The organism is Pseudomonas sp. 28 E 9 (genome assembly GCF_900004785.1).
Classification (GTDB): Bacteria; Pseudomonadota; Gammaproteobacteria; order Pseudomonadales; family Pseudomonadaceae; genus Aquipseudomonas; species Aquipseudomonas orientalis_A.
Genome location: NZ_CVTK01000026.1, coordinates 111443 through 226048, shown reverse-complemented (window position 1 = coordinate 226048; position 114606 = coordinate 111443). Strand labels below are relative to the sequence as shown.

Annotated in this window: 103 protein-coding genes (2 of these 103 only partly in view); 54 read left to right on the top strand and 49 right to left on the bottom strand. The window is 60.8% G+C overall.

Annotated features, from left to right (window positions below):
* Window positions 1-2529 carry the 5' portion of a glycosyltransferase gene (locus BFQ00_RS05705; RefSeq protein ID WP_065932865.1) on the bottom strand. The gene continues 63 nt to the left of window position 1, outside the view, so the window shows 2529 of its 2592 coding nt (coding positions 1-2529); the start codon lies at window positions 2527-2529; the stop codon falls past the left edge of the window.
* Window positions 2530-2746: 217 nt separating this feature from the next.
* Here BFQ00_RS05705 and tcdA point away from each other — a divergent pair, with 217 nt between their 5' ends.
* Window positions 2747-3556, top strand: coding sequence for a tRNA cyclic N6-threonylcarbamoyladenosine(37) synthase TcdA (tcdA, locus tag BFQ00_RS05700; RefSeq protein ID WP_065886454.1), 810 nt, complete (start codon window positions 2747-2749; stop codon window positions 3554-3556).
* A gap of 117 nt (window positions 3557-3673) precedes the next feature.
* Here tcdA and BFQ00_RS05695 read toward each other — a convergent pair whose 3' ends face one another.
* The 4 genes from BFQ00_RS05695 to BFQ00_RS05680 all read right to left on the bottom strand — a co-directional run bounded on the left by BFQ00_RS05695 (window position 3674) and on the right by BFQ00_RS05680 (window position 6733).
* Complete coding sequence (locus BFQ00_RS05695; protein WP_065932864.1) at window positions 3674-4087, bottom strand: SufE family protein; 414 nt, start codon at window positions 4085-4087, stop codon at window positions 3674-3676.
* Entirely contained in the window at window positions 4084-5289 is a 1206-nt protein-coding gene (locus tag BFQ00_RS05690) for an aminotransferase class V-fold PLP-dependent enzyme (protein ID WP_065932863.1), read from the bottom strand. The genes BFQ00_RS05695 and BFQ00_RS05690 overlap by 4 nt, the downstream gene beginning before the upstream one ends.
* A gap of 69 nt (window positions 5290-5358) precedes the next feature.
* Window positions 5359-6393 carry a 2,3,4,5-tetrahydropyridine-2,6-dicarboxylate N-succinyltransferase gene (dapD, locus tag BFQ00_RS05685; RefSeq protein ID WP_065896954.1) on the bottom strand — a complete coding sequence of 345 codons (1035 nt, stop codon included), beginning with the start codon at window positions 6391-6393 and terminating at the stop codon, window positions 5359-5361.
* A 31-nt stretch (window positions 6394-6424) separates the two neighbouring features.
* Window positions 6425-6733, bottom strand: a complete 309-nt coding sequence (locus BFQ00_RS05680; protein ID WP_240998947.1) for an arsenate reductase — start codon at window positions 6731-6733, stop codon at window positions 6425-6427.
* Window positions 6734-7001: 268 nt separating this feature from the next.
* Between BFQ00_RS05680 and BFQ00_RS05675 the strand changes: the two genes are divergently transcribed.
* Window positions 7002-8645, top strand: a complete 1644-nt coding sequence (locus BFQ00_RS05675) for a Na+/H+ antiporter (protein WP_065932861.1) — start codon at window positions 7002-7004, stop codon at window positions 8643-8645.
* On the opposite strand, the gene BFQ00_RS05670 is transcribed toward BFQ00_RS05675, so the two are convergent.
* From BFQ00_RS05670 to map, 4 genes are all read right to left on the bottom strand, one after another.
* Window positions 8638-9381, bottom strand: a complete 744-nt coding sequence (locus BFQ00_RS05670) for a M12 family metallopeptidase (RefSeq protein ID WP_165386128.1) — start codon at window positions 9379-9381, stop codon at window positions 8638-8640. The two genes, BFQ00_RS05675 and BFQ00_RS05670, sit on opposite strands and share 8 nt — an antisense overlap.
* A gap of 125 nt (window positions 9382-9506) precedes the next feature.
* Complete coding sequence (gene dapC / locus BFQ00_RS05665) at window positions 9507-10706, bottom strand: succinyldiaminopimelate transaminase (protein ID WP_065932859.1); 1200 nt, start codon at window positions 10704-10706, stop codon at window positions 9507-9509.
* Window positions 10707-10845: 139 nt separating this feature from the next.
* Window positions 10846-13548 (bottom strand): [protein-PII] uridylyltransferase, encoded by a 2703-nt coding sequence (locus BFQ00_RS05660; RefSeq protein ID WP_065932858.1) that lies wholly within the window; start codon window positions 13546-13548, stop codon window positions 10846-10848.
* A 63-nt stretch (window positions 13549-13611) separates the two neighbouring features.
* On the bottom strand, window positions 13612-14394 hold the full coding sequence (map, locus tag BFQ00_RS05655; protein WP_057723204.1) for a type I methionyl aminopeptidase: 783 nt from the start codon (window positions 14392-14394) through the stop codon (window positions 13612-13614).
* Between the two features lie 387 nt (window positions 14395-14781).
* Here map and rpsB point away from each other — a divergent pair, with 387 nt between their 5' ends.
* From rpsB to ispD, 23 genes are all read left to right on the top strand, one after another.
* The gene (rpsB, locus tag BFQ00_RS05650) at window positions 14782-15519 is read left to right on the top strand and encodes a 30S ribosomal protein S2 (RefSeq protein ID WP_003219330.1); all 738 of its coding nucleotides are present in this window, start codon (window positions 14782-14784) and stop codon (window positions 15517-15519) included.
* Between the two features lie 204 nt (window positions 15520-15723).
* The gene (gene tsf / locus BFQ00_RS05645; RefSeq protein WP_065886087.1) at window positions 15724-16587 is read left to right on the top strand and encodes a translation elongation factor Ts; all 864 of its coding nucleotides are present in this window, start codon (window positions 15724-15726) and stop codon (window positions 16585-16587) included.
* A gap of 212 nt (window positions 16588-16799) precedes the next feature.
* Window positions 16800-17543, top strand: a complete 744-nt coding sequence (gene pyrH / locus BFQ00_RS05640) for a UMP kinase (protein ID WP_003172271.1) — start codon at window positions 16800-16802, stop codon at window positions 17541-17543.
* The gene (gene frr / locus BFQ00_RS05635; RefSeq protein ID WP_065886088.1) at window positions 17540-18097 is read left to right on the top strand and encodes a ribosome recycling factor; all 558 of its coding nucleotides are present in this window, start codon (window positions 17540-17542) and stop codon (window positions 18095-18097) included. Before pyrH ends, frr begins: the two co-directional genes overlap by 4 nt.
* A gap of 17 nt (window positions 18098-18114) precedes the next feature.
* Window positions 18115-18870, top strand: coding sequence for a polyprenyl diphosphate synthase (gene uppS, locus BFQ00_RS05630; RefSeq protein WP_017137143.1), 756 nt, complete (start codon window positions 18115-18117; stop codon window positions 18868-18870).
* Window positions 18871-19677, top strand: a complete 807-nt coding sequence (locus tag BFQ00_RS05625) for a phosphatidate cytidylyltransferase (RefSeq protein WP_065932857.1) — start codon at window positions 18871-18873, stop codon at window positions 19675-19677.
* Window positions 19674-20879 (top strand): 1-deoxy-D-xylulose-5-phosphate reductoisomerase, encoded by a 1206-nt coding sequence (gene ispC, locus BFQ00_RS05620; protein WP_065932856.1) that lies wholly within the window; start codon window positions 19674-19676, stop codon window positions 20877-20879. Before BFQ00_RS05625 ends, ispC begins: the two co-directional genes overlap by 4 nt.
* Before the next feature lie 38 nt (window positions 20880-20917).
* Entirely contained in the window at window positions 20918-22270 is a 1353-nt protein-coding gene (gene rseP, locus BFQ00_RS05615; RefSeq protein WP_065886091.1) for a sigma E protease regulator RseP, read from the top strand.
* Window positions 22271-22344: 74 nt separating this feature from the next.
* Window positions 22345-24732, top strand: a complete 2388-nt coding sequence (bamA, locus tag BFQ00_RS05610) for an outer membrane protein assembly factor BamA (RefSeq protein WP_065886092.1) — start codon at window positions 22345-22347, stop codon at window positions 24730-24732.
* A 45-nt stretch (window positions 24733-24777) separates the two neighbouring features.
* The gene (locus BFQ00_RS05605) at window positions 24778-25281 is read left to right on the top strand and encodes an OmpH family outer membrane protein (protein WP_003189173.1); all 504 of its coding nucleotides are present in this window, start codon (window positions 24778-24780) and stop codon (window positions 25279-25281) included.
* A 3-nt stretch (window positions 25282-25284) separates the two neighbouring features.
* On the top strand, window positions 25285-26340 hold the full coding sequence (lpxD, locus tag BFQ00_RS05600) for a UDP-3-O-(3-hydroxymyristoyl)glucosamine N-acyltransferase (RefSeq protein ID WP_065932855.1): 1056 nt from the start codon (window positions 25285-25287) through the stop codon (window positions 26338-26340).
* Between the two features lie 111 nt (window positions 26341-26451).
* Window positions 26452-26892: a 3-hydroxyacyl-ACP dehydratase FabZ gene (gene fabZ / locus BFQ00_RS05595; RefSeq protein WP_003172281.1), complete on the top strand. Its 441-nt coding sequence runs from the start codon at window positions 26452-26454 to the stop codon at window positions 26890-26892.
* Window positions 26889-27665: an acyl-ACP--UDP-N-acetylglucosamine O-acyltransferase gene (gene lpxA / locus BFQ00_RS05590; RefSeq protein ID WP_065886094.1), complete on the top strand. Its 777-nt coding sequence runs from the start codon at window positions 26889-26891 to the stop codon at window positions 27663-27665. The genes fabZ and lpxA overlap by 4 nt, the downstream gene beginning before the upstream one ends.
* A gap of 2 nt (window positions 27666-27667) precedes the next feature.
* Window positions 27668-28807, top strand: coding sequence for a lipid-A-disaccharide synthase (gene lpxB / locus BFQ00_RS05585; RefSeq protein ID WP_065932854.1), 1140 nt, complete (start codon window positions 27668-27670; stop codon window positions 28805-28807).
* 2 nt (window positions 28808-28809) lie between these two features.
* A complete protein-coding gene (rnhB, locus tag BFQ00_RS05580) occupies window positions 28810-29436 on the top strand; it encodes a ribonuclease HII (RefSeq protein WP_165386129.1) in 627 nt (208 codons plus the stop codon).
* Window positions 29437-29513: 77 nt separating this feature from the next.
* Window positions 29514-33035, top strand: coding sequence for a DNA polymerase III subunit alpha (dnaE, locus tag BFQ00_RS05575; protein ID WP_065886097.1), 3522 nt, complete (start codon window positions 29514-29516; stop codon window positions 33033-33035).
* 128 nt (window positions 33036-33163) lie between these two features.
* Window positions 33164-34111, top strand: coding sequence for an acetyl-CoA carboxylase carboxyltransferase subunit alpha (locus BFQ00_RS05570; protein ID WP_065886098.1), 948 nt, complete (start codon window positions 33164-33166; stop codon window positions 34109-34111).
* A 162-nt stretch (window positions 34112-34273) separates the two neighbouring features.
* On the top strand, window positions 34274-35593 hold the full coding sequence (gene tilS, locus BFQ00_RS05565) for a tRNA lysidine(34) synthetase TilS (protein WP_065932852.1): 1320 nt from the start codon (window positions 34274-34276) through the stop codon (window positions 35591-35593).
* A gap of 273 nt (window positions 35594-35866) precedes the next feature.
* On the top strand, window positions 35867-37498 hold the full coding sequence (locus BFQ00_RS05560) for a CTP synthase (protein WP_065886100.1): 1632 nt from the start codon (window positions 35867-35869) through the stop codon (window positions 37496-37498).
* Between the two features lie 5 nt (window positions 37499-37503).
* A complete protein-coding gene (gene kdsA / locus BFQ00_RS05555; protein ID WP_065886101.1) occupies window positions 37504-38349 on the top strand; it encodes a 3-deoxy-8-phosphooctulonate synthase in 846 nt (281 codons plus the stop codon).
* Window positions 38350-38505: 156 nt separating this feature from the next.
* A complete protein-coding gene (gene eno / locus BFQ00_RS05550) occupies window positions 38506-39795 on the top strand; it encodes a phosphopyruvate hydratase (protein ID WP_065880069.1) in 1290 nt (429 codons plus the stop codon).
* Between the two features lie 171 nt (window positions 39796-39966).
* On the top strand, window positions 39967-40245 hold the full coding sequence (gene ftsB / locus BFQ00_RS05545) for a cell division protein FtsB (RefSeq protein ID WP_057723188.1): 279 nt from the start codon (window positions 39967-39969) through the stop codon (window positions 40243-40245).
* On the top strand, window positions 40242-40952 hold the full coding sequence (gene ispD / locus BFQ00_RS05540) for a 2-C-methyl-D-erythritol 4-phosphate cytidylyltransferase (protein WP_065932851.1): 711 nt from the start codon (window positions 40242-40244) through the stop codon (window positions 40950-40952). Before ftsB ends, ispD begins: the two co-directional genes overlap by 4 nt.
* A 3-nt stretch (window positions 40953-40955) precedes the next feature.
* Here the strand turns inward: ispD and BFQ00_RS05535 are convergent, their stop codons facing one another.
* Both BFQ00_RS05535 and BFQ00_RS05530 read right to left on the bottom strand, forming a co-directional pair.
* On the bottom strand, window positions 40956-43982 hold the full coding sequence (locus BFQ00_RS05535) for a membrane-targeted effector domain-containing toxin (RefSeq protein ID WP_065932850.1): 3027 nt from the start codon (window positions 43980-43982) through the stop codon (window positions 40956-40958).
* Window positions 43983-44053: 71 nt separating this feature from the next.
* On the bottom strand, window positions 44054-44965 hold the full coding sequence (locus tag BFQ00_RS05530; protein ID WP_165386127.1) for a LysR substrate-binding domain-containing protein: 912 nt from the start codon (window positions 44963-44965) through the stop codon (window positions 44054-44056).
* Window positions 44966-45059: 94 nt separating this feature from the next.
* Between BFQ00_RS05530 and BFQ00_RS05525 the strand changes: the two genes are divergently transcribed.
* From BFQ00_RS05525 to rpoS, 8 genes are all read left to right on the top strand, one after another.
* Window positions 45060-46172: an S-(hydroxymethyl)glutathione dehydrogenase/class III alcohol dehydrogenase gene (locus tag BFQ00_RS05525; protein WP_065886105.1), complete on the top strand. Its 1113-nt coding sequence runs from the start codon at window positions 45060-45062 to the stop codon at window positions 46170-46172.
* Window positions 46173-46261: 89 nt separating this feature from the next.
* Complete coding sequence (gene fghA, locus BFQ00_RS05520) at window positions 46262-47107, top strand: S-formylglutathione hydrolase (RefSeq protein WP_065932849.1); 846 nt, start codon at window positions 46262-46264, stop codon at window positions 47105-47107.
* A 54-nt stretch (window positions 47108-47161) separates the two neighbouring features.
* On the top strand, window positions 47162-47635 hold the full coding sequence (gene ispF / locus BFQ00_RS05515; RefSeq protein WP_057723182.1) for a 2-C-methyl-D-erythritol 2,4-cyclodiphosphate synthase: 474 nt from the start codon (window positions 47162-47164) through the stop codon (window positions 47633-47635).
* Window positions 47632-48690 (top strand): tRNA pseudouridine(13) synthase TruD, encoded by a 1059-nt coding sequence (truD, locus tag BFQ00_RS05510; protein ID WP_065932848.1) that lies wholly within the window; start codon window positions 47632-47634, stop codon window positions 48688-48690. The genes ispF and truD overlap by 4 nt, the downstream gene beginning before the upstream one ends.
* Window positions 48678-49427, top strand: coding sequence for a 5'/3'-nucleotidase SurE (gene surE, locus BFQ00_RS05505; protein WP_065886108.1), 750 nt, complete (start codon window positions 48678-48680; stop codon window positions 49425-49427). The genes truD and surE overlap by 13 nt, the downstream gene beginning before the upstream one ends.
* Window positions 49428-49468: 41 nt before the next feature.
* Window positions 49469-50104, top strand: a complete 636-nt coding sequence (locus tag BFQ00_RS05500; RefSeq protein WP_170827533.1) for a protein-L-isoaspartate(D-aspartate) O-methyltransferase — start codon at window positions 49469-49471, stop codon at window positions 50102-50104.
* A 208-nt stretch (window positions 50105-50312) separates the two neighbouring features.
* On the top strand, window positions 50313-51149 hold the full coding sequence (locus tag BFQ00_RS05495; RefSeq protein WP_065932847.1) for a peptidoglycan DD-metalloendopeptidase family protein: 837 nt from the start codon (window positions 50313-50315) through the stop codon (window positions 51147-51149).
* A gap of 105 nt (window positions 51150-51254) precedes the next feature.
* Window positions 51255-52262: an RNA polymerase sigma factor RpoS gene (gene rpoS, locus BFQ00_RS05490; protein WP_065886111.1), complete on the top strand. Its 1008-nt coding sequence runs from the start codon at window positions 51255-51257 to the stop codon at window positions 52260-52262.
* A 176-nt stretch (window positions 52263-52438) separates the two neighbouring features.
* On the opposite strand, the gene BFQ00_RS05485 is transcribed toward rpoS, so the two are convergent.
* Entirely contained in the window at window positions 52439-52648 is a 210-nt protein-coding gene (locus BFQ00_RS05485) for a cold-shock protein (RefSeq protein ID WP_002554837.1), read from the bottom strand.
* A 388-nt stretch (window positions 52649-53036) separates the two neighbouring features.
* Between BFQ00_RS05485 and dcd the strand changes: the two genes are divergently transcribed.
* Window positions 53037-53603, top strand: a complete 567-nt coding sequence (gene dcd, locus BFQ00_RS05480) for a dCTP deaminase (protein ID WP_003189215.1) — start codon at window positions 53037-53039, stop codon at window positions 53601-53603.
* A gap of 108 nt (window positions 53604-53711) precedes the next feature.
* Entirely contained in the window at window positions 53712-53909 is a 198-nt protein-coding gene (locus tag BFQ00_RS05475) for a hypothetical protein (protein WP_065886112.1), read from the top strand.
* Between the two features lie 22 nt (window positions 53910-53931).
* On the opposite strand, the gene pdeM is transcribed toward BFQ00_RS05475, so the two are convergent.
* From pdeM to BFQ00_RS05405, 14 genes are all read right to left on the bottom strand, one after another.
* Entirely contained in the window at window positions 53932-54582 is a 651-nt protein-coding gene (pdeM, locus tag BFQ00_RS05470) for a ligase-associated DNA damage response endonuclease PdeM (RefSeq protein ID WP_065932846.1), read from the bottom strand.
* Window positions 54582-57062: a ligase-associated DNA damage response DEXH box helicase gene (locus BFQ00_RS05465; protein WP_065932845.1), complete on the bottom strand. Its 2481-nt coding sequence runs from the start codon at window positions 57060-57062 to the stop codon at window positions 54582-54584. Before BFQ00_RS05465 ends, pdeM begins: the two co-directional genes overlap by 1 nt.
* Window positions 57063-57119: 57 nt before the next feature.
* Window positions 57120-57884, bottom strand: a complete 765-nt coding sequence (locus tag BFQ00_RS05460) for an ABC transporter ATP-binding protein (RefSeq protein ID WP_065886115.1) — start codon at window positions 57882-57884, stop codon at window positions 57120-57122.
* 13 nt (window positions 57885-57897) lie between these two features.
* Window positions 57898-59016 carry a succinylglutamate desuccinylase/aspartoacylase family protein gene (locus BFQ00_RS05455; RefSeq protein WP_065932844.1) on the bottom strand — a complete coding sequence of 373 codons (1119 nt, stop codon included), beginning with the start codon at window positions 59014-59016 and terminating at the stop codon, window positions 57898-57900.
* Window positions 59017-59025: 9 nt separating this feature from the next.
* A complete protein-coding gene (locus BFQ00_RS05450; protein WP_065893387.1) occupies window positions 59026-59736 on the bottom strand; it encodes an ABC transporter permease in 711 nt (236 codons plus the stop codon).
* On the bottom strand, window positions 59733-60461 hold the full coding sequence (locus tag BFQ00_RS05445) for an ABC transporter permease (protein ID WP_065893388.1): 729 nt from the start codon (window positions 60459-60461) through the stop codon (window positions 59733-59735). The genes BFQ00_RS05450 and BFQ00_RS05445 overlap by 4 nt, the downstream gene beginning before the upstream one ends.
* A 56-nt stretch (window positions 60462-60517) precedes the next feature.
* On the bottom strand, window positions 60518-61297 hold the full coding sequence (locus tag BFQ00_RS05440; protein ID WP_057723170.1) for a transporter substrate-binding domain-containing protein: 780 nt from the start codon (window positions 61295-61297) through the stop codon (window positions 60518-60520).
* 310 nt (window positions 61298-61607) lie between these two features.
* Complete coding sequence (locus BFQ00_RS05435) at window positions 61608-63242, bottom strand: ATP-dependent DNA ligase (protein WP_065932843.1); 1635 nt, start codon at window positions 63240-63242, stop codon at window positions 61608-61610.
* Entirely contained in the window at window positions 63239-64243 is a 1005-nt protein-coding gene (locus tag BFQ00_RS05430) for a ligase-associated DNA damage response exonuclease (protein WP_065886120.1), read from the bottom strand. Before BFQ00_RS05430 ends, BFQ00_RS05435 begins: the two co-directional genes overlap by 4 nt.
* 201 nt (window positions 64244-64444) lie before the next feature.
* Entirely contained in the window at window positions 64445-66886 is a 2442-nt protein-coding gene (locus BFQ00_RS05425) for a penicillin acylase family protein (protein WP_065932842.1), read from the bottom strand.
* A gap of 202 nt (window positions 66887-67088) precedes the next feature.
* On the bottom strand, window positions 67089-67295 hold the full coding sequence (locus BFQ00_RS05420) for an SEC-C metal-binding domain-containing protein (protein ID WP_065932841.1): 207 nt from the start codon (window positions 67293-67295) through the stop codon (window positions 67089-67091).
* On the bottom strand, window positions 67292-67774 hold the full coding sequence (locus BFQ00_RS05415) for an LEA type 2 family protein (RefSeq protein ID WP_065886123.1): 483 nt from the start codon (window positions 67772-67774) through the stop codon (window positions 67292-67294). Before BFQ00_RS05415 ends, BFQ00_RS05420 begins: the two co-directional genes overlap by 4 nt.
* A 22-nt stretch (window positions 67775-67796) precedes the next feature.
* Window positions 67797-68267 (bottom strand): YchJ family protein, encoded by a 471-nt coding sequence (locus BFQ00_RS05410; RefSeq protein WP_065886124.1) that lies wholly within the window; start codon window positions 68265-68267, stop codon window positions 67797-67799.
* A gap of 4 nt (window positions 68268-68271) precedes the next feature.
* Complete coding sequence (locus BFQ00_RS05405) at window positions 68272-68769, bottom strand: DUF6231 family protein (protein ID WP_065886125.1); 498 nt, start codon at window positions 68767-68769, stop codon at window positions 68272-68274.
* A gap of 188 nt (window positions 68770-68957) precedes the next feature.
* On the opposite strand from BFQ00_RS05405, the gene BFQ00_RS05400 reads away from it, so the two are divergent.
* The gene (locus BFQ00_RS05400) at window positions 68958-69716 is read left to right on the top strand and encodes a collagen-like triple helix repeat-containing protein (protein ID WP_065932840.1); all 759 of its coding nucleotides are present in this window, start codon (window positions 68958-68960) and stop codon (window positions 69714-69716) included.
* Between the two features lie 115 nt (window positions 69717-69831).
* On the opposite strand, the gene BFQ00_RS05395 is transcribed toward BFQ00_RS05400, so the two are convergent.
* The gene (locus BFQ00_RS05395; RefSeq protein ID WP_065932839.1) at window positions 69832-70296 is read right to left on the bottom strand and encodes a CopD family protein; all 465 of its coding nucleotides are present in this window, start codon (window positions 70294-70296) and stop codon (window positions 69832-69834) included.
* A 99-nt stretch (window positions 70297-70395) separates the two neighbouring features.
* Here BFQ00_RS05395 and dinG point away from each other — a divergent pair, with 99 nt between their 5' ends.
* The 6 genes from dinG to BFQ00_RS05365 all read left to right on the top strand — a co-directional run bounded on the left by dinG (window position 70396) and on the right by BFQ00_RS05365 (window position 78848).
* The gene (gene dinG, locus BFQ00_RS05390) at window positions 70396-72540 is read left to right on the top strand and encodes an ATP-dependent DNA helicase DinG (RefSeq protein WP_065932838.1); all 2145 of its coding nucleotides are present in this window, start codon (window positions 70396-70398) and stop codon (window positions 72538-72540) included.
* A gap of 88 nt (window positions 72541-72628) precedes the next feature.
* Window positions 72629-74926 (top strand): beta-galactosidase, encoded by a 2298-nt coding sequence (locus BFQ00_RS05385; RefSeq protein ID WP_065932837.1) that lies wholly within the window; start codon window positions 72629-72631, stop codon window positions 74924-74926.
* An 83-nt stretch (window positions 74927-75009) separates the two neighbouring features.
* Window positions 75010-76155, top strand: coding sequence for a serine hydrolase domain-containing protein (locus tag BFQ00_RS05380; protein WP_065886128.1), 1146 nt, complete (start codon window positions 75010-75012; stop codon window positions 76153-76155).
* Window positions 76156-76297: 142 nt separating this feature from the next.
* A complete protein-coding gene (locus BFQ00_RS05375) occupies window positions 76298-77452 on the top strand; it encodes an OmpA family protein (RefSeq protein ID WP_083227296.1) in 1155 nt (384 codons plus the stop codon).
* 27 nt (window positions 77453-77479) lie between these two features.
* Window positions 77480-78127 (top strand): pyridoxamine 5'-phosphate oxidase, encoded by a 648-nt coding sequence (gene pdxH, locus BFQ00_RS05370; RefSeq protein WP_065897010.1) that lies wholly within the window; start codon window positions 77480-77482, stop codon window positions 78125-78127.
* A 256-nt stretch (window positions 78128-78383) separates the two neighbouring features.
* Entirely contained in the window at window positions 78384-78848 is a 465-nt protein-coding gene (locus BFQ00_RS05365; RefSeq protein WP_065886131.1) for a glycine zipper 2TM domain-containing protein, read from the top strand.
* A gap of 714 nt (window positions 78849-79562) precedes the next feature.
* Here BFQ00_RS05365 and nhaA read toward each other — a convergent pair.
* Window positions 79563-80747: a Na+/H+ antiporter NhaA gene (gene nhaA / locus BFQ00_RS05360; RefSeq protein WP_065932835.1), complete on the bottom strand. Its 1185-nt coding sequence runs from the start codon at window positions 80745-80747 to the stop codon at window positions 79563-79565.
* 215 nt (window positions 80748-80962) lie between these two features.
* Here nhaA and BFQ00_RS05355 point away from each other — a divergent pair, with 215 nt between their 5' ends.
* Complete coding sequence (locus BFQ00_RS05355; RefSeq protein WP_065932834.1) at window positions 80963-82057, top strand: PLP-dependent cysteine synthase family protein; 1095 nt, start codon at window positions 80963-80965, stop codon at window positions 82055-82057.
* Window positions 82058-82516: 459 nt separating this feature from the next.
* Here the strand turns inward: BFQ00_RS05355 and BFQ00_RS05350 are convergent, their stop codons facing one another.
* The 3 genes from BFQ00_RS05350 to BFQ00_RS05340 all read right to left on the bottom strand — a co-directional run bounded on the left by BFQ00_RS05350 (window position 82517) and on the right by BFQ00_RS05340 (window position 85603).
* Complete coding sequence (locus tag BFQ00_RS05350) at window positions 82517-84130, bottom strand: NAD(P)/FAD-dependent oxidoreductase (RefSeq protein WP_065932833.1); 1614 nt, start codon at window positions 84128-84130, stop codon at window positions 82517-82519.
* A gap of 106 nt (window positions 84131-84236) precedes the next feature.
* Window positions 84237-84908 carry a COG3650 family protein gene (locus tag BFQ00_RS05345; protein ID WP_065932832.1) on the bottom strand — a complete coding sequence of 224 codons (672 nt, stop codon included), beginning with the start codon at window positions 84906-84908 and terminating at the stop codon, window positions 84237-84239.
* 95 nt (window positions 84909-85003) lie between these two features.
* Entirely contained in the window at window positions 85004-85603 is a 600-nt protein-coding gene (locus BFQ00_RS05340) for a short chain dehydrogenase (protein ID WP_065932831.1), read from the bottom strand.
* Between the two features lie 104 nt (window positions 85604-85707).
* Between BFQ00_RS05340 and BFQ00_RS05335 the strand changes: the two genes are divergently transcribed.
* Entirely contained in the window at window positions 85708-86622 is a 915-nt protein-coding gene (locus BFQ00_RS05335) for a LysR family transcriptional regulator (protein WP_065893405.1), read from the top strand.
* Here the strand turns inward: BFQ00_RS05335 and BFQ00_RS05330 are convergent.
* The 9 genes from BFQ00_RS05330 to BFQ00_RS05290 form a co-directional block, all read right to left on the bottom strand.
* Window positions 86613-87098, bottom strand: coding sequence for a DoxX family protein (locus BFQ00_RS05330; RefSeq protein WP_065932830.1), 486 nt, complete (start codon window positions 87096-87098; stop codon window positions 86613-86615). The genes BFQ00_RS05335 and BFQ00_RS05330 overlap by 10 nt on opposite strands.
* 11 nt (window positions 87099-87109) lie before the next feature.
* Window positions 87110-87871 carry an HvfC/BufC N-terminal domain-containing protein gene (locus BFQ00_RS05325; RefSeq protein WP_065932829.1) on the bottom strand — a complete coding sequence of 254 codons (762 nt, stop codon included), beginning with the start codon at window positions 87869-87871 and terminating at the stop codon, window positions 87110-87112.
* Window positions 87868-88746: an MNIO family bufferin maturase gene (locus BFQ00_RS05320; RefSeq protein WP_065932828.1), complete on the bottom strand. Its 879-nt coding sequence runs from the start codon at window positions 88744-88746 to the stop codon at window positions 87868-87870. The genes BFQ00_RS05325 and BFQ00_RS05320 overlap by 4 nt, the downstream gene beginning before the upstream one ends.
* A 23-nt stretch (window positions 88747-88769) precedes the next feature.
* A complete protein-coding gene (locus BFQ00_RS05315; protein ID WP_065932827.1) occupies window positions 88770-89066 on the bottom strand; it encodes a BufA1 family periplasmic bufferin-type metallophore in 297 nt (98 codons plus the stop codon).
* Window positions 89067-89236: 170 nt separating this feature from the next.
* On the bottom strand, window positions 89237-89938 hold the full coding sequence (locus BFQ00_RS05310; RefSeq protein WP_065932826.1) for an ABC transporter ATP-binding protein: 702 nt from the start codon (window positions 89936-89938) through the stop codon (window positions 89237-89239).
* A 1-nt stretch (window position 89939) separates the two neighbouring features.
* Window positions 89940-90707 (bottom strand): high-affinity branched-chain amino acid ABC transporter ATP-binding protein LivG, encoded by a 768-nt coding sequence (gene livG / locus BFQ00_RS05305; protein ID WP_065932825.1) that lies wholly within the window; start codon window positions 90705-90707, stop codon window positions 89940-89942.
* Window positions 90704-91957, bottom strand: coding sequence for a high-affinity branched-chain amino acid ABC transporter permease LivM (locus tag BFQ00_RS05300; protein WP_065932824.1), 1254 nt, complete (start codon window positions 91955-91957; stop codon window positions 90704-90706). Before BFQ00_RS05300 ends, livG begins: the two co-directional genes overlap by 4 nt.
* Complete coding sequence (livH, locus tag BFQ00_RS05295) at window positions 91954-92877, bottom strand: high-affinity branched-chain amino acid ABC transporter permease LivH (protein WP_065886145.1); 924 nt, start codon at window positions 92875-92877, stop codon at window positions 91954-91956. Before livH ends, BFQ00_RS05300 begins: the two co-directional genes overlap by 4 nt.
* Before the next feature lie 229 nt (window positions 92878-93106).
* A complete protein-coding gene (locus BFQ00_RS05290) occupies window positions 93107-94234 on the bottom strand; it encodes a branched-chain amino acid ABC transporter substrate-binding protein (RefSeq protein ID WP_065886146.1) in 1128 nt (375 codons plus the stop codon).
* Window positions 94235-94575: 341 nt separating this feature from the next.
* Between BFQ00_RS05290 and BFQ00_RS05285 the strand changes: the two genes are divergently transcribed.
* Window positions 94576-94878 (top strand): DUF2288 domain-containing protein, encoded by a 303-nt coding sequence (locus BFQ00_RS05285; protein WP_065886147.1) that lies wholly within the window; start codon window positions 94576-94578, stop codon window positions 94876-94878.
* Window positions 94879-95068: 190 nt separating this feature from the next.
* Here the strand turns inward: BFQ00_RS05285 and BFQ00_RS05280 are convergent, their stop codons facing one another.
* Entirely contained in the window at window positions 95069-97333 is a 2265-nt protein-coding gene (locus tag BFQ00_RS05280) for a putative bifunctional diguanylate cyclase/phosphodiesterase (RefSeq protein WP_065932823.1), read from the bottom strand.
* A 137-nt stretch (window positions 97334-97470) separates the two neighbouring features.
* Window positions 97471-97839 (bottom strand): YkgJ family cysteine cluster protein, encoded by a 369-nt coding sequence (locus BFQ00_RS05275; protein ID WP_065886149.1) that lies wholly within the window; start codon window positions 97837-97839, stop codon window positions 97471-97473.
* A 247-nt stretch (window positions 97840-98086) separates the two neighbouring features.
* On the opposite strand from BFQ00_RS05275, the gene BFQ00_RS05270 reads away from it, so the two are divergent.
* On the top strand, window positions 98087-99433 hold the full coding sequence (locus BFQ00_RS05270) for a spinster family MFS transporter (protein ID WP_065886150.1): 1347 nt from the start codon (window positions 98087-98089) through the stop codon (window positions 99431-99433).
* 791 nt (window positions 99434-100224) lie between these two features.
* Here the strand turns inward: BFQ00_RS05270 and rapA are convergent.
* Complete coding sequence (gene rapA, locus BFQ00_RS05265) at window positions 100225-103071, bottom strand: RNA polymerase-associated protein RapA (RefSeq protein WP_065932822.1); 2847 nt, start codon at window positions 103069-103071, stop codon at window positions 100225-100227.
* Between the two features lie 219 nt (window positions 103072-103290).
* Here rapA and BFQ00_RS05260 point away from each other — a divergent pair, with 219 nt between their 5' ends.
* Window positions 103291-103632 carry an aspartate-semialdehyde dehydrogenase gene (locus tag BFQ00_RS05260; RefSeq protein ID WP_065932821.1) on the top strand — a complete coding sequence of 114 codons (342 nt, stop codon included), beginning with the start codon at window positions 103291-103293 and terminating at the stop codon, window positions 103630-103632.
* Here the strand turns inward: BFQ00_RS05260 and BFQ00_RS05255 are convergent.
* The 3 genes from BFQ00_RS05255 to BFQ00_RS05245 all read right to left on the bottom strand — a co-directional run bounded on the left by BFQ00_RS05255 (window position 103629) and on the right by BFQ00_RS05245 (window position 106239).
* Entirely contained in the window at window positions 103629-104810 is a 1182-nt protein-coding gene (locus BFQ00_RS05255) for an aminotransferase class V-fold PLP-dependent enzyme (protein ID WP_065932820.1), read from the bottom strand. The genes BFQ00_RS05260 and BFQ00_RS05255 overlap by 4 nt on opposite strands.
* The gene (locus BFQ00_RS05250) at window positions 104807-105277 is read right to left on the bottom strand and encodes a RidA family protein (RefSeq protein WP_065932819.1); all 471 of its coding nucleotides are present in this window, start codon (window positions 105275-105277) and stop codon (window positions 104807-104809) included. Before BFQ00_RS05250 ends, BFQ00_RS05255 begins: the two co-directional genes overlap by 4 nt.
* 89 nt (window positions 105278-105366) lie before the next feature.
* Window positions 105367-106239, bottom strand: coding sequence for a LysR substrate-binding domain-containing protein (locus BFQ00_RS05245; RefSeq protein WP_065886155.1), 873 nt, complete (start codon window positions 106237-106239; stop codon window positions 105367-105369).
* Window positions 106240-106371: 132 nt separating this feature from the next.
* Here BFQ00_RS05245 and BFQ00_RS29575 point away from each other — a divergent pair, with 132 nt between their 5' ends.
* Both BFQ00_RS29575 and ccoM read left to right on the top strand, forming a co-directional pair.
* Window positions 106372-106533 carry a hypothetical protein gene (locus BFQ00_RS29575; RefSeq protein WP_090408332.1) on the top strand — a complete coding sequence of 54 codons (162 nt, stop codon included), beginning with the start codon at window positions 106372-106374 and terminating at the stop codon, window positions 106531-106533.
* A 143-nt stretch (window positions 106534-106676) separates the two neighbouring features.
* Window positions 106677-106793: a cytochrome c oxidase subunit CcoM gene (gene ccoM, locus BFQ00_RS30240; protein ID WP_017530457.1), complete on the top strand. Its 117-nt coding sequence runs from the start codon at window positions 106677-106679 to the stop codon at window positions 106791-106793.
* A 155-nt stretch (window positions 106794-106948) separates the two neighbouring features.
* Here the strand turns inward: ccoM and BFQ00_RS05240 are convergent, their stop codons facing one another.
* The 3 genes from BFQ00_RS05240 to BFQ00_RS28930 all read right to left on the bottom strand — a co-directional run bounded on the left by BFQ00_RS05240 (window position 106949) and on the right by BFQ00_RS28930 (window position 109443).
* A complete protein-coding gene (locus BFQ00_RS05240) occupies window positions 106949-108424 on the bottom strand; it encodes an inorganic phosphate transporter (protein WP_057723136.1) in 1476 nt (491 codons plus the stop codon).
* A 326-nt stretch (window positions 108425-108750) separates the two neighbouring features.
* The gene (locus BFQ00_RS05235; RefSeq protein WP_003172389.1) at window positions 108751-108951 is read right to left on the bottom strand and encodes a hypothetical protein; all 201 of its coding nucleotides are present in this window, start codon (window positions 108949-108951) and stop codon (window positions 108751-108753) included.
* A gap of 255 nt (window positions 108952-109206) precedes the next feature.
* Window positions 109207-109443, bottom strand: coding sequence for a hypothetical protein (locus tag BFQ00_RS28930; RefSeq protein WP_130184174.1), 237 nt, complete (start codon window positions 109441-109443; stop codon window positions 109207-109209).
* 17 nt (window positions 109444-109460) lie between these two features.
* Here BFQ00_RS28930 and pcaR point away from each other — a divergent pair, with 17 nt between their 5' ends.
* From pcaR to pcaF, 5 genes are all read left to right on the top strand, one after another.
* Window positions 109461-110303: a pca regulon transcriptional regulator PcaR gene (pcaR, locus tag BFQ00_RS05230; RefSeq protein WP_065886157.1), complete on the top strand. Its 843-nt coding sequence runs from the start codon at window positions 109461-109463 to the stop codon at window positions 110301-110303.
* 144 nt (window positions 110304-110447) lie between these two features.
* On the top strand, window positions 110448-111788 hold the full coding sequence (locus BFQ00_RS05225) for an MFS transporter (protein WP_065886158.1): 1341 nt from the start codon (window positions 110448-110450) through the stop codon (window positions 111786-111788).
* Window positions 111789-112131: 343 nt separating this feature from the next.
* Entirely contained in the window at window positions 112132-112989 is an 858-nt protein-coding gene (locus BFQ00_RS05220; RefSeq protein ID WP_065886159.1) for a CoA transferase subunit A, read from the top strand.
* Window positions 112989-113768 (top strand): CoA-transferase subunit beta, encoded by a 780-nt coding sequence (locus tag BFQ00_RS05215; protein ID WP_065886160.1) that lies wholly within the window; start codon window positions 112989-112991, stop codon window positions 113766-113768. The genes BFQ00_RS05220 and BFQ00_RS05215 overlap by 1 nt, the downstream gene beginning before the upstream one ends.
* Window positions 113765-114606 carry the 5' portion of a 3-oxoadipyl-CoA thiolase gene (pcaF, locus tag BFQ00_RS05210; protein ID WP_170827532.1) on the top strand. Its footprint extends 361 nt past the window's final position, so only the first 842 of its 1203 coding nucleotides appear in the window; it begins with the start codon at window positions 113765-113767; its stop codon lies beyond the right edge, outside the window. The genes BFQ00_RS05215 and pcaF overlap by 4 nt, the downstream gene beginning before the upstream one ends.

Genomic DNA, 114606 nt, shown 5'->3' with positions numbered 1-114606 from the left:
GATCAACGCGGCCACATACGGCAGCGACTGCACCAGCAGCATCACCACCCAGAAGCGCATGTCATTGCTCGGCAGGCCTTGCACCAGGTAGATGCCCAAGGCTGCGCCCCACAACAGCAGCATGATGAACATTTCTTCGCGGGCCTCGGAAATCGCCACCCAGAAACCATGGTTGTCGGCGTTTTTCGGTGTACGAAAGAACGGAATGCTGGTGGTGAAGAAACCGTACAGCACCGCCTTGGCGATGGTGTGCGACAACGCCAGGCCGGCCAGGGCCGCGCAGAAGGCATCCTTGAGGTTTACCCCGACCGCACGGCGGTACAGGAAGATGATCTTGCCCACCTTGAACACGAACAGCGCCAGCGGCGGGATCGCGAAGATCAGCAACGGCGGATCGACGCGGGTCGGCACGATGATCATCGCCGCCGACCACAGCAGCGCGCCGACGGTGAAGAAGATGTTCATGCCATCGGCCACCCACGGCAGCCAGCCCGCGAGGAAGTGATAGCGCTGGCCACGGGTCAGCTCGGTGCCTTTGCCGCGCAGCAGGCTGGCGGTGTGGCGCTTGATGATCTGGATCGCACCGTAGGCCCAGCGGAAACGCTGTTTCTTGAAGTCGATAAAGGTATCCGGCATCAGGCCCTTGCCATAGCTGTCGTGGTAATACGCCGCCGACAGGCCTTTCTCGAACACGCGCAAGCCAAGTTCGGCGTCTTCACAGATGCACCAGTCGGCCCAGCCCAGTTCCTCGAGCACCGAGCGACGGGTCATGGTCATGGTGCCGTGCTGGATGATCGCGTCACGGTCGTTGCGGGTGACCATGCCGATATGGAAAAAGCCTTTGTATTCCGCGTAGCAGAGCTTCTTGAAGGTGCTTTCGTTCTGGTCGCGATAATCCTGCGGCGACTGCACCACGGCGATTTTCGGGTCGGCGAAGTGCGGCACCATGTGCTTGAGCCAATTGGGCGACACGCAGTAATCGGAGTCGATCACCGCAATCACTTCGGCGTCCTTGGCGGTGTGCGGGATCAGGTAGTTCAGCGCGCCACCCTTGAAACCGGCCAGGGGCGCGACGTGGAAGAACTTGAAGCGCGGACCGAGGGTCTGGCAATAGTCGCGCACCGGCTCCCACACCGCCGGGTCCTTGGTGTTGTTGTCGATGATCAGGACTTCGTAGTCCGGGTAATCGAGCGCCGCGAGGGCGTCGAGGGTCTGTTTGACCATCTCCGGCGGCTCGTTGTAGCACGGCACATGGATCGACACTTTGGGGCGGTAGTCCGATTCCCCCTCGACCGGCAGGAATTCACGCCGGCGCTTGTGGGTCCACACCGCTTCGGCCAGTTCGTGGGCTTCGGTCAGCAACACGATAAACACGCCCAGGGCGCCGAGGGCCAGGAGGATGCCGACGGTGACGCTGAACCAGGTGCTGTATTGCTGGCTGTAGTCGTAGCCGATCCACACCAGTACCGAACCGCACAGGAACGCGATAAACGTGAGGAAGGTGCGGCCACGCTGGCGCAGGGCCGAACCGTCGATCATCAACAACGTCAGGGACAGCAGGGCCAGCACCACCGAGCCGATGGCCAGTACGCGCCATTGCGGGATGGCGACCACCGGGCCTTCAAAGTTGAATTTCTGCTGGCGCGCGGCGTTGAACACGCCCCAATAAGCGCCGGCCGAGCCTTCGTCGCTGACCTTCCAGGGCTGGTCGAAGGCTTCGATGACGAAGTAGTTGAACCCTTGGCGGTTCAGTTTGTTAACCAGTGTGCGCAGGTAAACCGCCTGGTCCGCTGGCGACGTTTCATTGCCACCGCGCATGCGCCCGTTGCTCGGCCAGCCAACCTCCGACAGCAGCAGCGGCTTTTTCGGGAACAATTTCTTCAGATCCCTGGCGCGGTCGAGTACGTACTGGCCGGCCTTGTCCATCGGAATGAATTCCCAGAACGGCAGGATGTGCGCGGCAATCAAGTCGACGTGCTTGGCCAGTTGCGGGTTCTTTTCCCAGATGTGCCATTGCTCGGAGGTGGTCACCGGCACTTTCACGGCGGCACGCACGCGGTCGAGCAGCACGATCAGGGCTTCGGGAGTGATTTCCTCGCGGAATAACGCTTCGTTGCCGACCACCACGCGCACGACGCTGCGCGAAGTGTTGGCGATCTCGATGGCGCGCTGGATCTCGCGTTCATTGCGTTCCAGGTCCGGGCTGATCCAGATCCCCAGGGTCACGCGCAGGCCGAACTCTTCCGCCAGCTTGGGGATGTCCCCCAGGGTGCCATCGACCGAGTAGGTACGGATGTTGTCCGTCAGCTTGCTCATGATCGCAAGGTCCTGACGCATCTGCTCGTCAGTGGGGTACTGGTCTTTCTGAGGGTATTGGCCTTGTTGAAACGGCGAATAGGAAAACCCCGAGATCTGCTCGGGCCAGTTGGGAGCGGTGACCGGGCGGTTGATCAGCGCCCAGAAACCGGTGAACAGCGCGGCAATTGCCAGCACCACCACCAGGTTGAGTCCAAATTTACGCGATGCCATGGTTATGTCGGGTTCCAAAGGGTGTGGAACGAAAAGAGGTGTCGGCCTACGCCAACCGGCGCGCATCCTACACTGGCCTTTCCCTGAGCGTACAGCAAGCCGAGAAAAACCGGACATTGGGCAGCGAAAGTGCATCTAAGTTCTTAACTTGTAGCTGATGGCTTAAAACTTGTCGCTGCGTAGCCCATAATGCGCGCCGGTTTTTAGGGTAATGGTCATGAGCACAGAAGATCCGCGGTTTGCAGGCGTCGCCCGCTTGTATGGCATTGAAGGCCTGGAACGCTTGAAAGCGGCCCATGTGGCGATCGTCGGTGTCGGCGGCGTGGGCTCGTGGGCGGCGGAAGCCATGGCCCGTTGCGGGGTGGGCGAGATTTCGCTGTTTGACCTGGACGACGTCTGCGTCAGCAACAGCAACCGCCAGTTGCATGCACTGGACAGCACCGTAGGCAAACCCAAGGTTGAAGTAATGGCCGAACGCCTGCGCAGCATCAACCCGGCGTGCACGGTGCATGCGGTGGCGGACTTCGTGACACGTGACACCATGGCCGAATACATCACGCCAGACATCGATTGCGTGATCGACTGCATCGACGCGGTCAACGCCAAGGCGGCGCTGATCGCCTGGTGCAAGCGCCGCAAGATCCAGATCATCACCACCGGTGGCGCCGGCGGGCAGATCGATCCGACGCTGATCCAGGTGTGTGACCTCAACCGCACCTTCAACGACCCGCTGGCCTCGAAAGTGCGCTCCACCCTGCGCCGTGACTACGGTTTTTCACGCACGGTGACCCGCCATTACAGCGTGCCGTGCGTGTTTTCCACCGAGCAACTGCGCTATCCCAAGCCGGACGGCAGCATCTGTTTGCAGAAGAGTTTTGTCGGCGATGGGGTCAAGCTTGACTGCGCGGGAGGGTTTGGCGCGGTGATGATGGTCACCGCTACGTTCGGCATGGTGGCGGCGACCAAGGCGGTGGACAAGATTGTGGCCGGGGTGCGCAGGCCGTCGGAGCGGGTCAAGCCCACCTAGACCCCACTACCTTGCACACATCAAAATGTGGGAGGGGGCTTGCCCCCGATAGCAGTGGGTCAGTCAACTTATCCAGTGACTGGCACTCAGCTATCGGGGGCAAGCCCCCTCCCACATTTAGTATTGTGTACGGCTTAATTCGCGCATGCGCTGCAAGACGGCATTCAGGCCATTGCTGCGCGACGGTGATAACTGGCGCGACAAGCCCAGTTGATTGAACCAGTCAGGCAGGTCAACCGCTTGCAATTGATCAGTCGCCAAGCCATTGACCCGGGCCAGCAGCAACGCCACCAACCCACGAATCATCCGCGCATCGCTGCTGGCGGCAAACTGCCAATGGCCGTCCTGCAAGTGGCCCACCAGCCACACCAGGCTTTCGCAGCCGTGTACCAGGTTGGCGTCGACCTTGTCTGCGTCCGCCAGCACCGGCAGTTGCTCGCCCCATTGCATCAACAGGCGCGCACGCTGCTCCCAGCCGCCTACGGCCTGGAACGCCTCCAGTGCTGCCGTTGCGTCGGTTGGCAAGCTCATCGCAGCATGTCCAGTGCCTGGTCCAGCGCTTCAAAGAAGCGCTCCAGGTCATCGGAATCGTTGTACAGCGCGAGGGACACGCGAATCGCCCCGGATAAGTGCATGGCCTTGAGCAACGGCATTGCGCAATGGTGCCCGGCGCGCACGGCAATTCCTTGCTCGGTCAGGAGGTGGGCGAGGTCGGCGTTATGCACGCCTTCCACCACAAAGCTGGCCAATGCCACTTGCGGCGATCCGAGTATGCGTATGCCATTGCGTGCTTTGAGCCCACGTAGCAGGTAGTCGTGCAGCGCTGCTTCATGGGCGATGACGGCGGGCTGATCCAGCGAACGGAGGTAGTCCAGGCTCGCCCCCAGGCCGATCACGCCGGCAATCGGCGGCGTGCCGGCTTCAAACCCCAGCGGGGCAGGGCGGAAACTGGCGCTGTGGTAGTCCGCCTGTTGCACCATCTCGCCGCCGAACTGCCAGTGGCGCAGGTGATGCAGGGCTTCGTGGCGACCGTATAGCACGCCGACACCGTCCGGGCCGTAGAGTTTGTGACTGGAAAATACATAGAAGTCGCAGCCCAGGGCCTGCACGTCGTGGCGGCCATGGACGATGCCTTGCGCGCCATCTACCACAGTAAGGGCGCCGTGCACCTTAGCCATTTTTGACAAGGCTTCCAGCGGCTGCCACGCGCCGAGCACGTTGGACAACTGGCTCACTGCCAGCAACCGCGTGCGCGGGCCGATCAAAGTGGCGGCGGCTTCAAGGTCAATCACGCCGTCATCGTCCAGAGGTAATACCACCAGCGTGAGCGCGCGACGTTTTGCCAGCTGCTGCCAGGGCAGCAGGTTGGCGTGGTGCTCCAGGGCGCTGATGGCAATCTCATCGCCCGCATTGAATAAATGCTCCAGGCCATAGGCCAGGAGGTTCAGCGCAGAGGTTGCGCCGTGGGTAAACACCACCTGCCCGCTGTCGCCCGCATTCAACCACTGCGCCACCTTGCTGCGACTGTCTTCAAACGCCTGGGTCGCATGGGCTCCCGGCAAATGCTGGGCACGGTGCACATTGGCGGCGCCATTGGCGTAGTAATGGCTGATCGCGTCCAACAGGGCTTGAGGTTTCTGCGTGGTAGCGGCGCTGTCCAGGTAGGTCTGGTCTTGCCGTTGCAGGGTGGCGATGGCTGGAAAGTCAGCGCGCCAGGGGGAGGGCACAAGCATGATGTTCAAAACTCGTATAAGCGAGCCGCAACCAAAGGTGCGACCCGCCAGGGGGCATCGAGTGGCTGCTTAGTTGTGAGCGTGCAGCGCTTCGTTCAGTTCGATGGCCGATTTATGGGTTTTGCACTCCACGGCACCGGTCTCGGAGTTGCGGCGGAACAGCAGGTCCGGCTGGCCGGCCAGTTCACGCGCCTTGACCACTTTGACCAGTTGGTTCTTCTCGTCCAGCAACGCAACTTTGGTCCCGGCGGTCACATACAGGCCGGACTCCACGGTGTTGCGGTCGCCCAATGGGATACCGATACCGGCATTGGCGCCGATCAGGCAGCCTTCGCCGACCTTGATCACGATGTTGCCGCCACCCGACAGGGTGCCCATGGTGGAGCAGCCGCCGCCCAGGTCGGAACCCTTGCCGACGAACACGCCCGCCGATACACGGCCTTCGATCATGCCCGGGCCTTCGGTGCCGGCGTTGAAGTTGACGAAACCTTCGTGCATCACGGTGGTGCCTTCGCCGACGTAGGCGCCCAGGCGCAGGCGGGCTGCGTCAGCGATACGCACACCGCTCGGCACCACGTAGTCGGTCATTTTCGGGAACTTGTCCACCGAGAACACTTCCAGCAGCTCGCCCCGCAGGCGCGCTTCCAGCTGGCGTTCGGCCAGTTCAGCGATATCGATGGCGCCCTGGCTGGTCCACGCCACGTTCGGCAGCTGCGGGAACACACCCGCCAGGCTCAAGCCGTGAGGCTTGACCAGGCGATGGGACAGCAGGTGCAGCTTGAGGTAAGCCTCAGGCGTGGAGGTCAGTGCGGCGTCTTCGGCCAGCAGCGTCGCGACCAGCGGAGTGTGGCTCTCGGCGAGCCGATTGAGCAGCGCGGCTTGGGTCGCATCGACATTTTTGAGCGCATCAGCCAATTGCAGCGCCTGGCTGATGGTGAACGTGATCGCTTGATTACCTTCGGTGTAACCCAGGATCGGCGCGATGGCCGCGACGATTTCAGCCGACGGGTTGAGCAGGGGCTGTGCGTAAAACACTTCCAGCCAAGCGCCTTGGCGGTTCTGAGTGCCGACGCCGAAGCCCAGGCTGAACAGGGAATGGGACATGCTGTTACCTCTACAAAAATGGAAGGCTGGCCTACTTGAGGGCCGCCGAATAACTATCTGGCTTGAAGCCAATCAGGGTTCTGTCACCGAGATCGAGCACCGGGCGCTTGATCATCGAGGGTTGTGCGAGCATCAACTCAATGGCTTTCGACTGATCGAGATCGGCTTTGCGTTCGTCTTCGAGTTTGCGAAAGGTGGTGCCTGCACGGTTCAAAATCACCTGCCAACCGTGCTCGTTGCACCATTGGGTCAAGTGTTCGCGGTCGATACCGGCCGTTTTGTAGTCATGGAACTCATAGGTCACCGCATGCTCATCGAGCCAGGTGCGCGCCTTTTTCATGGTGTCGCAGGCTTTGATGCCGAAAAGGTGCAAGGTTTTGCTTGAAGCGGTCAAGGAATTGCCCTCCTCTGGACGAATGAAAAATGGAAGATCGCGGATTATGCCACGCCCGGCGCGTTTCGGCTCCGCTCGTCAGCAGGATGCGACGTTTGTGTAAGCGCCAGTGCGCGGTACAGGCGGGTAACATAGCGGAGTAATAAGGCACTTCAACGGCCAGTTGTTGCCTGATGTGTGTCATTGCAAGTCGATTGTCCGGGAACCCCGCGTTATGCAAACCGCCTACACCGTTCTTATCCTGCTGATGCTGGTCAGCGTTTCGCGCCTGGTCGGGCGCATTATCCCACTGCCGTTGCCGTTGCTGCAGATTGCCGCCGGAGCCCTGCTGGCCTGGCCTACGCTGGGCCTGCACGTGGCGCTGGACCCGGAGCTGTTTCTGTTCCTGTTCTTGCCGCCGTTGCTGTTTTCCGATGGCTGGCGCATGCCCAAGCGTGAATTGTGGCGCTTGCGCGGGCCGATCCTCACATTGGCGGTGGGGTTGGTGCTGTTCACCGTGGTCGGTGCCGGCTACTTCATCCATTGGTTGCTGCCCTCGATTCCCTTGCCCGTGGCCTTCGCCCTGGCAGCGGTACTGTCGCCTACGGACGCCGTGGCGGTGTCAGCCATTTCGCAGAATCGTTTGCCCAAGCCGCTGATGCACATGCTTCAGGGCGAAGCGTTGATGAATGACGCATCGGGCCTGGTGACCTTCAAATTTGCCCTGGCGGCGGCGTTGACCGGTGTGTTTTCGCTGGCCGATGCCAGCCTGACTTTTGTACTGGTGGCTGTCGGCGGGCTGGCGATCGGGGTGGCGTTGAGCTGGCTGGTCGGCCGCCTGCGCGCCTGGATGATTGCGCGGGGCTGGGATGACCCGGCAACCCATGTGGTGTTCATGTTGTTGCTGCCCTTTGCTGCCTACGTACTGGCCGAGCGCCTGGGCGCGTCGGGCATTCTCTCGGCGGTGGCGGCAGGCATGATGCAAAGCTGGCTCGACCTGTTGCCGCGCCAGACCAGCACGCGCCTGCTCAACCGCAGCGTGTGGTCGCTGCTGGAGTTTGCCTTCAACGGCTTGATCTTTTTGCTGCTCGGCCTGCAACTGCCGGACATCATCAAGGCGGTAGTCAGCCATGAAACCACGCTGTGGCCCACCTTGATGTATCGCTGCCTCGAGGTGATGGCGATCTTCCTGGTGCTGGTGGTATTGCGCTTTATCTGGGTGCAGAGCATCTGGCGGTTGTCGGGTCTGCTGCGCAGGCTGCGCGGCAAAAGTGCGCTGACCCTGGTGCCGACGGCCCGTTCCTGCTGGTTGTTGACCGTCGGCGGTGTCCGCGGTGCGGTGACGCTGGCGGGTGTAATGTCGGTGCCCTTGCTGCTGGCACCGGGCCAGAATTTCCCCGAGCGTGACCTGCTGATCTTTATCGCTGCCGGGGTCATCCTGTTATCCCTGGTCGCTGCCTGTATCGCCCTGCCATTGCTGCTGCGGGGTGTCGAGAAAGGCCCGGATGAGAAGCGCCATAACGAGGTGCGCGAGGCCTGGAAAAAGACTGCCGTGGCGGCGATCCATGCGCTGGAGGTCGAAGAACCCGCCGAAGCCGAAACGCCGGACGCCGCTCAAGCGGCATTGGCCGCCGAGCTCAAGGCCCGACTGATGGCGGAGTATCGTCATCAGTTGGACGTCTTCAATGACTCGGCCGAGGCTCAGGCACTGGCGCTGCAAATGGATCAGTTGGAGCGCAGGCTGAGGCTCAAGGCACTACGCGCGCAGCGCCTGGAACTCTACCGTTTGAGTCGCCAGCACCAGATTGGCGACGATGTACTGCGCGAAGTATTGGCGGACCTGGACATGAGCGAAGCGAACTTGGGAAGTGTCAAGTAGTGGTGGGGCTGATCATTGCCCGGATACCTGAATTGAGCAGTTTGCCCACGAGGGTTTTATCTTCTGGATAAAGCGACTGCATGAACTTTTTGTCGTCTTCAGACAGTTTGAAGTTACGCGGGATGGGGGTGCCACTGTTGAGCCTTGAAGCAGGAAAGCCATAGTGCATGATGGATTTTTCATCATGGTTTGCAGAGGCCTGTACCTGGTGACGTGAAAAAGTCCTGACGATATCGTTATCGGCCTCATAGCTGAATCGCCCCCGTTCTTCGTATTCGTCGTAGATGTTCTCCCTGTTCAAGTCCAATGTCCGGTCAGGGTGCTGATGCTCATGTTTGAGGCCCAGGGCATGGCCGAATTCATGCTGGATTGTGGCGGCAATACTAGCGTCAGACCGTGTGAAGCTGATGCCCATGGTGGGCCTGGACAATGGAACCTTCTTGGCGTCGGTACCCACTTTTGACCATCCAGGGCCATTGTCATTGTCTGCCGTGATGCGTATATCGCCGTCGGGACTGTCAATGAACTTGAAGTAGAGATTGGTGTGCGGGGCCCATTTGTTGATGTTGTGCTTTACCAGATCCTTTTGTTCCTGCGTCATGTTCAGTCGCGAGAGGGTCAGCACCGAATGTTGAGGCCATAGTTTGTCCGGCATGGCGACGCCGCGTTTACTTCTACTCAGAGGTGCGCTCATGACATGCGCAGGGGCGGGGTTGGCTGGAATCGTGAGGGGCATGTCTTTCACCTGAGCGTGTGTACCAGATGAACGTGGGTGGAGCATTCAAGGGGCTTTGTTCCCATTCATGGGTTGCAGGATGCATCAGCCATGACCGCTCCCACGGTGTGGGAGCGGCCTGAACCTCAACTGCGGCGCTGAATGAAAGCGCGAATCCGCTCAGCCGCTTCGACGCATTCGGCCAATGGCGCAACCAGGGCCAGGCGCACACGGCCGGCACCGGGGTTGAAACCGTCCACTTCGCGAGACAGATAAGAACCCGGCACCACCGTGACGTGTTCTTCCACGAACAAATCACGGCAGAACGCAGCATCGTCACCGTTCACATTCGGCCACAAATAAAAGCCACCGTCCGGGCTTTGCACATCCAGCACCGGCTTGAGGATCGCCAGCACGGCGTCGAATTTTTCGCGATACAGGTCACGGTTTGCCAGCACGTGGGCCTCGTCCTGCCAGGCGGCGATGCTGGCCAGTTGGGTTTGCACCGGCATCGCGCAGCCGTGGTAGGTGCGGTACAGCAGGAAGGCCTTGAGGATATCCGCGTCGCCAGCCACGAACCCGGAGCGCAGGCCCGGCAGGTTGGAACGCTTGGACAGGCTGTGGAACACCACGCAACGCTTGAAGTCCTGGCGACCCAGTTCGACGCAGGCGCTGAGCAGGCCCGGCGGCGGGGTGTGTTCGTCAAAGTACAGCTCGCTGTAGCATTCGTCGGCGGCAATCACGAAGTCGTACTCGTCGGCCAGGGCGATCAGCTTTTTCAGGGTGTCCACCGGAATCAGCGCACCGGTCGGGTTGCCTGGAGAGCACAGGAACAGGATCTGGCAACGTTGCCAGATGTCCGGTGACACAGCATCGAAGTCCGGGTTGAAACCATTGGTGTCCAGGCACGCCAGGTAATGCGGCTTGGCCCCGGCGAGGAACGCGGCGCCTTCGTAGATCTGGTAGAACGGGTTCGGGCTCACCACCAGCGCGTCGTCACCGCGATTGACCACGGTCTGGGTAAAGGCGAACAACGCCTCTCGCGTACCGTTGACCGGCAGGATGTTGCGCGCCGGGTCCAGCCAGCCTTGCGGGACGTTGAAGCGGCGCTCGCACCAGGCGCCAATGGCCTCACGCAGTGCGGGGATGCCCAGTGTGGTCGGGTACACGGCCATCTGATCGAGGTTGTTGCTCAGCGCCTCGGCGACAAACGTCGGAGATTTGTGCTTGGGCTCACCGATGGACAGCGCAATCGGGCGTTTGTCCGGGTTTGGTGTGACGCTGCCGAGCAGTGCGCGCAGTTTCTCGAACGGGTAGGGCTGCAGCTGGTTCAGGGCGTTGTTCATCGAAAGTCTCGTCAAATTCAGTTGCCGGCGAAAATTAAATGTGGGAGGGGGCTTGCTCCCGATTGCGGTGTGTCAGTCAGCTGATTGTTATCTGATCCACTGCTATCGGGAGCAAGCCTCCTCCCACAGAAGCCGATGTTCACAGGGTCAAGCGTGTCAGCTCGACGCCGGGTTCCTGGGTCACGCTCAATTGCTCCACGATCGCTTCCTGCAAGCGGCGGCACAGCTCAGGGTCGGACAGCGGCTGGTTATCGGCGTCGGTGATGAAGAACACGTCTTCCACGCGCTCGCCGAGGGTCGCGATCTTGGCGTTTTGCAGCGACAGGTCGAACTCCAGGAAAATCCCGCCAATCCGTGCCAGCAGGCCCGGGCGATCCGGCGCGCTGAGCTCCAGCAAGGTGACCGGGCGCTGGGCGTCGTTGGAAATAGTCACCTGGGGTGCAAAGGCAAAGTGCTTGAGCTGGCGCGGTACGCGGCGCTGGATGATGGTTGGATAATCATCCGGGTTGCGCAGGGCTTCGGTCAGGCCTTCGCGGATCTTCTTCACACGCAGCGGATTATCGCCAATCGAGTCGCCATCGGTGTCGAGCACAATATAGGTGTCGAGGGTGAACTGGCTGCTGGAGGTGATCACCCGGGCGTCATGAATATTCAGGTTGAGTTGGTCCATGGCCGCCACGGTTACGGCGAAGAAGTCGTGCTGGTCCGGCGCGTAGATGAAGATCTGCGTGCCGCCTTCGAATTCGCGCTGGGTGGTTTCCTTGATCAGTACCAGCGGGCCGCCATCGGCCGGCTGCTGAAGGATGGCGTCGGTGTGCCAGGCTACGTCGCCGGCGGTATGGCGCAGGAAGTAATCGTCACCCAGTTGCGACCATAGTTGTTCGACGTCATCCGGGTCGTTGCCGCCGCGCACCAGGATATCCAGCGCCGCGCTTTGGGTGCGGCGGATCTGCTCTTCGCGGTCCACCGGATTTTCCAGGCCGCGGCGCAGGGCGCGCTTGGTCTCGGTATAGAGCTGGCGCAACAGGCTGGCGCGCCAGGAATTCCAGAGCGTGGGGTTGGTGGCGTTGATGTCGGAAACGGTCAGCACGTAGAGGTAGTCGAGGTGGGTCTCATCGCCCACGATCTGCGCGAAGTCGTGGATGACTTGCGGGTCGGACAAGTCCTTGCGCTGGGCCGTGGTCGACATGACCAGGTGGTTCTGCACCAGCCAGACGATCAGGCGGCTGTCCCACACCGGCAACTGGTGGCGCTGGCAGAACGCTTCGGCATCGACCGCGCCGATTTCCGAGTGATCGCCATGCCGACCTTTGCCGATGTCGTGGTAGAGGCCGGCCAGGTAAATCAGTTCCGGCTTGGGCAGCTTGGCCATGAGCTTGCTGGCCAGCGGGAATTTCTCTGACACTTGGGTGTACTGCAACTTACGCAAATGCTTGATCAGGTTCAGGGTGTGCGCGTCCACGGTGTAGATGTGGAACAGGTCATGCTGCATCTGCCCGACGATAAAGCCGAACTCCGGCAGGTAGCGCCCGAGGATGCCGTAGCGGTTCATCCGCCGCAGATTGCGGTGGATGCCGATCTTGCACTTGAACAGTTCGATAAACAGGCTGGTGTTGCGGATGTCGTGACGAAACGCGTCGTCGATCAGATGACGGTTTTCCCGCAGCAGGCGGATGGTGTCGGCGCGCACGCCTTTGATTTCCGGCTGCTGGGCCATCAACACGAAGATTTCCAGCATGGCGAACGGCGTGCGGCGGAACACGTTGTCGTTGCGCGCCTCGATATAGCCATCATGCAGCTGGAAGCGTGCGTTGATCGGCTGCGGCGGCGCTTCGTCTTCGGGCGCCAAGATCACTTCTTCGAAGTGCTGGATGATCAGGTCGCTGAGCTGGGCGATGCTCATCACCACCCGGTAATACTGCTGCATGAAGCTTTCGATGCTGGTCTTCGCATCTTCGCCTTCAAAACCCAGCAGGGTGGCGATGGAGCGCTGATGGTCGAACAGCAGGCGGTCCTCGGAGCGCCCGGCAAGCATGTGCAGGGCGTAGCGCACCTTCCACAGGAACTCCTGGGACGAGGCCAGCAGGGTGTTTTCGCTCTCCACCAGAAAACCCTCGCCGGCCAGGGCGCGCAGGTTCAGGGTGCCGTACTGACGACGGGCCACCCACAAAATCGTCTGGATATCGCGCAGCCCGCCCGGCGAACCCTTGACGTTGGGTTCCAGATTGTATTCGGTGTCGTTGTATTTGTGGTGCCGTGCCTTTTGCTCGGCGCGCTTGGCCAGGAAAAACTCCTTGCTTGGCCACATGTGCGCGGTGCTGGTGACTTCGAGCATGCGCTGGCGCAGGCGCTCGGGGCCACAGATGGTGCGGCTTTCCATCAGGTTGGTGACGACCGTCAAGTCGGCGCGGGCCTCTTCGGCGCACTCTTCGACCGAGCGCACGCTCTGGCCGACTTCCAGGCCGATATCCCACAACAGGGTCAGAAAACGCTCGATGGAATCGCGAAACATCTCATGGTCGGCGCTGTCCAGCAGGATCAGCAGGTCGATGTCGGAGTAGGGGTGCAGCTCGCCGCGCCCGTAGCCGCCGACCGCCACCAGGGCGATATCCGCATCGGTGCTCCAGTCGAACTGTTCCCAGGCTTTTTGCAGGATATTATCGACGAACCAGGCACGGTCCTCGATCAGCCGGCGTATGTCGCGGCCACTGCGAAAGCGCGCATCGAGCACGTCGCGCGCCTGGCGGATCGCCTTCTTGAACGCAGCGATGGGGCTTGCCTTCAACGCCAGTTCGGCCTGGAACTGGCCACGGTCGAAGAGTTCTGGATCCACCTGGGGCATCGATCGGCTTTCCTTTCTATCTGTCAGTCAGTCATTACACCGTTGGGAAAACCTGCCCGGCCTTTACGCCGATACGCGTGGAATCGTGTCGTCGGCGCGCAGGGTAAAGATCTCGTAGCCGGTCTCGGTGACCAGCAGGGTGTGTTCCCACTGCGCCGAGAGCTTGCGGTCCTTGGTGATGGCGGTCCAGCCGTCGCCCAGCACCTTGGTATCGGCCTTGCCCTGGTTGATCATCGGCTCGATGGTAAAGGTCATGCCGGCCTTGAGTTCCATGCCGGTGCCGGCGCGGCCGTAGTGCAGGATCTGCGGTTCTTCGTGAAAAACGGTGCCGATGCCGTGGCCGCAGAATTCGCGTACCACCGAGAAACCGTTCTTTTCGGCGTGCTTCTGGATCACTTCGCCGATATCGCCCAGGCGGCAGCCAGGCTTGACGATCTCGATGGCCTTGTACATGCATTCCTGGGTCACCTGGGACAGGCGCTCGGCCCACGGCGCCACGGTGCCGACATGGAACATGCGGCTGGTGTCGCCGAAGTAACGGTCCTTGATCACAGTGACGTCGATGTTCAGGGTGTCGCCATCCTTGAGCGGCTTGTCACCCGGAATCCCGTGGCAGACCACGTGGTTGACCGAGGTGCAGATCGACTTGGGGAAGCCCTTGTAGTTCAGCGGCGCAGGGATGGCGCCTTGCACGTTGACTATATAGTCGTGGCAGATCTGGTTCAGTGCTTCGGTGGTGACGCCGGGCTTGACGTGCTCGGCGATCATTTCCAGCACGTCGGCAGCCAGTTTTCCGGCAATGCGCATGCCGGCGATGTCTTCGGCGGTTTTCAAACTCACGGTCATACAGGCTCTCTCTAGCGCAATACGCTGAAATCAATTCGGTTGACGGGCGTGCGACAAAAGGTTGCAGAATTCGCACAAGCCACAAAAAACGCGATTCTAACAGACGATGGCGTCAAATCATGAGCCTCTGATGATCGCTTCTCTCTATAAGGTAGGGGTAGGTCGGCTCTATTCAAGGGGTTACGTGAGCGCGTCGCGCGGCAAACGTGAATGCGTGTTCCGTTTTTGCCGATGCTGTGGTATAAAATGCGCCGCTTTCCGGGGATACCCCGCAGAGCTTAAATCCACACACGTGTCGACACGATGACCTGGGTGCCGGAGGCTTTGAAGCCGCTGGTTGGTCATTGGGATACGTGGAGGCCAAACCCGACTTATTAAGGAACTATCATGTCCCAAGTCAACATGCGCGATATGCTGAAGGCCGGTGTGCACTTCGGTCACCAGACCCGTTACTGGAACCCGAAAATGGGTAAGTACATTTTCGGCGCACGTAACAAGATCCACATTATCAACCTTGAAAAAACCCTGCCAATGTTCAACGAAGCGCTGACCTTCGTAGAGCGCCTGGCTCAGGGCAAAAACAAGATTCTGTTCGTCGGTACCAAGCGTTCCGCCGGCAAGATCGTTGCTGAAGAAGCAGCACGTTGCGGTTCGCCGTACGTCGATCACCGCTGGTTGGGCGGCATGCTGACCAACTTCAAAACCATCCGTGCTTCCATCAAGCGTCTGCGTGACCTTGAAGTGCAGGCCGAAGACGGTACTTTCGCCAAGCTGACCAAGAAAGAGGCGCTGATGCGCACTCGCGACCTGGAAAAGCTCGATCGTTCCCTGGGTGGTATCAAGGACATGGGCGGTCTGCCTGACGCACTGTTCGTTATCGACGTTGATCACGAGCGCATCGCGATCACCGAAGCCAACAAGCTGGGCATCCCGGTTATCGGCGTAGTCGATACCAACAGCAGCCCGGAAGGCGTTGACTACATCATCCCAGGCAACGATGACGCAATCCGCGCTATCCAGCTGTACATGGGTTCGATGGCTGACGCTGTAATCCGTGGTCGCAACCACGTTGCTGGTGGTACCGAGCAGTTCGTTGAAGAAGCTCCGGTAGCTGCCGCTGAGTAACTGACGCCCTGGCGTTGACTCAGTAAGCAAAAAGGGGGCTTGGCCCCCTTTTTGCCACCTCGAAAACCGTTTGTCGGCGCCCACTTGTGGCAGCGCAACATGGCAACTGTAACGTGCAGCGGCCTACAACGGTGGTTCGGGAAGAATTGATCCCCCGTTCGATCGGGTGGAATGGTTGAAAACCTATCCAAGAGGAATTTGAAAATGGCAGCAATTACTGCAGCGTTGGTTAAAGAACTGCGTGAGCGTACCGGCGAAGGCATGATGGATTGCAAGAAAGCCCTGGAAAAGGCTGACGGCGACATTGAAAAAGCCATTGATGACATGCGTGCTTCCGGCGCGATCAAGGCTGCCAAGAAAGCAGGCAACGTAGCTGCTGAAGGCGCTATCGCTCTGAAAGAAGACGGCAAATCCGCCGTTCTGCTGGAAGTGAACTCGCAGACCGACTTCCTGGCTCTGCAGGACGACTTCAAGGCATTTGTTGCTGCCAGCGTTGATAAAGCGTTCGCCGACAAGCTGACTGACGTCGCTCCGCTGATCGAAGCTCAGGAAGCTGCACGCCTGGTACTGGTTGGCAAGGTTGGCGAAAACGTCAACATCCGTCGCCTGACCCGTGTGGAAGGTGATGTTGTCGGCGGTTACCTGCACGGCAACAAAATCGGTGTAGCGGTTGTTCTGAAAGGCGGCGACGTTGAGCTGGCTAAAGACATCGCCATGCACGTTGCTGCGAGCAACCCTGAGTTCCTGCTGCCTTCGGAAGTGTCTGCCGAAGCGATCGAGCGTGAAAAAGCTGTGTTCCTGCAGCTGAACGAAGAAAAAATCAAAGGCAAGCCGGAAAACATTGTTGAAAATATGGTCAAGGGCCGTATCAGCAAGTTCCTGGCTGAAGCAAGCCTGGTTGAACAGGCGTTCGTCAAGAACCCTGAAATCAAGGTGGGCGAACTGGCCAAGAAAGCCGGTGCTGAAATCGTTTCCTTCACCTACTTCAAAGTAGGCGACGGCATCGAGAAGCCGGTCGACAACTTCGCTGAAGAAGTTGCTGCCCAGCTGGCTGCCGCCAAGCAATAAGACAGTTTTCAACTGTCGCCCGAAAGAGGCTGCCCGCTCACGCGCGCAGCCTCTTTTCAAATGGGAAAGCTAATTTTATTTGGCTTCCCCTCGGAACTGGCTTACAAAGCCGTGTTCCGATGGCGCTGTGATAGCGTCCAGCTAGAGTGAACGCAAGCCGTAAACGGCTCGCCAAGAATTTTTTAGAACATACGCCGCAGGAGAGATTCGCAATGGCTCAGCAGGGCAGTGGTTATCAGGCTCGCTATAAACGCATTCTACTCAAGCTCAGCGGCGAGGCCCTGATGGGCTCGGAAGAGTTCGGGATCGACCCCAAGGTGCTTGACCGCATGGCGCTCGAAGTCGGCCAATTGGTCGGTATCGGTGTTCAGGTGGGTCTGGTGATCGGCGGTGGCAACCTGTTCCGCGGTGCGGCACTGAGTGCTGCCGGCATGGATCGGGTCACTGGCGACCACATGGGCATGCTGGCCACTGTGATGAACGCCCTGGCCATGCGCGACGCCCTGGAGCGCGCCAACATCTCGGCCATCGTGATGTCGGCGATTTCCATGGTCGGCGTGACCGATCACTATGATCGCCGCAAAGCCATGCGCCACCTGAACGCCAAGGAAGTGGTGATTTTTGCCGCAGGCACCGGCAACCCGTTCTTTACCACCGATTCGGCCGCATGCCTGCGCGCTATCGAAATCGACGCCGACGTGGTGCTGAAGGCGACCAAGGTGGATGGCGTATACACTGCAGATCCATTCAAAGACCCGCATGCCGAGAAGTTCGATCATCTGACCTACGATGAAGTGCTGGATCGCAAGCTGGGTGTGATGGACCTGACGGCTATCTGCCTGTGCCGCGACCACAAGATGCCGCTGCGCGTATTTAACATGAACAAGCCCGGCGCCCTGCTGAATATCGTACACGGCGGCGCGGAAGGGACTCTGATCGAGGAAGGCCAACAATGATCAACGAAATCAAGAAAGACGCTCAAGAGCGTATGCACAAATCCCTGGAGTCTCTGAACCATGCGTTCGGCCAGATTCGTACCGGCAAGGCGCACCCGAGCATCCTGGGCAGCGTGATGGTGCCGTACTACGGCACGGACACGTCCATCACCCAGGTGGCCAACATCACCGTAAAAGACTCGCGCACCCTGCAAGTCGTCGCCTTCGAGCGCAACATGCTCGGCGCTGTCGACAAAGCCATCCAGAGCGCCGGCCTGAACCTCAACCCGACCAACCTGGGCGAGTTGCTGCTGATTTCCATGCCTGCCCTGACCGAAGAAACCCGCAAGGGCTTCACCAAGCAGGCGCGCAGCGCGGCTGAAGATGCACGCGTGGCCGTGCGCAATATCCGTCGCGATGCCTTGGGTGATCTGAAGAAGCTGGTCAAGGACAAGGAAATCAGCGAAGACGAAGAGCGTCGCGCCGTCGCCGATATCGATAAGCTGACCAAGGATGCGGAGGCCCAGATCACCAAGGCCACCGAGGAAAAAGAAAAGGACCTGATGGCCGTATAAGGGGTCAGGACGCCTTCATGGAAAAGACCAAGCAGACTGTGCCCTCTGTGGTGCCGCGCCATGTCGCGATCATCATGGATGGGAATAATCGCTGGGCGAAGAAACGCTTTATGCCGGGTGTTGCCGGGCATAAAGCGGGTGTCGATGCGGTGCGCGCTGTCATCGAGGTGTGTGCCGAAGCCAAGGTTGAAGTGCTGACGCTGTTTGCCTTTTCCAGTGAGAACTGGCAACGGCCCGCCGAAGAGGTCAGCGCCTTGATGGACCTGTTCTTCAAGGCGCTGCGTCGCGAGGCCAAGCGCCTCAATGACAACAACATCAGCCTGCGCATCATTGGTGATCGCTCCCGCTTCCATCCGGAGCTGCAGGCGGCCATGCGTGAAGCCGAGGCCATCACTGCCGGCAGCAACCGTTTTGTGCTGCAGATCGCAGCCAATTACGGCGGCCAGTGGGACATTGCCCAGGCTGCGCAGCGACTGGCCCGCGAAGTGCAGGCCGGTCATCTGCGGCCCGACGACATTACGCCCGAACTGTTGCAAACCTGCCTGGTGACCGGCGACCTGCCGTTGCCGGACTTGTGCATTCGTACCGGTGGTGAGCACCGCATCAGCAATTTCCTGCTGTGGCAGCTGGCCTATACCGAGCTGTACTTCTCCGACCTGTTCTGGCCGGACTTCAAACACGATGCCATGCGCAATGCGCTGGCCGATTTCGCTTCCCGTCAGCGTCGCTTCGGTAAAACGAGCGAGCAGATCGAAGCTGGAGCCCGGGTTTAAATGCTTAAACAACGAATCATCACGGCACTGATCCTGCTGCCGATTGCCTTGTGCGGTTTTTTCCTGCTTGAAGGCTCCGGTTTTGCGCTGTTCATCGGCCTGGTCGTTACCCTCGGTGCATGGGAGTGGGCGCGTCTGGCGGGGTTCAGCGACCAATTGCCACGTGTGGCGTACGCCGCCATCGTCGCGCTGTTGCTGTTCCTGATGTACATCCTGCCCGATATCGCGCCCTGGGTGCTGGGGGCGGCGGTACTGTGGTGGGCCACGGCGACATTCCTGGTGCTCACCTATCCACGGACCAGCGGCCAGTGGTCCAGTGTCGCGTGCAAGCTGGTAATTGGTTTGCTGATCCTGCTGCCGGCCTGGCAAGGACTGGTGGAAATCAAGCGTTTCCCCAACGGCAACGAATTGATCCTGGCCGTCATGGTGCTGGTCTGGGGCGCTGACATCGGCGCCTACTTTTCCGGCCGTACCTTTGGCAAGCGCAAGCTGGCGCCGGCCGTCAGCCCGGGCAAGAGCTGGGAAGGCGTATACGGCGGCCTGGCCTTTACGCTGCTGATTGCGTTGGGGGTCGGTGTGCTGCGTGACTGGTCGGTGAAGCAGATCTTCCTGGCCTTGTTGGGCACTGCCGTGGTCGTATTCATTTCGGTGGTGGGCGACCTCACCGAAAGCATGTTCAAGCGTCAGGCCGGGATCAAGGACAGCAGTAACCTGTTGCCGGGTCACGGTGGCGTGCTGGACCGTATCGATAGCCTCACCGCTGCGTTGCCGATCTTTGCCGTGTTGCTGTGGATGATCGCTTCGTGAGCCGCCTGCAACAGGTCACGGTGCTGGGCGCGACGGGCTCGGTCGGGCTGAGCAGCCTGGATGTCATCGCCCGTCATCCTGATCGCTATCAAGTGTTCGCCCTGACTGGCTTCACGCGTATCAGCGAGCTGCTGGCGCTGTGCGTGCGCCACTCGCCGCGTTTTGCGGTGGTGCCGCAGGCAACTGCTGCGCGTGGCCTGCAGGATGATCTGCGCGCTGCCGGCCTTGCCACCCAAGTGTTGGTGGGTGAGGAAGGGCTGTGCCAGGTGTCGGCGGATGCCGAAGTGGATACGGTGGTGGCGGCGATCGTCGGGGCAGCGGGTTTGCGTCCCACGCTGGCCGCAGTCGATGCGGGCAAAAAGATCCTGCTGGCCAATAAAGAAGCCCTGGTCATGTCCGGTGCGCTCTTCATGCAGGCCGTGCGCAAGAGCGGTGCGGTCCTGTTGCCCCTCGACAGTGAGCACAACGCGATCTTCCAGTGCATGCCCGTCGATTTTGCCCGTGGCTTGAGCCAGGTGGGTGTGCGCCGGATTTTGCTCACGGCTTCCGGTGGCCCCTTCCGGCAAACGCCGCTGGATGAGCTGGAGTATGTATCGCCGGACCAGGCGTGTGCGCATCCGAATTGGTCCATGGGGCGCAAAATCTCCGTGGATTCGGCAAGCATGATGAACAAGGGGCTGGAGCTGATTGAGGCGTGCTGGTTGTTCGATGCGCGGCCTGACCAGGTGGAAGTGGTGATTCACCCACAAAGTGTGATTCATTCCCTGGTCGATTACGTGGACGGCTCGGTGCTGGCGCAATTGGGTAACCCCGATATGCGCACGCCGATCGCCAATGCCCTGGCGTGGCCGGAACGGATTGACTCCGGTGTGGCGCCGTTGGACCTGTTTGCGATTGCGCGCCTGGATTTCCAGGCGCCGGACGAGCAGCGTTTCCCGTGCCTGCGTCTGGCCCGGCAAGCGGCCGAGGCGGGTAACAGTGCGCCAGCCATGCTTAATGCAGCCAATGAAGTGGCCGTGGCGGCGTTTCTCGAACGGCGCATCCGCTTTCCGCAGATCGCGAGTATCATCGAGGACGTCCTGAATCTTGAGCCCGTAGTGGCTGTGAATGATCTGGGAGCCGTGTTTGAGGCGGATACCAAGGCCCGGGCCCTGGCCGAGCAATGGCTGGACCGCAACGCGCGTCAGGCTGTGGGCGGGTGAGCGCCTTCAGGCATCGGATTGAAATGCGGAGAAATTAGATGAGTGCGCTCTACATGATTGTCGGCACCCTGGTTGCTCTGGGTGTGCTGGTTACCTTCCACGAATTCGGCCACTTCTGGGTGGCGCGGCGTTGCGGCGTCAAGGTACTGCGCTTTTCCGTCGGTTTCGGCATGCCGCTGGTTCGCTGGCATGATCGTCGTGGCACCGAGTTCGTGATCGCCGCCATCCCGCTGGGTGGCTACGTGAAGATGCTCGACGAGCGAGAAGGCGAAGTGCCTGCGGATCAGTTGGACCAATCCTTCAACCGCAAGACCGTTCGTCAGCGTATCGCCATCGTGGCCGCCGGGCCGATTGCCAACTTCCTGTTGGCGATGGTGTTCTTCTGGGTGCTCGCCATGATGGGCAGCCAGCAGGTGCGCCCGGTCATCGGCGCGGTCGAGTCAGGCAGTATTGCGGCCAAGGCCGGGCTGGTGGCAGGGCAGGAAATTGTTTCCATTGATGGCGAACCCACCACCGGTTGGGGCGCGGTCAATCTGCAATTGGTGCGTCGACTGGGTGAGAGCGGTACCGTCAATGTGGTGGTGCGCGAGCAGGACTCCAGTGCCGAAAGCCCACGTGAGCTGGCGTTGGACCGTTGGCTTCAAAGTGCTGACGAGCCGGATCCGATCAAATCCCTGGGCATTCGTCCCTGGCGTCCGGCGCTGCCGCCGGTATTGGCCGAGCTGGACCCGAAAGGTCCGGCCCAGGCCGCAGGCCTTAAAACCGGCGATCGGCTGTTGGCCCTTGATGGCCAGGCACTGGGTGACTGGCAGCAAGTGGTCGACCTGGTGCGTGTACGTCCTGATACCAAAATTGTGCTGAAAGTTGAGCGTGAAGGTGCTCAAATCGACGTCCCTGTGACCTTGTCGGTTCGTGGGGAGGCCAAGGCCGCCGGGGGTTACCTGGGTGCCGGGGTCAAAGGTGTCGATTGGCCGCCATCGATGGTGAGAGAGGTCAGCTTCGGGCCGTTGGCCGCGATTGGCGAGGGTGCCAGGCGCACTTGGACCATGAGCGTGCTGACCCTCGAATCCCTCAAGAAAATGTTGTTCGGCGAGCTCTCGGTAAAAAACTTGAGTGGACCGATAACCATTGCTAAAGTGGCGGGCGCTTCTGCCCAGTCGGGTGTCGCGGATTTCTTGAATTTCCTGGCTTATCTGAGTATCAGCCTTGGAGTTCTGAATTTGCTGCCCATTCCCGTATTGGATGGGGGGCATCTGCTGTTTTATCTGGTCGAGTGGGTGCGTGGTCGCCCCTTGTCGGATCGGGTGCAGGGTTGGGGGATACAGATCGGTATCAGTTTGGTGGTCGGAGTGATGTTGTTAGCTCTGGTCAACGATCTGGGACGACTGTAACGCTTCGCTGAATTGCGAATCTGCCGCATTTTGCGGCAGTTTGTTTATTGCCAGTTGGAATAAGAAAGGACTTCATGAAACGTCTGCTGCTAACTGCGGTTCTCACCGTATTGATGATCGCCGAAGTTCACGCCGAGTCCTTCACCATCTCCGATATTCGCGTCAACGGCCTCCAGCGGGTTTCCGCGGGTAGCGTCTTTGGTGCCTTGCCGTTGAACGTCGGGGAACAGGCTGATGATCGTCGCCTGGTGGAATCCACTCGTGCGCTGTTCAAAACCGGGTTCTTTCAAGATATCCAACTGGGTCGCGAAGGCAATGTCCTGGTCATCACCGTCGTCGAGCGGCCTTCGGTTGCGAGTATCACGATCGAGGGCAACAAGGCCATCTCCACTGAAGACCTGATGAAAGGGTTGAAGCAGTCGGGGCTGGCCGAGGGCGAGATCTTCCAGCGCGCCACCCTTGAAGGTGTGCGTAACGAACTGCAACGCCAGTACGTTGCCCAGGGCCGCTACTCGGCGAGCGTGGACACGGAAGTGATTCCGCAGCCGCGTAACCGGGTAGGCCTGAAGGTCAACATCAACGAAGGTACCGTGGCGGCCATCCAGCACATCAACGTGGTGGGCAACACCAAGTTCGCTGATGAAGACCTGATCGGCCTGTTCGAACTCAAGACCACCAACTGGTTGTCGTTCTTCAAGAATGATGACAAGTACGCCCGTGAGAAATTGTCCGGCGACCTGGAACGCCTGCGCTCCTACTACCTGGACCGTGGCTACATCAATATGGACATCGCTTCGACCCAGGTGTCCATCACCCCGGACAAGAAGCACGTCTACATCACTGTCAACGTCAACGAAGGCGAGAAGTACAAGGTTCGTGACGTCAAGCTCAGCGGTGACCTGAAAGTACCTGAAGACCAGGTCAAGTCCCTGTTGCTGGTCCAGAAGGATCAGGTGTTCTCGCGCAAGCTGATGACCACCACGTCCGAGCTGATCACCCGTCGCCTGGGTAACGAAGGCTACACCTTCGCCAACGTCAACGGCGTGCCGACCCCGAACGATGAAGACCACACCGTGGACATCACGTTCGTCGTCGATCCGGGCAAGCGTGCCTATGTCAACCGCATCAACTTCCGTGGCAATACCAAGTCCTCGGACGAAGTGCTGCGTCGTGAAATGCGCCAGATGGAAGGTGGCTGGGCGTCGACTTACCTGATCGACCAATCCAAGACCCGACTCGAACGCCTGGGCTTCTTCAAGGAAGTCAACGTTGAAACCCCGGCCGTACCGGGTGTGGATGACCAGGTCGACGTGAACTACGCCGTTGAAGAACAAGCCTCGGGCTCGATCACCGCCAGCGTCGGTTTCGCACAGAGCGCCGGTTTGATCCTGGGCGGTTCCATCACCCAGAACAACTTCCTCGGTACCGGTAACCGTGTCTCCATCGGCCTGACCCGAAGCGAATACCAGAGCCGATACAACTTCGGCTATACCGACCCCTACTGGACTGCAGACGGTGTGAGCCTGGGCTACAACGCCTTCTATCGCACCACCGACTACAAAGACCTCGACGTTGACGTTGCAAGCTACGCGATCGACAGCCTCGGCGCCGGTGTGAACGTGGGTTACCCGATCAGCGAGACCTCGCGTCTCACCTTCGGCCTGACCGCGCAGCAGGATGAGATCAAGACCGGTGTGTACACCGTGGACGAGATCTTCGACTTCACCCGCCGTGAAGGCGACAAGTTCCTGAACTTCAAGGCGTCTGCCGGCTGGTCCGAGTCGACCCTGAACAAAGGTGTACTGGCAACCCGTGGCCATTCCCAGAGCCTGACCGCGGAAGTCACCACGCCGGGCAGCGACCTGTCGTTCTTCAAGCTCGATTATCGCGGCCAGTTGTTCCAGCCGTTGAGCGACAACTACACCATGCGCCTGCACACCGAACTGGGTTATGGCGACGGTTATGGTTCGACCGATGGCTTGCCGTTCTATGAAAACTACTACGCGGGTGGCTTCAACTCGGTACGTGGCTTCAAGGACAGCACCCTGGGTCCTCGTGGTACGCCGAGCCGTGGCGAGGCCTTTACGGGTAACCAGGGCACGCGAGTGGACTCCGACAACAAGCCGCTGCCATTCGGCGGTAACGTTCTGATCCAGGGCGGTGCGGAAATTCTGTTCCCGCTGCCATTCGTGAAAGATCAGCGTTCCCTGCGTACTTCGGTCTTCTGGGATGTGGGTAACGTGTTCGACTCCAAATGTGAACAGATCACCAACCCGAACGGTTCGCGGTCCAACACCCAGTGTAACGACGTGAGTCTCAGCAATCTGGCGAGCTCCGTGGGTGTGGGTGTGACCTGGGTGACTGCGCTGGGCCCATTGAGCTTTGCTCTGGCCATGCCGATCAAGAAACCGGATAACGCTGAAACCCAGATTTTCCAATTCTCCCTTGGCCAGACGTTCTAAGCGTCTGACCTAAGATAACGACAACGGATTCTGTAGGAGTACATCGTGCGTAAGTTGACTCAATTGGTCCTGCTGGCCACTGTGCTGGTAACCACCCCGGCCTTCGCCGAAATGAAAATTGCCGTGCTGAACTATCAGATGGCCCTTCTGGAATCTGATGCGGCCAAGCGTTACGCCGTGGATGCCGAGAAGAAATTCGGTCCGCAACTGACCAAGCTCAAGACTCTGGAAAGCAGCGCCAAGGGCATCCAGGACCGTCTGGTTGCCGGTGGCGACAAGATGCAGCAAGGCGAGCGCGAACGTCTGGAGCTTGAGTTCAAGCAAAAGGCCCGTGACTACCAGTTCCAGTCCAAGGAGCTGAACGAAGCCAAGGCGGTTGCCGACCGCGAAATGCTCAAGCAGCTCAAGCCCAAGCTCGACAGCGCCGTGGAAGAAGTCATCAAGAAGGGTGCCTTTGACCTGGTGTTCGAACGTGGCGCCGTGATTGACGTCAAGCCTCAATACGACATCACCCGCCAGGTGATCGAGCGCATGAACCAGCTGAAGTAAACCATGACTGCGACTATCAAGCTCGGCGAGTTGGCCGAGTTCCTGGGGGCCACCTTGCGTGGCTCCAAGGAGAAGGAAATCACTGGGCTAGCCACCTTGCAGGAGGCTGGCCCAGCTCAGTTGAGCTTCCTTGCAAACCCCAAATACCGTAAATACCTGGTCGATAGCCAGGCAGCCGCCGTGTTGCTGACGGCAGCCGATGCTGAAGGGTTTACGGGGGACGCGCTGGTGGTGGCCGATACTTACCTGGCGTATGCCAAGGTATCGCACCTGTTCGACCCGAAACCTAAAGCCAGTGCCGGCATTCATGCGTCTGCGGTCATCGCCGATGATGCCCAGGTTGATCCTGCGGCCAGCATTGGCGCATTTGCAGTGATCGAGAGCGGGGCGCGCATTGCCGCAGGTGTAACGATCGGTGCGCATTGCTTTATCGGTGCGCGTTGTGAAATCGGTGTCGATGGCTGGCTGGCTCCCCGTGTGACCCTCTACCACGATGTGCGTATCGGTAAGGGGGTGGTCATTCAGTCGGGCGCTGTGATCGGTGGGGAAGGTTTTGGTTTTGCCAACTCCAAAGGTATTTGGCACAAGGTTGCTCAAGTCGGCGGTGTATTGATCGGCGACGACGTGGAAATCGGTGTGAACACTGCTGTTGATCGCGGGGCCTTGGCCGACACCGTGATTGGCAATGGCGTGAAGCTCGACAACCAGATCCAGATTGCCCACAACGTGCAGATTGGCGACCACACCGCCATGGCGGCCTGCGTGGGGATTTCCGGCAGCACCAGGATCGGCAAGCATTGCATGCTCGCCGGTGGCGTAGGGCTGGTGGGGCATATCGATATTTGCGACAACGTCTATATCACCGGCATGACCATGGTCACTCACTCGATTACCGAGCCAGGGTCTTATTCATCCGGTACCGCCATGCAGCCAGCAGCTGAATGGCGCAAGAGTGCGGCGCGTCTGAGACAGCTCGACGACATGGCTCGACGTCTCAAACAGCTGGAAAAGCGTGTTGGGGACGTGACCCCTGGCGGTGATGCTTCATCAGAAGGCTGATACCATTTCCATATCAAGTGTGCACAGCCGATAGACTGCCTCCTTGATTTGCTAGCGGGGCGTGCTTTTAGTCCGCCCGCCCCCAATCTTTATTACAGGCTTCCCCCCGAAATGATGGACATCAACGAGATTCGCGAATACCTGCCTCACCGTTATCCGTTCCTGCTGGTGGATCGTGTAGTGGACCTCAATGTTGAGGAAAAGCGCATTCGTGCCTACAAGAATGTCAGCATCAACGAACCGTTTTTCAATGGTCACTTTCCTGCGCATCCCATCATGCCGGGCGTGTTGATCATCGAAGCAATGGCCCAGGCTGCCGGTATCCTTGGTTTCAAAATGCTTGACCTCAAGCCTGCCGACGGCACGCTTTACTATTTCGTGGGTTCCGACAAGTTGCGTTTCCGCAATCCGGTCACTCCGGGCGACCAGTTGATCCTGGAAGCCAAGTTCATCAGCTGCAAGCGCCAGATCTGGAAGTTCGAATGCCAGGCTTCGGTGGATGGCAAGCCGGTGTGCTCTGCCGAGATCATCTGTGCGGAACGCAAACTATGAGTTTGATTGACCCTCGCGCAATCATCGATCCGTCGGCCGTACTGGCCGCCGACGTTGAGGTCGGCCCCTGGTCGATCGTCGGCGCAGGTGTGGAAATCGGCGAGGGGACTGTCATCGGGCCACACGTGATCCTCAAGGGTCCGACCCGCATTGGCAAACACAATCGTATCTACCAGTTTTCCTCGGTAGGCGAAGACACCCCGGACATGAAGTACAAGGGTGAAGAAACACGGCTGGTCATCGGTGACCACAACATCATCCGCGAAGGCGTGACCATTCACCGTGGCACCGTGCAGGACCGTGCCGAGACCACGCTGGGTGATCACAACCTGGTGATGGCCTATGCGCATATCGGCCACGACAGCGTGATTGGCAACCATTGCATCCTGGTCAATAACACTGCGTTGGCCGGGCATGTGCATGTGGATGACTGGGCAATCCTGTCCGGTTTCACCCTGGTTCATCAATACTGCCATATCGGCGCCCACAGCTTTTCCGGCATGGGCACCGCCATCGGCAAGGATGTCCCTGCATTCGTCACGGTGTTCGGCAACCCTGCCGAAGCGCGCAGCATGAATTTCGAAGGCATGCGCCGTCGCGGTTTCAGCGACGACGCAATCCAGGCCCTGCGCCGCGCCTACAAGACGGTTTACCGTCAAGGGCTGACGGTTGAGCAGGCCTTGATCGAACTGACCGAGCCGGCAGCGTCGTTCCCGGAAGTCGCGGTGTTTCGTGACTCGATCCAGGCGTCGACTCGCGGCATTACCCGCTGATCATGGCCAAGTTGCGTATCGCATTGGTCGCCGGGGAAGCTTCCGGCGATATTCTCGGCGCCGGCCTGATGCGGGCGCTGAAAGCCCGGCACCCGGCCATCGAGTTTATCGGCGTCGGTGGTCCCTTGATGCAGGCCGAAGGCCTTACCTCCTACTTTCCGATGGAGCGCCTGTCGGTCATGGGGTTGGTCGAAGTGCTGGGGCGCCTGCGTGAATTGCTCGCGCGGCGCAAGCTGCTGATCCAGACGCTGATCGACGAAAAGCCCGACGTCTTTATCGGTATCGATGCCCCGGACTTCACCCTCAACATTGAACTCAAGCTGCGCCAGGCCGGGATCAAGACCGTGCACTATGTCAGCCCGTCCGTATGGGCGTGGCGGCAAAAGCGTGTGCTCAAGATTCGCGAAGGCTGCGACTTGATGCTGACCCTGCTGCCGTTCGAGGCCAGATTCTACGAAGAGAAGGGCGTGCCGGTGCGGTTCGTCGGCCATACCCTGGCCGATGCCATTCCTTTGCAGGCTGACCGTGACGCGGCGCGTACCGAACTGGGGCTGGTCGCCGGCCCGCTGGTCGCACTGATGCCGGGTAGCCGGGGGGGCGAGGTCGGACGACTGGGCAGCCTGTTTTTTGATGCCGCCGAACGTCTGCAGGCACTCAAGCCAGGCGTTCGTTTTGTGCTGCCGTGTGCCAGCCCGCAGCGTCGCGCGCAAATTGAAACACTGCTGCAAGGGCGCAACCTGCCGCTGACCCTGCTCGACGGTCAGTCCCATCTGGCCCTGGCCGCTTGCGACGCCGTATTGATCGCGTCGGGTACCGCGACCCTGGAAGCCCTGCTGTACAAGCGTCCGATGGTCGTGGCCTATCGCCTGGCGCCGCTGACTTTCTGGATTCTCAAGCGGATGGTCAAGAGCCCGTATATTTCATTGCCCAATCTGCTGGCCCAACGGCTGCTGGTGCCGGAGTTGTTGCAGGACGATGCTACGCCCGAAGCGCTGGCGCAAACTCTACTACCCTTGATTGATGGCGGCGAAGAGCAGACCCGTGGTTTCGACGCTATTCACCGCACCTTGCGCCGTGATGCCTCGAACCAGGCGGCGGATGCCGTGCTGGAGCTGATCGGCCATAAACAGGAAGCCTTATGAGCATGCAGATGGGCCTGGATTTCAGCCTGGTGGCACAAGCCCACGAACTGGTGGCGGGTGTCGACGAAGTCGGACGCGGCCCGTTGTGCGGTGCGGTCGTAACGGCGGCGGTGATCCTCGATCCGAGCCGTCCGATCCTGGGCCTTAATGACTCGAAAAAACTCACTGAAGCCCGTCGTGAAAAGCTTTATGACGAAATCTGTGAAAAGGCCTTGAGTTGGCATATCGCCCGGGCGGAAGTCGAAGAAATCGACGAGTTGAACATCCTGCACGCCACCATGCTTGCCATGCAGCGTGCGGTTGAAGGGCTGCATATCACGCCCAGGCTGGCGATGATTGACGGTAACCGTTGCCCCAAACTGACGATGCGCGCCGAGGCCGTGGTCCAGGGCGACAGCAAGGTGCCGGCGATTGCAGCGGCGTCGATTCTGGCCAAGGTCAGCCGCGACCGCGAAATGGCGGCTTTCGATCTGGTTTACCCGGGCTACGGCATGGGCGGCCATAAAGGCTACCCGACGCCCGTTCATCTGGAAGCCCTGGCGCGACTCGGTCCTACGCCGATCCATCGCCGCTCGTTCGCCCCGGTGCGCCAGGCTTATGAGCTGCGCGAGAGCCTCAGCGAGGTGTAGTCGCGAGGCTGATGTTTTGCTCCAGGCCCGGTACAATCCCGGGCCTTGTCGTTTCCAAGTTATTGCACAGGATCACTATGCCGGCTTCATTCGTTCATCTACGCCTGCACACTGAATACTCCCTGGTCGACGGCCTGGTACGGATCAAGCCGCTGGTCAAGACCCTGGTGGGCATGAACATGCCGGCGGTGGCGGTTACCGACCAGAACAACATGTGCTCCCTGGTCAAGTTCTACAAAAACGCCATGGGCGCAGGTATCAAGCCGATCTGCGGCGCCGACCTGTGGTTGTCCAACAAGGACCCGGATAACCCCCTGAGCCGCATCAGCCTGCTGGCGATGAACGGCGTGGGTTATCGCAACCTGACCGAGCTGATTTCCCGTGGCTTTATCGAGGGTCAGCGCAATGGCTCGATCATCATCGAGCGCGAGTGGGTGGCCGAAGCCAGCGAAGGCGTGATCATGCTCTCGGCCGCCAAGGAGGGCGAGATCGGTATCGCGCTGCTGGGTGGCAATCCGCAGGAAGCCGAAGTGCTGGCCCGCGAATGGATGCAGGTTTTCCCCGACCGCTTCTACCTCGAAGTGCAACGCACCAATCGTCCCAACGATGAAGAGCATCTGCACGCCGCCGTGGCCCTGGCCGACAAGCTGGGCGCGCCGCTGGTGGCGACCAACGATGTGCGCTTTATCAAGAAGGAAGATTTCGAAGCCCACGAAACGCGCGTGTGCATCGGCGAAGGCCGCGCCCTGGATGACCCGCGCCGCTCGAAGAACTACAGCGAAGAGCAGTACCTCAAAAGCGCCGAGGAAATGGCCGAACTGTTCAGCGACTTGCCCGAGGCCCTGGAAAACTCGGTCGAAATCGCCAAGCGCTGCAACATCGAAGTGAAGCTGGGCAAGCACTTTTTGCCCAACTTCCCGATTCCCGATGGCATGACCATTGATGAGTACTTCCGCAAAGTGTCGTTCGACGGCCTTGAGGATCGCCTGCGCGTCCTGTTGCCCAAAGACACTACTGAAGACTACGAGGCCAAGCGCCAGGTCTACGTCGACCGGCTGAATTTCGAGCTGGATATCATTATCCAGATGGGCTTCCCCGGTTACTTCCTGATCGTGATGGACTTTATCCAGTGGGCCAAGAACAACGGCGTACCGGTAGGTCCGGGCCGGGGGTCAGGTGCGGGCTCCTTGGTGGCCTACGTGCAGAAGATCACCGACCTTGACCCGCTGGAATATGACCTGCTGTTCGAACGCTTCCTGAACCCGGAACGGGTATCCATGCCCGACTTCGACGTCGACTTCTGCATGGATGGTCGCGATCGGGTGATCGAATACGTGGCCGAGAAGTACGGCCGCAATGCGGTGAGCCAGATCATCACCTTCGGTTCCATGGCCGCCAAGGCGGTAATCCGCGACGTGGCCCGGGTGCAGGGCAAGTCCTACGGCCTGGCCGACCGCCTGTCGAAGATGATCCCGTTCGAAGTCGGCATGACCCTGGAAAAAGCCTACGAGCAGGAAGAAATCCTGCGCGACTTCATCAAGGTCGATGAAGAAGCCGCCGAAATCTGGGACATGGCGCGCAAGCTCGAAGGCGTGGTGCGTAACGTCGGTAAGCACGCCGGCGGCGTGGTGATCGCACCGACCAAGCTGACTGACTTCTCGCCGATCTACTGCGACGAAGAAGGTGACGGCCTGGTTACCCAGTTCGACAAGGATGACGTGGAGGCGGCCGGCCTGGTGAAGTTCGACTTCCTCGGCCTGCGTACCCTGACGATCATCGACTGGGCGCTCAAGACCATCAACCGCGACCGCGCCAAGGTGGGCGAGGAGCCGCTGGATATCGCGTTCATCCCGCTGGATGACAAACCGACCTACAGCCTGCTGCAGAAAGCCGAAACCACGGCAGTGTTCCAGCTTGAATCACGGGGCATGAAGGAGCTGATCAAAAAGCTCAAGCCCGACTGCCTGGAAGACTTGATCGCACTGGTGGCCCTGTTCCGTCCGGGGCCGTTGCAGTCCGGCATGGTGGATGACTTCATCAACCGTAAGCACGGCCGCGCCGAACTGGCGTACCCGCATTCGGACTATCAGTACGAGGGTCTCAAGCCGGTACTGGCGCCGACCTACGGCATCATCCTGTATCAGGAACAGGTGATGCAGATTGCCCAGGTCATGGCGGGCTACACCCTCGGCGGCGCGGACATGTTGCGTCGCGCCATGGGTAAAAAGAAACCCGAGGAAATGGCCAAGCAGCGCGGCGGTTTCATTGAGGGCTGCGCCACCAACAATATTGACGCTGACCTGGCGGGTAACATCTTCGACCTGGTGGAGAAGTTCGCCGGTTACGGCTTCAACAAATCCCACTCCGCCGCCTATGGCCTGGTGTCGTACCAGACCGCCTGGCTGAAAGCCCACTATCCGGCGCCGTTCATGGCGGCGGTACTCTCGGCGGATATGCACAACACCGACAAGGTCGTGACCTTGATCGAGGAAGTGCGCACCATGAAGCTGCGCCTCGACGCGCCGGACGTGAACGCCTCGGAGTTCAAGTTCACGGTGAACGACGAAGGCCGCATCATTTATGGCCTCGGCGCGATCAAGGGAGTCGGTGAAGGCCCGGTGGAAGCCATCACCGAAGCGCGCCAGGACGGGCCCTTCAAGGACCTGTTCGACTTCTGCGCGCGGGTCGACCTCAAACGCATCAACAAGCGTACCCTCGACGGCCTGATCCGCAGCGGCGCGCTGGACCGTCTTGGCCCGTACTTCCATGACGAACCGAAGGCTTACCAGGCCAATATCGACCGCAATCGCGCGGTGTTGCTCACCGCCATGGAAGAAGCGATCAAGGCTGCCGAACAGACCGCCCGTACCCATGACAGCGGCCACGCCGACCTGTTTGGCGGGTTGTTCGTCGAAGAAGACGCGGATGTGTATGCCAACCACCGCAAGGCCAAGGATCTGACCCTCAAGGAACGTCTCAAGGGCGAGAAAGACACCTTGGGCCTGTACCTCACCGGTCACCCGATTGACGAGTACGAAGGCGAAATCCGCCGTTTCGCCCGCCAGCGCATCATCGACCTGAAACCGGCGCGCGATACCCAGACCGTCGCCGGCATGATCATCGCCCTGCGCGTGATGAAAAATAAGAAGGGCGACAAGATGGGCTTCATCACCCTCGATGACCGCTCGGGCCGGATCGAAGCCTCGCTGTTTGCCGACGCGTTCCACTCCGCCCAGTCGCTGCTGCAGACCGACGCCATGGTGGTGGTGGAAGGGGAGGTCAGCAACGACGATTTCTCCGGTGGCCTGCGCCTGCGCATCAAGCGCGTGATGAGCATGGAAGATGCACGCACAAACCTGGCCGAAAGTCTGCGCCTGAAGGTCAAGACCGAGGCACTCAAGGGCGATCAGCTACGCTGGTTGGGTGACCTGCTCAAGCGTCACCGTGGCGCGTGCCCGGTGACCATGGAGTACACCGGCAACGACGCCAAGGCCATGCTGCAGTTTGGCGAGACCTGGCGAATTGATCCGGCTGACGGCTTGATTCAAGCTTTGCGTGACCAGTTCGGGCGAGACAACGTCTTCCTCCAATACCGTTGACGGTCAGCACCCCTGACCTCGGCTGAACATTTAATCTCGACCTAACCGCGCCTCTCCCTTAAGGTAGGGCGCGAATAGACAACCGGCTGGCCAGGCACCCCTTGGCCGTCGACCCAAGACGGACGCTTATGAACCCGAATTTTCTTGATTTCGAACAGCCGATCGCTGACCTGCAAGCCAAGATCGAAGAGCTGCGCCTGGTCGGCAACGATAATTCGCTGAATATCGGCGATGAGATCGCCCGCCTGCAAGACAAGAGCAGCACGCTCACCGAAGACATCTTCGGCAAGCTGACCAGCTGGCAGATCGCGCGCCTGGCCCGCCACCCGCGCCGTCCGTACACCCTGGATTACATTCAGCATATCTTCACCGAATTCGACGAGCTGCATGGCGACCGCCACTTCTCGGACGACGCGGCCATCGTGGGCGGTATCGCTCGCCTGGACGACCAGCCGGTGATGGTGATCGGTCATCAGAAAGGCCGTGAAGTGCGCGAAAAAGTGCGTCGCAACTTCGGCATGCCGCGTCCGGAAGGCTACCGCAAGGCGTGCCGCCTGATGGAAATGGCCGAGCGCTTCAAGATGCCGATCCTGACGTTCATCGACACGCCGGGTGCCTACCCTGGGATCGATGCCGAAGAGCGCAACCAGAGCGAGGCGATTGCCTGGAACCTGCGCGTCATGGCGCGCCTGAAAACCCCGATCATCGCGACTGTGATCGGTGAAGGTGGTTCCGGCGGTGCACTGGCCATTGGCGTCTGCGACCAGTTGAACATGCTGCAATATTCGACCTACGCGGTGATTTCGCCGGAAGGTTGCGCCTCGATCCTGTGGAAAACCGCCGAAAAGGCGCCGGACGCTGCCGAAGCCATGGGCATCACCGCTGATCGCCTCAAAGGCCTGGGGATCGTGGACAAAGTGATCGCCGAGCCACTGGGCGGCGCACACCGTGACCCGGCTGCCGCTGCGGCAACCATCCGCGCCGAGCTGGGCGCGCAACTGGCAATGCTCAAGAAGTTCGATAACGAAGCGCTGCTGGCCCGTCGTTATGAGCGCCTGATGAGCTACGGCCTCTAAGCCGACGCCGTCACTTAATGTGGGAGGGGGCTTGCTCCCGATTGCTGAGTGTCAGTCACTGCATCTGTTGACTGGCCCACTGCTATCGGGGGCAAGCCCCTTCCCACATTTGCTTTGTGTATGCTTGACGGACGTATTTCAGATTTGCGGCGGTAACCTGTGATGAAATCAATCCTGCCGGCCCGACTTCTGGAAACCCTGGCCCCCTGGCGCAATGCCCCGGCCTGGCACATCGCGTTCTCTGGTGGGCTCGATTCCACCGTGCTGCTGCATCTTCTGGTCACCCTGGCAAAGTCCGAAACATTACCGCCCCTCTGCGCCGTGCATGTTCATCATGGCCTGCAAGCGGCCGCCGAGGCGTGGCCCGCTCATTGCCAGTCGGTCTGCGACAGCCTGGGCGTGCGCTTGCGCATCCTGCGCGTGCAGGTACAACCCGGCGCCAGCCTTGAACGCGCGGCTCGTGACGCACGTTATCTGGCCTTCGCCGGGGTGATCGGGGCAGGGGAGGTGCTGCTCACCGGCCAGCATCGCGACGATCAGGCCGAAACCCTGTTGTTCCGCCTGCTGCGCGGTGCGGGTGTGCGCGGGCTTGCCGCAATGCCTGCGCATCGTACGTTGGCGGCGGGGCATCTGGTGCGGCCGCTGCTGGAGGTGACCCGTGGCGAGCTGCAAGCCTACGCCCACCAACATCACTTGAAGTGGATCGAAGACCCTTCGAACGCTGATCCACGGTTCTCCCGTAATTACCTGCGCCATCATGTCTTTCCGTTGCTCACGCAGCGCTGGCCCCAGGCAGTCTCAAGTCTGGCCCGCACTGCCGAACACCTCGACGAAGCCCAGGGGCTGCTCGATGAACTGGCGCACATGGACCTGAACGCCGCCGATCGGTCTTCAGCGTTTCCCTGGTTGCTTTTGCCATCCTTGGCCCTGGCGCCCTTGCGCGAGCTTTCCGACGCCCGCCAGCGCAACGCCCTGCGTCACTGGCTGAACCCACTGACCCGCCTGCCCGACAGCGACCACTGGGCCGGCTGGTGTTCCCTGCGCGATGCCAGGGGCGATGCACAGCCCGTATGGCGCCTGGCCGACGGCGAGTTACACCGTTGCGGCGAGCGCATCTGGTGGTTGCCTTCTATTTGGTCGGAATTCTCCGACGCATCGGTAAGCTGGCCCGATCCGCGAAATCCACTGGAGTTACCCGGCAATGGTCAGCTTCGATTTGTCGGCGAGGCACCTTCAGGTTCTTTGGTGATCCGTTATCGGCAGGGCGGCGAAGTCATCGACGTGCCGGGGCGAGGTCGTCGTGACCTCAAGCGCCTGCTCAACGAAAGTGGCGTGCCCGGCTTTGTCCGTGGCAGATTGCCGCTGGTCTACCGGGGTGAGCAATTGCTGGCTGTCCCAACCATTGCGGGGCCATGGGCCGGCTCGGCAGATCACGGGCAATTACATTGGTTGCCGCAGACCTGCGATCAAGGTTTGAGCTGATAGCGCCTTTCCGGTAGACTACGCTCCCTTCTTGATACAACTTCTGTGGATTCGCCTGAATCGCAGCAGTTGCCGATTACCAAGCAGTCTTTGCTGGGCGATTCCAAAAAATGTGTAGCGATCAACGTACCAGTGTTTCATTGCTGGTCTGTCACAACGCGGCGGTTTTTTTGAAAGGTGCACTGTGATTAATGCAGGTGATCGGGGGCTTCGGCCTCTCTTCGCTTTCCCCGGCGGCTCGGACCGCTTTAACGCAGACTTCTAGGGTTTTTCATGACGCGCTACATATTCGTCACGGGCGGTGTTGTTTCTTCATTGGGGAAAGGCATTGCCTCCGCTTCATTGGCGGCCATCCTGGAGGCGCGGGGGCTTAAAGTCACCATGCTCAAGCTGGACCCGTACATCAACGTCGACCCGGGCACCATGAGCCCGTTCCAGCACGGTGAAGTGTTCGTCACGCATGACGGCGCCGAGACCGACCTGGACCTGGGCCACTACGAGCGGTTCATCCGCACGACCATGACCCAGAACAACAACTTCACCACCGGCCGCGTCTACGAGCACGTGCTGCGCAAGGAACGCCGTGGTGACTACCTGGGTGCAACCATCCAGGTGATCCCGCACATCACCGACGAAATCAAGCGCCGCATCATCAAGGGCGCGGGCGATGCCGACGTGGCGATGGTCGAGATCGGTGGCACCGTGGGTGACATCGAATCCCAACCGTTCCTCGAAGCCATCCGCCAGTTGCGTTTCGAAGTCGGCGCCAAGCGCGCAATGCTGATGCACCTGACATTGGTGCCCTACATCGCGACCGCCGGCGAAACCAAAACCAAGCCTACCCAGCACTCGGTCAAGGAGCTGCGTTCCATCGGCCTGCAGCCGGACGTGCTGGTATGCCGCTCCGATCACCCGATCGATATTTCCTCGCGTCGCAAGATCGCGCAATTCACCAACGTTGAAGAACGTGCGGTGATTGCCCTGGAGGACGCCGACACCATCTACAAGATCCCGGGCATCCTGCATTCGCAAGGCCTGGACGATTTTGTGGTCGAGCGTTTCGGCCTGCAATGCAACGGCGCGGACCTGTCCGAGTGGGAAGCGGTGGTCGATGCCAAGCTCAACCCTGAGCACGAAGTCACCATCGCCATGGTCGGCAAGTACATGGAACTGCTGGATGCGTACAAGTCGCTGATCGAAGCGATGAGTCACGCCGGCATCAGCAACCGTACCAAGGTCAACCTGCGCTACATCGATTCCGAAGACATCGAGAACCAGGGCACCGCGCTGCTTGAGGGCGTGGACGCGATCCTGGTTCCCGGCGGTTTCGGCCTGCGTGGCGTGGAAGGCAAGATCACTGCCGTGCAATACGCTCGCGAGAACAAGGTGCCTTACCTCGGGATCTGCCTGGGCATGCAAGTGGCCGTTATCGAGTTCGCCCGTAACGTGATGGGCTGGAAAGACGCCAACTCCACCGAGTTCGATCACACCAGCGGCCATCCGGTCGTGGGCCTGATCACCGAGTGGGAAGACGCCACCGGCGCCGTCGAAACCCGTACCGAAAGCTCCGACCTGGGCGGCACCATGCGCCTTGGCGCGCAGGATTGCCTGCTGGAGCCGGGTTCGCTGGTTCACGATTGCTACGGCAAGGACGTGATCGTCGAGCGTCACCGTCATCGCTACGAAGTGAACAACAACCTGCTGCCGCAAATCAAAGAGGCCGGCCTGAAAATCTCCGGTCGCTCCGGCGATGGCGCGTTGGTTGAAGTGGTCGAGGCGCCGGATCACCCGTGGTTCGTGGCCTGCCAGTTCCACCCTGAGTTCACCTCGACGCCGCGTGACGGTCATCCGTTGTTCAGCGGTTTCGTCAAAGCTGCACTGACGCAACATCAGAAGAAGGCATAACCCTGATGGCCCAGAAGATCATTCGCGTAGGCGACATCGAAATTGCCAACGACAAGCCCATGGTGCTGTTCGGCGGCATGAACGTGCTGGAAAGCCGCGACATGGCGATGCAGGTCTGTGAAGAGTACGTGCGGGTTACCCAGAAACTGGGTATCCCTTATGTGTTCAAGGCCAGCTTCGACAAGGCCAACCGTTCGTCCGTGACCTCCTATCGCGGCCCGGGTCTTGAAGAAGGCATGCGGATCTTCCAGGACATCAAGCAAGCCTTCGGCGTGCCGATCATCACCGACGTCCACGAGCCTGAGCAGGCTGCCGTGGTCGCCGAGGTGTGCGACATCATCCAGCTGCCGGCCTTCCTGTCGCGCCAGACCGACCTGGTGGTCGCGATGGCCAGGACCGGCGCTGTGATCAACATCAAGAAAGCCCAGTTCCTCGCACCTCAGGAAATGAAGCATATCCTGAGCAAATGCGTGGAAGCGGGTAACGACCAGTTGATCCTCTGCGAGCGTGGTTCGAGCTTTGGCTACAACAACCTCGTGGTGGACATGCTCGGTTTCGGCATCATGAAACAGTTCGAATACCCGGTGTTCTTCGACGTGACCCACGCGCTGCAGATGCCCGGTGGTCGCTCGGACTCCGCCGGTGGGCGTCGTGCCCAGGTCACCGACCTGGCCAAGGCGGGCATGAGCCAGTCCCTGGCCGGCCTGTTCCTGGAAGCCCACCCGGACCCGGACAACGCCAAGTGCGACGGCCCTTGTGCCCTGCGCCTGGACAAGCTGGAGCCGTTCCTGGCCCAGCTCAAGCAGTTGGACGAGCTGGTCAAGAGTTTTCCGACGGTAGAGACCGCGTAAGCGGCGTTTCTCCGGTAGAATTTCCCACGCTTTATGCTCAGGCCCCAGGCCTGGGCCTTGTCGTCTGCAAGCCTGCCCTGTTGTTCCACCCTTGCGGTCGGTCAAAAGATTTCCTTCAGCTGCGTCGTTTTCGTCAACTTTGGAGTGTTTACAACAATGGCAAAAATCGTCGACATCAAAGGTCGTGAAGTTCTCGACTCCCGTGGCAACCCCACCGTCGAAGCCGACGTGCTTCTCGATAACGGCATCATCGGCAGCGCCTGCGCGCCGTCCGGTGCTTCCACAGGTTCCCGTGAAGCGCTGGAACTGCGTGATGGCGACAAGAGCCGTTACCTGGGCAAGGGTGTACTCAAGGCAGTAGCCAACATCAACGGCCCGATCCGAGACCTGTTGCTGGGCAAGGACCCGCTGGACCAGAAAGCCCTGGACCACGCGATGATCAAGCTCGACGGCACCGAAAACAAAGGCAGCCTCGGCGCCAATGCGATCCTCGCCGTCTCCCTGGCCGCAGCCAAGGCGGCTGCCCAGGACCAGGACCTGCCGTTGTACGCGCACATCGCCAACCTGAACGGCACTCCGGGTGTTTACTCGATGCCGGTGCCGATGATGAACATCATCAACGGTGGCGAGCACGCTGATAACAACGTCGATATCCAGGAATTCATGGTGCAGCCGGTGGGCGCCAAGACCTTCTCCGAAGGCCTGCGCATGGGCACCGAGATTTTCCATCACCTCAAGGCTGTGCTGAAGGCCCGTGGCCTGAGCACTGCGGTGGGTGACGAAGGTGGTTTTGCACCGAACCTGGCGTCCAACGAAGATGCACTGAAAGTGATCTCCGAAGCCGTGGCCAACGCCGGCTACAAGCTGGGCACCGACGTGACCCTGGCCCTGGACTGCGCCGCCAGCGAATTCTATGAAGACGGTAAATACAACCTGTCCGGCGAAGGCCAGGTGTTCAACTCCGAAGGTTTTGCCGACTACCTCAAGGGCCTGACCGAGCGCTACCCGATCATCTCGATCGAAGACGGCCTGGACGAGTCCGACTGGGATGGCTGGAAAATCCTCACCGACAAGATCGGCGAGAAAATCCAGTTGGTGGGCGACGACCTGTTCGTGACCAATACCAAGATCCTGAAAGAGGGCATCGACAAGAAGATCGCCAACTCGATCCTGATCAAGTTCAACCAGATCGGCACCCTGACCGAAACCCTGGAAGCCATCCAGATGGCCAAGGCTGCCGGCTACACTGCCGTGATCTCCCACCGCTCCGGCGAAACCGAAGATTCCACCATTGCCGACCTGGCCGTGGGGACCTCGGCTGGCCAGATCAAGACCGGTTCCCTGTGCCGTTCGGACCGTGTGTCCAAGTACAACCAATTGCTGCGCATCGAAGAGCAATTGGCGGGTAAAGCCAAGTACAACGGTCGCGGCGAGTTTCGCGGCTAAGCGGTAAATGGTAAAAAGTCGGCGGATTGCGTCGGAAATCTCACGACAGTGGGCATTTCGGCGCTAATCTGCTGACTGACAAGCACAAGCCTGGTTTTTCCAGGCTTCGTGCTATCAGTTGCTGCAAAAGGTTTGCATGACGGTCTTTTTTCACTGGATACCCGGATTTCGATGCGCAGTCCCAATTGGTTGTTCCTCGTCTTGCTCTTGTTGCTGGCTGGCCTGCAGTACCGCCTATGGGTCGGTAATGGCAGCTTTGCGCAGGTGGAAGAGCTGACCCAGCAAATTGCCGACCAGCACGCCGAAAACGAACGTCTGCTGGAGCGCAACCGCGTCCTCGATGCTGAAGTGCTGGAGCTGAAAAAAGGTACGGAGACCGTCGAAGAGCGGGCTCGCCATGAGTTGGGCATGGTCAAGGAGGGCGAGACCCTCTACCAGTTGGCCCAATGAACGCTGATTTACCGGCCTTCTGGGCCGTGATTCCTGCCGCGGGCGTCGGTGCCCGTATGGCCGCGGACCGTCCCAAGCAATACCTGCAACTGGGCGGACGCACTATTCTCGAACACAGCCTTGGCTGTTTTCTCGACCACCCTTCGCTCAAGGGCCTGGTGGTCAGTCTTGCTGTTGATGATCCTTATTGGCCCGCCCTGGCGTGTGCCACTGACCCGCGTATTCAACGTGCGGACGGTGGCTCGGAGCGCTCGGGCTCGGTGCTCAATGCACTGCTGCATCTTAATGCCCTGGGCGCCAGTGATGATGACTGGGTGCTGGTGCACGATGCTGCGCGTCCCAACCTGGGCCGTGATGACCTCGACAAACTCCTGGCAGAGCTGGCGGATGACCCTGTGGGTGGCCTGCTGGCGGTGCCGGCTCGTGACACCCTCAAGCGCGTCGACAAGCGTGGTCGCGTGGTGGAAACCGTCGACCGCAGCATGATCTGGCAAGCCTACACGCCGCAGATGTTTCGCCTCGGCGCCTTGCACCGCGCCTTGGCCGACAGCTTGGTAGCCGATGCGGTGATCACCGATGAAGCCTCGGCCATGGAGTGGTCCGGCCAGGCGCCGCGCCTGATCGAAGGGCGTGCGGACAATATCAAGGTCACCCGCCCTGAAGATCTCGAATGGCTGCGTCAGCGCCGGGGTTATCAAGGGTCCTGACCTTTAGCGGTAGACTTGCCGCATCCCGGGCTGGGTTCTCAGCTCGCTGACCAATGCCTCAATGCTGTCGAATGGCTTCTGATCGATAGGCCAGCCGGACGCCTCGAGGAAGTACCGTCCCGCCTGGTTATTGATCCTGATATTGCGCAGTTCCCCACGTCGGGAACGATAGTCAATCTGGCTGGCCTCCCAGAGCATGAATTGGCCCGGTTGCGTCAGCAGTATCTCGGCCGACTTCACCACTCGACTGTGTGAAGGGCCGGGCTGTGGTTCCACTGAAGACTGCAAGACGGCAGGATCAACGCGCAACACCAGATTGGCTTTGACCGTGCCTTCCCCTTTGTGGAGGCCCAGGCTGGCAGTGCGCCCTGGGTCGACTTCGATGCCTAAAGGTAGGGCGCCCACTCTGTCTTCTATCCGCAGGCCGATGCTGCCGGTGAGTTCTGCCAGTCCAGGGATACCCTTGAAGGTATTGGTATGGGTATCGCCCACCAGTGCGACCCATTTACCTGGTCTGTGCTTGAAGGTCTGGATCCACTGGATCACCTCGGTGGCGTAATAGTTCATCATCCGCTGGCGCAGGGTGCCCGTGCTGTCGCGGATATCGCGAAGTATGTAGCTCACGATGCAGTCGATCGGCTGAACCTTGATCCCGGCGTCTCGGGCTTTGCTCACGACATGTCTGAATGAGTAATAACGGTTTTGGGGCAATGGGTAGATCCCGTTCAGAAAATTTGTCAGCTCCTCGGCCATCGGTGCGTTCTTGGACCGGTAAAACGCCCTCAGCATCGGAATATGCACATCCGTCAGCAGATGTTCGAAGTAGAGGCGTTTGACGCCCTGGCTGGCGAGTAGCTGCATGTTGTCGATCAGAAAGGCTTTGCTCGATTCGGCGCTGTGGCTTTCGCCGATCACGAGGCCATCACTGGCGCGCAGCAATTTCTCGATAATACTTTGCTGCGGCTCGTTCAAGCTCAAGCGCGGGAGTACCGGCTGCAGGGGTGAATAGGGCAGGCGGTTAAAGAAGATCGCCGAATCGCGGTTTAATTGGCTTCTTTTCTCGAAAAACAGTTTCCGGGTGCTGTTGATCGATTGTGCAGCCGTGCCGACGGGTTCGAAGTCTTCCGAAAACAAGCTGGTGTCAGTGAGCATTTCCACGAGCGTCTCGCGAACGTGCGCAGGCATCTCGTAGAGGCTGAAGAAGCTTGCGTTCTCGGTGCCGCCGAACAGTGTGTAAACCCGTTGCCAGGCATTGCGAAATGCCCCGCCTCCGGCGAGCCCGGCACGTCGCCATTGCCGGTCGGCGCTTTGAATCGCGTAGAGACCGGTGGATTGGATCTTTTCCGGGGCTTCTGGGTTGTTCACGAATAACTCGAAAAGGCCCCCGTTATTCGGTTTTTTGTAGGTCAGGAAGGTCTCGCCCTGAACCCTGACGGTCTGCAAGCCACTGGGGGCGCTCGTAGCGACCAGGGGGCGAGTCTCGGTTTCGGCCGAGGCGGGGGCTCCAGTGATGACCTGGACACTGATCTGACCTTCCTCTGCCCGCGTGGCGTGGCCAAGCTCAGGTCGCAACATCTCAAGGTTGCTCACGCCTTTGCCGATGCCGCGGATAACCACCGGGAGCGCATTCAAGGCGCCGAACACAATGCGCTCAACGGCGTGGGGGTTGTCTTTGATCACGTCATCGGCGCCGATGGCCATTGCAGTCAAGCCCGATGTCACGAAGCAAAACTCCGCCAGCAACGCCGTGCCCATGGTCAACGCCACGGGGATCGCCAGCAGGCAGGCCTTTTCCAGTGCGTCGAGGGTATCGGCCTTGAACGTGTCCAGGGGCGAAACAATGGTTTTTGCCGCCAGCCTGGCAATGCGAGTGCGGATCTGGCGTGCGATAAACGCAAATGGGTCACTTCTGAGCGCCGGATACATGGGGTTATTGATGTATTGCTCCGGGTCCCAATAACCGTTGTGCAACAAACTGTTGAAAAAACCGGGAGGGCCGGAGGATTTCGGGTACATCGCCATGCCGATCAATGCTTCCTCGACACCCCTGTAGAGCAGGCCGGAGTCTATCGAGTCGGGTTCAAAGTGGTTGGTCAGGGCTTTGCGCCGGGTCGGATCCCCGGCCAGTTTCACCAGCGCACTGCGCATGCCCTTCGGGGTATTGAAACCATGGATGGGCGAAGAGTTTCCCGGGATGTACGCCAGCGTGATCTGGCTCTGGTTGTCGGTAATCGTGAGGATGTCAGTGGCTTCGGATTGATGAATGCGCAGCACCCGCACCGACAGCTTTGCATCCGGTGAATAGGGCGCCTGGAAGTCTTCCAGGGTCAGGTTGCCGGCGTCCTTGTCGACGCCGATACCTGCCGCTCGGGCGGCGAGCTGCCGTTCTGCCAGGGTGAGCGTGAATTCTGCGTACTGATGGAGGTAGGCCTTGGTGAATGCGATGCGCATCAGGGTGGTGTAGTTGTCCCGATGCTCGTCCCAGAACAGTGTGACGGCCTTGTCGTAGGTCTGTTCGAAGTGGCTTGAGTCGATGACCCTCCTGAGAACGGCAGGCGCAATCGCCAATTGGGTAGTCGGATCGTAGACCTGAGGGTCGCTTTGCCGGTAGAGCGCTTCATAGCGCCTGGGCGGGATCCAGCTGGACGTAATGAACTCTTCGTTGAACATTTGCGGTATGCGGTTATCCATCAGGCGCGGCAGTTCGGTCACGATCGTGAAGTAAGGCGCGGTGGTGGAAAAACCCGTGGTGTTGATCATGCCGCCTGGGGCATGGGGTGCATTGCAGATCATGGCCTCGGTCAGGCTCATGGATTGGACGATCTGTGCGTTGTACGCCGTGTTGGGGTGGTCGGTGTTGTACTCAAGCGTGGTCAGGAATGTGGTGTCCGGATCCAGTGTTTCCTGGCTGAACGGTTGCAGATGCTCACACAGCAATTGGGCGGCAATGGCGCTGGGCACTGGAAAGTCCGCAAGGACCTTGCGGACAAAGTGATTGATATGCTGGAGCTGTTGGGCGTTGGACGTCATGGGTTTGCCTGGGTTTGTGCAGTCAAAGCGGCTATTGACCGCTAACCAGGCAATACACGGGCGGTAGTTGTTTATGCTCGATAAACCGGATGGTCACCCAAGCCTTCCTTGAGAAAATCCACCAGCTTCCTGACTTTCGGCGACAAATGCCGTTGCTGCGGGTACAGCGCCCACACCGCGGTATTTGGCGGTTGGTGGGCCTCGAGCAACGACACCAGCGTCCCGTGTTGCAAATGCTCCAGCACGTAATAGTCCGGCAACTGGCATAACCCCACACCTTGCAGCGCTGCATCCAGCACCGCCTGCCCACTGTTGCAGCGCCAGTTGCCCTGCACCCGCTGGGAAAATTCGCGTCCGTCCTGGGCCAGTTGCCAGATATCCGAACTGCCGATCAGGCAGTTGTGCCGACTCAGTTCCGACAGGCTATGTGGCCGACCATACCGTTCGAGGTAGGAAGGTGACGCGCACAGGTACATGCGCCGAGGGGCCAGGCGACTGGCGACCATGCGCGAGTCCTGCAGGCGCCCGAGGCGAATCGCCAGGTCAAGCCCTTCGTGCACCAGGTCCAGCGGGCGGTTGCTCAGCTCGATATCGACCCGCAACTGCGGATAGAGCGCCATGAACCTTGTGACGAGGGGCACGATAAAACGTTCGCCATAGGCCACCGCGCAGGTCATGCGCAACATGCCCTTGGGTTCGCTGGTCAGGTCGCCCACTGCGCGCAGGGCTTCTTCGCGACCGTCCTGCAAACGTTGGCAGTGGTGCAGGAAGGTCTGGCCCGCTTCGGTCAGCGTCACCTTGCGCGTACTGCGATACAGCAGGCGCGTTTGCAGGCGTTCTTCCAGGCGCGCCACCTGGCGGCTGATATGGGACGACGACACCCCCAGGCGCTCGGCCGCTGCCGTGAATTGGCTGCATTCGGCGACGGCGACGAACTCATCGATGCCTTCCCAGCGGTTTTCCAACACGTTGATTGTCCCCATATAGCAATAATGTTTTGCTTTTGCCTGGATTATTAATCAATAAGCCATGGTTTACACTCATTCCATCAATGTTCAACTCCATGGAGAAACCCGGATGATCAAGTCCCGCGCCGCCGTAGCCTTCGAAGCCAATAAACCCCTCGAGATCGTGGAAGTCGATGTCGCCATGCCCAAGGCGGGTGAAGTGCTGTTGCGCGTGGTCGCCTCCGGCGTGTGTCACACCGACGCCTACACGCTGTCGGGCGCGGACCCGGAAGGCATCTTCCCGTCGATTCTGGGTCATGAAGGTGGCGCGGTGGTCGAGGCCATTGGTGAAGGGGTGACCTCGGTTGCCGTTGGCGACCATGTGATCCCGCTGTACACCCCGGAATGCGGCAAGTGCAAATTCTGTCTGTCAGGCAAGACCAACCTCTGCCAGGCCATCCGTGCCACCCAGGGCAAAGGCTTGATGCCTGACGGCACCACGCGTTTCTCCTACAAAGGCGAGCCGATTTTCCACTACATGGGCACCTCGACGTTTTCCGAGTACACCGTGCTGCCGGAAATTTCGGTGGCCAAGATTTCTAAAGAAGCGCCGCTGGAAAAAGTCTGCCTGCTCGGTTGCGGCGTCACCACCGGTATCGGTGCGGTGCTCAACACCGCCAAGGTCAAACCGGGCGACACCGTGGCCATCTTCGGTCTGGGCGGTATCGGCCTGTCGGCGGTGATTGGCGCGGTGAAAGCCAAGGCGGGTCGCATCATTGCCATCGACATCAACCCGGCCAAATTCGAAATCGCCAGGCAGCTGGGCGCTACCGATTGCATCAACCCGAAAGACTACGACCGCCCGATCCAGGACGTGATTGTCGATTTGACCGATGGCGGCGTGGACTTTTCCTTCGAATGCATCGGCAATGTTCAACTGATGCGTGCGGCCCTGGAGTGCTGCCACAAAGGCTGGGGTGAGTCGGTGATCATCGGCGTGGCCGGCGCCGGCCAGGAAATTTCCACCCGTCCTTTCCAGCTGGTAACCGGTCGCGTCTGGCGCGGGTCGGCATTCGGCGGCGTACGCGGACGCAGCGAATTGCCAAGCTACGTGGACATGGCCCAGACCGGCGAGATCCCGCTGGACACCTTCATCACCCACACCATGGGCCTGGAAGACATCAACAAAGCGTTTGACCTGATGCATGAAGGCAAGAGCATTCGTACCGTCATTCATTTTTGAAGCAGCGGTAAGTGACAAGCTACAAGCTGCAAGTGGCTGTACGCCTTCTTGCCGCTTGAAGCTTGCAACTTGCAGCTGGGAGAATTCCCATGCCCCTGGAAAATATTTCCTGCCAGAAAAGCTTCGGCGGCTGGCACAAACGCTATAAGCATCACTCCGATGTGCTCGATTGCGACATGACCTTCGCGGTCTACCTGCCGCCGCAAGCGGAGCAGGGCGGCAAGCTGCCGGTGCTGTATTGGCTGTCCGGCCTGACCTGCACCGACGAGAACTTCATGCAGAAGGCCGGCGCCCAGCGCATGGCCGCCGAGCTGGGCTTGATCATCGTGGCACCGGATACCAGTCCTCGGGGCCCCGGTGTGCCCGATGACCCGGACAATGCCTGGGACTTCGGCCTCGGCGCGGGTTTTTACCTCAATGCCACCCAGCAACCCTGGGCCAGGCATTATCGGATGCATGATTACGTGGTGCAGGAATTGCCGGCGTTGGTGGAAGCGCATTTTCCGGCTTCGGACAAGCGCGGCGTCAGCGGTCACTCGATGGGCGGCCACGGTGCGCTGGTCTGCGCGCTGCGCAACCCCGGGCGTTACCAGTCAGTGTCGGCGTTTTCGCCGATCAGCAATCCGATGGATTGTCCCTGGGGCCAGAAAGCCTTTTCCCATTATCTGGGAGAGGAGCGCTCGAAGTGGCGTGAATGGGATGCCTGCGTACTGATCAGCGAAGCCTCCGAACAGTTGCCGCTGTTGGTGGACCAGGGCGATCGCGACGATTTCCTCGCCGTGCAGCTCAAGCCCGAGGCCCTGCAGCAAGCGGCCAAGGCCGCCGGCCATCCGCTGGAACTGCGCCTGCAACCTGGCTATGACCACAGCTACTTCTTTATCGCCAGCTTCATCGATGACCATTTGCGCCATCATGGTCGTGCTTTGCTCGGTTAATGTGAGGCAAAAGTAGGTAGAATCACGCCCTGAATTAAATCGGGGCGTTTTTTTATGCGTATTGGCCACGGCTACGATGTGCACCGTTTCGCTGAAGGCGATTTCATCACTTTGGGCGGCGTGCGTATCGCGCATCATCATGGGCTGCTGGCTCATTCCGACGGCGACGTTGTCCTGCACGCCTTGAGCGATGCATTGCTCGGCGCAGCGGCGTTGGGTGATATCGGCAAGCATTTTCCGGACACCGATCCAACCTTCAAGGGCGCGGACAGTCGTGTCCTGCTGCGCCATGTCGTGGGTTTGATCCATGCCAGGGGCTGGAAAGTCGGTAACGTCGATAACACCATCGTGGCCCAGGCGCCAAAAATGGCCCCGCACATCGAATCCATGCGTGCCCTCATTGCCGCAGACCTGCAAATAGAATTGGACCAAGTCAACGTGAAAGCCACCACCACCGAAAAGCTCGGGTTCACCGGTCGTGAAGAGGGCATCGCCGTGCACTCCGTCGCCTTGTTGCTGCGCGCATGAACGAATTTGAATTACTCGGCCCGCGTGCCTATGGCGAGGCCTTGGGCAGCGCGGTGCTGAAGGCCACTGCCGAAGATTTCCAGGTAGACGAAGTGCTCGACATCCCGCTGACCGGCGAGGGCGAACACTTGTGGTTGTGGGTGGAGAAGCGCGGCCTGAATACCGAGGAAGCGGCGCGGCGTATCGCCAAGGCGGCGGGCGTGCCGTTGCGCACAGTCAGCTATGCCGGGCTCAAGGATCGCCAGGCGTTGACCCGCCAGTGGTTCAGCGTGCAACTGCCCGGCAAGGCCGACCCGGACATGAGTGCCGCCGAGAACGACACGCTCAGGATCCTGAACACCGCCCGGCACAAACGCAAGCTGCAGCGCGGTGCCCATGCCGCCAACGGCTTCACCTTGCGCCTGACCCAGTTGGCCGGTGATACCGCCGCCCTTGATGCGCGCCTGCAATTGATTGCCCGGCACGGCATTCCCAACTATTTCGGCGCCCAGCGCTTTGGCCACAACGGCGGCAATGTCGTCGATGCCCGTGACTGGGCTGCGCGCAAGGCCTTGCCGGAACAGCGCAATGTACGGTCGCGGCTGCTGTCCACCGCCCGAAGCTTTCTGTTCAACAAAGTGTTGGCGGCACGCGTCGCTGACGGCTCGTGGCAACGCGCCCAGGTCGGCGACCTGCTCGCCTTCACCGACAGCCGCAGCTTTTTCCCGGCCGGGGAGGCTGAATGCAGCGATCCGCGCCTGGCGATCCTGGACCTGCACCCCACCGGCCCGCAGTGGGGCGAGGGCGAGTCGCCGGCGAAGGGTCCTACGTACGAACTGGAACAATCTGTCGCCGCCGCAGAAGCTGACCTGCGTGATTGGCTAGTGAATGCGGGCATGAGCCAAGAACGTCGCATTCTGCGACTGCCCATTGGCGGGTTGACGTGGCATTATCCCGGGCCTGACATTCTGCAATTGGAATTCGTCCTGCCGGCCGGATGCTTTGCCACTGTATTGGTGCGCGAGCTTGTTGATCTGGTGCCGGTGGGGCCGACGGACAACCCATGCGTATTCTGATATCAAACGATGACGGTGCCACCGCACCCGGTCTCGCCGCGCTTCATGCTGCGCTGGCGGATTACGCCGAGTGCGTGGTGGTTGCCCCCGACCAGGACAAGAGCGGCGCCAGCAGTTCGCTGACGCTCGACCGTCCGTTGCACCCCAAGGTCCTGGCCAATGGCTTTATCAGCGTGAACGGCACGCCCACCGACTGCGTGCATCTGGCGATCAACAGCCTGCTGGAACACGCGCCGGACCTGGTGGTGTCGGGCATCAACCTCGGCGCGAACCTGGGCGACGATGTGCTGTATTCCGGCACCGTGGCGGCAGCCCTCGAAGGGCGCTTTCTGGGCGGGATCGGGTTCGCGTTTTCCTTCGCCTCCCGGCAACTGGATAACCTGGCCACGGCGGCGTATTACGCGCGCAAGCTGGTGGAGGCGCACGGTTCTTTGGACCTGCCGCCGCGCACCGTGCTCAACGTCAATATCCCCAACCTGCCTCTGGACCATATTCGCGGCATCCAGCTGACGCGGCTGGGGCACCGTGCCCGTGCGGCGGCCCCCTTGAAGGTGGTCGACCCGCGTGGCAGGGAAGGCTATTGGATCGCGGCGGCCGGCGACGCCGAGGATGGTGGCGAGGGCACGGACTTTCATGCGGTGATGCAAGGTTATGTATCGATTACCCCGTTGCAATTCGATCGCACCTTCAGTGATGCCTTCAGTGGTCTGGATGGCTGGCTGGAGGGACTGCGCTGATGGCTCGTGAACAGGACGACCTGCTGCGCCGTGGCATCGGGATGACCTCCCAGCGCACCCGCGAGCGTTTGATCCAGCGTCTGTACGAAGAAGGCCTGTCCAATGCGCAGGTGCTGGAAGTTATAAGGCGCACGCCTCGGCATCTGTTTGTCGACGAAGCCCTGGCGCACCGCGCCTACGAAGACACCGCGCTGCCGATCGGCCACAACCAGACCATCTCCCAGCCCTATATGGTCGCGCGCATGAGCGAACTGTTGCTGGCCGCGGGCCCGTTGGACAAGGTGCTGGAAATCGGCACCGGCTCCGGCTACCAGACCGCCGTGTTGTCCCAGTTGGTCGAGCGGGTGTTCTCGGTTGAACGCATCAAGGTGTTGCAGGACCGAGCCAAGGAGCGCCTGGTGGAGCTGAACCTGCGTAACGTGGTGTTTCGTTGGGGGGATGGCTGGGAAGGCTGGCCTGCATTGGCGCCCTACAACGGCATCATCGTGACTGCAGTGGCCACCGATGTGCCGCAAGCGTTGCTGGACCAGTTGGCGCCTGGCGGTCGACTGGTCATCCCGGTGGGCTCCGGCGAAGTGCAACAATTGATGCTCATCATTCGAGAGGACGACGGCTTTTCCCGGCATGTGCTTGGCGCCGTGCGGTTCGTGCCGTTGCTCAATGGCCCGCTGGCCTGACATTTATTCCCTGTTAGTGAATTCCATAGACGCGGATGTGTCTTACAGCGGGGTCTATAGATTCAACAACGGTGGGAGCCGGCATTGAACACGATGAATTTTTCGTTTCAGCCGTGTGCCGGTAAAAAGCCAGTGCCCAGTTATACTTGCGTCATATTTCAAGCCTGATACGGGCGTTAACGTTCAGCCACCACAAAGGGAGCGGCGGGTGAGTCTCACAGGTCCTGCGCAGCGAATGAGTAAAACAAGCTTTCAGCGACTGGTGCTTGGCCTTGTCTTGAGTTCCTTACTGGCCGCCTGCTCGAGCACGCCATCCGGTGGTGCGCGGGTGGTCGACCGCACGAATGCGGCACCGCAAAAGCCGATGGTGACCACGGGCCAGTACGTTGTACGCAAGGGCGACACGTTGTTCTCGATTGCCTTCCGTTACGGCTGGGATTACAAGGCGCTTGCAGCTCGTAACAACATTCCCCTGCCTTATACGATACATCCGGGGCAGACGATTCGTTTCGACGGTCGCACCGGTTCGGCGCCTACGGCAGTCGTGACAAAGTCCGGTTCTTCGTCTTCCTCTTCGAGCAAAACCACCGTATTCACGCGGCCGGCCGGCACCGCCGCGCCTTCGGTGGCGAGCAAGCCGGCGCCCGCGCCATTGCCTCCTGCGGGGCCTGCGCCGACCGGTTGGGGATGGCCCTCAAATGGTGTGTTGATTGGAAAATTCTCTTCAAACGGCAGTTTGAATAAAGGCATTGATATCGCCGGGGATTTGGGACAGCCTGTTTTGGCTGCGTCTGATGGGACAGTGGTGTACGCCGGGAGTGGTCTACGGGGCTACGGCGAGCTGGTCATCATCAAACACAGCGATACCTACGTCAGTGCCTACGGTCATAACCGCAGGTTGTTGGTTCGGGAGGGGCAGCAGGTCAAGGTCGGACAGACGATTGCCGAAATGGGTTCAACGGGGACAGACCGGGTGAAACTGCACTTTGAGATTCGCCGTCAGGGCAAACCTGTAGATCCACTGCAATTCCTACCCCGTCGTTGATGTGTTGCCAGCCTGTTCCCTCACGTAGAAGGAACAGGCTCCAGCGTTGCCAAGGATAAAGGCGTCGCTTGAGCTTGAGGTCGAACTCACCAAAGGACTATAACAATGGCTCTCAGTAAAGAAGCGCCGGAGTTTGACATCGACGATGAGGTTCTCCTTATGGAGACCGGCATCGCTACGGAAACGATGTCAGATAATGAGAGGGCTTCACCCCCCTCGGTTCGCACCAAATCCAAGAACTCCTCCGCGTTAAAGCAACACAAGTACATCGACTACACCCGGGCGCTCGATGCGACCCAGTTGTACCTCAATGAAATCGGCTTTTCCCCTCTGCTCACCCCCGAAGAAGAAGTCCATTTTGCGCGTCTGTCGCAGAAGGGTGATCCGGCTGGGCGCAAACGCATGATTGAAAGCAACCTGCGGCTGGTGGTTAAAATCGCCCGACGCTACGTCAATCGCGGATTGTCGCTGCTGGACTTGATCGAGGAGGGCAACCTGGGCTTGATCCGGGCGGTGGAGAAGTTCGACCCTGAGCGGGGCTTTCGCTTCTCGACCTATGCCACCTGGTGGATTCGCCAGACCATCGAACGGGCGATCATGAATCAGACCCGCACGATCCGGTTGCCGATCCATGTGGTCAAGGAGCTCAACGTCTACCTGCGGGCAGCACGGGAGCTGACACAGAAACTCGATCATGAACCTTCGCCCGAAGAAATCGCCAACCTGCTGGAAAAACCGGTAGGGGAGGTCAAGCGCATGCTCGGCCTGAACGAGCGCGTGTCTTCGGTTGACGTCTCGCTGGGTCCGGATTCGGATAAAACCCTGCTGGACACCCTGACGGATGATCGTCCGACGGATCCTTGCGAGCTGTTGCAGGACGACGATTTGTCCCAAAGCATCGACCAGTGGCTGTCGGAGCTCACGGATAAGCAGCGTGAGGTGGTGATTCGCCGCTTCGGCCTGCGCGGCCATGAGAGCAGCACGTTGGAGGACGTAGGCCTGGAGATCGGTCTGACCCGTGAGCGGGTTCGGCAGATTCAGGTAGAAGGTCTCAAGCGCTTGCGCGAGATCCTGGAGAAGAACGGCTTGTCGAGTGAGTCGTTGTTTCAATAACGACCCTGCTTGAAGGCTTGAATGTGGGAGGGGGCTTGCCCCCGATGGCGGCGCTTCAGTCGATATAGGCTTTGACTGACACACCGCTATCGGGGGCAAGCCCCCTCCCACATTTTCCCAGGCATAAAAAAACCCCGCTTTTGAGGGCGGGGTCTTTTCGACTAAGTCAGTACAAGTTAGATAACTTGAACTTCTTCAGCTTGCATGCCTTTCTGACCGCGGGTAGCGATGAAAGAAACCTGTTGGCCTTCTTTCAGGCTTTTGAAGCCGTCGGATTGGATAGCTTTGAAGTGAACGAACAGGTCGTCACCGGATTGTGGAGTGATGAAGCCGAAGCCTTTTTCATCGTTGAACCACTTAACGGTACCAGTTTGGCGATTAGACATGGTGTAACTCCTTGAACAAAGTTAACTGCGACTCAGGAAAAGCCCTGGCCGAGACTGAGTGCAAAGAGCAGGAAAAATTCTTGGAGATGGTTGGATCGAAATTCAACATATCGTGTAGAGATTCTCAGTGACACAAGCAACACAGTGACGCCACCTTAACCCTTTTTCCGGAACGTGCCAATGGTATTTCCGCAGGTTTCTCTAATTTCGTCGCTGGCGGTGGTATTTATTGTCCCGTAAAACTGCGCCAGGAGCCCCGGCCCCGTTGGCTGGGGGTTATGGACACCGGTGCATTCGTCATTAAAAGCGGTGCGCCCTTTGAACCCCACCGCCGGCCCCGGTAAGATGCCCCACAGAATTTTTCCACCTCGCTATTCAGGACACCGCCATGAGCATCAAATCGGACAAGTGGATTCGCCGCATGGCGCAGGAACACGGCATGATCGAACCGTTCGTCGAGCGCCAGATTCGTGGCGAAGGTGACGAACGCGTGATTTCGTACGGGGTTTCCAGCTATGGCTACGACGTGCGTTGCGCCGATGAATTCAAGGTGTTCACCAATATCAACTCGGCGATCGTCGATCCGAAGAACTTCGACGAAAAAAGCTTCGTCGACGTCAAGAGCGACGTGTGCATCATTCCGCCAAACTCCTTCGCCCTGGCCCGCACCGTGGAATTCTTCCGTATTCCACGGGACGTATTGACCATCTGCCTGGGTAAAAGCACTTATGCCCGTTGCGGCATCATCGTCAACGTCACGCCGCTGGAGCCCGAGTGGGAAGGCCACGTAACCCTGGAGTTCTCCAACACCACCACCTTGCCGGCGAAAATCTACGCCAACGAAGGCGTGGCACAGATGCTGTTCCTGCAGTCCGATGAGGCGTGTGAAGTGTCCTACAAGGACCGTGCGGGCAAGTATCAGGGCCAGCGTGGCGTTACTCTCCCACGCGCTTGATAGAAAGCTCCTACGCTTAAAGGGAATTAGTCTGCAGAAAGTGACTCTATCTAGGTGTACTGCCTCGGCGCGTGTGAAACGCGTCGAGCCACGCTTGAGGAGTGCCCTATGAAGATCAACCCGCGAATCAGCGCAGAACTTGCCCGGCTTGAACCCAACCAGATTGGTGTTCTGGCCTGGTCCTTGATGGCCGACCCTGCTTATGCGGGCGGCATCCCCGGTCAACCTGAGCCGGACTATCCGCAACCTACCGAACCTGGTGAGCCGACCCTGCCGGATGAGCCACCACCCGCGCCCGTGGCCTGATCCGCGCACGCCTAACCGGCGTTCACTGAACGGGCCATACCTGGTGATCGCCGATCACGAAGATTCGGCGTTCACTGTCCTGTTCCACTGCATACCCGCCGGTGAATGCGCCAAACGCCGGCAGCAGGCTGATGCGATCGCCTATCTGGAAGCACGGCAGGCGCAGGCTCTGCCGACCTCTGCCGCGCAAGCGATACACCGGATGGACATGCCCGGCCAGCACATGATGGCTGGGGTGGGCGTCCGGTTCATGCTGCAGCGCGAACGGGCCCATTAAGAGAGGCTCGGGAACCACCTCGATGCCCAAGTCGGCAGGCGGATCGCCAGCGCGCTGATCGTGGTTGCCGCGAATCAACGTGATGGGCAACTCGGCATGCCGCGCTCGCCAGTCCCTGAGCGCGCCCAGGGTGCCGCTGGCGTGGGAGCCGGGGCCGTGGAGGAAGTCGCCGAGAAAGATCACCTCATTGCAGGGAAACGCCGCCAGCAGCCGGTCCAGGCGCTGCAGGTTTTCGCTGGTGGTGCCCTGGGGCACCGGTTGCCCGAGGCTGCGGTAGGCCGAAGCCTTGCCAAAGTGCGCGTCGGCGATCAACAGGCTGTGGCGCGCCGGCCAGTACACCGCCTTGTCCGCCAGCAACCACAACTGCTCACCCTCAAGCGTTATCGAACAAGCCATTAACCGTTTCCTTTGTCCGCAATTTTTTCCAGGTCCTTGACCATCCGCGCAATGCGCTCCGAGAGTTTTTCCGAACTCAGGCTTTCGCGCATCCGCTCCACCAGCAGGGGGAAGGCCAGCGGCGTAGGCCGTTGGATCACATGCAGGTCCAGTTGCAGCGCCGACAGGCGCAGCAATGTCTCCTCCAGGCGCTGAATGTCGAGTTCGTTGCGCAGGACTTCTTCCCCCGCCTGGGCCAGCAACAGGTTCTGCGGGTCGTATTGCTTGAACACTTCGAAGAACAGCCCGCTGGAAGCCTGCACCTGCCGAGTACTTTTCGGCGCACCGGGATAGCCGGCGAACACCAGCCCGGCAATGCGCGCGATTTCGCGAAAGCGGCGCAACGCCAGTTCACCGGCATTGAGGCTTTCTGCCACATCCGTCAGCAGCTCCTGCGGGCTGAGCAGTGCCTCGCTGAAGATATCCGGCCAGTGCACCTCGGTGGCGCTCAGCAGCTCCAGCCCGTAATCATTGACCGCGATGGAAAAAGTCACGGGTTGCCGCCGGCTGACGCGCCACGCCAGCAAACTTGCCAGCCCCAGATGCACCTGACGCCCCGCGAAGGGGTAGAGAAACAGGTGCCAGCCCTCGCGTGACTTGAGAAACTCCGCCAGCAAGTGGTCGCGGGTCGGCAGGCCGGACCAGCGCAATTGCGTCTGCAACAGCGGCTGCACCGCACGCATTTCCAGCCCCTCGAAGCGACCCTGAGCCGCCGCGTCAAAGCGCTCGATCACCGCCTGCGCCAGCTCGTTGGAAAGGGGCATGCGCCCGCCATTCCAGCGCGGCACGGCGGCTTTTTTCGCGGTGCTGCGGCGGACATAGGCGGTCATGTTTTCCACGCGCACCAACTCCAGCAGGCGCCCGGCGAACAAAAAGCCATCCCCCGGCTTGAGCCGTGCAATAAAGCCTTCCTCGACACTGCCCAGGTTCTTGCCGCCGCCGCCCTTGCTCCAGTACTTCAGATGAATACTCGCATCGCTGACGATGGTGCCCACGCTCATGCGATGGCGGCGTGCCAGGCGCGCGTCGGGGACGCGCCAGATGCCCTGTTCGTCGGGCTCGACGCGGCGGTAATCCGGATAGGCCGTGAGCGACAGCCCGCCATGGCGCACAAAGGCCAGGGCCCAGGCCCAATCGGCGTCGGTCAGGTCGCGGTAGGCCCAGGCACCGCGTACCTCCGCCAGCAGCGCGTCGGGAGTAAACCCACCGCCCAGGGCCATGCTGACCAGATGCTGCACCAGCACATCCAAGGGTTTGTGCGGTGATTCGCGGGCTTCAATGCGCCGCTGGGCAATCGCATCCTGGGCGGCGGCGGCTTCCACCAGCTCCAGGCTGTGGGTCGGTACCAATGTCACCCGTGACGGCCGCCCCGGTGCATGCCCCGAGCGGCCGGCGCGTTGCATCAGGCGCGCCACACCCTTGGCCGAACCGATCTGCAGCACTCGTTCCACCGGCAGAAAGTCCACGCCCAGGTCCAGGCTTGAGGTGCACACCACCGCCTTGAGTTGGCCTTCTTTCAACGCACGCTCCACCCAGTCACGGGTTTCCCGCGACAGCGAACCGTGATGCAGCGCAATCAGACCGGCCCAGTCCGGCCTGGCCTCGAGCAACGCCTGATACCAGATTTCCGATTGCGCGCGGGTGTTGGTGAATACCAGGCAGCTGCTGCTCGAATCCACTTGCGCCACGACTTGCGGCAGCATCTTCAAACCGATATGTCCGGCCCAGGGAAAGCGTTCGGCAGTGGGCGGCAGCAGTGTGTCCACTTGCAGCTGTTTGGCGGTTTGCCCCTGCACGTTTATCCCGCCACCCTGTGGGACCAACACCTCCAGCGCTTGCGCCTGATTACCCAGGGTTGCGGAAATACCCCACACCAGCAAATCCGGGTGCCAGCGCCGCAGCCGGGCCAACGCCAATTGCAGTTGCACACCGCGTTTATTGCCGATCAGTTCGTGCCACTCATCCACCACCACCATGCGCAGATGCCCCAGGCTGACCTCGCTGTCGGCGCGCGCGAGCATCAGCGTCAGGCTTTCCGGCGTGGTGATCAGCGTGGTGGGCTGGCGGCGGGTCTGGCGCGCACGTTCGCTGCTGCTGGTGTCGCCCGTGCGCAGGCCGACGCTCCAGGGAATCTGCAATGCCGCCAACGGCGCCTCGAGGGCGCGCGCGGTGTCGGCGGCCAACGCACGCATGGGCGTGATCCACAGCACGGTCAGGGGTTCGGCCGCAGGCTTGCGCTTGCCGGGAGCAGGTGGGCGCGTTACGGCGAAACGATTGAGGGCTGCGAACCACAGCGCGTAGGTTTTACCCGCGCCGGTACTGGCATGCAATAAGCCTGACTGACCCTCCTTGACGGCCTTCCACACGTCTTTCTGAAAGGCGAACGGGCGCCAGCCGCGGGTGGCAAACCATTGTTTGGCGAAGTCGACGGGTTTTGCCATGCGGCAGCGGACGCTCTGGAGGCTCTAATGCACAGACCCCCCAGGCGCCCCAAAGGTTTACTTCAAGTTGCCGCTCAGGAATTGCTGCAGGCGCTCGCTCTTCGGATTGCCCAGCACGTCCGCCGGCGCACCTTGCTCTTCCACCAGGCCCTGGTGCAGGAACAGCACCTGGCTTGAGACTTTGCGCGCGAAGCTCATTTCATGGGTCACCATGATCATGGTGCGGCCTTCTTCGGCCAGGCCCTGGATCACTTTCAACACTTCACCCACCAATTCCGGGTCCAGCGCCGAGGTGGGTTCATCGAACAACATCACCTCGGGCTCCATCGCCAAGGCGCGGGCAATCGCGACCCGTTGCTGCTGGCCGCCGGAGAGAAACGCCGGGTATTGATCAGCCACCCGCGCGGGCAGGCCGACTTTATCCAGGTAACGGCGGGCGCGGTCTTCGGCGTCTTTTCTGCTGCACCCCAGCACGCGGCGCGGGGCCATGGTGATGTTTTCCAGCACGCTCATGTGGCTCCACAGGTTGAAGTGCTGGAATACCATAGCCAGCCGCGTGCGCAAACGTTGCAACTCGGCATCGTCGGCCACACGCATGCCGTGGCGGTCGCTGACCATGCGGATCACTTGACCATCCAGGGTCATGGCGCCGTCGTTGGGGGTTTCCAGGAAGTTGATGCAGCGCAGGAACGTGCTCTTGCCCGAGCCGCTGGCGCCGATCAGGCTGATCACGTCGCCGGTGTTGGCCTTGAGCGAGACACCTTTGAGCACTTCATTGTCGCCATAGCTTTTATGCAGGCCTTCAACGGTCAATTTGTACATGGGGCGTGCATCCTCAAGGCGAAAGTAGGTAGCCGCTGCGGTAGGCCTCTGCGCCGGCGACATGGCTGATCACCATCCCGGCGGTGGCCATGCGTCGCAGCGAGCGGGCGTAAAGCAGGCCGGCATTGCGGCAATGCACAGGCGTTACGCGGTCGGTGATGGGGTCGATGATTTCGGCGATAAGCTGCCCGGCCTCCAGGTATTCCCCCGGCAAGGCGTGGAACACCAGCAAGCCGCCCACCGCTGTGGTCACAGGCTCCACGCCTGCCAGTGGCGTGGCCGGGTAGGGCAGTGCGGGCTGTGCTGGCGCGTCGCCTTCAATCGCGCCGAGGTGGGTCAGGTAATTGATGATCGCCTGGCAGTCCTGGGCCGCGAGGCCGTGGTTGACGTCGCCTTGACCGCGCAATTCGACGGTCACGGAAAAGCTGCCCATGGGGATCGGAAAGCGCGTGCCGAAGCGTTGCTGCAACTGCCACCACACCAGGGTGAAACATTCATCAAAGGACTGCCCGCCGGAATCGGTGGCCAGCAGGTTGGCCTCCGACCCCAGGTAACGCGCCAGCGGCTCCACCTGCGGCCAGGCCTCGGGCGTGGTGTAGAGGTGCGCCACGGCTTCGAAATCACAGTGCAGGTCCAGCACCACGTCGGCATCGCACGCCAGGCGCTGCAGCACCAGGCGCTGGGAGTGCAGTTGAGTCGACGCGGTTTGCGCGGCCAGGGCGGCGGATAACGCGGTGCGGATCAACCGGGCGTTATGTTGGGGATCACTGCCCAGCAAGTCTTCAACCTGATCGCCGACGGCGTCGCTGAGGTCGACAAACAGGCGATTGAAGTTCTGTCCGCTTTCCAGCTCGTAGCGGCCCAGGGGGACGTCCATCAGCACCTGTTCCAGCCCCACTGGGTTGGCGACCGGCACCAGGACGATTTCGCTGCGCACGCGCCCGGTCGCCGCCAACTGTGCCAGGCGCGCCTTCAAGTGCCAGGCCACCAGCATGCCCGGCAGTTCATCGGCGTGCAGTGAGGACTGGATGTAGACCTTGCTTTGCGCCTGCTCCGGGCCGAAGTGGAAACTGTGAATCTGTCGCGCCGTGCCGGGCACCGGCGCAATCAGGTCATGTTGCTGATGACGCATGAGCGCTCCTTAATGGCTCGGCCCGAGAAAGGCCAGCCAGCGGCGTTCCGCCAGTCGAAACAGGCCGACCAGGGCAAAGGTCACGGCCAGGTAGATCAATGCCGCGATGCCGAATGATTGAAAGGTCATGAAGGTGGCCGAGTTTGCGTCCCTGGCGACCTTGAGGATATCCGGAATGGTCGCGGTAAACGCCACCGTGGTCGAATGCAGCATCAGGATCACCTCATTGCTGTAGTACGGCAACGAACGGCGCAGTGCCGACGGCATGATCACATAGGCGTACAGCTTCCAGCCGCTGAGGCCGTAGGCCTTGGCCGCTTCGACTTCGCCGTGCGCCATGCTGCGGATCGCCCCGGCGAAAATTTCCGTGGTGTAGGCGCAGGTGTTGAGGGCGAAGGCCAGGATGGTGCAGTTCATCGCATCGCGAAAGAACCCATCGAGTACCGGTTGCGCACGCACGGCGGCAAGGCTGTAGATGCCGGTGTAGCAAATCAGCAACTGGATATACAGCGGCGTGCCGCGAAACAGGTAGGTGTAGAACTGCACCGGCCAGCGCACCAGGCGCCTGCGCGATACCCGGGCGATAGACAGTGGAATCGACACCAGAAAGCCGATCACCAGTGCCGCGCTGAGCAACCACAGGGTCATGGCCAGGCCGGTAATGTGCTGGCCGTCGCTATAAAGGAACGGGCGCCAGTATTCCTGCAAAAGCTCGATCATCGCACGGCCTCCCGTGAACCTGCGGCGTAGCGACGTTCAAGACGGCGCAAGACAAAATTGGAGGCGCTGGTGATTAACAGGTAGATCAGCGCGGCCAGTACCAGGAAGTAGAACAGTTGATAGGTGCTCTTGCCGGCATCCTGGGCTGCTTTCACCAGATCGGCCAGGCCGATGATCGACACCAGCGCGGTGGCCTTGAGCATCACCATCCAGTTATTGCCGATGCCCGGCAGAGCAAAGCGCATCATTTGCGGGAAGGTCACGTAGCGAAACCGTTGCCCGCGCTTGAGCCCGTAGGCGGTGGCGGCTTCCAGCTGACCACGGGGCACGGCCAGGATCGCGCCTCGAAAGGTCTCGGTGAAATAAGCACCGTAGATAAAGCCCAGGGTGATGACCCCGGCGCTGAATGGGTCGATCTCGATGTATTCCCATTCCATGAAGTCGGTGAGGCCGGTCAGCCAGGTTTGCAGGCTGTAGAAAATCAGCAGCATCAGCACTAGGTCGGGGACGCCGCGAATCAATGTGGTGTAGAGCTGGGCGGGGATACGCAGCACGGGCAGGCTGGACAGTTTGGCGCTGGCGCCGAGCAGGCCCAGCAACACGCTGACGGCCAGGGACAGCACCGACAACTTGATGGTCATCCAGGTGCCTTGCAGCAACAGCGGGCCGAAACCCTTCAGGCTGAACGCGCTCAGCCCGAGGGTTTGCAACAGATCTTCGAACATAAATCAGGACCTATGGCGATAAAAAAGCGCCCCTTGAAAAAGGGGCGCCCCAGGCATTATTTGCCGCTGTACAGGTTCAGATCGCCAAAGTGTTTTTTCTGGATGGTGGCGTAGGTGCCATCATCGTGTAACGCTTTGATACCTTTATCCAAAAGCGCCTTGAGCTCAGTGTTACCTTTTTTGATACCGATCGCGGTTTTCGAAGGCAGCAGTGGGTCGTCGATGGCGGCGCTGACTTCGTAGCCGGCACCGGCCGGCGATTTGAGGAAGCCCAGTTCGGCTTGCAGCATGTCCTGCACGGAAGCGTCAAGGCGCCCGGACGTCAAGTCGGCATACACCTGGTCCTGGTTGGCGTAGGCCTTGGTGGTCACACCGGCCTTGTCCAGCACGGCCTTGGCGTAGGCTTCCTGGATGGTGCCTTGCTCATAGCCCACGGATTTGCCCTTGAGCGATTCAGGCGTCGAATACCCTGCACCTTTTTTGAACACCAGCGAAGTAGGGCCCGAGAACAGCTCGTTGGAGAAGTCGATCGCCTTCTCGCGCACCGGGGTCACGGTCATGGAAGAAATCACACCGTCGAACTTGTTGGCTTTGAGGCCCGGAATCATGCCGTCAAAGTCGCTTTCAACCCATTTGCACTTGACCTTCAGTTCCGCACAAATGGCGTTGCCCAGGTCAATATCGAAGCCCACCAGGCTGCCGTCGGCGGCCTTGGATTCGAACGGTGCGTAGGAGGGATCGACACCGAAACGCAATTCCTTGTATTCCTTGGCGGTTGCAACACCTGCAGCCATGCACAGAGCCAGTGCAGAAAGGGTCAGCAATGCTTTTTTCATTATGTGTTCCCTGGAAACCAAGATAAGCGCTTGTGGCGCGTTTAGGACTGTTACTGAACGGTGTCAGACGCAGCACAAGTAGCAATTTCTGCACCATAGTTCCGAATGATCGTTTTAAAAGGTGGGATAAGGGATTTATAAGTGTAGGAAATGCCCACTAATGTGCATTCGGAAAAGGTCGCACCATTACAGGTCATGGGGAGATTCCAATGTGGGAGGGGGCTTGCCCCCGATAGCGGTGGGGCAGACACAAATGCTCTGACTGACACACCGCCATCGGGGGCAAGCCCCCTCCCACAGTTGATTTTTGTCAGGCCAACAAGTCCTGCAGCGTGGCGAGACTGTCGGCTTCCTCCACCGGCTTATCCTGTCGCCAGCGCAACATCCGCGGAAAGCGCACCGCAATGCCGCTCTTGTGCCGCTTGGACAGGGCGATCCCTTCAAAGCCCAACTCAAACACCATGCTCGGCGTGACGCTGCTGACCGGGCCGAATTTTTCCACGGTGGTCTTGCGCACGATCGCATCGACCTTGCGCATTTCTTCGTCAGTCAGCCCCGAATAGGCCTTGGCGAACGGCACCAGTGTGCGCTCGCTGCCCGGCGGGCCATCCCAGACCGCGAAGGTGTAATCGCTGTACAGGCTCGCGCGCCGGCCATGGCCGCGCTGGGCGTAGATCAACACGGCGTCGATGCTGAACGGGTCGACCTTCCACTTCCACCACAGGCCCATGTCTTTAGTGCGGCCCACGCCGTAAAGGCCTTTGCGATCCTTGATCATCATGCCTTCGACGCCGAGGCTGCGGGAGGCTTCGCGTTGCACGGCCAACGCTTCCCAGGTTTGCCCCTCGAGCAGTGGTGAGGGCAACAGCACGGGTTGGTTGCACTGCGCGATCACGCGTTCCAGCTGCGTACGGCGTTCAGCCAGGGTGTGGTTGCGCCAGTCGTCGCCCTGGTATTCGAGCAGGTCGTAGGCGAGCACCGCCACCGGCGCATCCTCCAGCACTTTTTTACTCAATGTCTTACGGCCGATCCGCTGCTGCAGCAGGGCGAAGGGTTGCACCGCCTCTTTCCAGACCACAATTTCACCGTCGATCACCGTGCCGTCGGGCAAGCCGCTGATCAGGCTGTGAAGCTCGGGGAACCGCTCGGTCACCAGTTCTTCACCGCGCGACCAGACCCACAAGCGGCCTTCACGCTTGACCAACTGCGCGCGAATGCCATCAAACTTCCATTCCACTTGCCAGTCGGCGGGAGAGCCGAGCAGGGCGTCAAACTGCTCCACTGGTTGCGCCAAGCCATGGGCGAGAAAAAACGGATACGGCTGCCCGCCGCGTTGCGCATGCTCGTCGGATGATTCGGCGGCAATCAGCTTGAGATAGCCGGCGGCCGTAGGGCGATTGGACAGGTCGGTGTAGCCCACCAGCCGTTGGGCCACGCGCTTGCTGTCGAGCCCGGCCATGGCGGCAAGCGCGCGGGTCACCAGCAGTTTGGACACGCCCACGCGAAAGCTGCCGGTGATCAACTTGATGCACACCATCAGGCTCGGTTGATCCAGTTGCACCCACAGCGCCGGCAGGCGCTCGGCCAGTTCAAGCGGCGCAAGGCCACGCAGCGGTAACAGTTTGTCTTCCAGCCACACCGCCAGTCCATCTTCAGAGGTGTAGGTGGATTCGGGTAACAGCAAGGAAATGGTCTCCGCCAGATCGCCGACGGACTGGTAGCTTTCTTCGAACAACCACGGCTCGATGTTCGCCGCTTGCGTCGCCATGTCCCTGAGCAGGCGGGTCGGCACCAATTGCCGCGGCCGCCCGCCGGAAAGGAAGTACACCGCCCAGGCCGCATCCTCTGGCGGTGCCTGTCGGAAATACGCTTGCAGTGCCGCCAGCTTGGCGTTGCTGGAGGTCGTGGCATCGAGGTTGGCGTACAGCTCGGCGAAGGCTTTCATGCGCTGGCCTCTTCTTCGTCGTCGCCGTATTCGGTGCTGAAACCTTGGGCATCCAGGCCTTTCTCGCGCAGATGGCGCACCAGCACGCCGACCGAACCGTGGGTGACCATCACCCGCTCGGCGCCGGTCTGCTCAATCGCCCACAACAGCCCGGGCCAATCGGCATGGTCCGACAGCACAAAGCCGCGATCGACCCCGCGCCGCCGCCGCGTGCCGCGCAGGCGCATCCAGCCGCTGGCGAAGGCGTCGCTGTAGTCGCCAAAGCGACGTATCCAGGTGCTGCCACCGGTGGAGGGCGGGGCGATGATCAGGGCCTGGCGCAGCAGCGGGTCGTTTTTTTTGAAGTCGCCGGCGTATAGCGTTTCGGGGATGTAGATACCCGCTTCGCGGTAGACCCGGTTCAACGGCTCGACGGCGCCATGGCTGAGTATCGGACCGATGCTGGCATCGATACCGTGCAGAATCCGTTGTGCCTTGCCGAAGGAATAGCAGAACAACACGCTGGCTTTGCCGGCGGCGATATTGGCCTGCCACCAGTCGTTGATACCGGAAAAAATCTGCGCCTGCGGCTGCCAGCGATAGATCGGCAGGCCAAAGGTGGATTCGGTGATAAAGGTGTGGCAGCGCACCGGTTCGAACGGCGCGCAGGTGCCATCGGGCTCGACCTTGTAATCGCCCGACGCGACCCAGACCTCGCCCTGGTATTCCAGGCGCACCTGGGCCGAACCGAGGACATGTCCGGCCGGGTGGAAACTCAACGTGACGCCGTGGTGTACGAGTTGTTCGCCGTAGGCCAGCGTCTGCAAGTTGATGTCCTGGCCGAGGCGCGAGCGCAGGATGCCTTCGCCGGGCGCGGCGGCCAGGTAATGCTCGTTGCCGGTGCGGGCGTGGTCGCCGTGGGCGTGGGTGATGACGGAGCGTTCCACCGGGCGCCAGGGATCAATATAGAAATCCCCGGCGGGGCAATAGAGGCCTTCGGGTCGGGCGATGACGAGGTCCATGGGGTGACCGGGGAGATGGGCTTGTTATTTAGGAGGATGGGACGGCGAGAGAAGTTCTATCTGAATGCATGGGGTACAAATGTGGGAGGGGGCTTGCTCCCGATAGCGGTGTGGCAGTCAACACATTCATTGACTGAAATACTGCTATCGGGAGCAAGCCCCCTCCCACATTTGGATTCGGTTTCTTCTGAGAAAACCGGGTTATTTGCCAGGTGTGAGGGTTAGCCGGCTTTTGCCATACACCTTGTCAAAGGCCTGCGGCTGCATCGGGAAGCTCAGGTATTGCGCCTTGAGCGACGGATCGATGCCGTTGGCATAGTTCGGGCTGGCCGGGTTGCCGGACTGGCCGGTGCCGCCCTGGCCCATCATCGGTTCGGGCTGGCCGAAGTCGACAATCATGCGCAGCGCCGACGTCTGGGCCACATTGAAATCCTGCCCCCAGTTGTACGGTGCCGGGTTCAGGGTGTTGTGGTCGCCACCGCTGGCGAAAGGCCCGCGGATGACCTGGCCGCTGGCGTTTTTCCAGGTGGTGGTATGCAGCTTGCCCCATTGCCAGGCCTTGTGATCGGCGCCCAGCAGGCTGTCGCCGCTGCTGATCGCAGCGGCCAGGGTGCGTGCGAGAATCGCCGGCTTGTCTTCTTTTTGCGGTGTGCGCGTGTCATCCCAGAGCGGGCTGTCTTCGCGGCCCAGCAAATGGTCTGCGGTGGCTGAGTAGGACAGGCTGGCGTTGCTGACAAAGGCTTTCCAGCTGGCGCTGTGTTCCGGACCGAGTTTGTCGAGGAAGATCTGCCTGGCGCTTTCCTGCAGGAACAGTTCGTAGACCGCCGCGTCGGCGGACGTCGGTGCAAGGCGACCATCAAAGGCCATCAGGCGGCCCAGTGCTTCACGCGCCTTGGCCTGTTCGGCGGCGGGCAGCGCATCGATTGCCTGTTTCAGCGGCTGGGCCATGCCCGGCGCCTGGAACATCCCCTTGAGTTTGGCGGCAAACAGGGTGGTCTGGTCGTATTGCATGGCGATCAGGCTGCGGCTGTCGTGCTTGCCGGCGTTGGCCAGTTGCGCCAGGCGCTCGCTGCGCTCCGGCGCGTCCCAGGAATTGGACAGTTGCATGCCATAGCCACGCGGGGCAGTGCGCTGGTTGGCGGTGCCGATCCAGCCTTGAGCCGGGTCCTGGTCATAGGGGTGCAGCATGGCGTCGGCGTAACCGTCCCAGTCAAAGCGCGTGTCCCAGCCGGGCGACGGCAGCAGGCCTTGGCCTTCGCGGCGGTTGGGGAAGCGGCCGGTGACTTGCCAGCCAATGTTACTGGCGTCGGCGAAGATCATGTTCAGCGCAATGGCGCGAATTTCGCGGGTAGCGTCCGAGGCCTTGCCGGCGTTCTGCGCGCGGGACAGGTCGAAGAACGCATCCAGGCTCTTGTCGTCCTTCAAATCGGCGGTTTGCAGGGCCAGGCCAAAACCGCTGGTGAGCGCCTGGCTGCTGTTGAGCAAGGCGCCGTGGCGGGTTTCGTACACCACGTCGCGAATCGAGCGTTGGCCTTTGATGAAGAAGGTCTCGTTACGCACCCCGGCCGGTAGCCATTTGCCGTTGTTCTCGTAGTACAGCGCGCTGCCCTGGCGTTTGACCTTTTCCAGGAACAGGTCCTGGGTATCGCCCTTGACCGCGCTCATGCTCCACGCCACCTTGCCGTTGAAGCCCGACAGCAGGGTCGGCAGGCCGGCAATCGACGCGCCGACCGCCTGATATTTCGGCGCACGGATCTGCACGTAGCTCCAGGGCGTTGGTGCTTGCGGCTGGGCGGCGATGTCGTTGGCCAGCAGGCTTTTGCCGCTGCGGCTGCGTTGCGGCCCGATGGCCCAGTTGCTCGACGTGGTCACGCCCAGGGCATTGAGGCTGTTGAGTTGCTGGCTGACGGTGTCCAACCCGGCAAGACCGGTGATCTGGCTCAGGTTCACGCCCTTGAGCTTGTCGGCCTCGGCCAGCGGGATCGCTTCGTCCGGCGCGCTGGGGATAAGCCAGGCGAGCTTGTCGACGCCGACTTTTTGCGCCAGCACCAGCGATGAGATTTCTTCCTGCAGGTTGCTCGACTCACTGAAGTTCAGCAGGCAGAACAGCAGCGCCGAATCTTCCGGTTTCCAGTATTCGGGTTTGTAGCCGGTCTGGGCCAGGTCGGTCGGCAGCTTGTCGCGGTAGCGGAACAGGTAGGCGTTGACGCCCCGCGCGTAGACTTCAAAGAAACGCTTGAGCCGCGGCGACGAAGCGTTGTACAGCTCGCCGGCGCTCTTTTTAAGGTTGACTGCGCGCATGAAGCGGTCGACATCAAGGACCTCGGGCCCGGACATTTCCGCCAGGCGGCCCTGGGCCAGCAGCCGCAGAGTGACCATCTGGGTGATCCGGTCGCTGGCATGCACATAGCCGAGGCTGAACAGCGCGTCGTGGAAGGTGTTGCTTTCGATCAGCGGCATGCCCTGGGCATTGCGGCGTATCGACACGTTTTGCGCCAGGCCCTTGATCGGCTCTACGCCGGCTGCGGGGGGCAGGGTGTCCTGGGTGTTCTGGAGCTGGCAACCGGACAGGCTCAACGCACTGACCACTGCCGCGGCAACGCCGAACCGGGGAAGAAAATGTGTAAGGGCTGGCGAGGCCATGGCAAAGCTCCTGCGGGGGGTAGCGTCATTAAAGGCGCTACGTTAGTGAGCGCGGCGAAACGACGCAAGCGGGAGTTGTGTAATTGCATGAGTACTCATGTGGAAGGGGGCTTGCCCCCGATAGCGGTGGGTCAGTCACAAATAGGCGGACTGACACACCTTATCGGGAGCAAGCCCCCTCTCACATTGAGTGTCGAGTGGCTTAAGCGCCGTGGCACTTCTTGAATTTCTTCGCGCTGCCGCATGGGCAAGGATCGTTGCGACCGACGTCTTTCAACGCATTGCGCACCGGCTCCTGGTGAGCGTGGCCGCAGTTCGGGCCGTGGACATGGCCGTGGTCGTGGTCGTGGTCGTGGTGATCGTGATCGTGGTTGCAGTCGGGACCATGGACATGGGGTTGCTGAGTCATCGATGTCGCTCCGGAATAAAATCGCCGGGGATTATCTCGCCATTGTGAGCCACCTGCACGTCATTACCGATGAATAATCCGGTTTTCAACTCGCCTTCAAGACGATAGGGCACGGGGCGCTCGGGGTTTTTCAGCATTTGCACCACATCGCGTATTCGCGGCCACAGGTTGGTCCTCACCGACACCCGGAAGTATTTATGGCCGCGCGGCGGTACGGTCAGCCATTCGTTGGACTCGCCTTCGGTCAGCACCAGGTCGCCGAGGGTGACCTTGTAGATCAGGCCGCGCACGGTCAGGTCGGCGTCGTCGCGGTTATCCACGCGAAAGTAGAGCTTGAACTTCTGCTCCAGCAACTTGGCGCGCACCACTTCGACCTTCACCAGTGATACGTGGGGCGGCGGCGAGTCGTCCTCGAACCAGGAGGCGCAGCCGCTCAGGCCCAGGGTTAACGCCAGCATCAGGCTGAATGTGCGAAGCATTGGCGTTATCCCTGTCAGGTCGTTAAAAATAGGCGGAACAGCACTTCTTGAACTTCTGCCCGCTGCCGCACAGGCATGGGTCATTGCGCCCGGCCTTCACGTCCACCGTCGGGTCGATGAAGTACCAGCGCCCCTCATTCTGTACGAAAGAAGACCGCTCGCGATGGCTATGTTCACCGCTGCTGTCGTGCCAGCGCGCCGTGAAGGTCACGAAGGCATGTTCCGGTTGGCCGCCGAAGACCTCGGAATTTTCCACCTCCAGCCCAAGCCAGGTGCTCTGCGCACTCCAGGCGCTAATGGCCTCGCGGTCCAGGCCGGCCTGCTGCGCCGGCAAGGTGGTTGCCACCAGATAGTCGACCAGGCCCAGCACATAGGCGCTGTAGCGCGAGCGCATCAATGCGCTGGCACACGGCGCGGGGTGGCCGGCGTGGTAATGGCCGCAGCAGGCATCCAGCAGATTGCCACTGCCGCAGGGGCAAATGGATGTACTCATTGTGTTACCACCAATACTTGCCAAAATTTTCCGGGTTGGCCCAGAAGCGGGCGTTGAGCCAGTCGGGTACTTGTTTATAGTCAAGCAGATCATAGGTAAACAGCGTCAGCACCTGCTCATCGCGCTGGAAACGCTCACCGGCCTGCAGGGCGAGGGAGAAAAAATCGGTGTCCTTCCAGTCGCAGGCGCCCAGGTCCACCAGCACCGCGATGCGGCTGGCATTGAGGTTGCGAATGCCGCCCAGCAACGTCAGACCCTGGGATTTGGGCAGGTGTTCAAGGCAATCGACCACCAGCGCCAGGTCAAAACGCTGCGCCGCCAGTTCCGCGGGCAGCGGTCCGGGTGGGGCAATACTGACACGCACGTCGGGATGCGCCGTTTTAAACGCATCCAGTGCGGGAAACTGGCTGGCGCCCAACAGCAACAGGCGTTTGGGTGCGTGCAGGTCCAGCAACGCGGCCAGCGCTTGCTGGGGTGTACGGGAAGAAATTCCAGCGGTCATTTAAGATCCTCACATCAGGACCCTAGAGACTAGCGCGGCTGGGCGTGCTGGCCTAGCGCCTCAGTGCCGATAGCGCCGGTGCCTGAGCCGGGCCTTCTGAAGTTTTTTGATCCTTCACTGGCAAATCGCCTGTAGAAGTCGTTACTGTGCGTCCAAAGAAAAATTCGGAAACACTCGGGAGCCCCATGATGCGTAAGGTTTTTCTGCTGGCCCTTTTGGTCAGCCCCATTGCCCTGGCCCAGAGTGTCAGCGTTGAAACCCATTCGTTGATGCGCCTGCCCAGCAGCACCAGCGTGTTGCAGCTCGAGCGCCTGGACGTGGCGGACTACGGCACCCTGTTGATTCCGGCCACCATCAGTCAGATCGCGGTGGAAGAACTGCATCTGGGGCGTGAAGCACGTATCGCCATCGTCCCCGGCACTACCGCGCTGCAGTTGCAGGTGCGCCAGGCTCAACTGGATCAGGGCAGCCAGATCACCTCTCGCGGCGCGCCCGGCACCCATGAAAGGCCAGCCAGGCCGGGGCGTGACTTGACCTTGCGTATCGAGTCGCTGACTGCTGAAGCACTGTCGGTGGATGCCCGCGGTGGCGCCGGTGCCCAGGGTTATGCCGGCCTGGATGGCGCCAATGGCGTCGATCCGGGTTGCACCTGGGGTTCTGCCGGGCGTGGGTTCAATGGCGATAACGGTGGCGATGGGTTGCCGGGTGCGTCGGGTGCGCTAGTGCGCGTGGAGTTGCCGCAGAGTTTCCCGGCTGATCAGATCAAGGTCTTGGTGGACGGCGGGCCTGGGGGCTTGGCCGGTGTCGCGGGTAAACCCGGCAAGGGCGGTCAGTCCAAGGGCTGCCTGGTGTACCGCGCCGATGGCGGTGAAAAAGGCCGCTCGGGGTTGGAAGGGCAGCCGGGGCCGGCGGGGCCTGCGGGAACAGTGACTATCCAGCGGCTCTAAGTCGTCCGTTCTGACGCCATCGGGGGCAAGTCGAATCGTCGCACCGCCCCTCCCACACTGGAATGCGTTTAACTGTGGGAGGGGGCTTGCCCCCGATGGCGGACGACAGGTCTACTCAGAACATCGGCCGAGCCGAAGCAATCGCCACCACCACCAACCCGACAATCAAGTTAATCCCCACCAGCCTGCGAATCTGCCCCAATGCAGCCGCGCCCGCCGGCCAGTCTTCAGCCGCCACCGCCGCCTTCAACGCCGGAAACTTCAACGCCTGGATGCGGATAAACAGCGCCGTCATCACCAGATACAAACCCATCATCACTTGCACATAGCGCGGCGCCGTTTCAAAACCGTTGAAGCGCAGGTGCAGCAGGCCGACGCCGCTGATCGGCAAAATCAACACCGTCACCCACACCCATACAAAAAAACGTTGAAACACATTTGCCCACAACTTGAGCCGGGCAGGGCCCTCAAGGGCCGCCATGGCGGCGGGGCGCAGGATCATCCAGGCGAAAAACATGCCGCCGACCCAGATCAGGGCGGCCAATACATGCAGGGTGTAAGCGAGGCTAAACGCGGTCATTGTGGTACTCCGTTCTGCGCGGGATTAATTAGCGGGGTATGATAGCGGCCGATCCGAACCACTGAAAATTTATCCAGCGTTTTTTGCGCCCGACTATCCATGATCAGCACTGAACTCAAAACCACGATCCAGGGCGCCTACTCGCGTTTTCTCGAAGCCAAGAGCTTGAAACCGCGTTACGGCCAACGCCTGATGATCGCCGAAGTGGCCAAGGTCCTCGGGGATATCGACACCGACGACGAAGGGCGGCGCAGCGGCGACCCTGCGGTCGTGGCCGTCGAAGCCGGCACCGGTACCGGCAAGACCGTGGCCTACAGCCTGGCGGCGATCCCCACCGCCAAGGCAGCCGGCAAACGCCTGGTGATTGCCACCGCTACCGTCGCCCTGCAGGAGCAGATTGTCTACAAGGACCTGCCTGACCTGATGCGCAACAGCGGGCTGAACTTCACGTTCGCGCTGGCCAAGGGCCGTGGCCGCTACATGTGCCTGTCCAAGCTTGACGTGCTGCTGCAGGAAGGCCACGCGCAGACCGCCACGGCTTCGTTGTTCGAAGAAGAAGGCTTCAAGATCGAAGTCGACGAAGTCAGCCAGAAACTGTTTACCAGCATGATCGAAAAACTGGCCGGTAATAAATGGGACGGCGACCGCGACAGCTGGCCCAACGCCCTGGAAGACTCCGACTGGGCGCGCCTGACCACCGACCACAGTCAATGCACCAACCGCCATTGCCCCAACTTCGGTCAGTGCGCCTTCTACAAGGCCCGCGAAGGCATGGGCAAGGTCGACGTGATCGTCACCAACCACGACATGGTGCTGGCCGACCTGGCCCTGGGCGGCGGCGCCGTACTGCCGGACCCGCGCGACACCCTGTATGTGTTCGACGAAGGTCACCACCTGCCGGACAAGGCCATCGGCCACTTCGCCCATTACACGCGCTTGCGCTCTACCGCCGATTGGCTGGAAACCACCGCCAAGAACCTCACCAAGCTGCTGGCCCAGCATCCGCTGCCCGGTGACCTGGGCAAGCTGATCGAACAGGTGCCTGAGCTGGCGCGGGAGATCAAGACCCAGCAGCAGTTCATGTTCAGCGCCTGCGAGCAGGTGGCCGACTTCAAGCCCGGCGAAGACGTGGAAGGCCGTGAGCGGCCGCGTCACCGTTTTGTCGGTGGGATGATTCCCGAGCATATGCGCGAAATGGGCATTGAACTGAAGAAGGGCTTTTCCCGCCTGACCGACCTGTTCACCCGTCTCACCGACTTGCTCAAGGAAGGCATGGATGGCGAGGTCAATATCGGCATCGCCAGTAACCAGGCCGAAGAATGGTACCCGCTGTTCGGCAGCCTGCTGTCCCGCGCCCAGGGCAACTGGGAGTTGTGGACGGCCTTTACCGTCGAAGACCCGGAAGACAACCCGCCGATGGCGCGCTGGCTGACCCTGGCGGAAAGCGGTGCGCTGTTCGATATCGAGGTCAATGCCAGCCCGATCCTCGCCGCCGAGATGCTGCGCCGCAACCTGTGGAACGTGGCCTACGGCTGCCTGGTGACTTCGGCCACGCTGACGGCGCTGGGCACCTTCGACCGCTTCCGCATGCGCGCCGGCCTGCCGAAAAAGGCCGTCACTGCGGTGGTGCCGAGCCCGTTTCATCACGCCGACGCCGGCGTCCTGCGGGTGCCCGACCTCAAGGCCGACCCACGGGACGCGGCGGCGCACACGGCGGCGATCATTCGCGACCTGCCCGAACTGGTGGAAGGCTCGCGAGGCACCCTGGTGCTGTTTTCGTCGCGTAAACAGATGCAGGATGTATTTGACGGCCTTGACCGCGACTGGCGTAAACAGGTGTTCATCCAGGGCAACCTGTCCAAGCAGGAAACCTTGAACAAACACAAGGCGCGGGTCGATGGCGGTGATTCCAGCGTGTTGTTTGGCCTGGCGAGCTTTGCCGAGGGCGTGGACTTGCCCGGCGCCTACTGCGAGCATGTGGTCATCGCCAAGATCCCGTTCTCGGTGCCGGATGATCCGGTCGAAGCGGCGCTGGCCGAATGGATCGAAGCCCGCGGCGGCAATCCTTTCATGGAAATCTCGGTACCCGATGCGTCGCTCAAGCTGGTGCAGGCCTGCGGGCGCTTGCTGCGCACCGAGCAGGACCGGGGCACCATCACGTTGCTCGATCGCCGCCTGGTCACCCAGCGCTATGGCAAGGCAATCCTGAATGCCTTGCCGCCGTTCAGGCGCGAAATTTCTTAAGCCACCGTGGGCGAACTCGCCCACTTCGTGGTCTATCTCATGTATGTCATCAGGCCATTCACCGGCCGTCTGGGAGAACCTTGTTCGTATGATTCGCACGCTGCCCGCTCTTTTTGCCCTGCTGTTCGCCGCGCCCTTGATGGCCGCGCCGGCCGGGCAACAAACGCTGTTCAACTTCGTCCGGCCCGCTGATGTGGTCAAGGTGGCGACCCAGGACGCCAGCCTGCCGCAATACAACGCCGAACAAACCCCGGAGGGCGAAGTGCTGCGCCGCATCACCTTCAGCCCGGCGGCCGAGCCGAGCCTGGTGCTCAGCCCGCAAACCGGCGTGTGGGACTGGTCGCAATCGGGCGCCATGAGCCTGCGCATCCAGAGCGCGATGAATTGGGCGTTGACCCTCTACGTGAAAGTACAAAGTGCCGACGGCAAGACCCTGGTCAGTCGCATCGACCTGCCGGCCGGCCCGGCCCAGACCTTGCTGGTGCCACTGCAAGCCAACTCGCCGCTGAGCCAGGGCATGAAGGCCGGCCCGCCGATGCCGATTACCGTGGACGGCCAGCGTGTGCTGCTGGCCGCCAGCACCGGGGAAGTCGACCGCAGCCAGGTGGTGTCGGTGACGCTGTCGATGATCAAACCCGATGCCGCCCAGAGCATCCTGCTGGAGCGCTTTGGCGTGCAGGACAGCGAGCCGGTGATGAAGGCCGCCTACAGCGAACTGGTGGACGCTTACGGTCAGTCCACCCGCGCGCGCTGGCCGGAAAAAGTCAGCAGCGACGAGCAGCTCAAGGCCGCAGCCGCCAAGGAGCAGCAACAACTGAAGGGGTGGCTCGCCGAGCGTGACAAATCCGCCCTGGATCAATACGGCGGCTGGAACAAAGGCCCGGCGTTCGACGCCAGCGGCTTCTTCCGCACTGAAAAGCGCGACGGTCGCTGGTACTTGGTCACGCCGCAAGGCCATCCGTTCTACTCGCTGGGTGTCAACACTGTGGCGGCGGACAACAGCCAGACCTACGTGGCGGGGCGAGAGTGGATGTTTGCGGCGCTGCCCAAGGCCGGTGAACCCTTCGACAAGTATTACGGCAGTGGCGACAACCGTACCGGCAACGGCGCGGGCGAAGGTCGCGGTTTCGGTTCGGGACGCTGGTATGATTTTTATGGCGCCAACCTGCAGCGCACCTATGGCGGTGACGGCTTCGATCAGAAACGCTGGGTGACCCATACCCTCGACCGCCTGCAAGCCTGGGGTTTCAACACCGTGGGCAACTGGAGCGATCCGGACCTGGCCACGGCTGACCGTGTGCCTTACACCTTGCCGCTGTCGATTGTGGGTGACTACGCCAGCATCAGCACCGGCACCGACTGGTGGGGCGGCATGCCCGACCCGTTCGACCCACGCTTCGCCATGGCCACTGAGCGCGCCGTGGCCATTGCCGCTCGCGATCATCGCGACGACCCGTGGCTGATCGGCTTCTTCGCCGACAACGAACTGGCCTGGGCCGGTCCTGGCGACGATGCAAAATCGCGCTATGCCCTGGCCTACGGCACCTTGCGCATGACCACCGACGTACCGGCCAAGCGTGCTTTTCTCAAGCAACTGCGCGACAAGTACCGCAATGAAGACGGTCTGTCGAAAGCCTGGGGCATCCACCTGGCCGGCTGGGAGCTGATGGAAGACCCCGGCTTCGAGCCGCCGATGCCCAGCCCGGAACACCCGGAAATCGAGGCCGACTTCAAGTATTTCCAGAAGACCTTCGCCGATGCCTACTTCAAGACCATCTCCGACTCGCTGAAATGGCACGCGCCCAACCAACTGCTGCTGGGCGGACGTTACGCCGTGAGCACCCCTGAAGCCGTGGCCTCCTGTGCGCAGTATTGCGATGTGCTGAGCTTCAATATGTATACCCTCAAGCCCCAGGACGGTTATGACTTCGCCGCCCTGCGCGCACTCGACAAACCGGTATTGATCACCGAGTTCAACTTTGGCTCGAGCGACCGTGGCCCATTCTGGGGCGGCGTGACGCAGTTGGCCCGTGAAGAAGAGCGGGGCGCGGCCTATGCCGCCTTCCTCAAGCAAGCCATGGCCGAGCCTTCGATTGTCGGCGTGCACTGGTTCCAGTACCTGGACCAGCCCGTGACCGGACGCCTGCTGGACGGTGAAAACGGCCATTTCGGCCTGGTTGGCATCACTGACGTGCCCTTTCAGGGCTTTGTCGAGAGCGTGCGTAAAAGCAATCTCGCGGCGGTCGACCAACTGGGTAAGGAGGCTGAAAAAGCCAGGGCCGCCGGTGCGTCCCGCGAGAGTGAAGGCGGCCGCTCGGGCCAGGCCGGCAAAGGTGCGGGCCAGGGCGCCGGGCACGCTGGCGGGCACTCCGGAAATGGGCATTGATTCGCCGTTGACGGGTTCACAAATCCCTCAATGACTGGAACAATGTCGGCCACTTTTCATGCGGTTTTCTCGAGGTCGCTCCGGTGCAGATTCAGGGTCATTACGCGCTCCAGTTCGAAGCGGTACGTGAAGCGTTTGCCGCATTGTTCGATGACCCTCAGGAGCGCGGTGCCGGGCTTTGCATCCAGGTCGGCGGCGAGACGGTTGTCGATCTGTGGGCCGGCACCGCCGATAAGGACGGCGCCGAGGCCTGGCACAGTGACACGATCGTCAATCTGTTCTCCTGCACCAAGACCTTCACTGCCGTCACCGCCCTGCAACTGGTAGCCGAAGGCAAGCTGAAGCTGGATGCGCCCGTGGCCGATTACTGGCCGGAATTTGCCGCAGCGGGCAAAGCGTCCATTACCTTGCGTCAATTGCTCTGCCATCAGGCCGGGCTGCCGGCGATCCGCGAGATGCTGCCCACCGAAGCCCTGTACGACTGGCAACTGATGGTCGATACCCTGGCGGCCGAAGCGCCGTGGTGGACGCCCGGCCAGGGCCATGGCTACGAGGCGATCACCTATGGCTGGCTGGTCGGTGAACTGTTGCGCCGTGCCGATGGGCGCGGGCCCGGGGAGTCTATCGTGGCGCGGGTGGCGCGGCCGCTGGGGCTGGATTTTCACGTGGGCCTGGCGGATGAAGAGTTTTACCGTGTCGCCCATATAGCCCGCAGCAAGGGCAATATGGGCGATGCTGCGGCACAACGGTTACTTCAAGTAATGATGCGTGAACCCACGGCAATGACTACACGTGCATTTGCCAATCCGCCGTCTATTCTGACCAGCACTAATAAACCCGAATGGCGGCGTATGCAGCAACCCGCGGCAAATGGTCACGGTAATGCACGCAGCCTGGCCGGCTTTTATAGTGGTTTATTGGACGGTAGTTTGCTGGAAAGCGACATGCTCGAACAATTGACCCGCGAGCACAGTATCGGGCCGGATAAAACCTTATTGACCCAAACCCGTTTTGGCCTGGGTTGCATGTTGGATCAACCGGAGTTGCCCAATGCTACGTTCGGCCTTGGTCCGCGCGCATTCGGGCATCCGGGGGCAGGGGGCTCGGTAGGGTTTGCCGACCCTGAGCATGATGTAGCCTTCGGTTTTGTGACTAATACCCTGGGGCCCTATGTACTTATGGACCCGCGGGCTCAGAAGTTGGTCGGAATATTGGCCGGTTGTCTATAAACCCCTTGCTGTTTCACAATTTTTTGTTACAAAGGCACGTATAAGAAGACGCTGAACGCAATGATGTAACTTCAATGTTCTTTAAGCGTCTGGTTAACGGGGCATGTGGCCCCTTGGTTTTTTCTCATTTTGTGGATATCTCATGTTATCGAACAAGTCCTTGGCACTGGCGCTGTGCCTCACTATTACCGGCTGTGCACAAACTCCACAAAATGATGCCGAAGGTGGGCACTGGTGGTCATTTGGATCAGATAAGGCTGCTACCAAGGACGCAGTGACCCAGACCGACGCCAAGCCGGATGCCAAGCCCGCTGCCGATGCCAAGCCCGCTGCCGACGCCAAGCCTGTCGCGCCTGTCGCCGCAGCGCCTGCTCCGGCAGCCAAGAGCGACACCGGCTTCAACTGGTGGCCATTCTCCGCCAAGAGCGCCGACGACAAGGCCGCCGAGGCCAAGGCCGACCTGAAAGCCGACCTCCAGGCCGCCACCCCGGCTCCCGTGGCCAAGACCGACACAGAAGCCCACTGGTGGTGGCCGTTCGATACCAAGCCCAAGCCACTGGCCAAGGTCGATGTGACCAACGTGCAGATGCCCGATCCAAAAATCACCCAGGCCTGGCTGGACGATTACGAGCCGCGCCTGCGCGCCGCGATCAAGGACAGTAACCTGCAATTGGAGCGTCGCGACAACGTACTGGTGGTGATTGCCCCGGTAGACGGTTCATACAACCCGAAACGCCCGGCGATGCTGCTGCCGGTGACCCTGGGGCCGTTCACGCGCGTCGCCAAGGCCGTTGAAGCCGATCCAAAGACCGCCGTACTGGTTCTGGGCCACGTTGATGCAACCGGCAGCGCTCCGGCCAGCCAGGCGCTGAGCAAGGAACGTGCGCAGTCGATCGCTTCGATTTTCAGCCTCAGCGGCTTGAAGCAGGACCGCCTGATGCTGCGGGGCATGGGCGACCTGATGCCGCGCGCCGCCAATGACAGTTCCCAGGGCCGTGCGCTGAATCGTCGCATGGAAATCATGTTCACTCAGCGTACAACTATGTTGGCGCTGCTGAGCCAGTACAACTCGGGCAAGACTCCGCCTGTGGCTGAAATGGTCGCCGTGCAGGATGTTCCCGCACCGGCCCCGGCGGCAAAAGCCCCGGCCAAGAAAGCGCCGGCCAAGAAAGCCGCCGCCAAGCCGGCCGCCAAGTCAGCCGCTAAAAAGGCCCCGGCCAAGCCGGCTGCGAAGAAACCGGCTGCGACCAAAGCCAAGGCTGCTGCACCGGCGAGTAACGACCAGGCGAAAAACTGATCCGTTGAACCACAAGGATAAAGCCGCATGACCCAGGCACTGGCCGATATGCGCCGTGACTACACACGGGACGGTTTGAGCGAGGCCCAGGCCCCGGACGAGCCGTTTGCCTTGTTCCACCAATGGTTCGCCGATGCGGTGAAAACCGAGCAGGCACCGGTGGAGGCCAATGCCATGACCCTGGCGACGGTCGACCAGGACGGTCGGCCGCACTGTCGCATCCTGTTGCTCAAGGGCCTGGATGCACAGGGCTTTACCTTCTTTACCAACTATCAGAGCGCCAAAGGTGAGCAACTGGCGGCGCGGCCGTTCGCGGCCATGACCTTTTTCTGGCCGACCCTCGAGCGCCAGGTGCGCATTGAAGGGCGCGTGGTCAAGGTCACGCCTGAAGAGTCGGATGCTTATTATCAGGTGCGCCCCCTGGGCAGCCGCCTGGGTGCGTGGGCATCGCCGCAGAGCAAGGTCATTGGTGATCGCGAAGAACTGCAGCAACTGCTCAAGGCGACTGAACAACGTTTCAGCGACACCCAACCCGATTGCCCCGAGCATTGGGGAGGCTATCGTTTGTTGCCGGAGCGCATCGAGTTCTGGCAAGGCCGCGCCAGCCGACTGCATGATCGCCTCAACTATCGGCTACAAGCGGGCCAATGGACGCGGGAGCGTCTTGCGCCTTGAGCGTCGCCTTTCGTCATCTCATCTGAATTATGTCCTGAGCGCCGAAGTCTTTATGTACGAGATTTCGGCGTTTTCGGCTGTGCGACTACACTGATCAACCAGGCTATGGCATGGTGCGGCTTAGTTACCGCTCGTCGAATCCTGTGGTACCGACAGTCTGTACTCAGGCTGAATGAAAGCACTTTTTTGCCTGGCTTGCCGTGACAGGCGCCAAGCCGCAGCGTTTAATGAATACCTGTCCTTTGGAGTTGATGCTATGCGTAAGTCTGTTTTACTAGTTGCCTGCTTTACTACCCTGTCCTTGCTGTTGGGTGGCTGCGCCTCGAGTCTGACCGGCGACTCCTACTCCCGTGACGAGGCGCGTCGCGTACAGACCGTTCGCATGGGCACCATCGAATCCCTGCGTCCGGTGAAAATCGAAGGCACCAAAACCCCAATCGGCGGCGCTGCGGGTGCAGTCATCGGCGGCGTTGGCGGCAGCGCCATCGGCGGCGGCCGTGGCAGTATCGTCACCGCTGTGATCGGCGCGGTGGCCGGCGGCCTGCTGGGTTCGGCCACCGAAGAAGGCCTGACCCGCACCCAGGGCGTGGAAATCACCGTTCGCGAAGACGACGGCAGCATGCGCTCCTACGTACAAGCCGTGCAGGAAAATGAAATTTTCCGCATTGGCGACCGTGTACGTATCATGACGGTTGACGGTACCAGCCGCGTTACCCGCTAAGCGGTCAGCGAAAGGCAAAGAAAAACCCCAACCAGGTGACTGGTTGGGTTTTTTGTTTAATGGGCCGTGATCTTACCGTCTAAAAAATCCTAATTGCACATAATAAAAAACCGCCTTAGTAGGGCGGTTTTTTATCGCAAGGCCATATCAAGCTAGCCTTGCAGGCTCACAGAACGCAATGACATGGTCGGAATGTTACTGCCGGCTGCGGTATCTGGCAAGAAGCCGTTGTAAAGCAGCACTAGCGCTTCTGATACTTTTTTTGTCAGAAAGAAATTGAAAATAAATAACAAAATTCGCCGTGCGCTTGGTCACACCTTCGGCGGGCCGCTCAGTTAGTATCGACGCCGTTCTACGTTCGTCATCCTGTGAGTCAGCCGGGTCAATGAGCAAGGTTTTGGACCCGCCGCCACGGGCTAGTAATCCGTGCCGGATTGATGTGGAGGGCCCGTCAACCCTGCCGCCTCATAGAACGCAATGACAGCATTCGAAGGCCCACGTGTTCCGGTAAGTGCGCTGGAGGTAAGGCCCAACGCTTGGAGGGCCGAGTATGTCTAAGTTTGCACGACGTACGTGGAACCTCGTAGTGAATGCCCTGCGTGTTTATCACGTATGGGTATTCCTGCGGGACAGCTTCGATGACCTGTAAGGTCTGAGAAGTGGAGCCGCCTCGATTCAGTTCGAGGCGGCTTTTTGCTGTTTGGCTATCACCTGCTAGGCAGTGACGGCTTTCCTGCGACTGGCCATCGCCGTCACCGCATAACCGATACAGGCCGCCAATATCGAACCGGTCAGAATCCCCATGCGATCCTCGCCGGCAAACTCGCTGACACCCGGTACGAAGGCCAGTGAGCCGACAAACAGGCTCATGGTAAAGCCGATGCCACACAGTATCGCTACCCCCAGCACCTGGCCCCAGTTAGCGCCGCTGGGCAGTGAGGCGATGCCGGTCTTGATGGCCAGCCAGGTCAGGCCGAACACACCGATGGTCTTGCCGATCAACAGGCCGGCGGCAATGCCCATGGGCACGTGGTGGGTAAAGCTCTCGAGGCTGACGCCGGTGAGGGACACCCCGGCGTTGGCAAACGCGAACAACGGCAGTATGGCGTAGGCCACCCATGGGTGCAGGGCATGCTCCAGAGTCAGCAGGGGCGAGGTTTCGGCATTGCGGGTGCGCAATGGAATGCAGAACGCCAGGGTCACCCCGGCCAACGTGGCGTGCACGCCGCTCTTGAGTACGCACACCCACAGGATCAGGCCGATGATCAGGTACGGCCCAAGCTTGACCACGCCCAGGCGGTTCATCGCGATCAAGGCGATCAGGCACGCTGCTGCGCCTGCCAGGGAAGCCCCGGACAGGTCGGCGGAATAGAACAGCGCAATGACGACAATGGCGCCCAGGTCGTCAATGATTGCCAGGGTCATCAGGAACAGTTTCAGCGACACCGGCACACGCTTGCCCAGCAGTGCCAGGACGCCCAGCGCAAAGGCGATATCCGTGGCCATCGGGATCGCCCATCCGGCGAGGGCCGCAGGGTTGTCCTTGTTCAATGCCCAGTAGATGAGCGCGGGTACGACCATGCCGCCGATCGCCGCCGCACCTGGAAGCACCACCTGCGACGGTTTGGACAGGTGACCGTCGAGCAGCTCGCGTTTGACCTCCAGACCGATCAACAGGAAGAACAACGCCATCAGGCCATCATTGATCCACAACAAGGCGGGCTTGGCGATTTGCAGCGCGCCAACCTGGGCCACCACGGGCGTGTCGAGAAAGGCGCCGTACAGGTGCGACAAAGGTGAGTTGTTGATAATCAGCGCCAGGGCGGCGGCAGCGATCAGCAACAGACCGCTGGCGGCCTCCAGCTGGAAGAAACGGGTGAAAGTGCTACGCAGAGGCAAGGGATGCTCTCCAATCCAGGTTCAATAGGTGCGTACCCTAACCCGTACCGTTAGTTGTTAAAACAAAAGTTATATTCTTATTTGTTATAAGCATTCGGTAGAGCTGGCGTTGCGTCTAAGCCTAGCAATTGTGTGTCCAATTGAGTCGTTACTGTATCTGTGTGCAGTGTAGGAAACCCCCTAATATCAGGCCAAATCCTTAGAGAAGTCTCGTCATGAGCGACCACCGTCCCTGGGCCCGCGAAGCCATTCGTATCATTGAAGCGGATTTCCAGCGCAGCGCCGACACCCACCTGATCCCGTTGCCATTGCCGGGCTTGCCGGGTATCGAGTTGTACTTCAAGGATGAGTCCAGCCATCCGACCGGCAGCCTGAAGCACCGGCTGGCGCGTTCGCTGTTCCTGTACGCGTTGTGCAACGGCTGGCTGAAGCCGGGTGCACCTGTGATTGAGGCTTCCAGCGGTTCGACGGCCATTTCCGAAGCCTATTTCGCGCGCTTGCTCGGCCTGCCGTTCATTGCGGTGATGCCCGCCACCACCTCCCAGGAAAAGATCGCCCAGATTGCCTTTTATGGCGGCAAGAGCCACTTGGTGCAGGACCCTACGCAGATCTATGCCGAGTCCGAACGCCTGGCGCAGGAAAGCGGCGGGCACTTCATGGACCAGTTCACCTACGCCGAGCGCGCCACCGACTGGCGCGCGAACAACAACATCGCCGAGTCGATCTTCCAGCAGTTGCGTTTCGAGCAACACCCGGAGCCCAGTTGGCTGATTTCCAGCCCCGGGACCGGCGGCACTACCGCGACCCTGGGACGCTATGTGCGCTATCGCCAGCATTGCACCCGCGTGCTGTGTGCCGATGCCGAACGTTCGGTGTTTTTCGATTATTACCTGAGCGGCGACGCCAGCCTGCGCCTGGACTGTGGCTCGCGGATCGAAGGCATTGGCCGGCCACGGGTCGAGGCCTCGTTTTTGCCGGCGGTGATTGATGCGATGGTCAAGGTGCCGGATGCGCTGTCCCTGGCAGCCATGCATTACCTGGCCGAGCGGTTGGGGCGGCGAGTGGGCGGCTCCAGCGGGACGAACCTGATCGGTGCCCTGATGGCTGCGCAACAGATGAAAGCGGCGGGGGAGTCGGGGTCGATCGTGGCAATTCTATGTGATGGGGGAGAGCGCTATGCCACCACTTACTACGATCAGGCGTGGCTGGCGGGGCAGGGGTATGACTTGCAAGGGTTGATCGCAGCCGTTGCAGCAAGTGTCGAGCAGGGAGAGTCACTGCCCGACAGCATCCTGCGCGCCAATATCTGACACACCGCAAACCAAATGTGGGAGGGGGCTTGCCCCCGATGGCGGCCTCGGGGCCGACCAGGATGTTGGATCAGACCGAGTACATATCCGTTTCTGCGGTAACGGCTGCTAATGGTTCCGCTTTTACAGCGGCTCACTTTTGAAAAGCGCAAAAGTAAGCAAAACGCTCTTGCCCCACCACTCGGCACCTCGCTTAGGCTCGGTGTGCCCGCTCTCCGGCATGAATCCGTGGGCCGCCGCAATGGGCCATCCATGGCCCAGTGCGGCTAACCCGGCGTCCTGCCGGGTTACCCACGAATTCAAGCCTGCGTTCGGCCAGCGTGGTTTAACGGGGCGCCTGAGATCAAGATCAAAAGCAGATCAAGATCAAGAGCGGCTCGCTTCGCATCGTGGTTACGGGTGGGCGCTGCTGAGTTGTGTAGACACCTATGGCTATCGAGGGCCCCCTCCCACATGTTCTCAGGCTTCGATGCCCAGCATGTCCCGGGCCAGGGCCTCGGCAATCCGAATGCCATCGACGCCCGCCGACAGGATGCCTCCGGCATAACCCGCGCCTTCACCGGCCGGGAACAAGCCTTTCACGTTCAGGCTCTGCATCGATTCATTGCGGGTAATGCGCAGCGGCGATGAGGTGCGGGTCTCGATGCCGGTTAAGACCGCATCGTGCAGCGAGTAGCCTTTGATCTGCTTCTCGAACGCCGGCAAGGCTTCGCGGATGGCTTCGATGGCGAAGTCCGGCAGGGCCTGGGCCAAGTCACCCAGGGATACCCCCGGCTTATAGGACGGTTCCACACTGCCGATAGCCGTGGACGGCCTGCCTGCGATGAAATCGCCGACCAACTGCGCCGGGGCTTCGTAATTGCTGCCGCCGAGCACGTAGGCATGGGATTCCAGGCGCTCCTGCAGTTCGATACCGGCGAGCGGTCCGCCCGGGTAGTCCACTTCGGGCGTGATGCCGACCACGATGCCTGAGTTGGCGTTGCGCTCATTACGCGAATATTGGCTCATGCCGTTGGTCACGACACGATTGGGCTCCGACGTCGCGGCCACCACGGTGCCGCCGGGGCACATGCAGAAGCTGTAGACCGAGCGACCGTTTTTGGCGTGGTGCACCAACTTGTAGTCGGCGGCGCCGAGTTTCGGGTGCCCGGCGTATTTGCCCAGGCGTGCGGCGTCGATCAGTGACTGTGGGTGCTCGATCCGGAAGCCCACCGAGAACGGCTTGGCCTCCATGTACACGCCACGGCTGTGAAGCATGCGGAAGGTGTCGCGGGCACTGTGGCCCAGGGCAAGGATCACGTGCCTGGAGAGGATTTGCTCGCCGCCGTCGATGACCACGCCATTCAACTGGCCATCTTCGATCAATACGTCGGTGACCCGCTGTTCGAAGCGTACTTCACCGCCCAGGGCGATGATCTGCTGGCGCATGTTTTCCACCACGCCGGTCAGGCGGAACGTGCCGATATGCGGTTTGCTGACATACAGAATCTCTTCCGGCGCGCCGGCCTTGACGAACTCGTGCAGCACCTTGCGCCCGTGGAATTTCGGGTCCTTGATCTGGCTGTACAACTTGCCGTCGGAGAAGGTCCCGGCGCCGCCTTCGCCGAACTGCACGTTGGACTCGGGGTTGAGCACGCTTTTGCGCCACAGGCCCCACGTGTCCTTGGTGCGTTGGCGCACTTCCTTGCCACGCTCGAGGATGATCGGCCTGAAACCCATCTGTGCCAGCAGCAGCCCGGCGAAGATTCCGCAGGGGCCGAAACCGACCACCACCGGCCGTTCGACCAGGCCTTGCGGTGCCTTGCCCACCTCGTGGTAGCTGACATCCGGCGCCGGATTGATGTTGCGATCATCGGCAAACTTGAGCAGCAGGGCGGCTTCGCTCTTCACATTCAAGTCGACGGTGTAGATGAAGCACAGCTCCGAGGACTTCTTGCGGGCATCATAGCTGCGCTTGAACAGGGTGAAATCGAGCAGGTCATCACTGGCGATGCCCAGGCGCTGCACGATGGCAGGCCGCAGGTCCTCTTCGGGATGGTCGATGGGCAGCTTGAGTTCGGTGATTCGTAACATGACGGGATCCGGTAGGCGGCGGGCAACAAGGCCGGCTGTTTTGCAAACCGGCGATTATAAGCCCCAATAGGGTTTTTCCGTCAGGTTAAAACAATGCGGGTGACGATCAGTCGTCCCGCGAGCCGCCAAATGCCGCGCAACCACGCTGTACCTGGCCGTTGACACGCAGTTCGGCGCTCATGTGTTGCAGGCTGCCGCTCACGCTGTCGACGCAGCGCTGCGGGGCCACCCACAATTCGATGTGCTGGTGATTGGCGTCGGTCATCAGGTTGAAGCGCCCATCGCCCAGTTGCTCTTCGACATAAGGCACCGCCAGAGGCGGCTGGCCTTCGCGTTCCAGCACCATGCCCTTGGCCGTGACACTCATCGCCCAGGCCGGCTTATGGCCGTTTGCCCGCAGGATCATACGTTTGAAGTCCGGGTCGTGGCAGGCCGATGTCGAGCGCTCGACGCGATACAGCTGTTGCAGGTCCACCGAGCCCTGGGTGCCGCTGGCGACGCCGGAAAACTTGCCACGCAAGTCGGCGAACAACGTGCCTTGCTGGCCGGCCAGGGAGGCGGCTTCCTGCAGGATGCTGGTGCCGGCGGTATCGCTGACCACGTAGTTGCGCTGGTCCTGGCAGGGCTGGAACAACAGCTTGCCGTCAACCGCCGTCAGTTCGCCCTGCATGCGGGTCAGTCCGACAGTGGACAGCTTGGCCGGCTCGCTGTCGAACATCTGGCAAGCGGCGAACAAAGGGAACAGGGCGAGCAGGGTAAGGGTCGAGGCGGCACGCATTTTCGGTCTCCAGACAAGTGCCGTCACGTTACGCAGGCTCGCGCCGCATCACAAGCCCGCAGCCCAGCTTCAGGCGATTCTTACAAACCTGAAACTTAGCCCACGATAAACGTCTGACCGGTCTGCAAGCCCTCGACACTTTTCGCGTAGGCCAAAGCCACTTCGGCAGCGGCCACCGGTTTGAACCCACGGAAATAGGGTGCGTAGCTGCCCATGGCCTCCACCAGTACCGTCGGGCTCACGCTATTGATACGCAACCCCTGGGGCAGTTCGATGGCCGCTGCCTTGACGAAGGCGTCCAGTGCGCCGTTGACCAGTGCCGCCGACGCGCCGGTGCGAATCGGATCACGGTTCAGAATGCCGCTGGTGAAGGTAAACGACGCACCGTCATTGGCGAACTCCCGGCCGATCAACAACAGGTTGACCTGGCCCATCAGCTTGTCACGCAAGCCCAGTTCGAAGTCGGTTGCGCTCATCTCGCCCAACGCCACGAAGTTCACGCTGCCTGCCGCGCAGATCAGCGCGTCGAACGTGCCGGTCTGCTCGAACAGTTTGCGTATCGAGGCGCTGTCGCTGATATCGACCTGGAAGTCACCGCTGTTGCGGCCGATGGCAATCACGTCGTGACGCTGCGCCAGTTCGGCCTTGACCGCCGAACCGATCGTGCCGCCGGCACCAATCAAAAGGATTTTCATCGTGCTGTTCCTCCGGGAGTGAGATGAAGGTTAAGTCTAGAGTGGCTTTTTCCATGGATAAACGCGCTAATGGGCAACCGTTGGTTTTCAATTGGAAACAATCGATGAGCGAAATGGACGATCTGGCGGCTTTTGCCGTATTGATCGAAGCTGGCAGTTTCACCCTGGCGGCCGAGCAACTGGGCTGCAGCAAGGGGCAATTGTCCAAGCGGATCAGCCAGTTGGAGGCGCAGTTCGGCGTGGTGCTGTTGCATCGCACCACGCGCAAGCTGAGCCTTACCGCCGCGGGTGCGGCGCTGCTGCCCCAGGCACAGGCGCTGGTGGTGCAGGTGGAACGTGCGCGCCAGGCCTTGGCGCGGCTCAAGGATGACTTGGCCGGTCCAGTGCGTATGACGGTTCCTGTTTCCCTGGGAGAAACGTTCTTCGATGGCTTGTTGCTGGAGTTTTCCAGGCAGTATCCGCAGGTGCAGATCGAACTGGAACTGAACAACAGCTATAGAGACCTGGCACGGGACGGGTTCGATCTGGGCGTGCGCTCGGGGGCCATCGAGAACGAGCGCCTGGTGGTCAAGCCGCTTTTGGCCTGGCACGAGATGACCTGCGCCAGCCCGGCCTATCTGCAACAGCACGGCGAACCGCTGCGCCCGGCGGACCTGGCGGGCCATACCTGTCTGCTCAACAGCCACTACAGCGGCCGCGAGGAATGGCTGTATCACCAGCAGCATGAGCTGTTGCGTGTGCGGGTGAGCGGCACCTTCGCGTCCAACCACTACAACCTGTTGAAGAAGGCCGCATTGGTGGGCGCCGGTATCGCGCGGCTGCCGTCGTACCTGCTGCCGACGGAACTGGCCGAGGGTCGATTATGCGCGCTGTTGCGTGACTATCAGACGCGCAGCCAGCCGATGTATCTGGTGCATCCCTACCAAGGTGGCCTGCCGCGACGCACCCAGGTGCTGGCCGACTACCTGGTGGACTGGTTCAAGCGCAGCGGTGCAACCCTGGATCGCCTTCAGCGGTAACGCCGAGCGATCCAGTGGTCGATGGATAACCGGCCCGGGCCCCTGGCCACCAGCAGTAATAACAGCGCAATCCAGGTGCCATGCGTAGGGTAGGCGTCTGGATAGACGAACAACTGAATGGTCAGGGTCATGCCAATCAAGGCCAGGGCCGAGAATCGCGTGGCCAACCCCAGCAGGATCAGCACCGGGAAAAAGTGCTCGGCAAAGGCTGCCAGGTGCGCGGCGACTTCGGGGGACAGCAGCGGGACGTGGTATTCGCTGCGAAACAAGGGCAAGGTCGAGGCGGCAAGCCGGGGTTCACCCAGTTCGAAGGTGCCGTTGATCAGGTCGATGGCAAAGCCTTCGATCTTGGTTTGCCCGGACTTCCAGAACACCGCCGCAATGGAGAAGCGTGCGATAAAGGCGATCAGGCTGTAGGGGATTTTTTCGAAAAGGGCGATGGCCTGGGTCAGCAGGCCGGCAGCGGAACGGTTCATGGCGATACCTTTTATTCGAGGTGCAGATGAGTGATGGCGTCGTGGCTGATCAACAGCGTCAGGCATTGATGCAGGTCGAACTCGGACGAGGCCTGCAAGGCATGCTCCACTGCCATTTCCAGCCCCGTGCCTTGGTTCAGGCAGTTGATAAAGCTCACCGAGCCGCTGTCGATGGCGAACGTCTTGACCGCTAACCCCTGGCGCAACACCACTGCATTTTGCGCAGGCCAGGGGCTGAAACCGGTGACATCGCCGTCATTCTGGTGCGCGGCCCATACCGCCACCACCGCATAGGGAGAGCGCAAGGTGGCGAGCGATGGATGCAATTGCAGGCTCAACTGCCCCAGATTTTCTTGACCCTGCAGGTGTTGAAGAATGTGCTGCTGACACAGCGTCGGCGTGTCGGCTGCGTGATAGGCACGCACCCGCAGGCGCTCCAGCCGTGCGATATCCGCCAGGTAGGGCACGCTGTCGGCCGGTTCGAATGCCTGGATAAAATCGGCGAGTCTGCTGCCGTACTCGTTGATCAACGGGCTGGTAGGCGGGTTAGCCTGTACGAAAAGGCTGGCCATGGCGCGGAAGAATTCATCGCCCACCAGTTGCAACGTCACCGGGTAACTGGCTGCCAGCGCATTGATCAACGAGCCATGGACATTGTTGCGATACACCGCAAAGCGGCTGGCGGGGTCGGCGCCGTTGCTGCTGAACAGGCCATCCGGGCAGCCACCGTGTGCCGCGAGCAGCGCATCGGCGAACGCGCTCTGAACACTCATGACATCACCTGCGCCAGGCAACGTTCGGCTTGCCGGGCCTCGGCGTGCAGCACACTGAAAGCCGGCACCTGGTTATCACGCTCGATCAGTGTGGCCACCGGCCCCGTGCGTGTGAGCACCTGTTCGTAGAGCCGCCACACCGCATCGTCGATCGGCGCACCGTGATCATCGATGAGCAGTCGATCGCCCAGGCTGTCGGAATCTTCGGCAAAGCCGGCCAGATGTATCTCGCCGACGGCATGCAACGGTAGTGCATCGATGTAGGTCAGCGGGTCACGCTGGTGATTGACGCACGACACGTAGACGTTATTGACGTCCAGCAGCAACCCGCAGCCGGTGCGCCGGACGATTTCGCTGATGAAGTCGGTTTCGTCCAGGGTGGAGCGCTGGAACTGCACGTAAGTTGACGGGTTCTCCAGCAGCATCTGCCGCTTGAGCGTGCTTTGCAGCTGGTCTATGTGCGCGCATACCCGAGCCAGGGTTTGCGCATCGTAGGCCAGGGGCAGCAGGTCATTGAGAAATACCGGGCCGTGGCCGGACCAGGCCAGGTGTTCGGAAAACGAGTGGGGTTGATAGCGATCAATCAGCCTGACCAGTCGCGCCAGGTGCTCAGGGTCGAGTGGACCTTCGCCGCCGATGGAGAGCCCCACGCCGTGCAACGACAGCGGGTAGCGTTCGCGAATCAACCCCAGGTAGTGGTGAAAGGGGCCGCCGGCAACCATGTAGTTTTCGGCATGCACTTCAAAGAAACCAATGTCGGGTGAAGTTCCGAGCACCTCAGTGAAGTGCTCGTTCTTCAGCCCCAGTCCGGCCCGACGCGGCAGGCCGGGTACCTGAGCCCGGGAGACGGCTTGCAGGGATGAAAGGGTCATCATCAGTACTCAGGTTACGCGGGGTTTCAGGACTTTGCGGTGAAGGCTGCTTCCTGGCCGAAACCGGTCGGCGAGGTGGTGCTTGGGGTCTTGAGGCAGGTACCGGCTGGGACCAGTTTCCAGGCGTTGGCCTGGTCCTTGGTTTTGGACGTGCCGGCGCAGGAAGTGCCGGCGCCTGCGGCGCAGTCGTTCTTGCCGGCTTCGGCGACACCGAAGCATTTCTGCATGTCGTCAGCGGCGTGGGCGGTGGTGGTCAGGGCAGACAGGCTCAGGGCTGAACCAAGGGCCAGGACGAGGGTAGCGGCGGACAGTTTGGTGGTCATGGTGTGTCTCCAGCAGTGGGTTGAAAGAGCAGGCTCGATTGCCTGCTTGCACACCACTAGAGAGAGGGGGGATGGGTTCGTTACAAGACCAGCCAAAAAAACTTCAGGTTGTGCAAAGTAAATGTGGGAGGGAGCAAGCCCCCTCCCACATTTCGAGTCTGCTCCGCGTCTTAACCGCCCAGGTACGCCTCCCGCACCTTCGGATCGGTCAGCAACTGCTCGCCCGTGCCCTGCATCACCACCCGGCCGTTCTCCAGTACATAGGCGCGGTCGGCGATTTTCAGTGCCTGGTTGGCGTTCTGCTCCACCAAAAACACCGTCACGCCGTCCTTGCGCAGTTGTTCGATGATGTCGAAGATCTGCTGGATGATGATCGGTGCCAGGCCCAAAGATGGCTCGTCCAGCAGCAACAGCTTGGGCTTGCTCATCAACGCGCGGCCGATGGCGAGCATTTGCTGCTCGCCGCCGGACATGGTGCCGCCGCGCTGGCTGAAGCGTTCCTTGAGACGGGGGAACAGGTGCAGCACCTTGTCCATCTGCTCCTGGTAGTCGCCCTTGTCGGTAAAGAACCCGCCCATGGCCAGGTTCTCCTCCACGGTCAGGCGCGAGAACACGCGACGGCCTTCCGGTACCACCGCAATGCTCTTGCGCATGATTTCGGCGGAGTGCTTGCCCACCAGTTCTTCACCCATGTAGCGGATGCTGCCGCTGTGGGCCTGGGGCGAGCCGCACAGGGTCATCAGCAGGGTGGACTTGCCGGCACCGTTGGCGCCGATCAGGGTCACGATCTCTCCCTGGCGCACTTCCACGTTGACGCTGTGCAGGGCCTGGATCTTGCCGTAGAAAGTGGAAACGTTTTCGAATTGCAGCATTTTACGCTTCCCCCAGATAGGCTTTGATCACTTCGGGATTGTCGCGGATCTGCTCCGGCGTCCCGTCGGCCAGCGGCGTGCCCTGGTTGATCACCACGATATGGTCGGAAATGCTCATGACCAGTTTCATGTCGTGTTCGATCAACAGCACGGTGGCGTTGTTTTCCTCACGCAACACGCCGATCAGCGCCTTGAGGTCTTCGGTTTCCCTGGGGTTCAGGCCGGCCGCCGGTTCGTCGAGCATCAGGATCCGCGGGCGGGTCATCATGCAGCGGGCGATTTCCAGGCGACGTTGCTGGCCGTAGGCGAGGGTGCCGGCCGGACGGTTGGCGAACTCGGTGAGATTGACCTTGTCCAGCCAGTATTCCGCGTACTCCATGGCCTCGCGCTCGCTCTTGCGGAACGCCGGGGTCTTGAACAGGCCTGCGAAGAAGTTGGTGTTCAGGTGACGGTGCTGGGCGATCAGCAGGTTCTCGACCGCCGTCATGTCCTTGAACAAACGTACGTTCTGGAAGGTGCGCACCACACCCTTGCGGGCGATCTCGTGGCCGGCCAGGCCCTGGATCGGCTGACCGTCCAGCAGGATATTGCCGCCGCTCGGCTTGTAGAAACCGGTGAGGCAGTTGAACACCGTGGTCTTGCCGGCGCCGTTCGGGCCGATCAGCGCCACAACCTGTTTCTCCTTGACGGTCAGGGCAACGCCATTGACCGCCAGCAAGCCGCCGAAGCGCATGCTCAGATTTTCGACTTTCAGGATATCGCGGCTCATTTGCGCAGCTCCATGTGTGGACGTTGCATGGGCAGCAGGCCTTGAGGGCGCCAGATCATCATCAGCACCATCATGGCGCCGAACATCAACATGCGGTATTCGCTGAACTCACGCATCATTTCCGGCAGCAGGATCATCACGATCGCCGCCAGGATCACGCCCAGTTGCGAGCCCATGCCACCCAATACGACGATGGCGAGAATGATCGCCGACTCGATAAAGGTGAACGACTCCGGGGTCACCAGGCCCTGGCGCGCGGCGAAGAAGCTGCCGGCAAAACCGGCGAACGCGGCGCCCAGGGTGAACGCGGAGAGCTTGATGATGGTCGGGTTCAGGCCCAGGGCGCGGCAGGCGATTTCATCTTCGCGCAAGGCTTCCCAGGCACGGCCGATGGGCATGCGCAGCAAGCGATTGATCACGAACAGTGCTGCCAGCGCCAATAACAGGGCGACCAGGTACAGGAACACCACTTTGCTCACCGGGTTGTAGGCAATCCCGAAGTATTCGTGGAAGGTCTGCATGCCTTCGGCGGCGGTGCGGTCGAACGACAGTCCGAAGAACGTCGGCTTGGGGATGCTGCTGATGCCGTTGGGGCCGCCGGTGATGTCGGTGAGGTTGCGCAGGAACAGGCGGATGATTTCACCGAAGCCCAGGGTCACGATCGCCAAGTAGTCACCGCGCAGACGCAGTACCGGGAAGCCCAGCAGGAACCCGAATGTGGCGGCTGCCATACCGGCCAGGGGCAGGCAGATCCAGAAGCTCCAACCCAGATAATGCGAGAGCAGCGCGTAGGTGTAGGCACCCACCGCATAGAAGCCCACATAGCCCAGGTCGAGCAAGCCAGCCAGGCCCACCACGATGTTCAGGCCCAGGCCCAGCAACACGTAGATCAGGATCAGGGTGGCGATGTCGACCGCGCCGCGCGAGCCGAAGAACGGCCAGATCAACGCGGCGATGATCAGGCCGATGATGATGTAGCGTTGGGTGCGCGGCAGGGTCAGGAATTGGCTGACCTTGGGCGACACCAACGGCGCACGGTTGCCCTTGAACAGGGCGCCGACCTGCTGGGTGAACAGCACGCGCAGGAACATCAGCACCGAACACAGGGCGATGATGGCCAGGGTCACGGGCCCGGTACCATGCACTTCCAGGTTGATACCAACAATGCTCAGCTTGAGGCCGAGTACCGGAAAGGCCACGGCCCATACCAGCAAGGCGCTGAAAAACGCCGATTTAAGATATCTGCTCATACTTTCTCAACCTCCGGACGGCCCAGGATGCCGGTCGGACGGAACAACAACACCAGAACCAACAAGCCGAATGCCACGACGTCCTTGTACTGGTCACCGAAGATATCGGCGCCGAAGGCTTCGGCCACGCCCAGCACCAGCCCGCCGAGCATGGCGCCCGGGATGCTGCCGATGCCGCCCAGTACCGCCGCGGTAAAGGCCTTGAGGCCCACCAGGAAGCCGGCGTTGGGGTTGATCACGCCGTACTGCATGCTCAGCAACACGGCAGCGACGGCTGCAAGTGCGGCGCCGATCACGAAGGTCAGGGCGATGATGTTGTTGGTGTTGATGCCCAGCAGGTTGGCCATCTTGATGTCTTCGGCGCAGGCCCGGCAGGCGCGCCCCAGACGGGAGCGGGAAATGAACAGCGTGAGGCCGAGCATGGCCACCAGGGTGACGATGAAGACCAGGATCTGCATGTAGGAAATCAGCACTTCTTCCGCACCACCGGGACCGAAGGAAATGCTCCCCGGAATCAGGTTGGGAATCGACTTGTCCTTGGAGTCCTGGGACAGCAATACGGTGTTCTGCAGGAAAATCGACATACCGATGGCGGAAATCAGCGGGATCAACCGGTTGCTGCCGCGCAAGGGGCGGTAGGCAACACGCTCGATACTGTAGCCATAGGCACTGGTCACGACGATCGATGCCAGGAACGCAGCGGTCATCAACAGCGGCAGGGAGTGGATACCCATCATGGCCAGCCCGGCAAGGGCGATGAAGGCCACGTAGGAACCAATCATGTACACCTCGCCATGGGCGAAGTTAATCATTCCAATGATGCCGTAAACCATTGTGTAGCCAATGGCTATCAAGGCATAGGTGCTGCCAATGGTCAGGCCATTAACCAGCTGTTGGAAAAAATGATAGATCTCAGGCATTACAGCGCTCCTAAAAACCCGATACGCATTTCACTGGTGGAGTCATGTTCCGGCCCTGCGCTGTGTTCTGTGAGCACATTTGCACAAAGCGTTTGCCAGCGAACCGCTGGTGACGGTTTTAAGATTTTCAGGTGAGCCAGCGCCCGGATCGCGGGTGACAGGCCCATAAACCTCGTAAAACAAAGCCCACTGCTCTCACAGTGGGCTTGTTGGACCAGTAACGCCTGGCTTACTGAGGGGAAACTTCGGTTTTTGGTTTGCCGAAGTGCCATTCATAGACCACGAACTTGAAGTCCTTCAGGTCGCCCTTGGCGTCGAAGCTCAGTTCGCCGGTAGGGGTCTTGAAGGTACCGGCGTGGATGGCTTCGGCCACCTTGGCGGTGTCTTCGCTCTTGGCGGCCTTGATACCGCCGGCGATCACTTCGATGGCCGAGTAGGCCGGGAACACGAACGGACCGGTCGGGTCCTGCTTGTTCTTGGCAAACTCTTCAACGATGGCTTTGTTGGCAGGGTCGGTGTCGAAGGATTTCGGCAGGGTCACCAGCAGGCCTTCGGAAGCGCCCTGGGCGATTTGCGAGATGGAGTCGTTGCCGACGCCTTCAGGGCCCATGAACTTGGCGTTCAGGCCTTTTTCCTTGGCCTGGCGCAGGATCAGGCCCAGCTCAGGGTGGTAACCGCCGTAGTAGACGAAGTCGACGTTGGCTTGCTTGAGTTTCTGGATGATCGAGGAGAAGTCCTTGTCACCGGCGTTCAGGCCTTCGAAGACGGCAACTTTGACGCCTTTTTCTTCAAGGGTTTTCTTCACGGCGCTGGCGATGCCTTCACCGTATTGCTGCTTGTCGTGCAGTACGGCAACGATCTTCGGCTTCACGTGGTCGGCGATGTAGTTGCCGGCCGCCGGGCCTTGTGCGCTGTCCAGGCCGATGGTGCGGAAGATCAGCTTGTAGCCACGGGCGGTGATTTCCGGGCTGGTGGCTGCCGGGGTAATCATGATGACGCCTTCGTCTTCATAGATATCCGACGCGGGCTGAGTGGAGCTGGAGCAGAGGTGACCGACCACGAACTTGACGCCGTCATTGACCACTTTGTTGGCGACGGCAACGGCCTGTTTCGGATCGCAGGCGTCATCGTATTCCTTGGCTTCAAGCATTTTGCCGTCTACGCCGCCCTTGGCGTTGATGTCGGCGATGGCCTGCTTGGCACCCATGAATTGCATGTCGCCGTATTGCGTTACGGGACCGGTCTTGGGACCCGCGATACCGATCTTGATGGTATCGGCTGCGAACGAATGGCCGGCAACCCCAGCCAGGACCATAGCGGCAAACAGTTTGGAAATCTGCTTAGTAGCCTTATTCATAGTGCTCCACTCTTACTGTTGTATTTTTTATAGTTCTAGCGGCCTTGTGAGCTGCAGAACCGGATCGGATATCGCGGATATCCCCCCGGCATTGCCCTGGCAACTGTACCGGTACAGTGTAGAGCGCCGGTTGATCGCTTGAAAAGCTGGCTGTCGGGGGCAAAACCGGGTTGTGTCGCTTAAATGAAAGAAAAAGACAGAATTGCGCCGGGGTTATACCAGCCTTTCAAGCATTCCCTGGCTTTTCCGACGCTTTCAATCGCTACCTCATTTGCTACTGGGTTTTTCTGACTGAGCCACGACGCTATGATTGCGCCGATTTTTTACTCAGGTGAACTCCCATGACGCAAGAACCTAGCACCCTCTATGCCAAGCTGCTCGGTGAAACCGCCGAAATTTCCTGGAAGGAGCTCGAACCGTTCTTTGCCAAGGGTGCCCTATTGTGGGTCGATGCCGGGCTGGATTTGATCGAAGCGGCCGAGGCGATGGCCGAAGACAATCGCGATAAAGTCGCTGCCTGGCTGGCTGCGGGGAGCGTTGGCGAAGTGTCTGCGACGCGGGCGTTGGACCTGGTCGAGCGTGACCCGGGCCTGTGGGCGGTGGTGGTCTCGCCGTGGATTTTGATCCAGGAAAGGGCGGCGTAAGAAAGTCGTGATCAAAAAGGGTGCACCGCTCGCGCTTGGGCAAGTGTGTAGCGGAGTAACCGCTTGGCCAGTGATGGCAACTTGCCGTAGAGAAAGGTCACAGCCTGACGGTGACGTTAACGTCACGGGAACAGTTGGGGAGCCGGGGTAAGTGCCGGGAAATTGTTTCAAGGTATTGGGCGTTGCCGCGTCAGCGAATGGGCCTCACCGTGGAAGGCGGGCTCACGCGCGCCGGTGCAGGTGCCTTGGGCGAAGCCGCGTCTTTATTGGCGGCTGTGCTGAACGTGTGCAGCGGGTTGCGTATCTGCATGCCCTGCATGACGCCGATGATTTCGCTGAAGGCCACCGCCGGGCTCAGCAGATAACCCTGAATGAAATCGCAGCCATGCTGCAGCAACAGTTCGAATTGCGCCTGGGTTTCCACCCCTTCGGTCACCACTTCCAGATGCAGGGTATGGGCCATGCCGATAATCGCCTGGACGATTTCGCTGTCGGCGGTGGACTTGGGAACATCCTGGATAAACGAGCGGTCGATCTTCAAGGTGGTGAGGGGCAGTCGCTTGAGGTAGGCCAGCGATGAATAGCCAGTGCCGAAGTCATCGATGGCCAGGGACACGCCCAGGGCGCGGATCTGCCGCAACAAGGCCAGGGTGCTGCTGATATTGCCCATCAACGCGTTTTCGGTGACTTCCAGCTCCAGGCGATTGGCGGCAATGCTGGCAAAGCGCAGGGCGGCTTCGATTTCGTCCGCCAGTTCATCCCGGGCCAGGTTCAGGGCCGAGCAGTTCACGGACATGGTCAGCTCGGTGTAGCCGCGATCAGACAGCAGGCTCAGGTCATGACAGGCCTGGCGCAAGACCCAGTGGTCCAGTTCGGCAATCAGCCCGTTGCTCTCGGCAATCCCGATAAACCGGTCCGGCGCCAGCAGGCCGTGTTGCGGATGCTGCCAGCGCACCAGGGCCTCCAGGCGCGTGACCTTGCCGAGCTTCATGTCGAAGATCGGCTGATAGAACAGCACCAGCTCGTTACGCGTGCGCAGGGCGGCGCGCAGTTCCTCTTCCAGTTGCAGCTCCAGGAAGGCGCGGGTTTTGAGGTTGGAACTGAAGAAGTGCAGGCTGTTGCGCCCGGCGTCCTTGGATTGGTAAAGCGCAAGGTCAGCGGTTTTCAGCAGTTCTTCACAGGTCTGGCCATCGTCGGGAAACAGGCTGATGCCGATGCTGGTGGTCATGACCATGCGCCGGCCGGCCAGCTCGATGGGCTCTTTCATCTTTTGCATGATGCGCTGGGCCATGTGCCGCGCTTCGTCGCGATGATGGATATTGATCAGGATGCAGAACTCATCCCCGCCAAAGCGCGCCACCACGTCGGCATGGCTGCGCACCGAGCTTTTGATATGGCTGGCCAGCACGGTGAGCAGTTGATCGCCGGCGTCGTGCCCAAGGCTGTCGTTGATACGCTTGAAATGGTCGATATCGAGGAAGATCACCGCCATCATGCCGTTGGAGGCGGTTTTTTCAGCGACCTTTTCCGCAAAGATCTGGTTGAAGCCCCGCCGGTTGAGCAAGCTGGTCAGCGCGTCGTAATGGGCGACCTGCTGCAATGAGGCCCGAGCCTGGTCCAGTTCGCTGAGCAGCGCGTTGACCCGGCGCAGATCGCGTTCCTTGTGCTGCAGTTTTTTGTCCGCCAGGGCGGCGCTGATGCTGCTGCCGATCACCAGCAAGGTAATCACCGCCACCGACAGGCCCAGTTGCATGGGGTTGTTGTCCACCGGCAGTGACAGATTCACGCCGTTGGGTACCAGCAATTGCATGGCCGCCATGCCGGTGAAATGCATGCTCAGGATACCGGCGCCCAGCACCAGGCTGGCGGCGTATTTGAGCAGTTGGTGAAACACGCCGGCACCGTTGCGCAGGTAGCTCGACAGCAACAACGCCGCCAGGCTCGCGCCGATGGCAATCGCCACCGACGCCATGAACAGCCCGGATTCGAAGTACACCTGGGCCTGTGAGCGCATGGACGACATGCCGACGTAGTGCATCAGGGCGATGCCCAGTCCCATCCACACCGAGGCCAGCACGTACTGGTGCAAGCGCAGGTGCGCGTGACTGAGGGTCTGCATGGCGAACAGCGAAGCGATCAGAGCGATGACCAGCGAGACGAAGGTCATGAGCAATTCGTAATGAATGGCGATGGGCGCCTGGAATGCCAGCATGCTGATGAAATGCGTCGACCAGATACCGCCCGCCAGGCAACCCGCGCCCAACCAACGCCAGCGGCGGCGGGCGGTGGGGTCTTCTACATGGCCGACGCGTTCGGCCATATCCAGCGTGCCGAAGCCCGCCGCGCAGGCGACCAGATAAGCCAGCAGCACCAGAAAGGGGTTATGACTGCAATTGAGTAATAAGTGCCCGTTGTCTGGAAGCTCGGTGAAAAAGTGCAGCCCCAGCCATTCCATAGCGTGTCCCGTCATAGCGTCCCGTCACTGCCTCAGGCGGTGACCTATGAGATCGAGTATAGAAGCCTCGCGGGATTTGCCATGAATAATGGCACTTTGATTCAATTCTTTTTGCATGGCGCCCATAGCGTTTGATGCTAAGCGCTGATGGGCAGATCCAGTTCGAAAGGTCGTTCCTGGAGGGGCGCCAGACCGAAAGCGGCGCGGGCGGTATCGCAGTCGACGTTGTGTACGCCCTGGCTCCACGAGGCGTCGAATTCGCGGCAGGGGCTTGAGCGCTGTTCATAGATGGAACAGCGCGTGCCTTTGCCCACTTCACCCTCGAGGCTGCAGCAGCGTGCGGGCTTCTGGTCGGTGCCGATCATTGCCACGCGGGTGGGGTTGATCTGCACCACCAGGTCGTCGGGCACCGTACCGCCCGATGAGGCGCATTCGCCCCAGAAGAAAGACACGCGAAAGTGTGAACAGCAGGCACCGCAATTCAGACACGGACTGGCTTCGGACATGGGCGTCATCGATTAAGGGTAGGGAAGGGAACTGCGGGAAGGCTCGCCATTCTATCTGGGCCGTGGCCGTTGGGAAGGGGGGCGCATAGATATATTTTCGTAGGGAAAGTCCCGTAATTTCGGGGATATCACGCCCTATCAGCTTTACGAATCATTACAGACAAGCGCCGCCGGCCTGACTATGTTGCAGCTACTGAGCAGGATGCAGTGGGCATCGCAGCTCTCATAACAATAAAGAGACGGACCCATGCAGAACTCGACCCAAGCGGCGAATGCCTGGCGCATTCTGTTCCTGCTGTTCCTCGCCAACCTGTTCAACTTCTTTGACCGCACCATTCCGGCGATCATCATCGAGCCGATCCGCATGGAGTGGCATCTGAGCGACTTCCAGCTCGGCATCATCGGTACCTCTTTCACCATCGTTTATGCCATCGCCGGACTGCCGCTGGGGCGCCTGGCCGACACGGGTTCGCGCAGCAAACTGATGGGCTGGGGCCTGTTTGCCTGGAGCGGGCTGACGGCGGTCAATGGCCTGGTTGGCAGTTTCTGGAGCTTCCTGCTGGTGCGCATGGGCATCGGCATCGGGGAAGCCAGCTATGCCCCCGCCGCCAATTCGTTGATCGGCGATCTGTTTCCCGCCCACCGCCGCGCGCGTGCCATGGGGATCTTCATGCTCGGCCTGCCGTTGGGCTTGTTGCTGGCATTCTTCACCATCGGCGCGATGGTCAAGGCGTTCGACAGCTGGCGTGCGCCGTTCTTTATTGCCGCGGTGCCGGGGCTGATCCTCGCGGTGTTCATGTTCTACATCAAGGAGCCCAAACGCGGCGCGGCGGAATCGGTGCAAGTGTCCCAGGAACGCGTCGACCGTCCGATCCGCCGTGTGCTGGCGGTGCCGACCTTCCTGTGGCTGGTGCTGGCCGGGCTGTGCTTCAACTTCGCCACCTACGCGTGCAACTCATTCCTGGTGCCGATGCTGCAACGCTACTTCCTGATGCCTTTGCAGGAGGCGGCGGTGGCCACCGGTGTGATCGTCGGCCTGACCGGTCTGGTGGGCCTGACCCTGGGGGGCTGGATTGCCGACAAGATCCACCAGCGGGTCGCCAATGGCCGGCTGCTGTTCGCCGCGTGCAGCCTGATCATCTCCACGGTCACCACCGCCTGGGCCTTGCACGCCGGGCGTATTGAGATCGGGGTGTTCGTCTTGCTGTTCAGCGTGGGCTGGTTGTTTGCTTACAACTTCTATACCTGCGTGTACACGGCGATTCAGGACGTGGTTGAACCGCGTCTGCGGGCCACGGCGATGGCGTTGTTCTTTGCCGGTTTGTATCTGCTGGGTGGGGGGATGGGGCCGATTGTGGTGGGCGGGCTGTCTGATCATTTTGCCCATGCGGCGATGTACGCGGCGGGGGCCGAGCAGATGACCGAGGCTTATAAGGCGGTGGGGTTGCATGACGCCATGTACCTGATCCCGGTGGCGTTGTTTCTGACTATGCTGTTTTTGTTTCAGGCTTCGCGCAGTTTTGTGCGTGATGCCAGGCGGATGAAGGAGGGGTTGGGTGCGGTGGAGGTGCCGGCTGCTGCGGCGACTGCTTGAGACCGAGGTGAGGGTATCGGGGCCGACCAGGGTGCTGTGTCGATCCTGATCCTAATGTGGGAGGGGGCTTGCCCCCGATGGCGGCCTCAGAGCCGACCAGGATGTTGGATCAGACCGAGTACATATCCGTTTCTGAGGTAACGGCCACTTAGGGTTCCGCCCAACGGCGGCTCACTTTTGAAAAGCGCAAAAGTAAGCAAAACGCTCTTGCCCCACCACTCGGCACCTCGCCTAGGCTCGGTGTGCCCTCTCTCCGGCTTGAATCCGTGGGCCGCCGCAATGGGCCATCCCTGGCCCAGTGCGGCTAACCCGGCGTCCTGCCGGGTTACCCACGGATTCAAGCCTGCGTTCGGCCAGCGTGGTTTAACGGGGCGCCTAAGATCAAAAGCCAGAGCAAGAGCAAGAGCAAGAGCAAGAGCAAGAGCAAGAGCAAGAGCAAGAGCAAGAGCAAGAGCAAGAGCAAGAGCAAGAGCAAGAGCAAGAGCGGCTCGCTTCGCATCGTGGTTAGTGTTGGCGGGTGTAGGCTGCGAAGTTGTGTAGATACCTATGCGCCGATGAGGCGCTGAAGGCTTATAAAAAAGGCCCGCATTGTGTGCGTAATGCCGTTCAGTTAAGGCTTTTTGTAGGAGCGAGCTTGCTCGCGAAAAACCACAGGCGCCGCGTTCAATCAGGAATCACGCGTTATCGTTGACGTTTTTCGCGAGCAAGCTCGCTCCTACAGAGGGCGATGTACGCTTAACTGAACGGCATTACGCATTGTGTGCGGGCCTTTCTTTTTCAGCAGGCAGTGATCAACCCGCCACCAGCACTCGAATCGCTTCCAGTCGCAACGCGGCCTTGTCGAGCATGGCCAGGCCTTGCTCGCGCTGGTTGCGCAGGGCGACCAACTCGCTGTCGCGGACGGTCGGGTTGACCGCTTGCAGGGCGGTCAAGCGCGCCAGTTCTTCGTCGGTGTCGGCTGCCAGGCGACGCTTGGCCTCGGCCACGCGCTCGGCGTGACGCGGGGCGATTTTCTCTTCGCCGGCGTTGATGCGCGGCGTCAACTGGTCGCGCTGGGCCTGTACGAATTTGTTGGCGCTGGCGCGCGGCACGCTTTCCAACTGGTCGTTCAAGGTCACGAACGAGACGCGGCCGGACAGGTCATTGCCGTTGGCATCCAGCAGGCAGCGCAGGGCCGCCGGGGGCAGGTAGCGACCCAGTTGCAGCGAGCGCGGGGCAACCACTTCGCTGACATACAGCAGTTCCAGCAAGACGGTGCCCGGCTTGAGCGCCTTGTTCTTGATCAGCGCCACGGCGGTGTTGCCCATGGAGCCGGACAGCACCAGGTCCATGCCGCCTTGCACCATCGGGTGTTCCCAGGTGATGAACTGCATGTCTTCACGCGACAGCGCTTGGTTGCGGTCGTAGGTGATGGTCACGCCTTCGTCGTCGCCCAGGGGGAAGCTGGCGTCGAGCATCTTTTCGCTGGGTTTCAAGATCAGCGCGTTTTCCGAATGGTCTTCGCTGTCGATGCCGAAGGCGTCGAACAGGGTCTCCATGTAGATCGGCAGGGCGAACTGGTCGTCCTGCTCGAGGATGTCCTCGACCAGCGCATCGCCTTCACCGGCGCCGCCGGAGTTGAGTTCCAGCAAGCGGTCGCGGCCGGTGTGCAGTTCCTGTTCCAGACGCTCACGCTCGGCACGGGCCTCGTCGATCAGCGCTTGCCACTCGCTGTCGTCGGCGTTCTCCAGCAGCGGCAGCAGGCGCGGGCCGAACTGATGCTGCAAGGCGTTGCCGGTCGGGCAGGTATTGAGGAACGCGTTCAGCGCTTCGTGGTACCACTGGAACAGGCGCTCTTGCGGGCTGGTTTCCAGGTACGGTACGTGCAGTTCGATCACGTGTTTCTGGCCGATCCGGTCCAGACGGCCGATGCGCTGTTCCAGCAGGTCGGGGTGGGACGGCAGGTCGAACAGCACCAGATGATGGGAGAACTGGAAGTTGCGGCCTTCACTGCCGATTTCCGAGCAGATCAGCACCTGGGCGCCAAATTCTTCATCGGCGAAGTACGCTGCGGCGCGGTCGCGTTCGAGGATGTTCATGCCTTCGTGGAACACCGTGGCCGGAATGCCGGAACGTACGCGCAGGGCGTCTTCCAGGTCCATGGCGGTTTCGGCGTGGGCGCAGATCACCAGGACCTTGGTGCGCTTGAGCATTTTCAGCTGGTCGATCAGCCACTCGACACGCGGGTCGAAGCGCCACCAGCGGTGCTCTTCCTCGATGTCCGGTTGCGCCTGGAAGCTGACTTCGGGGTACAGCTCGGCGTGTTCGCCCAGCGGCAACTCCATGTATTCGTCCGGGTTCGGCAGCGGGTAGGCGTGCAGCTTGCGCTCGGGGAAGCCTTGTACGGCGGCGCGGGTGTTGCGAAACAGCACGCGGCCGGTGCCGTGGCGGTCGAGCAGCTCACGCACCAGGCGCGCGCTGGCTTCGGTGTCGCCATCGTTGACGGCGGTCAGCAAGGCTTCGCCTTCGTTACCGAGGAAACCCTGGATGGTCTTGTGCGCGGCAGGCGACAAGCGGCCCTTGTCGAGCAGCTCCTGCACGGCTTCGGCCACCGGGCGGTAGTTCTCGCTCTCGGCGCGGAAGGCGTGCAGGTCGTGGAAACGGTTCGGGTCGAGCAGGCGCAGGCGCGCGAAGTGGCTGTCCTGGCCCAGTTGTTCCGGGGTGGCGGTGAGCAGCAGCACGCCGGGAATCACTTCGGCCAGTTGTTCGACCAGCGAATATTCGGCGCTGGCCTTGTCTTCATGCCACACCAGGTGGTGGGCTTCGTCGACCACCAGCAGGTCCCAACCGGCCGCGAACAGTGCGTCCTGGGCCTTCTCGTCGTCCACCAGCCATTCCAGGGCGACCAGCGCCAGCTGAGTGTCTTCGAACGGGTTGGTGGCATCGCTTTCGATAAAGCGTTCTTCGTCAAACAGTGCGACCTGCAGGTTGAAGCGGCGGCGCATTTCCACCAGCCACTGGTGCTGCAGGTTTTCCGGGACCAGTATCAGCACGCGGCTGGCGCGGCCCGAGAGCAACTGACGATGGATCACCAGGCCCGCTTCGATGGTCTTGCCCAGGCCCACTTCGTCGGCCAGCAATACCCGTGGCGCGATACGGTCAGCGACTTCGCGGGCGATGTGCAGTTGGTGCGCGATCGGTTGCGCACGCACGCCGCCCAGGCCCCACAGCGAGGACTGCAGTTGGCGGCTGGTATGTTCCAGGGTGTGGTAGCGCAGCGAGAACCAGGCCAGCGGGTCGATCTGCCCGGCGAACAGGCGGTCGCTGGCCAGGCGGAACTGGATGAAGTTGGACAGTTGGGTTTCCGGCAGGGTGACCTGCTCGTTCTGCCCGTTGAGGCCGTGGTAGACCAGCAGGCCGTCGACGTCGTCGACTTCCTGTACGGTCATTTTCCAGCCTTCGAAATGGGTGATGCTGTCGCCCGGCGAAAACCTCACGCGGGTGAGGGGCGCATTCCGTAGCGCATACTGGCGAGTGTCGCCAGTGGCCGGATAGAGCACGGTCAACAAGCGGCCGTCCTGTGCCAGAACGGTGCCTAACCCCAGCTCTGCTTCGCTGTCACTAATCCAGCGTTGCCCCGGTTGATACTGCTGCGCCATGCTGCCTGACTCCCGCCGTGAAAAAGCCGACTATCTTAACGGAACAAGGCCCCACGCCCAAGGACTCTGACGAAAACTACTGGGTTGGTGCGCACGCCCGCCGGCTAAATCGACGGGTGGCGGGCACTCACAACTGTCGACTGGGTCACAGCTTGGCGAGCGCGCGCTCAAGTCGCCCTGGGGGGCGCCGACAGCCTGTTGATCAGGAGAATCAAGATTATGTTGCCACCCATGCTGCCCGTCAGTGTCGTGCCGGTCACGTCGCAACTCGATCCGGTGCGCCAGAAGCCGGATATCCCGCCCGTCGTGCCGGTTCAACCGAGCTCCAACGAGAGCACCATCGACCTGAAAAAGGGCGATGCGGAGCAGTCGACCTTTCTGCTGCGCGAGGAACAACGCCGCCAGCAAGAGCAGCAAAAACGTCAGCGTGAAGCCGGCGACGACCCTGAGCAGCACCTGCCGATTCCCGGCGATCTGCTCAACGCCGACAACACCGTGCCCGTGGCGCCGCTGATTGAAGACGCGCCGCGCCAGGGCTTGTGGGTCGACATCGAGGTTTAGTCGCGCAGTGTTCGCAAGGCCTCCAGCAGTAACGCGCAGTCCCGGTCGTCGTTGAGTGGGCTGACGGAGATTCGCGCAATGCTGTTCAACCCGCGCGCCTGCATGTCCAGTGGAGTGTAGGCCACACCGTTGGCGCCGATGTTGATGCGCTGCAAGCCCAGGCGCTGCTTGAGTTCGAAGGCGTCCCAACCGGTCAGGTTGAAGGCGATCAGTCCGGACTGCAGCGTGCCCATGTCATGCAAGGAAATCCCCGGGATCTGGCGCAGCCCTTCGCGGATTCGCGCGCTGGTGCGCGAGACGCCTTCCCATACCTGCTCGATCCCCAGTTGGTTGATCTCCTGCAAGGCATTGCCGAGTCCGGCCAGCAAGGCAAAGGACGCTTCGCTGGTTTCGAAGCGCCGCGCGTCGTTGCGCACATCGAAACCTGCGGCGGTCCAGGGGGCTGAAAACACATCGCGCTGGGCAGGATTCAGGCGCTGCAAAAACGCCGGCCTTACATACAACAGTGCCGTGCCCCGTGGCCCGCGCAGGTGCTTGCGGCCGGCGCACTTGAGCACATCGCAGTGCAGCGCCTGTACATCCACAGGCACCTGGCCGAGCGCCTGGCCAGCGTCGATAAAGTAGGGGATGGCGTGACGCCGCGCCACTTCGCCGATGGCCTGGGCAGGGTTGATCAGGCCGCCGTTGGCCGGCAGCCAGGTGAGGTTGATCAACTTCACGTCGGCGTCGATCATCGCCTCCAGCGCCACCGGGCACACTGCGCCGGCCGCGTCGCAGGGGATGACGTCGATTCGGGCACCTGCTTGCACGGCCATTGCCATGCTCGCCAGGTTACCGCCCCATTCATGCCGGCCGACCAAAATGCGGTCACCTGGCTGCCACGGGCCCAAGGCCTGGAACGCCAGGTTCCAGGCCGTCGAGCCACTGCTGGCGAAGGCAATCGAGGACGCGGGCGCATTGAGCAATTGCGCGGCGGCGTGACGGGCCTGCTCCACCAGCACGGCGCCATGCTCGCCAGCTTCCATCGGACCGTCCTGGGCTTCGCGTTGCAGTTGCGCGACGATGGCGTCGAGGGTGGCCTGGCTGGGCAGAGAAGCACCGGCATGATTGAAGTGTACGGTGCCGGCCCGGCAGCCGGGCGTGGCCGCTCGCAGTTGTCGGATGGCCAGCGGGGTCACGGTTGCAACTCGACAATGGCGTCGACTTCCACGGCCACGCCCGCCGGCAAACTGCTCACGCCGACGGCGGTGCGCACATGCTGGCCTTTGTCACCGAGGGCGTTGACCAACAGGTTCGAGGCGCCATCGGCGACCGCGCTCTGGCGTTGGAAATCGGCGGTGCAGGCGATGAATACCCCCAGCTTCACGATGCGCACCACGCGCGACAGGTCATCGCCCAGGGCATCGCTCAGTTGCCCGAGCAGGCCCAGTGCCGCGAGTTCTGCGGCCTGGGCGCCTTGTTGATCATCCAGCGTGTCGCCGACGCGGCCGACGTAGGCAGGCGTGCCATCGAGCAGGGGAATTTGCCCGGAAATGAAGAGTTGGTTGCCGCTGACGACATGGTTGATGTAGTTGGCCGCCGGTTGGCTGGCAGTCGGCAGTGTCAGGCCAAGGGCGTGTACGCGTTGACGGATGGAGTCGCTCATGATGCAACCTCTTGAGGGGGAGGTTCCAGCATGTTGGCTGCACGAGTGGCCGACAAACGGATAGATCTCAATCGACGCATCGAAAAAAATCATGCGTCGGCGCAGGTTTCCTGCAGCCACTGAATGAAACATGCTGCCGCTTCGCTCGGCGGGCTGTGGGGCGTGATCAGCCAGTAGCCGATCTCACTGTGGTACGGCGGCCAGTCGAATGCCTCCACCAGGCTGCCGTCGCGAAGCTTGCGCTGGATCAGGCGATGGCGGCCCATGGCGATTCCCTGGCCGGCCACGCTGGCTTCGACCACGATGTTGTAGTCATGCAGCATCACGCGAGGGTGGCGCTCGAGGTCGACCTGATAATGCTGCGACCAATCCGTCCACTCGAACGGGCGGTGTGAGGTGGCCATCAACAGCGGGCTATCGTGGGATTGGCCGGCCTTGAAGGCCGGGCTGCATACCGGTGACAGGGTTTCGGTCATCAGTCGCGTGGCGTGCACGTCGGGCCAGTCGCCCTTGCCGTAACGGATGGCCAGGTCAACCTCGGCACCGGCGACGTTGGCCAATTGAATGGCGGGCAGCAATTCAACCTGGACATGCGGGTAGCGATTGAGAAACTCGGCCAGACGCGGTGCCAGCCACAGCGTGGCGAAGGACGCCAGCAAGCCGACGCGCAACAGGCTGGGGCCGGGTACTGCTTTTTGGTGGCGGGTGGCGGTTGCAATGGCATCCAGAGCCGGGCGGATTTCGTTGTAGTAATGCTGGCCGTCCACCGTCAGATCTATCGCACGTGTGCGCCGGATAAACAGCGGTTTGCCCAAGTGTTGCTCAAGTTTCTGCACGTGGTGGCTCAGGGCGCTCTGGGTTACCGACAACTCATTTGCCGCCTTGATAAAGCTCAAGTGCCGCGCCACAGCCTCAAAGGCGCGCAGGGCCAGCAACGGAGGAAGGTCCTTGTGCAATGCCACCGGGTTGCGTCTCCTGGGGAGGAAGGAAGGTGCCGATTCTGGTCGATGCCCTGCGTTTTGTCGCCCGCTGATTTGCCGTCGGGCGCGGGAGACCGCATTATTGGACATTCCCGCCATTACGTAAGCCAAGCCATGAGTGACGACGACAAGCTGATCGACCTGAATGCCGAACGCGCCAAGCGCGTGCATGACCTCAATGACAAGCGCCTGAACGAAGTGCGTCAGGCGTTTGAACAGGCGATGCCCCTGGGTAAAGCCAAGAAGAAGTCGAAGAACAAGCCGAAAAAACGTTGAATCAACTTGCCTGGATTGATCCAGGTCAGTTATTGCCCTTCTTTACGCCCCGTCGCGGGCGACATTGATCCCCGTCAATTTTCCATTCCGCCTTCTCCATTAACTTAGCCCTATCGCAACAGGGCAAGTGCAGGAGGCCGGTCATGTTTATCGATAATGTGGTATTTGCCGGAGTGCTGACCGTAAGCCTCATGGTGCTGTTTTTTGTTGGATTCGGATTTTTTATCTGGAAAGACGCGAACAAGCGTAAAAAACCCTAGGTTTTTCCGGATTACAGGGCACGCAAGGCATTTTGGGCGACTTCGGTCGCCCTTTTTTTTGCCTATCGTTCCCACGCAGAGCGTGGGAGCGATCATCAGGCCATAAAAAAGGTGCGATTCTCGCGAATCGCACCTTCTTCATTGCAGGCGACTGATCAGCTGCCCAGCGCCCAGGACGCCAGCCAGAACAACCCGGCCGAGAGGCCTACGGTTGCCGGCAAGGTCAATACCCAAGCCATCAGGATGGTCTTGACGGTGCCGCCTTGCAGGCCGCTTTTGTTGGCGACCATGGTGCCGGCCACGCCGGAAGACAACACGTGGGTGGTGGACACCGGCAGGGCGAAGATATTGGCGAAGCCGATCATGGTGGCGGTGGTGATCTGCGCCGACATGCCTTGGGCATAGGTCATGCCTTGCTTGCCGATCTTCTCGCCGATGGTCAGTACCACGCGTTTCCAGCCGACCATGGTGCCCAGGCCCAGGGCCAGTGCGACCGCGAGAATCACCCAGAACGGCGCGTACTCGGTCGTGGCGGTCAGGTCCTTGCGCAGCTTGTCGAGGTCTGACTTTTCACGCGCATCCAGGCCAGGCAGCTTGCCGACTTTCTTGGCGGTATCGTCCAGGCAGAGCAGGTAACGACGTACTTCGATGCGCTGGTCGGCACTCAACGCGTGGTAGTCGGAAACACCTTTGAGCGTATCAACCAGCGCGTTGATGGTCGGCTCGGTCTGCTGCGGGTTGCATTGGAACTTGCCCGGCAGATCGTCCTTGACACTTTTGCCCAGGGCCAGGAACTCGCCGAGCGTGGCATTGTTGCGCTGGTAGAACTGGCTCAAATGCACGGTGGCATCGCGAGTACGTTCGATCTGGTAGGTGGTGCTTCCCAGGTCGAGCACGAACTGCGCCGGCACGATACCGATCAGCACGAGCATGATCAGGCCGATACCTTTTTGCCCATCGTTGGAGCCGTGCACGAAGCTCACCGCCATGGCCGAAATCACCAGCACCAGGCGGTTCCAGAACGGCGGGTGCTTCTTGTCGTCAAGCTTGCGGCGCTGGTCCGGGGTCTTGTGCATCTTCGACAGCGGGCGCCACCACTTCAGGCCGATCAGCACCAGGGCTGCGACGAGAAAGCCGGCCATCGGCGAGAACACCAGGGACGCACCGATATCGATCGCTTTCTGCCAGTTCACACCGTCAGCCAGGGGAATATCGTTGATCAGGGCGTTGGCCAGGCCCACACCGAGGATCGAACCGATCAGCGTGTGGGAGCTGGAGGCGGGGATACCGAAGTACCAGGTGCCCAGGTTCCAGGTGATTGCCGCCGCCAACAATGAGAAGACCATCGCCAAACCATGGCCGGTGTTCACATTGATCAGCAACTCCACCGGCAACAGATGCACGATGGCGTAGGCGACACCCACACCGCCGAGCAACACGCCGAGGAAGTTGAACACCCCGGAGAAGAACACCGCCAGGTGCGGCGGCATGGCCTTGGTATAGATGACTGTGGCCACCGCGTTAGCGGTGTCATGAAAGCCATTGATGAACTCGAAGGCGAGGACAAAGGCCAGGGCGAGCAACAGGCTCACTAGAACCCAAGCATCCAGTCCGCTGAATAAATCGATCATGAAGGTTTTCTGACCCGGTCGTAAGGGGGCGCGATTATGCCAGAAAACCTCGGTAATCGATGCATTAGCTGCTCATCGGTAACAATCTGGCGTGAAAAAAACCGGCCTGCGCAGGCGCATCCCAGGGTTTTCGGGGCTTTGGCAAGTGCTTGATTTGTAAAGCCAGGGCGCGAAAAAACACGGTTTCGACACAAAAATGTCATGTGTGAAACATTTGTATGAAATTTCGTTAGCAGCAGTAGGGCGCCGACCAGTGGTTTTGAAGGTCGCTGCCCTTCGCAGGTGATGACCGGCGCCGACCGTAAAGCCTGGAGGCTCAACTCGCCCTAGGGCTCTTCGGCCTTGAGTTCTTGCTCGATCTTCTGGATTTCCTGGGCGAACGCCTGGTCCAGCAGGCTGGCGCGCTTGCGCCAGGGCTTACGTTCCGGCTCAGGCTGGGCGGCGTAGGTGGTGACTTCCCCGCCGTAAACGTCCTTGTAACGTTGCTCCTGGCGCTCAAGTTCCGCGCGCAGTTCATCTTTCGTCACAGTGTTACCTAATTGAGTTGGGTTTAATAAGGGTACAACTTCATGCCAAAAGGCGCCTCGGGTGTACATACTTCAACAGACGCCCTGTTCAAGTTTAAGTAGGGACCTGAGATCGCTTTTTCAATCCACTGCTTTAATCGACCCTGCGCACGGGATGCGGCGCCGGGCGAGCTCCGATCCCAATAACCGAATTGGGCTGACCTCTGTACAGGCTGCATTATAGCGACGCATTTGAAGAACGCTATCGGCATAAATTTAAAAAGTCTCAACTTCATGTGCGAGTTTTGTTACATCACAGCGTAAGTGTTGGCTGAACATATACCCCCAAAACAGCCGTTTTTTACCGGGCAACGCGCTGTAGCGGGCCCGGCAACCGAGAATTGCGATAATCGCATCATCGTCCGATAATCGCCCAATGTTGCCGCCCTTGCCTTGTGCATCGCTAACCGTGCGGCTTGTAATAGCAGCCAGCCCTTCTGTGGTTGAAAACAAGAAAAAGGATCCCTGAAATGAACGATCAATTGCGCAACTCCTTCGCGTCGGTGGCGCCGCCGATCGTGGCATCACCGGCCAAGCGCATCCAGGCGTTCACCGGTGATCCGGACTTCATGACCTCCCTGGCCCGTGGCCTGGCCGTGGTGCAGGCGTTTCAGGAGCGCAAGCGTCACCTGACCATCGCCCAGATCAGCCATCGCACCGAAATTCCGCGTGCCGCCGTGCGCCGCTGCCTGCATACCTTGATCAAGCTGGGGTATGCCACCACCGATGGCCGTACCTACTCGTTGCTGCCCAAGGTGCTGACCCTGGGCCACGCCTATTTATCGTCGACCCCCCTGGCCGTGTCGGCCCAGCCCTACCTGGATCGCATGAGCGAACAGCTTCACGAGGCCTGCAACATGGCGACCCTCGAAGGCGACGACATTCTTTACATCGCCCGCTCGGCCACCACTCAGCGCCTGATTTCCGTTGACCTTTCCGTGGGCGGGCGCTTGCCGGCGTACTGCACCTCCATGGGCCGCATCCTGCTGGCCGCCCTGGATGACGCCTCGTTGCAGGATTACCTTGACCACGCCGACCTGCAAACCAAGACCAGTCGCACCTTGACCACGCCCGAAGCGTTGTTCGAATGCCTGCAACAGGTGCGTCAGCAGGGTTGGTGCATCGTCGATCAGGAACTGGAGCAGGGCCTGCGTTCGATCGCCGTACCGGTTTACGACGCATCCGGCCAGGTGTTGGCCGCGCTCAATGTCAGCACCCATGCCGGGCGGGTCAGCCGCAGCGAGTTGGAGCAGCGGTTCCTGCCGAGCATGCTCAGCGCCAGTCGCGAGCTGAGCATGCAACTGTTTGCCTGAGTGTTCGGTGACCGCACAGAACCCGGCGTGATCAATTGACGCTGTTTCCCCTGGCTTATTAATGTGCGGCAGCGCTTCAGGGCGCGCTCCAATAATAATGGCGACCCCAGGTCGCTGGCCCGCCATCGGTGTGGAATAAAAATAATGAATCAGCCATCTGTCGGTTCTACCCTGGACGTGCAGTCCTTCATCAATGCCCAGCCCTTGTCACGTTACCAGTGGCGCGTGGTGATCCTGTGCTTCCTGATTGTCTTCCTCGACGGCCTCGACACCGCCGCCATGGGCTTTATCGCACCCGCGCTGTCCCAGGATTGGGGCATCGACCGCGCCAGCCTCGGCCCGGTGATGAGCGCCGCGTTGATCGGCATGGTCTTCGGCGCGCTGGGTTCCGGCCCGCTGGCCGACCGCTTCGGGCGCAAAGTGGTGCTGGTGGGCGCGGTGCTGGTGTTCGGTGCCTTCAGCCTGGCTTCGGCCTACAGCAGCAATGTCGACCAACTGCTGGTGTTGCGTTTCCTGACGGGCCTGGGGCTGGGCGCAGGCATGCCCAACGCCACCACGCTGCTCTCCGAATACACCCCCGAGCGGCACAAGTCGCTGTTGGTGACCAGCATGTTTTGCGGCTTCAACCTGGGCATGGCCGGTGGCGGGTTTATCTCGGCCAAGTTGATCCCGGCCTTCGGCTGGCACAGCCTGTTGCTGATCGGTGGCATCCTGCCGTTGATCCTGGGCGCGGTGCTGTTGGTGTGGTTGCCGGAGTCGGCGCGTTACCTGGTGGTGCGCAACCGTGGCACCGACAAGGTACGCAAGGCCCTGTCCCCGATTGACCCCGGCATTGTCGCCCAGGCCACTCACTTCAGCGTGCCGGAGCAAAAGACCGTCAAGGCGCGCAACGTGTTCGCGGTGATTTTTTCCGGTACCTACAGCGCCGGCACGCTGCTGCTGTGGCTCACCTATTTCATGGGCCTGGTGATTGTGTACCTGCTCACCAGCTGGCTGCCAACCCTGATGCGCGACAGTGGCGCCAGCATGGAGCAGGCCGCCTTTATCGGCGCCTTGTTCCAGTTTGGCGGCGTATTGAGCGCCGTCGGCGTGGGCTGGGCGATGGATCGGTTCAACCCGCACAAAGTGATTGGCACCTTCTACCTGTTGGCGGGGGTATTTGCCTACGCGGTCGGGCAGAGCCTGGGCAATATCACCCTGTTGGCGACTCTGGTGCTGATTGCCGGGATGTGCGTCAACGGTGCGCAATCGGCGATGCCCTCCCTGGCTGCGCGCTTCTACCCGACCCAGGGCCGCGCCACCGGCGTGTCGTGGATGCTCGGCATTGGCCGTTTCGGCGCGATTCTCGGTGCGTGGATGGGCGCGACCTTGCTGGGCCTGGGCTGGAACTTCGAGCAGGTGCTGACGGCGCTGGTGATTCCGGCGGGGTTGGCCACCGCAGCGGTGCTGATCAAGGGCATGGTCAGCCACGCCGATGCGACCTGATCTCTGGCGAGGTTAAAAGTGTGGGAGGGGGGCACGCCCTGATGCCTGTCTGTAGGAGCGAGCTTGCTCGCGAAAAACGTCAACGATAACGCGTGCTTTCTGAATGAACGCGGTGCCTGTGAGCTTTTCGCGAGCAAGCTCGCTCCTACAGACTGGCATCAGGGTTCCCCCCTCCCACAGTTGATCGCGTTGTTTCAAAAAAAATAGCCAGGCAACAATGCGTTCGATAATCGAACACTGAGTCGATTATCGGATTGTTCGGCCCATTCCCCCGGCTTAATCTTCAAGCACTTCGGCGCCCCCCCTCAGCGCCTTTTTCGATCAACACCGGGAGCCCAACCCCATGGCTGAAATTCTCACCCTGCGCGATGCGGTCAAGCGCTTCGTGAACGACGGCGATACCGTCGCCCTCGAAGGCTTCACTCACCTGATCCCCACCGCCGCAGGTCATGAAATCATTCGTCAGGGCAAGAAAGACCTGACGCTGGTGCGTATGACGCCTGACCTGATCTACGACCAGTTGATCGGCGCCGGCTGTGCGCGCAAGTTGATTTTCTCCTGGGGCGGCAACCCGGGCGTGGGTTCCCTGCATCGTCTGCGCGACGCGGTGGAAAAGCAGTGGCCGCAGCCGCTGGAGATCGAAGAACACAGCCATGCCGACCTGGCCAACGCCTACGTCGCCGGCGCCTCCGGCCTGCCGTTTGCGGTGCTGCGGGCCTACGCCGGTTCCGACTTGCCCAAGGTCAACCCGCTGATCAAGACCGTCACGTGCCCGTTTACTGGCGAAGTGCTGGCGGCCGTCCCGTCGGTACGCCCGGATGTCACGGTAATCCATGCGCAGAAGGCCGACCGCAAGGGCAACGTGCTGCTATGGGGCATTCTTGGCGTGCAGAAGGAAGCGGCCCTGGCGGCCAAGCGCTGCATCGTCACCGTCGAGGAAATCGTCGACGACCTGAACGCGCCGATGAACAGCTGCGTATTGCCGACCTGGGCCCTGACCGCCGTGTGCCATGTGCCCGGTGGCGCGCACCCGTCCTACGCCCATGGCTACAACGAGCGGGATAACCGTTTCTACCAGGCGTGGGACCCGATTGCCCGCGACCGTGGGACCTTTACCGCCTGGATCGACGAATACATCCACGGCACTGCTGATTTCAGCGAGTTCCAGGCCAGGCTGGCCAGCGCGCAGGAGGCCAAGTAATGACCTATTCCACCAATGAAATGATGACCGTCGCCGCCGCGCGCCGCCTCAAGAATGGCTCGGTGTGCTTCGTCGGCATCGGCCTGCCGTCCAAGGCGGCCAACCTGGCGCGCCTGACCTCCTCGCCTGACGTGGTGCTGATCTACGAGTCCGGCCCGATTGGCGCCAAGCCCTCGGTGTTGCCGCTGTCCATCGGTGACGGTGAGTTGGCGGAAACGGCCGATACCGTGGTGCCCACCGGCGAAATCTTCCGCTACTGGCTGCAAGGCGGGCGCATCGACGTCGGCTTTCTCGGCGCGGCTCAGGTCGACCGTTTCGGCAACATCAACACCACCGTGGTCGGCGATTATCACCAGCCCAAGGTGCGTTTGCCGGGTGCTGGCGGCGCTCCGGAAATTGCCGGTTCCGCCAAAAGCGTGTTGATCATCCTTAAACAGTCGTCCCGTTCGTTTGTCGACAAGCTGGACTTCATCACCTCGGTCGGCCACGGCGAAGGCGGGGATTCGCGTAAGCGCCTGGGGCTGCCAGGGGCCGGTCCGGTCGGCATCATTACCGACCTGTGCATCATGGAGCCGGAGGAGGGCAGCCATGAGTTCGTGGTCACGGCCTTGCACCCTGGGGTGACCCGCGAGCAAGTGGTCGCGGCGACCGGCTGGGCCATTCGTTTTGCCGACCAGGTCGAGGTGACCGCCGAACCGACTGAGGTTGAGCTGAGCGCCCTGCGTGACCTCGAAGCACGCACCGCAGCCGCCCATGGCCAAGCACCGGGAGAAGCCTGATGCGCGATGTCTTTATCTGTGACGCCATTCGCACCCCCATCGGCCGCTTCGGCGGTGGCCTGTCCACGGTGCGCGCCGATGACCTGGCGGCCCTGCCGATCAAGGCGTTGATCGAACGCAACCCAACGGTGGAGTGGAGCGCCGTGGATGAAGTGTTCCTCGGCTGCGCCAACCAGGCCGGTGAAGACAACCGTAACGTGGCACGCATGGCGCTGCTGCTGGCGGGCCTGCCGGAGAGCATTCCCGGCGTGACCCTCAACCGCCTGTGCGCTTCGGGGATGGACGCCATCGGCACGGCCTTTCGCGCGATTGCCAGCGGCGAAATGGAGCTGGCGATTGCCGGCGGCGTCGAGTCGATGTCCCGCGCGCCGTTCGTGATGGGCAAGGCCGATGCTGCGTTTTCACGCACCATGAAGCTGGAAGACACCACCATCGGCTGGCGTTTTATCAACCCCTTGATGAAAGCCCAATACGGCGTCGACGCGATGCCGCAGACCGCCGATAACGTCGCCGACGACTACAATGTTTCGCGCGCCGACCAGGATGCCTTTGCCCTGCGCAGCCAGCAACGTACCGCTGCCGCGCAGGCCGCCGGCTTCTTTGCCGAAGAGATTGTGCCGGTGCGGGTGGCCCATAAAAAAGGCGAAACCGTGGTCGAGCATGATGAGCATCCACGGGACACCACCCTTGAGGCCCTGGCCAGACTCAAGCCGGTCAACGGCCCGGACAAGAGCGTCACCGCCGGCAACGCTTCGGGCGTCAACGATGGCGCCGCTGCGCTGATTCTGGCCTCGGCCGACGCGGTGAAAAAACACGGACTCACCGCCCGCGCCAGGGT

Coding starts and splice junctions, on each gene's coding strand:
- BFQ00_RS05355 (WP_065932834.1), top strand. CDS start 80,963: ATGAGCGACCACCGTCCCTGGGCCCGCGAAGCCATTCGTATCATTGAA.
- lpxD (WP_065932855.1), top strand. CDS start 25,285: ATGACTGCGACTATCAAGCTCGGCGAGTTGGCCGAGTTCCTGGGGGCC.
- BFQ00_RS05625 (WP_065932857.1), top strand. CDS start 18,871: ATGCTTAAACAACGAATCATCACGGCACTGATCCTGCTGCCGATTGCC.
- BFQ00_RS05460 (WP_065886115.1), bottom strand. CDS start 57,884: ATGTACAAATTGACCGTTGAAGGCCTGCATAAAAGCTATGGCGACAAT.
- lpxA (WP_065886094.1), top strand. CDS start 26,889: ATGAGTTTGATTGACCCTCGCGCAATCATCGATCCGTCGGCCGTACTG.
- BFQ00_RS05440 (WP_057723170.1), bottom strand. CDS start 61,297: ATGAAAAAAGCATTGCTGACCCTTTCTGCACTGGCTCTGTGCATGGCT.
- map (WP_057723204.1), bottom strand. CDS start 14,394: ATGACCGTGAGTTTGAAAACCGCCGAAGACATCGCCGGCATGCGCATT.
- BFQ00_RS05325 (WP_065932829.1), bottom strand. CDS start 87,871: ATGAGTGTTCAGAGCGCGTTCGCCGATGCGCTGCTCGCGGCACACGGT.
- BFQ00_RS05340 (WP_065932831.1), bottom strand. CDS start 85,603: ATGAAAATCCTTTTGATTGGTGCCGGCGGCACGATCGGTTCGGCGGTC.
- livG (WP_065932825.1), bottom strand. CDS start 90,707: ATGAGCCGCGATATCCTGAAAGTCGAAAATCTGAGCATGCGCTTCGGC.
- tcdA (WP_065886454.1), top strand. CDS start 2,747: ATGAGCACAGAAGATCCGCGGTTTGCAGGCGTCGCCCGCTTGTATGGC.
- BFQ00_RS05345 (WP_065932832.1), bottom strand. CDS start 84,908: ATGCGTGCCGCCTCGACCCTTACCCTGCTCGCCCTGTTCCCTTTGTTC.
- rapA (WP_065932822.1), bottom strand. CDS start 103,071: ATGGCGCAGCAGTATCAACCGGGGCAACGCTGGATTAGTGACAGCGAA.
- bamA (WP_065886092.1), top strand. CDS start 22,345: ATGAAACGTCTGCTGCTAACTGCGGTTCTCACCGTATTGATGATCGCC.
- BFQ00_RS05425 (WP_065932842.1), bottom strand. CDS start 66,886: ATGGCCTCGCCAGCCCTTACACATTTTCTTCCCCGGTTCGGCGTTGCC.
- truD (WP_065932848.1), top strand. CDS start 47,632: ATGAACGAATTTGAATTACTCGGCCCGCGTGCCTATGGCGAGGCCTTG.
- rpoS (WP_065886111.1), top strand. CDS start 51,255: ATGGCTCTCAGTAAAGAAGCGCCGGAGTTTGACATCGACGATGAGGTT.
- BFQ00_RS05530 (WP_165386127.1), bottom strand. CDS start 44,965: ATGGGGACAATCAACGTGTTGGAAAACCGCTGGGAAGGCATCGATGAG.
- surE (WP_065886108.1), top strand. CDS start 48,678: ATGCGTATTCTGATATCAAACGATGACGGTGCCACCGCACCCGGTCTC.
- rpsB (WP_003219330.1), top strand. CDS start 14,782: ATGTCCCAAGTCAACATGCGCGATATGCTGAAGGCCGGTGTGCACTTC.
- frr (WP_065886088.1), top strand. CDS start 17,540: ATGATCAACGAAATCAAGAAAGACGCTCAAGAGCGTATGCACAAATCC.
- BFQ00_RS05570 (WP_065886098.1), top strand. CDS start 33,164: ATGAACCCGAATTTTCTTGATTTCGAACAGCCGATCGCTGACCTGCAA.
- BFQ00_RS05280 (WP_065932823.1), bottom strand. CDS start 97,333: ATGGAATGGCTGGGGCTGCACTTTTTCACCGAGCTTCCAGACAACGGG.
- BFQ00_RS05290 (WP_065886146.1), bottom strand. CDS start 94,234: ATGAATAAGGCTACTAAGCAGATTTCCAAACTGTTTGCCGCTATGGTC.
- rseP (WP_065886091.1), top strand. CDS start 20,918: ATGAGTGCGCTCTACATGATTGTCGGCACCCTGGTTGCTCTGGGTGTG.
- BFQ00_RS05250 (WP_065932819.1), bottom strand. CDS start 105,277: ATGAGCGACTCCATCCGTCAACGCGTACACGCCCTTGGCCTGACACTG.
- BFQ00_RS05660 (WP_065932858.1), bottom strand. CDS start 13,548: ATGCCCCAGGTGGATCCAGAACTCTTCGACCGTGGCCAGTTCCAGGCC.
- BFQ00_RS05415 (WP_065886123.1), bottom strand. CDS start 67,774: ATGCTTCGCACATTCAGCCTGATGCTGGCGTTAACCCTGGGCCTGAGC.
- BFQ00_RS05560 (WP_065886100.1), top strand. CDS start 35,867: ATGACGCGCTACATATTCGTCACGGGCGGTGTTGTTTCTTCATTGGGG.
- BFQ00_RS05675 (WP_065932861.1), top strand. CDS start 7,002: ATGCAAACCGCCTACACCGTTCTTATCCTGCTGATGCTGGTCAGCGTT.
- BFQ00_RS05670 (WP_165386128.1), bottom strand. CDS start 9,381: ATGCCCCTCACGATTCCAGCCAACCCCGCCCCTGCGCATGTCATGAGC.
- BFQ00_RS05430 (WP_065886120.1), bottom strand. CDS start 64,243: ATGGACCTCGTCATCGCCCGACCCGAAGGCCTCTATTGCCCCGCCGGG.
- pdeM (WP_065932846.1), bottom strand. CDS start 54,582: ATGGCTTGTTCGATAACGCTTGAGGGTGAGCAGTTGTGGTTGCTGGCG.
- BFQ00_RS05220 (WP_065886159.1), top strand. CDS start 112,132: ATGGCTGAAATTCTCACCCTGCGCGATGCGGTCAAGCGCTTCGTGAAC.
- BFQ00_RS05320 (WP_065932828.1), bottom strand. CDS start 88,746: ATGATGACCCTTTCATCCCTGCAAGCCGTCTCCCGGGCTCAGGTACCC.
- BFQ00_RS05450 (WP_065893387.1), bottom strand. CDS start 59,736: ATGATCGAGCTTTTGCAGGAATACTGGCGCCCGTTCCTTTATAGCGAC.
- tilS (WP_065932852.1), top strand. CDS start 34,274: ATGAAATCAATCCTGCCGGCCCGACTTCTGGAAACCCTGGCCCCCTGG.
- BFQ00_RS05405 (WP_065886125.1), bottom strand. CDS start 68,769: ATGACCGCTGGAATTTCTTCCCGTACACCCCAGCAAGCGCTGGCCGCG.
- BFQ00_RS05535 (WP_065932850.1), bottom strand. CDS start 43,982: ATGACGTCCAACGCCCAACAGCTCCAGCATATCAATCACTTTGTCCGC.
- BFQ00_RS05330 (WP_065932830.1), bottom strand. CDS start 87,098: ATGAACCGTTCCGCTGCCGGCCTGCTGACCCAGGCCATCGCCCTTTTC.
- BFQ00_RS05365 (WP_065886131.1), top strand. CDS start 78,384: ATGCGTAAGTCTGTTTTACTAGTTGCCTGCTTTACTACCCTGTCCTTG.
- BFQ00_RS05400 (WP_065932840.1), top strand. CDS start 68,958: ATGCGTAAGGTTTTTCTGCTGGCCCTTTTGGTCAGCCCCATTGCCCTG.
- BFQ00_RS05240 (WP_057723136.1), bottom strand. CDS start 108,424: ATGATCGATTTATTCAGCGGACTGGATGCTTGGGTTCTAGTGAGCCTG.
- BFQ00_RS05260 (WP_065932821.1), top strand. CDS start 103,291: ATGTTGCCACCCATGCTGCCCGTCAGTGTCGTGCCGGTCACGTCGCAA.
- BFQ00_RS05285 (WP_065886147.1), top strand. CDS start 94,576: ATGACGCAAGAACCTAGCACCCTCTATGCCAAGCTGCTCGGTGAAACC.
- BFQ00_RS05385 (WP_065932837.1), top strand. CDS start 72,629: ATGATTCGCACGCTGCCCGCTCTTTTTGCCCTGCTGTTCGCCGCGCCC.
- BFQ00_RS05375 (WP_083227296.1), top strand. CDS start 76,298: ATGTTATCGAACAAGTCCTTGGCACTGGCGCTGTGCCTCACTATTACC.
- dnaE (WP_065886097.1), top strand. CDS start 29,514: ATGCCGGCTTCATTCGTTCATCTACGCCTGCACACTGAATACTCCCTG.
- rnhB (WP_165386129.1), top strand. CDS start 28,810: ATGCAGATGGGCCTGGATTTCAGCCTGGTGGCACAAGCCCACGAACTG.
- tsf (WP_065886087.1), top strand. CDS start 15,724: ATGGCAGCAATTACTGCAGCGTTGGTTAAAGAACTGCGTGAGCGTACC.
- BFQ00_RS05455 (WP_065932844.1), bottom strand. CDS start 59,016: ATGCGTCATCAGCAACATGACCTGATTGCGCCGGTGCCCGGCACGGCG.
- fabZ (WP_003172281.1), top strand. CDS start 26,452: ATGATGGACATCAACGAGATTCGCGAATACCTGCCTCACCGTTATCCG.
- ftsB (WP_057723188.1), top strand. CDS start 39,967: ATGCGCAGTCCCAATTGGTTGTTCCTCGTCTTGCTCTTGTTGCTGGCT.
- BFQ00_RS05350 (WP_065932833.1), bottom strand. CDS start 84,130: ATGTTACGAATCACCGAACTCAAGCTGCCCATCGACCATCCCGAAGAG.
- ispF (WP_057723182.1), top strand. CDS start 47,162: ATGCGTATTGGCCACGGCTACGATGTGCACCGTTTCGCTGAAGGCGAT.
- BFQ00_RS05270 (WP_065886150.1), top strand. CDS start 98,087: ATGCAGAACTCGACCCAAGCGGCGAATGCCTGGCGCATTCTGTTCCTG.
- livH (WP_065886145.1), bottom strand. CDS start 92,877: ATGCCTGAGATCTATCATTTTTTCCAACAGCTGGTTAATGGCCTGACC.
- dapD (WP_065896954.1), bottom strand. CDS start 6,393: ATGTCCCATTCCCTGTTCAGCCTGGGCTTCGGCGTCGGCACTCAGAAC.
- BFQ00_RS29575 (WP_090408332.1), top strand. CDS start 106,372: ATGAGTGACGACGACAAGCTGATCGACCTGAATGCCGAACGCGCCAAG.
- BFQ00_RS05435 (WP_065932843.1), bottom strand. CDS start 63,242: ATGAAAGCCTTCGCCGAGCTGTACGCCAACCTCGATGCCACGACCTCC.
- BFQ00_RS05680 (WP_240998947.1), bottom strand. CDS start 6,733: ATGAAAAAGGCGCGCACCTGGCTCGATGAGCATGCGGTGACCTATGAG.
- eno (WP_065880069.1), top strand. CDS start 38,506: ATGGCAAAAATCGTCGACATCAAAGGTCGTGAAGTTCTCGACTCCCGT.
- BFQ00_RS05300 (WP_065932824.1), bottom strand. CDS start 91,957: ATGAGCAGATATCTTAAATCGGCGTTTTTCAGCGCCTTGCTGGTATGG.
- uppS (WP_017137143.1), top strand. CDS start 18,115: ATGGAAAAGACCAAGCAGACTGTGCCCTCTGTGGTGCCGCGCCATGTC.
- BFQ00_RS05395 (WP_065932839.1), bottom strand. CDS start 70,296: ATGACCGCGTTTAGCCTCGCTTACACCCTGCATGTATTGGCCGCCCTG.
- BFQ00_RS05690 (WP_065932863.1), bottom strand. CDS start 5,289: ATGCTTGTGCCCTCCCCCTGGCGCGCTGACTTTCCAGCCATCGCCACC.
- BFQ00_RS05225 (WP_065886158.1), top strand. CDS start 110,448: ATGAATCAGCCATCTGTCGGTTCTACCCTGGACGTGCAGTCCTTCATC.
- BFQ00_RS05445 (WP_065893388.1), bottom strand. CDS start 60,461: ATGTTCGAAGATCTGTTGCAAACCCTCGGGCTGAGCGCGTTCAGCCTG.
- BFQ00_RS05500 (WP_170827533.1), top strand. CDS start 49,469: ATGACCTCCCAGCGCACCCGCGAGCGTTTGATCCAGCGTCTGTACGAA.
- BFQ00_RS05410 (WP_065886124.1), bottom strand. CDS start 68,267: ATGAGTACATCCATTTGCCCCTGCGGCAGTGGCAATCTGCTGGATGCC.
- dcd (WP_003189215.1), top strand. CDS start 53,037: ATGAGCATCAAATCGGACAAGTGGATTCGCCGCATGGCGCAGGAACAC.
- BFQ00_RS05465 (WP_065932845.1), bottom strand. CDS start 57,062: ATGGCAAAACCCGTCGACTTCGCCAAACAATGGTTTGCCACCCGCGGC.
- BFQ00_RS05485 (WP_002554837.1), bottom strand. CDS start 52,648: ATGTCTAATCGCCAAACTGGTACCGTTAAGTGGTTCAACGATGAAAAA.
- fghA (WP_065932849.1), top strand. CDS start 46,262: ATGCCCCTGGAAAATATTTCCTGCCAGAAAAGCTTCGGCGGCTGGCAC.
- ccoM (WP_017530457.1), top strand. CDS start 106,677: ATGTTTATCGATAATGTGGTATTTGCCGGAGTGCTGACCGTAAGCCTC.
- lpxB (WP_065932854.1), top strand. CDS start 27,668: ATGGCCAAGTTGCGTATCGCATTGGTCGCCGGGGAAGCTTCCGGCGAT.
- BFQ00_RS05525 (WP_065886105.1), top strand. CDS start 45,060: ATGATCAAGTCCCGCGCCGCCGTAGCCTTCGAAGCCAATAAACCCCTC.
- pcaR (WP_065886157.1), top strand. CDS start 109,461: ATGAACGATCAATTGCGCAACTCCTTCGCGTCGGTGGCGCCGCCGATC.
- BFQ00_RS05275 (WP_065886149.1), bottom strand. CDS start 97,839: ATGTCCGAAGCCAGTCCGTGTCTGAATTGCGGTGCCTGCTGTTCACAC.
- BFQ00_RS05315 (WP_065932827.1), bottom strand. CDS start 89,066: ATGACCACCAAACTGTCCGCCGCTACCCTCGTCCTGGCCCTTGGTTCA.
- BFQ00_RS05310 (WP_065932826.1), bottom strand. CDS start 89,938: ATGCTGCAATTCGAAAACGTTTCCACTTTCTACGGCAAGATCCAGGCC.
- BFQ00_RS05475 (WP_065886112.1), top strand. CDS start 53,712: ATGAAGATCAACCCGCGAATCAGCGCAGAACTTGCCCGGCTTGAACCC.
- BFQ00_RS05335 (WP_065893405.1), top strand. CDS start 85,708: ATGAGCGAAATGGACGATCTGGCGGCTTTTGCCGTATTGATCGAAGCT.
- BFQ00_RS05215 (WP_065886160.1), top strand. CDS start 112,989: ATGACCTATTCCACCAATGAAATGATGACCGTCGCCGCCGCGCGCCGC.
- BFQ00_RS05420 (WP_065932841.1), bottom strand. CDS start 67,295: ATGACTCAGCAACCCCATGTCCATGGTCCCGACTGCAACCACGATCAC.
- pyrH (WP_003172271.1), top strand. CDS start 16,800: ATGGCTCAGCAGGGCAGTGGTTATCAGGCTCGCTATAAACGCATTCTA.
- ispD (WP_065932851.1), top strand. CDS start 40,242: ATGAACGCTGATTTACCGGCCTTCTGGGCCGTGATTCCTGCCGCGGGC.
- dapC (WP_065932859.1), bottom strand. CDS start 10,706: ATGAACAACGCCCTGAACCAGCTGCAGCCCTACCCGTTCGAGAAACTG.
- BFQ00_RS05695 (WP_065932864.1), bottom strand. CDS start 4,087: ATGAGCTTGCCAACCGACGCAACGGCAGCACTGGAGGCGTTCCAGGCC.
- kdsA (WP_065886101.1), top strand. CDS start 37,504: ATGGCCCAGAAGATCATTCGCGTAGGCGACATCGAAATTGCCAACGAC.
- dinG (WP_065932838.1), top strand. CDS start 70,396: ATGATCAGCACTGAACTCAAAACCACGATCCAGGGCGCCTACTCGCGT.
- pdxH (WP_065897010.1), top strand. CDS start 77,480: ATGACCCAGGCACTGGCCGATATGCGCCGTGACTACACACGGGACGGT.